Below are 115,343 nucleotides of genomic sequence, written 5' to 3'. Positions count from 1 at the left end.
AGTTGCCTTGCCCTGGTCGGGTGTATCTTCATAAATAAAACTGGCTTCCAGTTCGGTTTGCATATAATTATCCGGACTAAAGGCAAAACCTTCCTGGCTTTTTCGTTGTGCGTATAATTTTATTAAATCGGTAGCGATGTCTTTTACCTGCTTCTTTGTTTTGTCTTTTAATTTTACCCAAACATCGCTTCCTAATTTATTCATTTTAGGAACACTGCCTTCTTTACCACTATACTTGCCGATCTTATGCAGCGAAGAAATGTTTACATATAACAGGTCACCGTCTTTATATTGAATGCGCACAGCCTCCTGTAATCTTCCATTGGCTTCAATTTTTTGTAAGCCACTGTATACACCCACACCATGATCGATATGCGTAACATAATCTCCCGGCTGTAATTCTCTCAGCGTTTTTAAAGTAAGTGCTTTGTTTTTGCTGAAAGCCTGTTTTACTTTGTATTTATGGTAACGCTGAAAGATCTGGTGATCGGTATAACAAATACATTTGAGGTCATCATCTATAAAACCTTCATGAATAGAAGTTGGAATGGGAATAACATTGATCTCTGCCTTAAGATCGGTAAAGATCACATGCAACCTTTCGAGCTGCTTTGGATTTTCTGCAAACAAATAGATATTGTATTTCTTCGCTTCGTACTCTTTTAAATTTCTTATTAAAATTTCGAACTGGCGATTGAATGCCGGTTGTTCTTTTATAGAAAAGTGGATAGTATTTTCAGTATCAAAATAGTGCTTGCTGCCAAATTCTATGATATGCCTGGATTGAATTTGCACTTCAACTAATTTTGCAGTAACAATATCGTTGGGTGTAAAATCTTTTCTGCTTAATGCATCTTCGCTTTCATCAATTTTCGGACGATTGCCAAATTCACTGGTCCATATTTCAAAATCCTCTTCCTGCTGCTCCATTTTTCCTTTGATGAAATTCCAGTCTTCGCTCCATACCACGGCATTCTCAGGTAAAAATTCCAGGAATGAAATTTTTTCACCGGTTTCATTTTGTAAAATATCTACATTGGGAATGATGTTGACCTGCAATAATTTTCTTTCGCTCAATTGTGTTTCGGGATCAAAAATTCTGATGCTGTCCACTTCATTACCAAACAATTCTATACGGTAAGGTTTTTCATTGCCGAAAGAATAAATATCCAGGATACCCCCACGTACGGCAAATTGCCCGGGCTCGTATACAAAATCGGTTCTTTCAAAACCATAGTCAACAAACTTTCCTAAAATGCCATTCACATCCAAGGTGTCTCCCTGCTTTATCGAAATAATGTTTTCGGAAAGCGTTGCAGACAACACCACTTTTTCAAATAATGCTTCAGGGTAAGTGATGATGATATTTTTGTTGGTGCCGGCTGCCAGTCTTGTTAAAGCCTCTGTACGCAACATCACATGGCTGGGATTAAGCAGGCTGTAATTCTTTTTATTTTTAAAGGAAGAAGGGAAGTAAAACAGGTTTAAAGCGCCGGTAAGGTTTTCTAAAGTGTTATGAAAATAAGCAGCTTCTTCTGCATCCCGTAAAACGATAAGGTGGTTGAGCTGGCTTGCCGAAGGGTGGTTAAAAACAGCAGCAATTATAAATTGAGAAGCACTGCCATGCAGCCCTGACAAGTGCAGCCGCTGCGGTTTAGACAAAGTGATGCCGTCCACTATTTTAAAACAGCGGGGGTCATTAGCGTATCCTTTCAGCAACACTTCCAGGTTCATCAGGCTGCAAATATACGATAAGTAGAAAAAAAGGGCAATCAAATAAAGATTTAAGCGTTATCAAAGGCAACAAAAGCCTTACACTGACTGTATTTTACCAGTATTTGTGTATATTTTTGAGTACCAACAAGGATATCCAGACACATGAATAATTACCGATTCTTACTACAGCTATTTGTAAGCCTTTGCCTTTCAGCTTTTTCGTATGCACAAACGACTACAGTGCCCGTGCATTTTGCCAAAGGGGATTTTATTCCCGGCAATAATATCAGCAACAAAAATTTTGCACCCAACGATTTACAAAGCTCTTTATATGGCGATCGGTATTTTTCACTGATCCAGTTTTCGGCATTGCCTTCTTTAGAAACAAGGCAACAATTAAAAAATGCCGGCGTAGAATTAGGCGAATATATTCCTGGTAATGCTTACCTGGCTGCAATACCTGCAAATTTTGATTTTGCCCTGGCGGCCAATTATAAAATAGTATCCATTAATACCTTGCCGGCATTGTATAAAATTGATGCGGCGGCATTGAATATAAAAAACGGTATTGCTAAAAACGACACTAAACTTGTAGCCATAACCTGCAATGCAGCCGTAAATAATAATACTGCCGGGGAAGAAATAAAAATGACGGGTGCAGTAATTGTGCCTACAAAATTTGACCGGCCCAATATTATTTTCATCAAGCCAACATCGGCCGGTATCATCAACACTATTGCTGCACTGCCCTTTGTTACTTATATCGGTGCACAGCAAATGAATGCCACACCGGTTAATTATAATGATATTGCATTGCATGGTTTCAGCGGCGTGCAATCTTATCTTGGAAGGAACCTGAAAGGAAAAAATGTAACCATTGGTGTGGGTGATAATGCGGATATTTCTACGCATATGGATTTTACAGGCAGGTTGATCAACCGGGTGTTTAGTGTACCATCGGGCCACGGTACCCATACTTCGGGCACTGCAGCGGGGGCCGGCATTATCAACCCGGTGTACCAGGGCATGGCACCAAAGTCAACCATCATCAGCCAGTGGTTTACTGACGTGATCACGAATACGCCGGTATATGTTACCGATAATAACATGATTGCCACCAACAATTCTTACACTACTGCCGATAATGCCTGCCCCGGCGAGGGAGTGTATGATATTACCAGTAATTATATAGATGCCCAGATGAAAAGCTATGATGAAGTGTTGCATGTTTTTGCAGCAGGTAATGATGGAACTTATACCTGCAGTTCGTATCCTCCCTCTTTTGGTACCGTAAAATCGGGATGGCAATGTGCCAAAAATGTATTGACCGTAGGAAATATTGACGGCGCTGCCTATACAGTTTTTTCAACCAGTAGCCGTGGGCCGGTACAGGATGGAAGGGTGAAGCCGGAAATTGTTACCAATGGCACAAATACAATGTCAACGCAGGTGAATAACGCTTATGGTAATAGTTCTGGTACCAGTATGGCTACACCGGTAGTTACAGGTGCCAGTGCATTATTAAATGAAAGGTATCATCAATTGCATGGCAGTAATCCTAAAGCTGCATTGATAAAAGCACTGATGTGTAATACAGCAGAAGACCTTGGCAACAGCGGCCCGGATTATACCTATGGCTTTGGCTTGCTGAATGTGAGAAGAGCAGTGGAAGCAATGGAAGCTAATCAATATATTATCAGCAGCACACCTAACACTTCTTTCCCCATTACTATTCCTGCAGGGGTACGCAGGGTAAAAGTAATGTTGTATTGGGCAGATGCGCCGGCAGCGGTTGGTGCAGCATCGGCATTGGTAAATGACCTTGACCTGACAGTTACGGATAACCCGGTAACTGTTACTCATCTTCCTTTGATATTAAATGCAACGCCTGCCAATGTTAATGCTATTGCAGCAGAAGGTGCAGATCATAAAAATAATATTGAGCAGGTAGTGATCGATAATCCGGCTGCGGGCAATTACCTGATGAATGTAAGTGCTTTTGCTTTGCCACAGGGGCCGCAGGAATATATACTTACTTATCAATTTGATATGAATGGCATTACTGTGGAATATCCTTTTGGCGGAGAAACACTGGTGCCGGGGCAGGCTGAAAAAATACGCTGGTCGGCTTACGGAGATGAAAGCAATACTTTTACTGTGGAATATTCCACCAATAACGGGGCGGCATGGACCACGGTAAATAACAATGTTGCGGCAACGGCACGTTCCGTTAACTGGACGGTGCCAATTGCAGTAACCAATGATTACCTGATAAGAGTTAAACGTAACAGCAGCGCATACACTGACCAGAGCGATTATAATTTTTCGGTAATTGGCCAACCGGTTGTTACCGCTTCAGTACCCTGCGAAGGATTTGTACAACTGAACTGGGCTGCTATTACCGGTAACACGGGTTATGATGTACTGCAATTGAAAGGCGATAGTATGGAAGTGATTGCAACTACTTCAGGAACTTCCTACCTGGTGCAGGGGCTTAATGCCAATACCACCTATTGGTTTGGTGTAAGAGCAAACAATGGCGCTTTTCACGGAAGGCGTTCGGTATCTGTAAGTGCATTGCCTGCAACCGGTGTTTGTACTTTATCCAACTTTGACAATGATTTTAAAGCAGTATCCATTGATGCACCTGTAACAGGAAGACAGTTTACATCTTCGGCATTGGGTGCCGCAGAAACGATAAAGCTTACAGTAAAAAATCTTGACAATACTGCTTCATCAGGAACTTATGATTTGAGTTACCAGGTAAACGGAGGCGCAATAATTACAGAAGCCGCTTCAGTAATTGTTCCTTCTCTAGGCACCTATACGCATAGCTTTGCAACCGCCTTTGATTTTTCTGCAACCGGTACCTATAGTATTAAAGCATGGGTTAAAAGACCGTTGGATACACAGGTGCTGGATGATACAGTTATAGTAACAATAAAAAATTTAGCGAATGCACCAGTCACACTCCCTTTAACTGAGGGGTTTGAAACAACTATCAATAAAGAGTACACGAGTAGTATGATTGGCCTTGATGGTGATGACAGGCTGGATTTTAAAACCAGCAGCACGAGGGGAAGGGGCAGAACATTTGTGAACACCGGTTTTGCATTAAATGGCACAAGAGCAATTACATTAGACCAGTTTCCTAATGGCGTATTAAGTACCGACAGTTTGCTGATAACGTATAATGCAGCTGCTTATAATACCGGTAACCAGTTGCGGATAGAATTCAATTATAAAAATCACGGGCAGGATAATAACCCGGATAATAAAGTATGGATAAGGGGAAGCGATACCAGCCCATGGGTATATGCGTATAACCTTGTAAGCAACCAGGCTGCATTAGGGCAATGGAAAAATGCTATTATTAATGTGAATGATGTATTGGATACAGTATTACCTGCCCAACCCATTACTTCAGGTTTTCAAATTAAATTCGGACAGCAGGGTAATACTTCTGCCAATGTTCCCAATCCTTTGGTAGACCAGGATGATGGTTATACTTTTGATGATGTAAAATTCCTGGAGGCATTTGATGATGTGGCGGTACAGTCCGTTTTATCTCCGGTTGTAAGTGGTTGCAATGCTACAGGTGTTCAGCCGGTGACCCTCACCATTAAAAATTACAGCAATACCACTTTTAATAATGTGCCGGTTAGTTACCGTATCAATGGCGGAGCTCCTGTTGCCGATATTATTCCTGTGATAGCACCTAATACTTCAACAGCATTTACTTTTGCCGTTCCTGCAAACCTTACGGTTAATACAGATTATACTTTTGATTTTTGGGTAACAGCAGCAACAGATACTTATCGTGGCAATGATAGTATTGTTAATTATACATTTCATACCAGTGCGGTAATGGCCGTAACTGCGGCCCAGCCATATCTTGAAGGTTTTGAGATGGGTGATGGCGGATGGTACACCAAAGGCAATAATACCAGCTGGCAATGGGGTGCGCCTGTAAAAACCATTATTAATAAAGCACCCAACGGAACCAAAGCATGGGTTACCAATTTAACGGGTAATTATAATGATAACGAATTCTCTTACCTGTATTCACCTTGTTTCGATCTGAGTGCACTGACACATCCTGTGTTATCATTCAGCCATATTTTTAATGTAGAAACCGATTATGATTTTACCTGGGTGGAATATTCAGCTGATGGTGGCGTAACGTGGAATAAACTCGGTGCTTCAGGAACGGGAACAAACTGGTATGATGTAGCAGCACCACCACGCTGGCGTTTATCGCAAAATAAATGGCATGTAGCCAGTACCGATATCCCGGTAAATTCTTCTAACGTACGTTTCAGGTTTGTAATGGCCAGTGATGGCGGGCTGGATATGGAAGGCGTGGGAATTGATGATATCCATATTTTTGAAAAGGCAAACATTTATACAGGTACAAATATTACTGGAGGCATTACACAGCCTGTTTCAGGAAACAGCTGGATACATTTTGAATCAGGTGGTAAACGTATTGCATCTGTAAATCCCAACGGAAATAATCTCGGCACAACAAGTGCTTTCGTGTATTTTAACCCTGCGGTTCCTGTACGATTCAGCAGTAATAAGCAGTATTATTTAGACAGGAATATTGTACTTAAGGTTTCTAATCAACCCGGTGGCCCCGATGTAGGGATACGTTTTTATTTTACTGATGCAGAAGCCAAAGCACTGATGAATGCAACGGGCTGCGCCTTGTGTACCACCATCAGTGACCCGTATGTAGCTGGTGTTACGCAATACAGCGAAACAGGTAATACCAATGAAGACGGCGACCTGGCCAATGATGTAAACGGGTTCTTCCAGTTTAAACTACCAGCCAATGTGGATGTTATACCTTATGATACCGGTTACTATGCAGAGTTTTATGTGAACAGCTTCAGTGAATTCTGGATCAATAACGGTGGGCTGGGGGCTAACCAGCCTTTGCCGGTAAGCCTGCTTTCTTTTGAAGCCAGCAAGCAGAACAGCAGTGTATACCTGCAATGGATAACCGAAAATGAAGTGAACCTTTCTTCTTTTGTAGTTGAACGAAGCAATAATGGCAGTACCTTTTCAGCAATCGGAACAGTGGTGGCAAATAACTCAAACGGAATAAGCCGGTATAATTTCACTGATGCCCATCCGTTGAAAGGCAATAATTATTATCGTTTAAAAATGCTGGACAGAAATACTGCTTTTAGCTATTCTCTTATAAGAAAAGTGAATTTTAAAATTGACGGAAATGATATTGTTATCTATCCTAATCCTGTAACCAATTCAACCCTTACAATAACATCTTTAGTTAATTGTAATGCAGCACAATTGTTTGACGCTGCAGGAAAGCTTGTACGGGGATTTGTATTGAATGGACGAAACAATGTTTTAAGTTTAACCGGGGTTGCCAAAGGAATGTACCAATTAAAAATTGTTACAGAAAAAACTGTATACACCCATAAGATAATTGTACAGTAGCCCGGTAATGGCTTCTTCTTACTGTAAAACCGCACTTGAATTATTGAGTTTATTTGTATCTTCCAAAAAAATTAACTCATGGCACTTGAACCGTGGCGTATTGCCAAAGTAATAAAAATTGAAAATGAAACATTCAATACCAGGCGGTATTGGATGCAGGTACCCGAACTGGATAAAGTAGATTTTAAGCCGGGCCAGTTTGTTACATTGGATTTACCTATACATGAAAAGAAAAATAAACGCTGGCGCAGTTATTCCATTGCCAGCTGGCCCGATGGCACCAATGTATTTGAACTGGTGATTGTATTGCTGGAAGATGGCGCAGGCACTTCTTATTTGTTTAATGAAGTTAAAGTAGGGGATGAAATTTCTTTCCGTGGGCCGGTGGGTGTTTTTACTTTGCCCGATGTGCTGGATACGGATTACTATTTGATTTGCACAGGAACCGGAATTGCCCCGTTCAGAAGTATGTTGCATAGTATTGTCCTTAATAATACACCACACAAGAATGTGTATTTAATTTTCGGTACCCGTAAAAAAGAAAATTTATTGTATTACGAAGAATTAAAAAATCTTGCTGCTGCCCATCCGGGTATTCATTATATACCGGTTTTGTCGAGGGAAGAATGGGATGGCGCAACAGGTTATGTGCACCAGGTATATAAAGACCTGGTATTGTCAAAAAAACAAGGGGAAGAATTACCACCGGCACATTTTTATTTATGCGGATGGAAAAATATGATTGATGAGGCCAAAAAAACCATTACTGAATTGGGCTATGACCGGAAAATGATTCACCAGGAATTGTACGGGTAAATTTAAAATATAAATTTTATGGAGGTTAAAAACTTATTTGATACCGTCGTTAAAGAGGATATCATCAACCGGATAAATAAATTAACGCCGCAAAGCCATGCCCAATGGGGTAAAATGAATGTTGCCCAAATGCTGGCGCATTGCCAGATGCCACTGGGTGTGGCCACAGGGAAACATACCTTAAAAAGAAATTTTTTTCTTAGCTTAATTGGCCCTTTGTTTAAAAAGCAATTGTTTAATGAACAGCCGTTCAAACGTAACCTGCCTACAGATAAATCTTTCATTATTGCTGATCCGCAAACATTTGAAAAGGAAAAACAAAACCTTATTGATATGGTGAATAGTTTTTCGGCAACTTCTATGTCTGGCGAACCACACCCTTTTTTTGGTAAACTCACTAAAGAAGAATGGAGCAAGGGTACCTGGAAACATTTAGACCATCACCTGCAACAGTTTGGTGTATAATTCCGTCTTTTATACAATTAATTAATTTGTACAATGAAAATCAAACTCCTTTTAGTATTACTTGTGTTAATTGCACCGTTTGCATCGCAGGCCCAGGATTTTCCTGACTTTGGAAATGTAAGTGCCGAAGAATTGCAATTAAAAGAATGTGCGTTTGACAAAGATGCCAATGCAGTGGTGTTACTGGATGAGGCCATTTCTGATCATGATGACGAACGTCACCTGCTTACCTATCACCATGTGCGGATAAAAATTTTAAAAGAAAAAGGTTTTGATGAAGCCAATGTATCACTGCATTTTTACAGGAAAGATGATTTTGAATTTATTGACAGGCTGGAAGCAGTGGTAATTAATGGAAACGATCCTGCAAGTCTTACTACCCAAAAATTATCAAAAAAAGATTTTTATACCCGTGATTTCAACGACCGTTTGGGTGTGGTAACATTTACTTTTCCCAATATAAAAGTGGGCAGTATTATTGAATACAAGTACCGGAGTTTTATGAAGCATTACGGAGGCTTGCAGGATTGGTATTTTCAACAGGAATTGCCCACGGTAAAAAGCAAATACACACTTACAGTGCTGCCCAACCTGGAGTTTAGTTATCGCATTAGTAAAAGGGAAGACCTGGCTGTAACTGCAAAGTCAGATAAAGAAAGTGGTAAAGTGTATTTTGAGATGAATAATATCCCGGGGCTTACCGATGAACCTTATATGGACGCCAGGAAGGATTATATTCAAAAGGTAGATTTTCAATTGAGTGGTTATAATACCGGTTTTGGTAAAACCAATTACATGACTTCCTGGGATGAAGTGATCAGGGAGTTACTTTCGGCTAAGGAATTCGGAGTTCAATTAGGAAAAAATATTCCCGGCACGGGATCGTTTACCGATGAAGTAAAAAAACTTACAGCAGAAGAAGATAAGATGAAGGCGGTTTACAAATATGTTCGAAGCAATATGAGCTGGAATAATATGCATAGCAGGAATGCTTATGACGGGGTGAAAGATCCCTGGGAGAAAAAGAAAGGGACCAGCGGAGAAATAAACCTGATACTGGTAAACCTTTTAAAAGATGCAGGCCTGGAAGCCTACCCGGCTTTGGTAAGCGAAAGGTCGTATGGCAAAGTAAATGTACAGGTGCCTTTTGTTGATCAGTTCAATTCAACTGTTGCCTGTGTGGTAATTAAAGGAAAGAAATATTACCTGGATGCCACAGCTACTTACACACCGGCGCATATAACTCCTAATGGAATTCTTAATACCACAGCGCTGATTGTAAATAAAAAAAGCGGAGGTTTAGTTAATATTACCAACGACTCTTTGCAGTATAGTGATTATATAAGTGCACAAATGCAACTTGATACCAGTGGTGTTCTTTCAGGTGAGGTGTATATAAAAAGTGAAGGGTATTCCCGTATAAGAAGGTTGAGTGCACTCAAAGAAGAGGGACAGGAAAAATATGTAAACTTTTTTTACCAGAAGAATGGCATTACGGTAAAGGATTTTGAATTTTTAAACCAGGACAATGATTCGTTGCCGGCGGAACAGAATTTTAAATTCAGTACCAACCTTGCAGGCGGAGACCAATATTTGTACCTGCCGGTAAACATGTTTTCGGGGTTTGAAAACAATCCTTTTACCAGGGCCAGTCGTTTCAGCAATATAAATTTTGGGTATAAAAGAACCATCAGCACTTTTGCTACCGTTACTTTACCTGCTAACTACACAATAGATGCATTGCCGAAAAATGTGAGGATGACCACGCCTGATAAAGATATTGTGTTTAATAAATCAGTAACTTATGATAAAGAAAATAATTCGGTGACCTGTATGCTAATGTTTGATTTTAAAAAGAGTTTATATACCGTAGACGAGTACCCTGTTTTAATGGAAGTATATAAAAAGATGTTTGACTATTTGAAGGAGCCGGTGGTGCTGAAGAAAAAATAAATTCTTTTACGTTATTCCACATACAGTTTCTGGTAGATATCCGATACTATAGTACTGGGTTCATTAATATTCTGCAGTGTAAGCTGTAACCTGTTGATATAATCCACGCAGCTTTTCCTGGAGAAAAACCCTTTTACGGCAGAAGGATGCTGGTAAGCATCAAAAGTGTTTTTGGCATCCCATTCTATAGCCTTTTTAGCCAATGCCTTATCACCTGCCTGTGCAGCCAGGAAGGAGAGCACCTTGCAGGCTAATGGCTGATTAACAGAAAGGTCATTGAACTTACCTGCCATCAGTTGAACCCATTTTTTAGCGGTGGAGGTATCTTTCTTTGATAAATAATACTGGATAATAGCCAGGTGCGTACTCACCACAGTATTATCCCCATCAAAAGAAACAAAGCTTTGGCTCTCTTTATAATTGCTGGTAACAACCATGTGCTTTTCGGCAATAAATTTTTCCAGGGCTTTTATTTCTTTGGTGTCGGGATCGGCACCGGGTTTTCGGGAAAAATTTATTTTGTACACAATACCCGTTGGTGAAAGATAATTGCTCAAATAATCATCAGCAGCATTGGTAGTATAAATGGGTCGTTTTAAAAAATTATTATCAACGATATCCAGGATCAAAAAATCGTTGATGAACAAATAGTTCCTGAGTTCAATGGTTGCCGGCTTAGCAGTTGCAATAGCCGGGGGGATGATAATTTGCTTTGAGGAATAAGCAGCTGCGGCACCGTTTTCCTGAAGGGCCGAAAGCAATTGATTTTTTGAATAAATGAATTTGATAAACTCATGCAATGATAATGGCTTAACCTGTTTAGTCTTGCCTTTTGGTTCTTCAAAATAAGCTATATCCGATGCAACATCTTCTAAATACGATTCCGGTGTTGAAAAACTGACAAGTCCTTTTTTTCTTAATAATAACGGGTAAACCGGCAAGCCCAGTAAACTGTTGTTGATAACGATGATATCTTTTCTGTAATTTAATTTTTCCTGCACATACCATAATTGATAGGTATCATTATCGCCGTATGTAAACAGGATGGCATTTTTGTCGCAGGAATTTAAATAGTTTTTTGCCTGTTTAATATAACGTTCATCAAGAGCAATCTTATCCAGGTATTTTCTTGCTTCTTCATCACGGCCGCACATAAACAACTGGTTGTAATAATGCATGTACTCGTTAAATAACTTCAGGTTGCCGTTACCAATTAAAGTTTGATAGTTGGGATTTAACGCATTTAGTTTTTCAAACTGCTCAATACCATGATTGATATTTAATTTCACTTTTTCCACTCTTGCATCAGATGGGAATTGCGTTCTTTTCAAGGGCGTTTGTAATGAATCATCTGCGGTGTAAGATCCGCCCTGGCTCCACAAATAAGTATAGGCCATATTATCATAAGCCCTGCCCAGGCCATCTAACATTGTGTCAGAAAGATCAGTGGCATTTCCAAAATCGCTGATCATATCACGTTGCCAGCTCTTGTAACCGTAATAACGGATATGATCGTAGTTATACCAGCCATCCTGCAGGTAAGGTTCCAGTTTGGTTTCAAAATCAAGACTGTCGGAGGCGGTGGAATAAGTATTCGCTAAATCATGGTACATGCCATCTGTTATGCTCCAGAATATTTTTTCACTAAGGAGTGCATCCTTTTTTATTCTGTCTATCTGCTGCACATACCAGCCGTCTTTCTTTTTGGCAAAATTGGTAAAGTTGTCATTGGCCTCCTCAGTAGTATATTTTGTAAAAAACGTTTTTAAAACTTCGTAGTAAGTGGGTATTGTATGTTGCGCAAAAGCAAAAATGCTTACAAAGCTTAAAGCAATACTCAAGATAATTTTTTTCATAAAAAGGGTTTAGCTAAAAATTAAGCGCACTCTAAATTATTATTCTTTATTGGAAAAGAAGTTTGTTTTTAGAAGAACATAAAGCGATGTCAAATAAAAAGGGAGTATGCTCATACTCCCAAGTTATTCATTACATTTAAAATAATTAGTTAATTTTCTCCAGCACCAGCCTCTTCACTTCACTCAATGCAATTCTTTCCTGTACCATGGTATCCCTGTAACGAATGGTAACGGTATTGTCTTCTTTGGTCTGGTGATCGATGGTTACACAAAATGGCGTACCAATGGCATCCATGCGGCGGTAGCGTTTGCCAATTGCATCTTTCTCTTCGTAAAAACACATGAAACTGCTTTTGCAATCATTCATCAGCTCTCTTGCAATTTCGGGCAGGCCATCTTTTTTTATCAATGGAAGAATGGCCAGTTTGGTAGGTGCGATTTTTGCAGGAATACGCAATACCACACGGCTGTCTTCGGTACCATCTTCTTTCAGCCATTTTTCTTCGGCGTAAGCTAAACTCATAATGGTTAAAAACAAACGGTCCAAACCAACAGAAGTTTCTAAAACATACGGTACATAATTACCATACGCTTTGCCGGTTTCCGGGTTGATATCATTATCGAAATACTGTATTTTTTTCCTGCTGTACGTTTGATGTTGTGTAAGGTCAAAATCAGTACGGCTGTGAATACCTTCCAGCTCCTTCCAGCCAAAAGGAAATTCAAATTCTATATCCAGCGCAGCATCTGCGTAATGCGCTAATTTAACATGATCGTGAAAACGCAATTTTGCGGCGGGTATACCCAAACTCTCATGCCATGCTTTTCTTTCTTCTTTCCAGAAATTATACCATTCCATTTGAGAACCCGGACGAATGAAGAACTGCATTTCCATTTGTTCAAATTCCCTCATCCTGAAAATAAATTGCCTGGCCACAATTTCATTGCGGAAAGCTTTACCGGTTTGCGCAATACCAAAAGGTATTTTCATGCGGCCGGTTTTTTGCACATTTAAAAAGTTTACAAAAATACCCTGTGCAGTTTCCGGGCGTAAATACACTTTATTGTCGTCAGGATTATCTGAAGCTACTGCACCAAATTCTGTTGAGAACATGAGGTTAAACTGGCGCACATCTGTCCAGTTGCTGGTTTTACTAACAGCACATTTTATTTTATTGTCTTCAATTAATTTTTTTAACCCTGCATAATCATCTTTGGAAAGCAGTACATCCATAGCAGCCAGCAGTTCTTCTGCTTCTCCTTTACGGCCTGCGGCTTGCAGCTCATCTGCATATCCTTCAATCAAATGATCTACACGGTAACGTTTGTTACTGTCCTTATTATCAATCATAGGGTCGCTGAAATTATCAACGTGTCCGCTGGCCTTCCATGTGGTAGGGTGCATAAAGATGGCTGCATCAATACCTACAATATTGTCGTGCAGCTGCGTCATGCTTTTCCACCAGTAATCACGGATGTTCTTTTTTAGCTGGGCACCGTTCTGGCCATAGTCATACACTGCCGCAAGGCCATCATAAATTTCACTGCTTTGAAAAATGTAACCGTACTCTTTACAGTGTGCAATAAGTTCCTGGAAATTATTTGTTTCGTTTGCCATAAGGCTGCAAAAGTACGCCAAAACTCAAAAGTTATGAACCGAAATTTAAATAAACTGTATTTTCATACCTTTTAAAATAAACTGCTGCAATGACAGAAGAAGAGAAGGAAAAAATAAGGCAACAAATTAAAAACGGATATCCTGAGGGAGAAATAAAAAATCGGTTAGTTACTGAAGGGTTTTCTGAGGAAGAGATTCGTGAAATATTTACAGCACGCAAAGCCGATATGAGATCCTGGTACCTTATTTCGGCAACCCTGGTTTTTATTCTGGCAGTATATATTTTTTCCGGAACCGGTTTGATCAGCCTGCTTTTTTTCGGCCTTTCAGGTTTGTTATTTTATGAATATTATAAAGTGCAAACTAAAAAGAAATAACTATTTTAACGCATCTGTATCCGGTGTTTTTATCACCGCCTTCTCTTCCGGTTGCTGCTGAATGGATTTTACAGATTCTACTTCTATCTGTTGTATCCATACCGCATAGTCATTAGGATAAATTCTTGACCCCGTATGTACCGCATACACATGTGTAAATACGGCACCAAAATACAATATCATAGCAGAATAATATACCCACAACAGCATTACAATTACAGAACCAGCTGTGCCATAGGTACTCGACAATTTGCTATGCCCTAAATAATAGCCAATTAAAAATTTGCCTACCATAAAAAGTGCGCCGGTAGTAAAAGCACCTGCCCTTACATGTCTCCATCTTATTTTAGCATCAGGCAAAACTTTAAAGATCATGGCGAATAATAATGTGGTAATACCAAATGTAAGTACAAGGTTGAGGATGTACACCAGTATCACTGTTAACTGCGGAAACATTTTAGTAAGATGGTTGATCAATGCATCCATAGCACCATTGATCAACAGAGAAACGAGCAATAAAAAACCAAGGCTTACCACAATGGAAAAAGAAAGCAGCCGGTTGAATACCATCTTAATTAGTCCTTTTCCTTTTTTGGGTTTGGCTTTTAACTTCCAGATGAGATTGATGGAATCCTGTATTTCGCTGAATACACTGGTGGCACCAAATAATAAAGTAATAACACCAACAATGGTTGCAAAATTGCTGCTGTTGGATAAAGCCGCACCACGTATAGTTTGTTGAATTTGTATAGCTGCATCTGTACCCACAAAGGCAGATATCTGGTGGTATAAGGTACCTTCAATTGCAGCCCTGCCATAAAAAATATCACTCACCGAAATAATGATGATGAGCATAGCAGGCAAAGAAAATATCGTGTAAAAAGCAAGTGCCGCACTAAGTTTAAATACTTTGGTATCAATGAAATCAGCAAAGGATTGTTTTGTGATGGTCCATATATCTTTTACTGAAAATTTCATGTGGTCATTTTAATTTATCATTATTCTTATGCCTTTCCGCATCCCTTATATTTTTCTTTTCAAAATTCTTTTGCAGTGCAGTCGTTAAATCTACACCTGTTTGGTTGGCTAAACAAATCAATACCCACAAAACATCTGCCATTTCATCACTTAGTTCTTTTCCCTTATCGCTTTCTTTAAAAGATTGCTCGCCATATTGCCGCACCATTAACCGGGATAATTCACCAACTTCTTCCATTAATATGCCAAGATTGGTTAACTCACTAAAATATTTTACACCTATGGTTTTTATCCATTGGTCAACTTGTTGTTGGGCCTGCCTGATTGTAATGTCATTCATACTTACGTTGTTTAAAGGGCTTTAGCCCATCATTCTTTGTTTTTACTGTCAATAATTATCGTCACCGGCCCGTCATTCAGCAAGGCAACTTTCATATCCGCACCAAACTCACCCGTAAAGATTTTCTTTCCCAGGTCATTTTCCAGTTGTGCAATCATTTTTTCATACAGCGGTATAGCTACATCGGGCTTGCTTGCCTTTATATAAGAGGGACGATTTCCTTTTTTAGTTGCGGCATGCAACGTAAACTGGCTGACCAATAAAATATCACCATCCATATCCTTTACCGAAATGTTAGGTACTTTATTTTGGTCATCAAAAATGCGCAGGTTAACGATCTTGTTGCTTAGCCACTCAACATCTTCCAGGGTATCGGCATCTTCTATACCCACTAAAACCAGCAGGCCTTTTGCAATAGCCGATTTAATATGGGCATCAATAGTTACTGATGCATTACTTACTCTTTGAATTACAACTCTCATGAGGGCATATTTAATTCGGCATCTAAAATAATATCTTCCATTGCAGCATCCTCGCTGTTTATACTTTCCACTACGTAAGTATTTGTCATCGTATCGTGCCAGCCTCTCGGCTCCGCACCAAAAAAACTAAATGCTTCAAATGGAATTAAACGGCAGAAAGTTCTTCCTAAAATTTTTGCAAAACCCGGACGAACGCCATACTCATTTACAATGGTAGTACCCGTAGCACATTTGCCTGCCGTAGTATTAAATATTCCTTCCAAAATAATATAGTAGATGAGTAAAACAGGAATTTCAATAGCAATAAATATTTCAGTAGAAAACTCAATATGACTGCTCAATTGATTACTGAATACCTGCAGGTTAGTGAGAATAATAAAAGCCACTACTATTGCATCTACCAGCCTGTTGGTAAAGCGCAATCCTGCCGGTGCCGGCCAAAACTGCCCAGTACGTTCATTACCCTGGCCAATAAAATGCAGCTTTGCTGTTTTGTTATAAGACAACATCCTCAATCCTGTAACACTGCATACGATCAAAGACAGGTTAATTACACAACCCACATAAAAGGTCCAGTTTACATCCGGTGGCCTGTTATACGGTCCATAAGTTTGAGAAAAAAACTGCACATACCAGAATACAAGAAAAGGAAATGACATTATTTCCAGGCACATAATTATTCTTAATAAATTACTGCGTTTAAATTGCGAAGCAATAAAAATAACCACACCCGCTATACCTGCAAAAACCGGTATATACCTTATAAAAGCACCGATCTGAAAACCATAATCACCGGCTTCAATTATACTCCGGAAAAACCAGAATAAATTATAGCCATAAGTAACAGCAAAAACAACAGCGATGATGGTGTATATTTTTTTGGGATTCATCAGGTGAATTTTACCCAAAGAAATAGCTAAATATCTACACCAGAAAAAATTAAAAAAATAAATGGCTGGAATGATGGAAATACCAGATAAAGTACTTTGAAATTTTCACCCGGGAGCGAAAATGCCCTGAAACAGGGGGAGAGAAATTTTACTGAAAAAAACAAGATTTTAAACGAACATTTTTTTTAATAAAGTGGGGAAAAGTGAGCAAACGCAATACAGGATTGCGTCTTTAAAATTATCCACCAATTTTGTCCACAAGTGTTAATATTAAAAAGTTTGTTTGTTCGTCTGTAACAAATATTTTCGTTTGCTTAACAATTACTTAACCCACCATAAGCACTTATTATATGTCAACGAAAAAACCATTATCCCCCCAGGCGTTGCAATTCAGCCGCCAGTTCACTAAAGAAGGTGTTAGTCCGTACGATATGTTTGAGTATGATTATCGTACCTCTGTTATTAAAAACCCTACAGGCGAAGTAGTATTTCAAATGGATAATGTGGAAGTGCCGAAACAGTGGAGCCAGATCGCTACCGATATACTGGCACAAAAATATTTCAGAAAAGCAGGTGTGCCACAGGCTGATGGTACCACAGGAAGAGAAACAACAGTGAAACAAGTGGCCCACCGCATGGCACATTGCTGGCGTGTGTGGGGCGAAAGATATAATTATTTTGCAACCCCCAACGATGCACAAATATTTTACGATGAATTAGTATACTCCATTTTAAACCAGGCCTGCGTGCCTAACAGTCCGCAATGGTTTAACACCGGCTTACATGAAGTGTACGGTATTACCGGCAAACCACAGGGGCATTATTATGTAGATGCTATTGACGGGCAATTAAAAAAATCTGCCAATGCTTACGAACGTCCACAGCCTCATGCCTGCTTTATCTTAAGTGTAAATGACGACCTGGTGAACGAAGGTGGCATCATGGATCTTTGGGTTCGTGAAGCCAGGATTTTTAAGTATGGCAGTGGTGTTGGAACCAACTTCAGCAGCATCCGTGGTGAAGGTGAAAAATTAAGCGGCGGCGGTACATCAAGTGGTTTGATGAGCTTCTTAAAAATCGGTGACCGTGCAGCAGGTGCTATTAAAAGCGGCGGTACTACAAGAAGAGCCGCTAAAATGGTTTGCCTGGATCTGGATCATCCTGAGATTGTAGAATTTGTTACATGGAAAACCAAAGAAGAAGATAAGGTGGCTGCGTTAATTGCAGCAGGCTACTCTAACGATTATGAAGGCGAAGCCTACAGAACTGTCAGCGGGCAAAACAGCAACAATTCTGTTCGTATTCCAAACTCATTCTTTAAAGTGTTGGATGAAGATGGAGAATGGGAATTAAAAGGCAGAAGCGATGGCCGTGTGATGAGAAAAATAAAAGCCAAAGACCTTTGGGAAAAAATTAATTACGCTGCTTGGCGCTGTGCTGATCCCGGTACACAATACGATACTACAATTAACGAATGGCATACTTGCCCAGAAGGCGGGCCCATCAGGGCTTCTAACCCATGCAGCGAATACATGTTCCTGGATAACACTGCCTGTAACTTAGCGAGTGTTAACCTGCGCCAGTTTTTTGAAGAATCAACCAACACATTTGATGTAAAAGGCTTTGAACACACTTGCCGTTTATGGACAGTAGTGCTGGAGATATCTGTATTGATGGCGCAATTTCCATCTAAAGAAGTAGCACAATTAAGTTACGATTACAGAACATTAGGTTTGGGTTTTGCAAACCTGGGTAGTATGTTAATGGTAAGCGGTATTGCTTATGACAGCGAAGAAGCAAGAGGTATTGCAGGTGCCATCACCGCAATCATGACGGGTGTTGCTTATTCCACTTCAGCAGAAATGGCCGGCTTCCTGGGGGCATTTGATAAATACGAAGAAAATAAAACCCACATGTTACGTGTAATGCGTAACCACCGTGCGGCTGCATACGATGCACAGGATGCATTTGAAGGCATTGAAATTAAACCACAGGGTATACAGGCGAAATATTGCCCGGATTATTTATTAAAAGCTGCTACCAAAGCCTGGGATGATGCAGTACAATTAGGTGAAAAATATGGTTACCGTAATGCACAAACCACGGTTATTGCACCAACAGGTACCATTGGTTTGGTAATGGATTGCGATACTACCGGCGTAGAACCTGATTTTGCTTTGGTGAAATTTAAAAAATTAAGCGGTGGTGGTTATTTCAAGATCATCAACCAGAGTGTACCTGCAGCACTACGCAATTTAAAATACAGCGAAAGCGAAATTGAAGAAATTGTAAACTATGCCAAAGGCCATGCCTCATTAAATAACGCTCCTTTCATTAATGCCAAAACATTGATGGAAAAAGGATTTACCACGGAAGATATTGAAAAGGTAAATAAGGTTTTGGGAGCTGCATTTGAAATTGGCTTTGTTTTCAACGTATATACTTTAGGCGAAGATTGTTTGCAACGTTTAGGATTTAAACCTGAACAATACAACGATTTTGGCTGGAGCTTACTGGAAGCATTAGGATTTAGTGATGCAGAAATTGAAGCCGCCAATACTTATATCTGCGGTACCATGACAGTAGAAGGAGCGCCTTATTTAAAAGACGAACATCTTTCTGTATTTGATTGCGCTAATAAATGCGGACAGATCGGTCAGCGTTACATACATGCACACGGCCATATCCGCATGATGGGTGCAGCGCAACCATTCTTAAGCGGTGCCATTTCTAAAACCATTAACCTGCCTAACGAAGCTACACAGGAAGAAATTGCTGATGCTTATCGTATGAGCTGGGAATTAGGTTTAAAAGCGTGTGCGCTATACCGTGATGGTTCCAAATTATCACAGCCATTAAGCAACAAATCTGATAAAAAGAAAAAATTAGACGATCCTATCACGGAAGAAAAAGCAGCAGAACTGGCAGCAAACATTTCTACCATGGTGGATATGGGTAAACTAACCATTGAAGAGTTGCTGGATGAAATGAACAAACGTGTACAAAACAGTGCCGATACTTCTTTAAAACGCCAGCTGGCCATGATTGTTGAGCGCAGGGCTTTACCGGCAAAACGCAGGGGCTTTACGCAAAAAGCAAAGATCAACGGCCAGGCATTATTCCTACGCACCGGCGAATACAATGATGGTACATTAGGTGAAATATTTATCGACATGGCAAAAGAAGGTGCTACCATGCGTAGTATGCTTAACTGTTTTGCTATTGCAATTTCTATCGGATTGCAATATGGTGTGCCTTTAGAAGAATATGTAGAAAAATTTGTGTTCACCCGTTTTGAACCAAGTGGAATGGTAGAGCATCCGAACATCAAATCCACTACTTCCATCATCGACTTTATGTTCCGCTCATTGGCGTATGAATATTTAGGCCGTAACGACTTAGTTCATGTTTTGGATAAACAACCTGAAGTACAGAATACAGGTAACGAACCATGGGATGAAGCCACGCCCACTATCGGCGACCGCAAACCGGAGTTGAGTGAAGTAAGGGTAATGGGCAGTGCCGCACCACAGCCTGTAAAAGCAGAGCACCGCACAGCATCAGCACCAAGGGTACACAACCCGATGGATGCCGTAAATGCAGCTGCTAAAAGTATGCAGAGTGATGCACCAGCCTGTAACACCTGCGGACACATTACTGTACGCAGCGGCACCTGCTACAAATGTTTGAACTGCGGTAACAGTATGGGTTGCAGTTAATAAATCGTCAGAACACACAAGCACATAAAAAAGCCATCCCCCAACTTGTTGGAGGGGTGGTTTTTTGTTTTATACAGTAGTAGTTGCAAAACCCTGTCGGCGGCTACAAGCCCCGACAGCGGTTTGATAAAATACCATGTACAGGGTATAGATTCCTTTCACTACAACAATAGCTTTACAGGAAAAAGAATGGCCACAGAATTGATAACCGGCTGGGTGTATAAAAAGGGAGAACTTACCAGGCAAAAGATGGATAACCGGATCATTGGTATAGCAGTGATTATTTCGCTGATACTTACTTTTACGGTGGCCTGGCCGTTAACGCATACCGGCATTCCGTTTACCGGTAAAATAAATAAGTGGTTGTTGTTAATAGTGTTTTTTGGTATTGCAATATTGGCCTATTATAGTTTAAAATTCTTTTCAGGGAGTATATTTATGTTGTACAGTAAAATTGCAGGCATTAAAGAAGAAGAGATCATTTTTACCAGCCATAAAATTACCAGCACCAATAAAACATGGGTATTGAACAATGAAATAAAAAAACTGACCAAAGTAAGTTTTACTACAGCAAAAAATAACGAACTGGTTTTTAAAGGAACGGAAACAAAACCCGGAAAAACGCCGGTTAACTACACCATTACCATCCCCGTGCCGTTAGGGGAACTGCGAAATGCTGAAAAAGTATATGAATACTTTAAAGCGCAACAATCCTGATGCAACCTTTGCAGCAATGCCTTAACAAAAGCAAATAATGTATTAGTAGTACCTTTATTGTTTCTGGTGAACCATGCAAAAGATGTTTTTTACCCGGCCCTGTAAATTAATTAAAAGCCTCATGTTTTTAATTTTTATCCAGGTAGCTTGCTTTAATGGAATTGCCCAGTCTTATATTGGGTATCACTCTTCTGCTTATGCAGGCGTGTATAGCATTGTAACCAGCCCTGCAGATATTTTAAATCACCGTGTAAGGGGCGATCTTAATTTGGCCGGTATTTCAACAGGTATTGGTAACAATACCATCAAATTCAATTATAAAAAACGTAATGATGATAATGGAGGTGTTACCTTTCCCAACCCCATCACAAAAAACGGCAAAATGAATTTCAATACCGATGTATTCGGCCCGTCTGTATTGATAAGGTTATCCGATAAAAATGCCATCGCACTTACTACAAGAGCAAGATTATTTACCAATATACACGATATCAGCAGTGCTATTTTAAATTCAGAATTACCCGATACCATACGGGCACAATTTATTGGTACTACACTATTAAATACCAATATGTCGGTGAATATGCATGGCTTTAAGGAAGTGGCGCTTACCTACAGCAGGCAAATTGCCAATACAGATTTTGGTGTATGGAAAGCAGGAGTATCGGTAAAATACCTGGGAGGAATAGCCGCAGTTTCGCTCAGTACCAGTAAGTTTTCTTTTATTCATGATTCTATTGTAGATCCTGTTGATAACAAAAAAAAAGATGCTCTCATTAACGCACAGGGAAGTATCATTCTGGGTTACACTAAAAACATAGATTCACTTTCGGGTAGTGATTTTACTTCGTTTAAAAACAAAGGCCTGGGACTTGATATCGGGGTTAGTTATGAGTTCAGGGATGAAATGCAGGTATATGAAACCCGGTACAGCGACAGAACAGCTAACTACATCTGGAAAGCGGGGGCTTCTATTACCGATATCGGGTTTATCCGTTACCACAGGCAACAAACAAAAGGTATAGTTACCAATTTTAATGGCAACACATATACGATCGACCAGTTAAGCCTGCCATCAGATTCTACAGAAGCCTATCAAATAGCGAACTATTACAAAAATCTTTTTAACGCAAGAACAGAGCCGCCGGAACTTACCATGCAATTACCTACCACATTGCACTTAACTTACGATCGCAATTTTAATAAATGGCTGGGTGTGCAGGGGCAAGTGAATATACCCCTGGTGTTTTCTAAACTCAGTTACTACACCGGTAACTATAATCCTGTTGCAGTATTTGTTACGCCAAGGGCGGAAGTTCCGATGGGAGGTTTGTATTTACCGGTAAGCTATAATTCCATTTCAGGCTTCCAGGCAGGTGCAGCCTTGCGTTTAGGCCCGTTGGTAATCGGGTCATCCTCTATCATTAATTCAAGGGTTTTGGGAAAAACAAAAACAGCTGATGTATACTTTATTTTACGCCTGCCATTATTTGGTTACAGGGAATATAAAAATAAAACCTATAACCGGGAGAATCCGGGGCTTACAAAAAAGCAACGCAAAGCATTAGATTGTCCGAAATAGTTAAAACAACAATTATTTCTTTTTCACAAAATCTTTAAGATAACTACAGCTGTTAAATGCTTCTTTATAAAAAGGGGTATTGCCATATTCTTTTACCAGCTGCGGAAAATATTTGTTGTGTTTAAAATTGTCAAAAAATTTTTTTTCTGCTACTTCCATCTGGTCGTAGTTATTACTGTACTCTTCATATTGCGGCCGGTGCAATTGCTTCTGGCTGCATTTGGCCATCATGAATAAACAACGGGCTTTAAAATTTTTATCGGTACTTGCTGCCATCGCTTTTTCAAAATATTCCAGCGCTTTATAGCAACCATAATATTCTTTTTGAAAACTGGTGGCACCATCCGGTATATAATAACCATCACTGCCACTGCGGTAATATTGTACCAGTTGCCATGCATGGCCGTAGTAGGTCATATTGTAAAAACCACTGGCCATTTTATATAAATATTTTGCAGCATTTACTTTATCTGTTGCTGCTGCTTTTTGTAAACGCAACATTTCTTCTGCAAAAGCTAATTTGGTAGTAGTGAATTTTGCTTCGGCAGGCAATGCTTCTTCCTGGTCGTATAAAAGATCAATAAAAGGATTAGTAGTGAGCACACCGGTTTTTTTATCTGCAGCTTTTTTAAACCAGGTGATGGCATTGGCGTAATCGTAATCTCTTAAATAAGCAGTGCCTGCAAAATCAGTCACGTCTGCTTTCTTTACTACATTATGACTGATAAGATAGGCTTCAAATTTACCAGGCTGTTTGCTGTCTAATAAAGCGTATAATTTTTCTACATCTTTACTCGCCAGGTTATTCCTTAAAAAATCAATTGCATTACCATAGCCGTAAGAAGCGTTTGGTGACTTTATAATAAAGTCAGCTGCTCCAATAGCTAAAGTTTCTTTGTGCAGGTCGCCCTGCTGGTGATAACGTTGTGCCAGTATCTCACTCATCAGGTTACGGTAAAAATTTTTCCATGGCTCAATGCTGCTGTAGGAGATGGTTTCAGGTTTCTCTGTTTTTACTTTTTCTTCCAGCCATTTTACAGAAGGTAAGATTTGTTCTTCAAATGCAGCATCTATTTTTTCTTTTTCATTGATAGTAACAAGTATATTCGTTAATGCCCACTGGTCTTTCACTTTTGGGGTAAGATTCATTTTTTCTGCCGCAGCTAAATATTTTTTTGCAGCAGCATAATCTTTTGTCATGTAGGCAGTATAGGCTGCGCCTGTTTCAAATAAGCCTGCATTTTGTACTTTCCCTTTTACGGCAACCTCATGTAAAAAGGAAGTTAATTCTTTTGCTCTCGCAGTATTTTCATTAAAAGCACTATCGGCAACATTCTCTGCCCAGGAATAATACAAAGCTTTACCACCTTTTTCTTTTTGCAGCAACGGTGTAAAATATTTTTCTTCCAGTTTATTAATTTCTCTTATGGCTAAAACTTCCAGCACATCTGCATTGGCATCAATAGCATAAATCTGTTTCATGGTAGCCGCCTCATTATCTGCACTGCCCAGGGCAAACATAGCCAACATGGCTGCTTTCTCGCTGTTGTTTTTGCACCACTGTAAATATTCACCTCTTGGTACATCATACTTTACACTCCATTTAAAGCCTAAATAATTAGAAATTCTTTTTACCACAGAAGCACTGAAAGCTTTGCTGAATAAATAAGCCGCTTCCTTATCATTTCCTGTTCTGAACAATGCCCCGGCCTTTAACGCCAGGCACATCGGTTGTAAAATACTACTGCCGGTATTTATGCTGGCAGCATAATCATCGTACCATTTAATAACATCAGTATACCGGCCGCTGTAATGTGCCAGGCGTAAAACCTGGTAAGCATATTTTAATTTAAAAATATCTTTTTTGGCAACAGTATATAATTGCTGCCCGTTCTTTATCAGCTTAGCCATTTTTACACTATCACGTTGGGGCATATCCCAACTGGTTTCGCCTCCATACACATACGGCTCGGTAAGTTTTGCATACATGATATAACCCAGCCCTTCAAGATCTTTCTGCTGCAGAAAATAATCCGTCATGCTGTTATGCTTTACGCTATCGGGTATTTTTAAAGGCTGATTTTTTTCTATGTTGAAATAAAGATTGCTCAGGTCTTTCCAGGCAAATTTGTTTACAAATTTGCTGGCGTCAGTTTCGGTAACAGTAGTACCACAATATGCACTCCATTCCTTTGCCAGTACATCACTTGCCGTAACTGGTTCGGTTTCGTCATACAGAAAATTATAGCCCGTATAGTAAAAGGGTTTGTAACCTTTTGCATCAGACAGGTTTTGATGAAAGAACGAAGTATAATAATCATATGGGTCTGCATCGGGGCCGCAGCCAATAATATTTTGGGGAAAAGCGATAAGTGCTGCACTAACGCAGGCTATTGTAAATTGTTTCCAGTTCATGAAGGGAATATTTGCTTAAAATTACAGAATCAAGATGGTAGAGTGATACCCTTGGATGGGTATTTTTCAAACGGGTATTTATTGCTGCTGCTGCAGATAATATTTCGGAGTAATTACTCTGCTCATTTCGTAAAATATCCCCTTTTCTCAGTTCGTAACCCTGCAACAAAGTATCTTTCAATAATTCCAGCCGGTTCTCTTTTTTTGTCACAAAGTCGCTGGTAAATAGGGTATCAGGCAGCGTTTCAATCAGCCCCGTGTATACATTGTTGCGGAACAAAACTTTCCATTCAAATAATGGCAATGCTATATCCAGGGGTAATGGATAAGTATAAAGATTGCCGATGTATTTCTTTAATTCTGCAGTTTCAAGGATGGAATTTTTGGTAGCCGGGTTTTTAAGATTGCCCATATTGTAACACATCAGTAAACCTTTATCAACCGGCGGTACTCCTGTTTTAAATAAAAATTTTACCTGGTGCAAACGAATGGTGGCAGAAAGCGTTACAATACCGGCTTGTTTTTTTATAGCAGTAAGTAATGCAAAATACCGGGCTTTAGTGGAGGTAGTCCAGTCGCAATCAATTTGTATCTCAGTTATGGTTGTAAAATTGTTCGCCTTACTGATTTCATTGATCAGCGTATGAATATTATCTGCAAGAGCCTGTACTTGTAAGCTATCAATCCTTTGTATACATTCATTGGTAATAAATACAGTAGGAATGATCTGAATACCCTCTTGCAGCTGGTAGCCTGCCGCTTGCAATTTTGCTAAAGGAGCCGGCGCTTTGGCTACATCATCCCAACCCACGTCAAAAAACTTTACATACAAAATTTTTACACCTAAAGAGTCTGATCTTTGCTTTTCAAAATCACTCAGTTTTAAAACCGATTTCCAGTAATAAAATGCAGGCTCAATATTCCGGGGCGGTTTATTTTCAGTACAGGAAAAAAATACAACGGTCAGCAGCACCAACAGGCTGCCGATGATATGTTTGTACTTATATTTGTTAGTGGTTATTTTTAATGGCATCTTTCTTCTTACAATGATTCCTGATTTTTACACCCTGTAAATATAAACAACATGAAATTCCGGCTGTTTTTTCTTTTTAGTATAATCACCCTTACTGCGGCTGCACAGGATTATAAACTGGAAGGCAATGAAGTAAAAATTGAAAAACAAATTGTATTTGAAACCAATGCCGCCATACTAAAACCCGAAAGTACCGCAGCCCTGGAGATCATTAAAAAATATCTGGATGATAAATCCTACATCAGTTTATTAAGAGTTGAATGTCATACTGATAATACCGGCGGTAATGATGCCAATCAAACGCTTTCCGAAAAAAGGGCACTGGCAGTTTGTAAGGCACTGGTAAAAATGGGTGTGGATTGCAAACGTTTACTTGCAGTAGGTTTTGGCAGTACCAAACCTGTTGAAGATAATGCAACACCTGCGGGCAAAGCGGCTAACAGAAGGGTAAGTTTTGTAAATGCAGCATTGCGTAATCATCCCATTGGCGGTATGCCTGCAGATGGTGGCGGTAAAGTTGCCGGCGATTCCTGTAATTAAAAGCGTATAACAATTTTATTGCCGATCATAAATCCAAAATCCAACATCATAAATCCCTTCTTATCTTTGTAACATGACTTCACAATACTTTACCTACAACAAACCCAAAGTAATCCAGGCCTTGCGCTATCATTTTATTACACGTCGTGAAATAAAAATAATGATCATACTGGTAAATGTTTTTGCCATCTTATCTGCAGGCTTATTCTTCTTTAAACGAATTTCTCCGTTTGCTTTTTTGGTAAGCTCTGTTTTATGGTTTGTGCTGATGATCACATTTTGGTTTTTACTCCCCAATATGATCTATAAAAAAGCGCCTGCTTTTCAGGACAGGCTTAAAGCGATATTAAGCAACGATGAATTCAGGATTGAAAATGAAAGAGGGGGAAGAAGCTGGCCCTGGGCCGATTTCAGCACCTGGATGGAAAGTCCGTATTTTTTTCACCTCTACTTTACCAGCCGTTCTTTTTTTATAGTACCCAAAGATGCTTTTGCAGATGATGATGTACACGAAGCCAGGAAGATATTTAAGGAGAAGATAGCAAAAAACAGTTAGGAAAGTTACGGGTTTGGGATTATCTTATTCTTTGCGAAGAAGGCTCGTTATTAAGAGAAAAGCTATCTGTTAACCCGTAACGAAAATGACTCGTAACTGTATTCTCACAACCTTTTTTCCATCACATGATGAGGCACATTTACTTCAATAAATTCGTTGCCTTTTACTTTAAAATCAAATTTTTCGTAAAAGCCAATAGCCGTATTGCGGGCATGCATCATTAGTTTTTTATAGCCTTTATCCCGGGCCACTGTTTCGGCAAAGCTCATCATACTGGCGCCAATACCCTTACCCTGCAAATTATTTTGTACCGCCATCTGCCGTAATTTAATGGTGGCATTATCCACTTTGGTCAACAGGCAGCAAGCCAGGATCTTTTCTTCATCAAAAGCGCCAATTAAAATATCCTCTTTTTCTTTAGCCAGTTCTTCTTCGGTAAAATTAAGTCCCAGGGGTTTGCGCAAAATTTCCATCCGCAACGAAATCATTTGCTGGTATTCTTTAGAGCCGTGGTCTATTTGTTTTAAGGCCATATTCAGTATCGTTTTAGTAAAGTATAACAGCTTTGCGTTATTCACGCACTTACAATATACAATTTTTTTTATAATCTTAATATATGATTAAGCAGTACTATGTAATGGTTTTTTTGCCATTTATCATTGGTAAAGCTTATTACTGCAAATCTAAATTATAATATAGTTGCTCCCCGCATTTTAATAAACTGGTAAGGATAAAATAATGCCGTTAGAAAACAATTGGCAGACAATATAAAAACCCCCAATTTTGCCCTTATTTATATTTCTTTGTAATTATTGCAAAATGTATATTTTTGCAGCCAGACAAACTAAATTTTAAAATTATGTCAGACATTGCAACAAGGGTAAACAAAATAATTGTTGACAAGTTAGGAGTTGATGAAGCCGAAGTAACCACAGAAGCTTCTTTTACTAATGATTTAGGTGCCGATAGCTTGGACACCGTTGAACTTATTATGGAATTCGAAAAAGAATTCAACATTTCTATTCCGGATGAGCAGGCCGAAACCATCACTACTGTTGGACAGGCTGTTGCTTACTTAGAAGAGCATGCTAAGTAATTTCATTTAACTATCACAGGCAAACTATATGGCTTTTAAACGTGTTGTAGTAACCGGGTTGGGTGCCCTTACACCGTTAGGAAAAACTGTTGACGAATATTGGCAGGGTTTAGCTAACGGCGTAAGCGGGTGCGATTTTATAAAGCAATTCGATTGCAGTAAGTTCAAAACCAGGTTTGCCTGTGAGGTTAAAGATTTTGACCCCACTACTTATTTAGACCGTAAAGAGGCCCGTAAAATTGACCGGTATTGCCAGTTTGCATTGATTGCCAGCGACGAAGCGGTTAAAGATGCAGGCATTACTAAGGAAAATGCCGATGGCGACAGGGTAGGAGTAATATTTGCCAGCGGTATTGGCGGGCTCATCACTTTCCAGGAGGAAGTGATCAATTTTGCAAATGGCGATGGCACGCCCAGGTTTAACCCTTTCTTTATTCCCAAAATGATATTGGATATTGCCGCAGGGCAGATATCTATCCGACACGGTTTCCGTGGGCCCAACTTTGCCGTGGTTTCTGCCTGCGCTTCTTCTACCAATGCTATTATTGATGCTTTTGACAATATAAGATTAAATAAAGCTGATATTATAATTACAGGTGGTAGCGAAGCTGTGGTAAGTGCCGCAGGTGTAGGTGGTTTTAACGCCATGAAAGCCCTGAGCGAAAGAAATGACAGCCCTTCAACAGCAAGCCGCCCCTTTGATAAAGAGCGGGATGGTTTTGTAATGGGAGAGGGTGCCGGCGTTCTGGTTTTGGAAAGCCTTGACCATGCATTGGCCAGGGGTGCTAAAATTTATTGCGAAATTGCAGGTGGCGGCGCCACTGCCGATGCCCATCATATCACTGCCCCACATCCCGAAGGATTAGGTGCAAGAAATGTAATGAATGCCGCATTGAAAGATGCCGGCATGGTGGCCAGCGATATTGACTATATCAATGTTCATGGCACATCCACTCCGTTAGGTGATATTGCAGAAACAAAAGCCATACTCAGCGTTTTTGGCGACCATGCCTATAATTTAAATATCAGCTCTACCAAGAGTATGACCGGCCATTGCCTTGGTGCGGCGGGTGCTTTGGAAGCACTGGCCTGTATAATGGCAGTATCCCAGGATATTATTCCTCCAACCATCAACCACTTTACCGACGATCCTGAACTGGACCCCAAACTTAACTTCACCTTTAATAAAGCACAGCACCGTACAGTAAATGCGGCGCTCAGCAATACATTTGGTTTTGGCGGGCATAATGCCAGTGTGATAGTAAAAAAATATAAGCCATAACAAACAAGGCAAGGCTGCATATCTTTACCCTTTTTAAGGTTTTAATAAAGTAAAATGATTGTTTTAAATAGCAACCATTTATCTACAGTAAAAACAGTAATTTTACTATCATAATAAATAAGAGTAACTTTATCCAAATATTTTTCAAGCATTTTGCAATTCATCAAAGATTTTTTTAAAAGTCAGAATAAAACCAGGGAGTTTAAAAAGCAACTGAGTAATATACTCGGCTTTACACCAGGTGATGTTGCATTGTATAAAACTGCGCTCAGCCATCGTAGCGTACGTGAAGGTGCAGATGAAAATAATGAAAGGCTGGAGTTTTTAGGCGATGCGGTTTTAAGTTCCATCATAGCGCATTACTTATTTAGAAAATATCCCTACAAAGGCGAAGGTTTTTTAACCGAAATGCGTAGCAAAATGGTAAACCGCCAGATGCTGAACGATATTGCTTTAAAAATGGGCCTGAAGAAAATTACTTTTTACAACAAGTACGATAACTCCCTTAAAATTTCCCAGATATTTGGTAATACCCTGGAAGCATTGATTGGCGCCGTGTATTTGGATAAAGGCTATGCAGGCACGCAAAAATGGGTGGAGAAATATATCATCATGCCGCACCTGTTTATTGATGACCTGGAAATAATTGAGATCAACATTAAAAACCGCTTATACGGCTGGGCCAATAAAAATGGTAAAGCACTGGAGTTTGAAACTTTAGACGAAAAATTTGAGAATGGCCGCCGTTTATTTACCATTGGAGCTACTGTTGATGGCGAATTGATTGCAGAAGCCAAAGGCTATAATAAAAAAGATGCCAGCCAGATTGCAGCGCAGCTGGCGGTAGAAAAATTAGGACTATAAAACTGGTTCATGGCTAATAGTTCATAGCTCATGGTAAAATGCAAGCTTTTATGAACCGCCTCCCATGAACCATCAACCATGAACCATGAACTTTGGAGTTTTAGGAAGCGGCAGCTGGGGAACAGCCCTGGCAAAAATTTTAACTGATAACGGCAACAGCATTTATTGGTGGAACAGAAGTGAAGCTGCGATCAGACATATACAAACCCGCCATCACAATCCACACTATTTACCTTCGGCTCAATTTGATGTTTCAAAATTGACGTTAACTACCAATGCTGCCGAAGTAATTCAACATTCAGATTGTATCATCATTGCCGTTCCTTCTGCTTATGCAGCTGATGTTTTACAAAACCTGGATAAGAAGATACTGGAAGGCAAAAAGATCATCTCTGCTATAAAAGGAATTTTACCCGAACAAAATCTATTGCTCAACGATTACCTGGAAAATGAATTTCAGTTTGAACTGAAAAATTATTTTGCGGTATTGGGACCTTGCCACGCAGAAGAAGTAGCCGCAGAAAAATTATCCTACTTAACTTTTTCGGGTATAGACGAGGCGATGACGATAGAACTGGCGGCCTATTTTAAAACTGACTACCTTAATACCATTGACAATAATGATATTTATGGTGTACAGTATGCAGCCATTTTAAAAAATATTTATGCTGTAGGTTCGGGTATGGCACACGGACTTGATTACGGAGATAATTTTTTAAGTGTGTTAATTGCCAACAGTGCCGATGAAATGGCAAGTTTTCTTATAAAATCCGGTATTAAACATATTGAAGTAGGCCACACAGACAACAGGCCGCAGCCCAGCGATCACAGAACAGCAAACTATGCAGCCTCAGTTTATTTGGGTGATCTTTTAGTAACCTGTTACTCCCTCCATAGCCGTAACCGTAGCTTTGGTAACATGATCGGCAAAGGGTATTCTGTAAAAGCGGCACAACTGGAAATGAGTATGGTTGCCGAAGGATACAATGCCAGCAAATGCATGCACCTCATCAATCAAACTGTTAAGGCCGATATGCCCATTGCCGAAACCATCTATAAAATTCTTTGGGAAAACCTGCCTGCCGGCAAAGGCTTTAACGAAATTGAAGCCACCCTGGTGTAAAATATTTATTTGGCTGAAATTTTTTCCTGTGCAATAAATCTGTCAAAAAGATCTTTCAACGCACTTTCGTCGGGTGATGGGGCATTTTGAATTTCTAAACTATTGATATAAAAACTCTTGAACTTAGACGCAGTTTTGCTATCATCATGTTTAATAAAATATTGAACCTTCAATAATTTAGAATCATTCACTGAATCCAGGGTGTTGGAGATTGTAAACCTGATATTTCTTAATTCATTTGAATAATAAAAATACGCCGAGTCATAAAAATTAGGATTTGCAAAATAATATTTGTCTATAAATTTGTTTTCAGAAAGGTGTTCACGAACAATCGTAGTTTTGCCCAGAGCTTTTAAACTATCAGCCATATTAAAATTTCTATTGTCTCCATTAAATGCTCTTGCTGCTAAAATGGAATCACCGGCAATTTTTTTACTTAAACTATCTCTGATATCTTTTAGCAAAAAACCTTGCTTGTTATTTTCGTTACAAATGAAGTATTCATACTTTGCAGAATCATAAACTAAACGTTCATTTATGGAATACGTTTTATGATAGGGCAATTCATAAATTGTATAATTACCATTGTATGTTACAAATATTTCAGCATCAAACCAATACTCTTTGTCATCAATGATATAATCGGGGCTTTTGTAAATTACTTTTATTCTTGTGTAATTATTAGCCTGTTCCTTTGTGGTAAACAAATAAGATTGAATTATCGCAAGCGTAATGAATAATAAGTGGAGGACAGACATTTTAAGTCTTTTTAAATTTGCTATAATGTAATTTTAATTGCCTTATAACCAGGTCAGGTTGTGAGTAAAAGATGATAAATTCTTATATCTAGTTGCATGCATTTATGCCATCCTGAAACCTGACTATACAAATATTGAATAGTTTACTATTGATGGTATCAGAAAAAGATGGATCAGTAAGCCAGGATCTCGACTAAAATTGGGTGTTTGATAGAAATATCGACAGGCTTTAATGTATTATGGAAAATTCAAAGTACAGGAAAAAAGGAGACTTAAATCATTTTAATAAAATTGCAGAAATTTCAGCGTATTCCCCAAAAGATTTTACCTGGGAAAACAAAATAATTATCGGCCAATTTGTGCTAACTTTAAGGTACAAAATAAAACGATGCCTTTCTCTTTTTCAAATATCAGCAGCACAGCAGTACTTGTAATGATAGCTTGTTTATCGATAGCTGAATTTGTGAAGTATTTAAAAAAACGTTCTCATTCTTAATTCCCCTTAAGGGTCAGGGGCAAAAAACAGATCAGCTGCAATTCCATCTGCAAATAATTTTCCTTCCCTGGTTAAAATGATTTTTTCGTTTTCAATTATTAATTTACCCGTGCTTTCATACCTGCGACTTGCAACTATCACCTTGCGGCTTTCCTCTTCTCCAAACTTTGTACTGATGTACTTTGTATTGATCCCTTCCATCGTTCTTAATGCCGTCATAATATATTCATTCAACTGCTGGGTTCGGGTTAATACTTCTTCATCAAACGGAATAAGGCCTTTTTGTAAAGATTGAATGTACAATGCGTTGTTGGCAATATTCCATTTACGTTTGGGTGGGTCACCCCTTAAGGGTGGCTCACCCGGTGCTGCTGAAGATAGCTCACCCGAGGGAAAATAAGAATGCGCCGATGGGCCAAAGCCATAATACTTCTCTCCACTCCAGTAGCTGCTGTTGTGTTTACTTCGTAAACCCGGCTTTGCAAAATTGCTGATCTCGTAATGGTCGTATCCTGCGTCCTGCATCCAGTCCATCAATAACAAAAATTGTTGCGCCTGCCTTTCTGCATCAACCGGGGCTTTCTTTTTTACAGCAATCATTTTGTCCAGTGCTGTTTTGGGTTCTACCGTTAACGCATAGCAGCTGATATGCGGAATGTCTTTTTCAATAACTGTCTGTACATTTTTTTCCCAGTCGGCATCACTTAATAATGGTGAGCCATAAATAAGGTCTGCAGAAAAATTAGTAAAACCAGCGGCTTTGATTTTATCAATACAAACCAAAGATTCCGCCGCAGTGTGTGCCCGGTTCATCCATTGTAATTCCTCTTCTAAAAAACTTTGAATGCCTACACTAAACCTGTTGATGCCAAAGGCTTTCCACTCCTGCAGTTTTGCATCGGTGATATCATCGGGGTTTGCTTCCAGGGTAATTTCAATATCATTTGTAAAGGCAAAACGTTTTTGCAACGCACCAAAAATAATTTGTAATTCATCAATGCTTAAAATGCTGGGCGTACCGCCACCAAAATAAAGGGTAGAAATAATTTCTTTATTTGTCTCCGCACTGATTTCATCCGGCAGACATGGATAACTGATTTCATTGATCAGCGCTTCAATAAAATCACCCTTTAATTTCAACGAAGTGGAAAAATGAAAGTTGCAATAATTACAGGCCTGCCTGCAAAACGGAATATGTATATAAATGCCCGCCAAAGATTTTAGTTTACATCCTGATAACTATCGGGATAATATTTTAGATTTGATTATTAATGAATACATGTAAACCCAAAAGTCTTGTTTTTTTTCTGCTGGCAATTATTGTTTGCAAGGGTTTGTTTTTGCAAACAGCGTATGCTCAGCCACCAATGATAAATACTAAGCCTTCAGCCGGTAACAGTCCAAAATTCAGGCTTATCATTCAACTGGTAGACAAAGATACCACCTTTAACCTGCAGGCATTACAATTACAAACTGTTTTTGACGATGCGCTGCAATGCAGAACCTACATCAGTACACTTACAACCGTACTTAGTTCAAAAGGTTACCCCACTGCTTCTGTAGATAGTGTTTGGGAAGATAGTACTGCCTGCAGCATCCGGCTTTTTCCGGGGCAGCAATACCATTGGGTAAAACTGCAACCCGACAGCATCGAAAAAAAAGCCATTGACGAAAGCGGTTATTACGAAAAGAATTTTTCTAACAAACTGCTAAATATGCAGCAATTGCAAACAGTGCAGTTGCGTATCTTAAATTATTATGAAAAGAACGGCTACCCTTTTGCGCAGGTTTTTTTAGATAGCATCCGTTTGCAGGAAGATAAAATAAATGCTTTGCTCAAAGTGAATAAAGGCCCTTTGTATCGTATAGATAGCATAAGGGTTTTTGGCAAAGCAAAGATCTCCAAAAATTTTTTAAATCATTATTTAAGCATACCCAAAGGCAGCTTGTACAACAAAGAAAAACTGGAACAGGTAAGTAAAAAAATTTTAGAACTGCCTTACCTGCAGGAAGCACAGGCCAATGATATTACCATGCTGGGCACAGGTTCGGTGCTTAATCTGTACCTGCAACCTAAAAAAAGCAGCCAGTTCAATTTTTTGATTGGCGTATTGCCGGCAGCCAACCAGGCCAGTAAATTTCAATTGACGGCAGATGTAAACCTCAATTTAAAAAATGCGTTAAACGGCGGGGAATCTATTTTATTTAACTGGCAGCAGCTGCAAAAAAAATCGCCCCGTTTAAATTTAGGGTATCAGCAGCCGTATATTTTTAATTCAAATTTCGGTTTCGATTTTTTATTCGACCTGTTTAAAAAAGATTCCACCTTTTTACAGGTAAACGGGCAGGTAGGGTTGCAATATCTTTTATCTGCCAATCAATCGGGTAAGTTTTTTGTACAGTGGCAAAACAGTTTTTTACTGGCCAATGGTGTAGATACCAATCTTGTAAAACTAACCAAACAACTGCCCGTTAATATTGATGTAAGTGCCGCCAGTTTCGGGCTCGACTACGATTGGATTAAAACCGATTACCGGCTAAATCCCCGCAGTGGCAACGAAGTTAAAATAACTGCATCGGTGGGTATAAAAAACATCAAACGGAATAATGATATAATCAGCATCAAAGACCCGTCATTTAACTATGCCAGCCTTTACGATTCATTAAAAGAACGCTCTTACCAGTTCAGGATAAAAGCGATGATAGCACACTATTTTCCTGTAGGTAAGCAATCCACACTTAAGGCGGCACTTAATACAGCGATCTATAACAGCCAAAGCATATTCAGGAACGAATTGTTCCAGATAGGCGGGTACAGGTTGCTGCGTGGCTTTGATGAAGAAAGCATTTATGCCACACAGTATGCAGTAGCCACAGCAGAGTACCGCATAAGGGTTAGTTTAAATTCTTACTTTTTTGTTTTTACTGATGGCGGCATGGTAAAGAATAAATACCAGAACATTAACCTGAACAACACATTTATATCAACGGGGTTGGGCATGGCACTGGAAACAAAGCTGGGCTTATTGAATATCAGTTACGCTATTGGAAAAAGAGACGATATAAAATTCAATATCAGGGAAGCTTCTAAAATACACTTCGGTTATGTGAATTACTTTTGATGCCAAACGAAATTTCACGTAGGCTTTGTGTGTCAGCCTTTGGCACATACCGAACCATTGGGGCAGTAAATTGTAATGCTAAAAAAACTAAACGCATAATAAATCACCTATCGGTATAGAAATCTGCGTTACTACATTTACTTTTGCAAAAAACATCCGGGTTGCTAAACAGGTTACTTCTTCTATTTTATTTATTTGCTTGTGCACCCTTATTGGTAAGTGCACAAACGGCCGATACTACTTTGCCGGCAAAGCCTGATACCACTGTATCTCAAAAAAAAGATACTACTGTAAAGCAAAAAGATTCCCTGCAAACCGCAGTTATTGCAGCAGCGGAAGATAAATACCAGTCTGCAATAGATTCCGTTCTTGCCCGCAATATTTTTATCAACAGCAAAGGCACTCCCGTATCAATGATTATAAAAACGAGGAGTGCCAAATCATACGACTCATTGTTTTACATATTGGCCGGCCTGCTGTTTCTGATGGGCCTGATAAAATTTTATTTTGCCCGGTATTTCACTAATCTTTTCAGGGTATTCTTTAATACTTCTTTGCGACAGAGCCAGCTTGCCGATCAGTTATTACAGGCAAAATTGCCATCGCTTTTCTTTAATGCCTTTTTCATTCTCAGCGGTGGTGTGTACATCTATTTTCTGTTGCGGCAATACAAACTGGTAACCGACGAACACAAATGGATGTTACTAGCTTCCTGTATTGTTGTGTTGGGCCTTATTTACCTTGCCAAATTCAGTACACTTAAATTTACCGGCTGGGTTACCGGCTATAAAGAAGCTACCAATACTTACATCTTTATCATCTTTATGATATGCAAGATCATCGGGATAGTTTTACTGCCATTTACTGTGCTGATGGCTTTTTCTGACTACCCGGTTGCTGCCACAAGTGCCCTTGTTTCCTTATTATTCATCGGTTTTTTGCTGCTGCTGCGTTTTTTCAGATCCTACGGATTAGTTCAAAATCAATTGAAAGTCAGCAGGTTTCACTTTTTTTTATATATAGCCGGCATAGAAATTATCCCCCTTTTGTTGATTTACAAGGGCTTATTGTTTTTATTGAGTAAAAACCTGTAATTTTGCAAAACCATTTTCCCCTTACAGTATGGTTAAAAACGGTTCAACAAAGGCTGATACTTCAGTTCCTAAAGTAAAAAAGATACTTATAACCCAACCAAAGCCCGAAGGCGAAAAGTCTCCGTATTTTGATTTGGCTAAAAAGCACAGTATAACCCTTGATTTCCACCCCTTTATAGTAGTGGATGGTATCGTTGCAAAAGAATTCCGAAAGCAAAAGATCGATATCGTTAATTACTCGGCGGTAATATTTACCAGCAGGCATGCGATTGATCATTTCTTCAGGATCTGTAACGAAATGAAGGTGAGTATTTCTCAGGACACTAAATATTTCTGCATAACTGAGGCAGTGGCACTTTACCTGCAAAAATTTATTTTATACCGTAAAAGAAAGGTTTTTTATGGCGCCGATGGCAGCAATAAAAGCCTTTTTGATGTGATCAATAAACATAAGGACAACGAAAAATTCCTCTATCCCTGTTCAGAATCTTTCGATAGCGAAATTACCAATTGGCTTAAAGGCAATAACTGTGAATATGCAACACCGGTGTTGTACCGTATTGTAAGCAATGATGTAAGAGAAGTGGTGGAAAGAAACTATGATGTGATCTGTTTCTTTACTCCCGGTGGTGTTAAAAGCCTGCTGGAAAATTTCCCTAAATTTAAACAGAACGGCACCAAAATAGGCGCCTTTGGAGCCAATACACTTAAAGCTGCAGAAGAAGCCGGGTTAACCCTTGATATTAAAGCACCGCAACCCAAAGCCCCAAGTATGGTAAGTGCGTTGGAATTATATCTTTCCACCTACAAAAAGAAATAAAAGCAAAAAACATAACAAAAAAGAGGCCTCCACAGGGCCTTTTTTCTTTTTAATAATAAATAGCACGGCAAGCAGTTTGTACTGATATTTGTAAACAGGGTTCATACAATACAGCACATTAAAAATCATTCATGGCACATCAATTTACCAACAGGTTAATCAACGAAAGCAGTCCTTATCTTTTGCAGCATGCCCATAACCCGGTAGATTGGTATGCCTGGGGAGACGAAGCATTGCAAAGGGCAAAAGCAGAAGACAAGATCATACTGGTAAGTATTGGTTATGCCGCCTGCCATTGGTGCCATGTAATGGAAAAGGAGAGTTTTGAGAACGAAACAGTAGCTAAACAGATGAATGCAAATTTCATCAACATTAAAATTGACAGGGAAGAACGCCCCGACCTGGATCATGTATATATGGACGCCGTGCAGGCTATTACAGGCAGCGGGGGATGGCCTTTAAATGTTTTTTTAACTCCCGATGCCAGGCCCTTTTACGGGGGCACTTACTTCCCTCCGGTAAAAGCTTATAATCGCTCCTCCTGGCCGGAAGTATTGGCTGCCATAGCACAATCCTGGAAAGAAAGAAGAACAGAGATAGAATCGCAGGCAGATAACCTGGTAGGGCATATGCAACAGGCTAACAGTTTCGGGCAAACGCTGGCACCGGTAAATGATACTGTTTTTACAAAAGATAATTGCCGTTTAATAACCGAAAATATTTTAAAGCAGGCCGACACGGAGTGGGGCGGTTTTGGAAAAGCCCCAAAATTTCCACAAACATTTACTATTCAATACCTGCTGCAATATCACTATTATACAAAGGATACGGCAGCATTAAACCAGGCATTACTTTCCATAGATAAAATGCTGGAAGGAGGTATTTACGACCATGTTGGCGGAGGCTTTGCCAGGTACAGTACCGATAACGAATGGCTGGCACCTCATTTTGAAAAAATGCTGTACGATAATGCTTTGCTGCTGAGCATTATTTGCGACGCCTTCCAGGTTACAAAAGACAAAAAATACGAACAGGCCATCAGGAAAACAATAGGTTTTGTGCAAAGAGAATTGATGGACGAAGAAGGTGGCTTTTATGCCGCTTTAGATGCAGACAGCGAAGGCGAAGAAGGTAAATTTTATGTGTGGAGTAAAAAAGAGATCGATACCATTCTCGCCCATGATGCGCCGCTGTTTTGCGAATTTTTTGATGTAAGCAAAAAGGGCAATTGGTCCGAAGGAGTTGCCGTGGAGGATGGAAAAAATATTTTACGCACCTTAAAAAACGAGGCAGTTTTTGCTGCAGAAAAAGGGCTGGCAAAAGAAGAATTTGCCACCACAATTAATAACTGCCTTCAACAATTATTAACCGCAAGAAATGAAAGGATAAGGCCGATAACCGACGATAAAATTTTATTGGGCTGGAATGCTTTGATGGTAACTGCTCTGTGTAAATCTGCAGCCGCTTTACAGGATGAAGGATACAAAGATCTTGCAGTTAAAACAATGGATTTTTTACTCCGCAAATTCCGGAAAGACACCACTGGTTTTGAATGCCTGCATACGTATAAAAACGGCGCGGCAAAATACCCTGCTTTTCTTGATGACTATGCTTACCTGGTGCAGGCCTGCATACAGTTGCAGGAAATAACTTCCAATACAGATTATCTTGATTTTGCAAAGGAGATAACACAGCTGGTGATGGATAATTTTATGGATGCTGAAACCGGTTATTTTTTCTTTACGCACCAACACCAGGCCGACATTATTTTAAGGAAAAAAGAAGTGTATGATGGTGCCACGCCATCAGGCAACAGTGTAATGGCAGAAAATTTATTTTACCTTTCTGTGGTGTTTGATAACCAGGAATGGCGTGGAATTGCAGAAAAAATCACCACTTCTTTAGGCTCGGCAATTGTCAAATACCCAACTTCTTTTGGTATCTGGGCATCTTTATTACTTAAAAACACGTTGGGGATAAATGAGCTGGTAATTGCCGGAAAAAATTTTAACCGCTTAAGGGACGAGGTGTTACAGTTGTACCTGCCGGGCAAAATTGTGCAGGCTGCTGCAGATGAAAATAAAAGATACCCAATGTTAACAGGTAAAACTCCCGGAACTGAAACATTTTTTTACCTGTGCAGGCAATATAATTGCAAGACGCCTGTTAATACTATGGAAGCACTGATGAAACAGATTAAGGAAGAATAAAATTTAACAATTTGTCACAATAATTGGATTTTTTAGTCGTTTATCATTTTTGGGGATCATATTTTTCAAAAAATTTAATCCGGTAAAAATTCACAAAATGACGTTAAATCAAAATAATCGTTACATTTGCTTATCACCCTCAAAGTTAAAAACAATGAAGAACAAGTTGTTCTACATGGTAGCAGTTGTCGCTATCGCATCTACTTCTACAAGCTGTAAAATGCTTGGCGGAAAGAACAAATCCGGCGGGTCGCTTCCCAACGATGGACAGTTACACGGTGTTGCTCCGGCAGCAAGGTGGAGTTTGCCAAAACCTCCCGGAATGGTTTACATTAATCCAGGTACCTTTCATATGGGCCCAAGTGACGAGGATGTGAGCTATGCTTACACAGCCCGTAACAAACAGGTTTCTATCAGTGGCTTCTGGATGGATGCAACCGAAATCACCAATAACGAATACCGCCAGTTTACCAACTGGGTACGTGATTCTATAGCTGGTCATTTAATGGGATTTGAAAAACAGGCTTCAGATGGTAATACCTACCTGGACTGGAAAAGGATCAAAACCATCAAATGGGGCGACAAGTCAACTTTGGAAAAAATTGATGCCATGATCGTTACTCCTGATAACCGCATCTTTGGCAAAAAAGAAATTGACGCCACTAAAATTTTATACGAATCTGAAACTTTCGACTATAAAGCTGCAGCTCAAAACAGGGATGCAACTGTTCCAAGGTCTAAGTTCATGATGAAAAAACCAGTAAGTATCTATCCTGATACACTTTGCTGGATCAGAGACTTCTCTTACTCTTACAACGAGCCAATGGCTAAACAATATTACAGCCACCCTGCTTTTGGAAACTATCCTGTAGTAGGTGTAAACTGGAAACAGGCTACAGCGTTCTGCGAATGGAGAACTCATTACCTGAATGCTTTCCTGGAAGGAAAGAAAAGAAATGCAGAATCAGATTTCCGTTTACCAACAGAAGCACAATGGGAATATGCAGCACGTGGCGGCAGAAGCCAGGCAGCTTATCCATGGGGCGGATACTATCTTAGAAATAAAAAAGGATGTTTGTTAGCTAACTTTAAACCAGGCCGTGGTAATTATCCTGAAGATGGCGGACTATATACGGTTAGGGCTGATGCTTACTGGCCAAATGATTTTGGTTTGTATAACATGGCTGGTAATGTTGCAGAATGGACCTCTTCTTTATATTACGAAGGTGCTTATAACTTCCAACACGATTTAAACCCGGATATCAGGTACAACGCAAAAGATACAGACAAACCTCGTGACAAACGTAAAGTATTACGTGGTGGCAGCTGGAAAGATGTTGGTGCATTATTAAGGTGCGGTACCCGTAGCTACGAATACCAGGATACAGCTAAATCCTACATTGGATTCCGTTGTGTGATTGACTTGCCGCCTGCACCTAAGAAAGGCAAAAAATAAAGCATTTCCAAAACTAAAAAATTATTGAGACTGCCCGTGATACAAAATATTGCGGGCATATCATAAACTTTTGTATAATTCAAACTAAAAAATAACCCCCAGTTAAAACTTTTAAAATTTAAAACGCCATGGCTAAGTACAAAAAAAGGACCTTCTTAACAGTGATTGATGTATTGGTGAGTGCGGGTGCCGCAGTAATCATTTTTGCTGCATGGGCAAAATTAACCCACAAATCTTATGCTGATGTAATGCTTACAACAGGTATGTGGACAGAAACAGCTATCTTCTTAATTTATGCCGCTATTGAATGGATAAAACCTAAACATCACGAAGAAGACGACGACATTCCGGAAGTTGCGGTTGCCGGCAGCAATCCACTGTTATCTATGGATAAAATGTTACAGGATGCAGATATCAATCCTGCCAACATGAAAAAATTAGGCGAAAGCTTTAATAAGTTACATGGTACTGTTGCTAACATCGCTGATGTAAGTGATGTAGTTAAAAATACAAGCGACTTTGGTGCTAAAACCAAAGAAGCTACTGTTGCTATCGGAAGTATGAGTGCTGCATTTACTGCAAGTGCTAATTCTATGGCTTCATTCAATAATGCATCTGAATCTGCAAAAGGTTTCCACGAGCAGGTACAAGGCCTTACTAAAAACTTAAGCTCTTTAAATACCATTTACGAATTAGAATTGAAAGAGGCTAATAACCACTTGAAATCTCTGAACAACTTCTATGGTAAACTGAACGAAGCCAGTGCAACTATGATGTCGAGTGTTGAAGATGCTACTAAAGCAAAAGAACAAATTGGTGCTTTGGCTACCAACCTTGGTAAATTGAACTCAGTATACGGTGGTATGCTTAGCGCAATGCAGGGCAGATAATAACGTTTACGGTTTGTAGTTTTTAGTTTTGCAGTATGGAAGTTACTAAACTTCTAAACTCCTGAACTTCTGAACTCCCAACCCCCAATAAAAGGAAACAAATATTAAATTAAACAACCCGTAAATTTATAATATTATGGCTTTACCTAAAGAGCCCCGGCAAAAGATGATCAATATCATGTACCTGGTATTGACAGCTATCCTGGCACTGAATGTGTCTGCCGAAGTTATTAATGCGTTTAGAACTGTGGATCACAGTTTGACGACTTCGAATGAAAATATCACAAAAGCGAATGCAACGATATACACTTCATTATCAGAAAAATTAAACGACCCTCAATCTGCTGAAAAGGCGAAAAAATGGGCGCCGTTAGCAGATCAGGCACACAAAGCATCAGATGAGTTAATTACTTATATTGATGCACTGAAAAAAGAGCTGAAAGAAGGTTCTGGTTTAAGAATGGTGGAAAAAGACGGCAAAATGGAAGAAGATTACAAACTGGATGGTTTAGATGCTTCAACCCGTATTTTTGAAACCAATGGAAAAGGTAAAGAATTTGAAGCCAAATTAGTAGCCTATAAAGCTGCCATACTTGGCCTTGACCCGGATATCAAAAAAGCATTTGAAACAACATTGCCAATAGATGTTACCCCTCCTCCAAGCCAGGAAGGTCATGCAAAGGATTTTACAGCTTCTTATTTTCACATGACACCGACAATTGCTGCATTAACAATGCTGAGCAAATTTCAGAATAATGTGAAGAATGCAGAAAATCAGGTAGTAACCTATTGCCACAACCAGATTGGTGCGGTAAAGCTTATCTTTAATAAGTTTGAGCCAATTGCTGCGTCAAGTTCAACTTATTTAATGCCGGGCCAGGAAATGACAGTTACAGCTGGCGTTGGTGCATTTAATGATGCTGCTAAACCCGTTATCACTATAGGAGGTACACCAACTGCATTAAATGATAAAGGTGTTGCCGAAAAGAAATTTAATGTTTCAGGAACAGGAAATCAGAAGGTACATGTTTCTATTGCATACACTAAACCCGATGGAACAACAGATCATTTAGAAAAAGACATCGAATATACAGTAGGTGTACCAGGAGGGGCTGCAGTTATGCTTGACAAAATGAATGTATTTTATATAGGTGTTGATAACCCAGTAACAATTTCATCCGGATCTGGTTGGGATAAAACTACGGTTACGCCTTCAGGCTGTACTATTTCCGGTAGTGGTTCAAATAGAACAGTAAAAGTTTCTGCTGTGGGAATGGCGAGTATTACAGTTTCTGCGGACGGCAAAACAAGTAAATTTGATTTCCGTTGTAAAAGGATTCCTGACCCTATTTTTAAAGTAGGTTCTGGTAAAGTAAGGATGCCTTCTGTTGAATTTAAAACACAATCTTATTGCAGAGCAGAACTTGAGAATTTTGATTTTGAAGCTAAGTACAGTATTACAGGTGCAACAGTATATTTTTCCGGAGCTAATTTCCCAAGCCCTGTTGGACCACTTGCATTAACCAGTAATAGTATTGAAGGGTTACGCCAGTACATTACCCGTTGTGGTCCAGGTTCTGTGGTTACTTTTGAAAATATTAAAGTTGTTGGTCCAGATGGTTCAAGGGTAATTGAAGGAAAGTCTATTGCTCTATATTAATAGTATTTTAATTTTAATGATTATGAAAAAATATCTTGTTAAATACCTTTTACTGGTAATCTGTTTCGGATTATTCGTTAGTATTGCTGATGCTCAAAAGAAAACGACGAAGCCAAGAAATAGCACGAAGCGTCAATCTACTAACAAAACTGCAAAGGGTAAAACTAAAGCAAAAATAAAGCCCACTGCTCCGGTAACTGATACTGTAGCAAAGGCGGCAGTTGTTGCAGCACCGATAGTAGTAAACGACAGTTTACCTATTAAAAAGGTATTGCCTTCATTACGTCCGGATGAAGCTGTGGAAACTTCTAACTTGCGTGACAGGACTCCATTGCCTTATGAGAATTTACGTGCTGACGATGCCTTATTCAGACATAAAATCTGGAGAGAAATTGATACAAGGGAAAAATTAAACCTTCCATTCCGTTACTCTGCTGATGAAAATAACGGTAACCAACGGTTTATTTCAATTTTGCTGCAAGCAATTCAAGATAGTGCCGTAACAGTTTTTAGTAATATTGACGACAGGTTTACAACACCAATGACTAAAGCGGAAGTAGCTAAATCAGTGGGAGGCGAACCAATTGTTGTTGATGTGAGAGATTCGAATGGTGTTGTTATTGGACAAAAGACAATGAATCCTGAAGTAAACCTTGATTCGTTCTATAAGTTCAGAATTAAGGAAGAAGTAATATTTGATAAGGAAAGTTCAAGATTATTTTGGAGGATTCTGGGTATTGCCCCTGTAAAAAATGTGATTACGGCTGCAGGTATAAATCTTGGGGAGTCTGAAATGTTTTGGGTTTACTACCCTGATATGAGGCCAGTATTTGCTAAATACGAAGTATATAATGGCAAAAACTTTGGGGCCCGAATGAGTTGGGAGGAATTATTTGAAAGCAGGATGTTTTATGGACGTATTGTGAAAAGTACAATTGATAATCCCTATGACAGGTTTATTAAATATTATCCCGGCTTAACAGATCAACCTATACTGCAGTTGCTGGAAGGTGAAAACATCAAAGAAAAAATATTTAATTACGAACAGGATCTCTGGAGTTATTAATATTTTATAAAATATATTTTTAAACCCCCGTATTTACGGGGGTTTTTGTTTTATAATACAATTTGCCTGCTGCTAAATGAAAACCACCTTTTAAAAAATACCACTTAAAGGGTATTTTTTGTAATTCAAACGGTCTGTATATTTGTATCGGTTTTTCATAGGATATTGGATTTTAAAACGGGGCAGGATTTCTATCCAGCCCCTTGTTTTTTTAATCCTCTCCCGATATAGCTAAGATTGCTTAAAATAATCAGTAAGTATTTTTGTTTTTGCTTTTCCTATAATCTTTTCAAGCTCGTCTACGGTTGCCAGTTTTATATTTTTTACAGAGCGGAATTCTTTTAAAAGCAGGTCCACTGTAGCATCGCCGATGCCTTTTACCTGCTCCAGTTCATTTTTAAAAGTGCCCTTGCTCCTCAGGTTGCGGTGAAAAGTAATTCCATGGTTATGTACTTCATCCCTGATGCGCCTTATTAATTTAAGGCTTTCGCTATCCCAGGGGAGTTTTATTGATTGTGTGTCTCCCGGAAAAAATATCTCCTCTTCATTTTTTGCAAGGCCAACTACCGTGGTAGAGGCTGGCAGGCCAAGTTCCTGCACGCTTTGCATTGCAGCACTTAACTGGCCTTTACCGCCGTCAATAATAACAAGCTGAGGCAGCGATCTACCTTCATCTAAAAGTCGTTTATAGCGCCTGTAAACCACTTCTTTCATGGAGGCGAAATCATTGATGCCGGTTACTGTTTTTACTTTATACCTTCTGTATTCAGCTTTTGCCGGCTGCCCGTTTAAAAAGCATACCATTGCCGAAACAGGATAACTGCCCTGGAAATTGGAGTTATCAAAACATTCAATATGAATGGGTATATTTTTTAATTGAAGATCTTTTTGTAACTGGTGCAATACTTCCAGTTTCTCATCAGCTGTTTTTTCTTCCAGGTTCAGCATTTTCTTTTTCCGCAGGTCTTCCTTAAAATAATTTACATTCTTCTCCGAAAGTTCCAACAACTTTTTCTTGTCGCCGGCTTTAGGAACGGTGATGATTATGTCTGTTTCGGGATAATCAATTTCAAAAGGAACAATGAGTTCTGTTGCATCGCTGCCAAACGTAGAGCGTAATTGAGCAATGCCAAAAGCCAGCACTTCTGCTGCGGTTTCTTCCAGCTTTTTTTCCAGGATGATCGTTTTTGTTTGCACAATAGCGCCATTGCTTACCGCCAGGTAATTAATGTAGGCAATATTGCCATCTTCAAGAATAGAGAAAGCGTCTACCTTACCAATAGAAGTATTAACTACTGTTGATTTGGATTGATAACTCAGCAGGTGTTCTATTTTTTTCTGGTAGATCTGAGCTTTTTCAAACTCCATCTTTTCAGCATGGTCTTTCATCTCTTTTTTAAAATGCTGTACAACCGAAGAAAGATTACCTTTTAAAAGATTGGCCAGTTGATTCAGTTCTTCATTATAATCCTCTTCGGTTTGCAAGCCTTCGCAAGGCCCTTTGCAATTGCCGAGATGGTACTCCAGGCACACTTTAAATTTCCCTTTTTTAATATTATTGTCAGTTAAATTTAATTTACAGGTGCGGAGTAATATATTTTGTTTTATAAAATCCAACAGCTCTTTTACCTTAACAACAGAAGTATAAGGGCCAAAGTATTTAGACCCGTCATTGATCCTTCTTCTGGTAAAAAATACTCTGGGAAAGGGTTCTTTTTTTATAACAATAAACGGATAACTTTTATCGTCTTTAAGGTTAATATTAAATTTAGGCTGAAACTCTTTGATGAGTGTATTCTCTAATAAAAAAGCGTCCTGTTCACTGTTTACAATAGTAAATTCAATATGGTGGATGCGCTGTACCAGCTCGTGTGTTTTATAACTGGTAAAAGTTTTAGAAAAATAAGAGCTTACTCTTTTGCGCAGGTGCTTGGCTTTGCCAACATATAATAATTCATTTGCCGCATCGTAATATTTGTATATGCCGGGCTGCGTTGGTATTGTAGAAGCTATTTCAGCAAATTCTTGTTGTGTCATGATTAATAATCCCAGGAAATTTTTTCTTCTTTTTCTACTGCAGATGATCCGTCGGGCTTATGGATAAGGGTAACTATTTTACACCATTGATTGCTTTGCCAGGTTAACTGCAGGGTTTTAGCACTGCCATATTCCTTTATCATATACACCCTTTTTACTTCACTGGTTTTGGGGTCAATATATACATCCCAGTGTTTAAGATGGATGGAGTCCGGCAATTTAGCTTTAGGGTCGTAGGTAAAAGTAAATGCGTCAATTGTCTGGTCAAGAAATTTTGTTTCTGTAAAAAACGGCACCATATTTAAAGAATCAATTTCCGGATGCAAAAACTCCGTCATCAATGAATCTAACTGCTCCAGTTTTACAAATACAGAATCTGTAGTATTATTTACAGTAGTGTACTTTAATGGTGCTAAACCCTTTTGGTTAATATTATACATCTGCCCTTTTAAAAAGGAAGTGACAGGAAAAAAGTCTGGCTTTTCAGCAGTACTGTCTACGGCACTGCCAGGTGGTTTTGTTTCAGGCGCCGGATGGTTATTACAGGCATTTAAAAATATAATTACTGCAGCAAATAGATAAAGTCTCATGTTTCAAAATTAAACGTAATCTGTGGTAAAACAAAGTATGGCTGTTCTAAAAGTATTGCTAAGATTGAAAGGTTTTAAAATAAAAAAGCAACAACGCCGGTTGTTGCTTTTTTATAGAACCATACTATTTTAAAAATTCTTTATAATGCCGATTTTAAGGCCTACGTTATACAGATTTTCTTTAACGGTGTATTTGTTATAATAAGTAGATAATAACTGGTAGCGGAATTGAGGGCCGGCCTGAAATGTAAAGCCATCCAGTTTATAATTGATGTAGGTTTCAATACCGGAGTTTAAATTCCATTTGCGGATCAGTGAAGGATCAGCTACATAATTCTTCCTGTCTGCAGAAATTAAATAGGCTTTACCACCAATAACAAATGATGGCTGTATAGTAGCGCCGGCATACCATTCCAGTTTGCTGTTGCCGGCAAGTTTTAAAGCAAAGCCAATTGGAATAGAAACCTGGTAGGTTTGATTATGAACTTTTGTATGCTGTGCTCCCGGAAGGTTGGATAATGTGCTTGCTGCAGGATGCATATATGGATATCCGGAATTAGGGTCCAGTAACAGTAATGTGGTAAGAACCGGGTGATTGGTTTCATTTGCATTGATACCATAGCTGGTATAATTAGCTTGTAAACCAGCTTTAACGCGTAAATTTTTAGCTAAAGAATAATTGATACTCAACCCTGCCTCAAAACCTGCTCCCGGATTTTGATTTACTGAAGTGCTGGCATCAGCAACAGTTGAAGATGCAAAAGACGGTGAAGCTGCAGGGATATTATATTTAGGATCATTACTTAAACTACGGTAAACAACGCCTGGAGTAAAATAAAATTCAAGTGTAGTGCGGTCCTGCCATTTTTTGCGCCTTGATTTATTGTGAAATGCGTAATCTTCCATCCAGGCTTTATCCTCAGTGGTGGTAGTTTTTTTAGCCAGATCAGGTTTTGATTTTGCTGTATTGTCTTCTTTACTTTCCTTTTTATCTGTGCTATTTTTTTCGTTGCTGTTATTTTCGTTTGCAGCAATAATAGTTTTGCCCGGGTTATTATCAATAATGTTATTTACGGTGTTTACAGGCTCGTCATTACTTTCGGTGTAGTTACTTTTTTCAGCAGCCTGCAAAGGATCGGCAAAAGAAGTAACGTCTGTTGCAGCTGTTTTTGTGTTGCTAAATGAAGCGCTTACTGCTGCTTTGGTGTCGGTTTGCTGTAACGATGCAATACCAGCTTTTGAATTTGTATTTGCTGTAACATCAGCAGCATTCAATTGTTGATTGTTATTACCTGCAGTAATATCAGCTGCTGCTATTTGAACTTTGATGGTATTGCCTGCTTTTTCACCAGCACCAGCTTTTGCCTGTAACGCAACATCATCATTGTAAGTAGTGGCAGATGTGCCGGGATTATTGCTGTGTACTTTAAGCTGGCTGTTAGCAGCGCCACCTTGTTTAGTAGTTATGCTGTTTTTTGTAGCAAGGTTGGTATTCGGATTGAAAGTGCCTGCATTTTTATAGTCTGCAATACTTTCTACAACAGTATTATTTGCAGGCTTGCCATCAGTACTTACAATAGTATTTAATTGCGAAATGGTATTGTTTGCAGTTGTATTAGTGGGGTTATTACCAGTAAAAGCTATTGCATTATTTTTTGAAGAAGCAGTTGAAGCAAGCGTTTTTGAAGCGGAATTATTATTCCAGTAACCGGTCAGGAGCAAAGCAATAATTAAAACCATACTTACAGCCACAGAAGGCCATTTTCGACCCGGGTGCAAATCGTTGTAAATGCTGTGCCAAACCCGTTTAGAAGGATACATCCTGAATTCGTCTGACTTCTCCTTTAACAGTTGCTCAAAATTGTCCGTGTAAAATTTTCTTTCCATCTTTCACAAAAAGCTATTAGTTATTGGTAACTCACAAAATAATTTTTCAAATTGTAATTTACCCTTGTCCCCCAGCTACAAAAAGCCTGGTTCTTTCTTTTGGTTTTTGAATAATCTTTTTCTTTATTAATATTTCTTCAAGCATAGCTTTTGCCCTGGTGTACTGACTACGGCTTGTACTTTCTTCAATATCCAGCATGCCTGCAATTTCTTTATGCGGAAATCCTTCAATAGCATAAAGGTTAAGCACAGTGCGGTATCCCAAAGGCAACATTCTGATACATTCCACCACCTGCTTTGCCTGCATAATAGAAGGTATCATTTCTTCATTAATGTGCACGCTGTGTGCATGTATGATATCTAAACTGTCAGAGAACTTTTTATTCTTTTTTAAGTTGTTGATACAGGTATGAACAATGATCCTTCTGATCCATCCTTCCAAAGCGCCTTCATTCCTGTATTGGTGCATCTGGGTAAATACTTTTATAAACCCTTCCTGGAGCATATCCTCAGCATCTTCCCGGTTTTTGGCAAAACGGTAGCACACACCAAGCATACGTGGGCTAAAACGATTATACAATGCCTCCTGTGCTGAGGCATTATTTTTAAGACATCCGGCTAGCATTAGCTCTTCCGTCATATTTGTTTGTGCTTTGGTTTACCCTATAAATTTAAGACAATTTATTGTAAACTATTGCTGCTTTTATTATTAAAACAATTAAACTTTAACAGGCATAACTTTTGGGTGTAAGTATGGGATTTGCAGCAGCATGCCCCTGCGGCGGAGGGTTAAGCAATAATCAAGAGAGGCAAAAGAATGGTATTAGTGCCATGGTTATCAGGTATAAATAACTAAGGGTGTGTTAGTTACGGGGTTTTCTATTATTGTGGTGTTTACCCCGAATACTACTTTTATAAGTGCCTGGTTTAAGATCTCCCTGGGCCTGCCATGGGCAATTAATTTGCCTTGCTTTAAAAAAAAGAGGTTGTCGCCATATTGGGTAGCCAGGTTAATATCATGCATAACTGCCACCAGTACGGTATCTTTTCGGGCAAACTCCCGGGCTATTTGCAAAAACTCCTGCTGGTAATTGATATCCAGGCTGGCAAGGGGCTCGTCCAAAAAAAGGTAACGGATGACTTCCTGTGGTGGCTCCCATATTTGTGCCAATACACGTGCAAATTGTACTCTTTGCTTTTCACCTCCACTCAGTGTTAAATAATTTCTTTCTTTAAAAGAAGATAAATTCATCCGTTCTATCACTTCGTCGCAGATGGCAAAGTCTTTTTTATTGGGAGAAAAATTAAAGTGCGGATAACGGCCCATCATCACAACCTCATCTACCATTAAAGGAAAATTAAGCTCGGGTTGCTGGCTCATTACTGCCCTGTATGTTGCAAGGCTTTCTTTTTTTTGAGTAGTGATATTTTTATTGTTGTAAGATACCGAGCCTTTATAACCATTGATCTCGCCACTGAATATTTTTAAAAAAGTAGATTTACCGGAGCCGTTTGGCCCCAGTATCATATTAAATTCGCCGGGATGAAATTCGGCAGAAATATCATTCAGAATTGATTTTTCACCAATGCTGTAGTATATGTTTTTTGCTTTAAGCATTGTACCCTCCTTTCTGCTGTAAATTAAATTTCTTTAGTAGTAAGATAAAAACAGGAGCGCCCACTAATGAAGTGATGATGCCGATGGGAACTTCGGCTGGCGCTAAAATCAATCTTCCGAACATATCCGCCAACGTTAGTAGTATGGCACCCAGCAACATCGAGGCAGGGAGCAATCTTTTATTATCGCTGCCAATAAGCAAACGTAATACATGTGGTACAATCAATCCCATAAAAGTGATGATACCAACAAAGGCTGTTGCCACGGCTACCATGGCAGTATTCAGCAGCATGATCCTTCTTTTCAGTTTGTCGGGTTCAACTCCCAGGTACATTGCTTCTTCTTCTCCCAATAGCAAAGTGTTCAATTGTTTGGAATAACGTAGCGATACGATAAAAATAATGGCGGCTACAGTACCCACTATCAATACCTGTTGCCAGGTAGCGCCGGAAAAATTTCCCAGGTTCCAGAAAGTGATACTTCTTGCCTGTGCATCTCTTGCGATATAACTCATAAAACCCATACCGCTTAAACAAACAGCATTGATAGCAATACCAACGAGCAATAGAGACATAACAGATACACGTTTTGCATTCTTTGCAAGTGAATACACTGTGTAAGTGGCAAGCAGGGCACCCAAAAAAGCCACTACCGGCATTAACAAAGGCCCTGCCAGTGATTTTATTGCCGGGCTGAATTGTGGTGCCATTACAAATACAATGGATGCGCCCAAAGCAGCGCCGGAACTGGTGCCTACCAATCCGGGTTCAACGATGGGGTTGCGGAATAAACCTTGCATCAATACACCACTAACGGATAATATAGCACCGGTAATGGCGCATAATAAAACCCTGGGTAAACGCAATTGTAAAAAAACACCTTCATAAATATTGGCCGGGCCCTTGCCCCGGAAAAAATGCTGCAGTGCTGAAAACATATCGGAAGGCAATATTGCCACTGCGCCAAATGCGATGGCGCAAAGCAATATTGTAACCAGTAAAACAATCAAAAAAGGGAAGAAATATTTATTTTGTCGGAACACTGGCAGTGGTATGTAGTAAGCTGATCAATTTAATAACGTTATCGCCTGTACGAGGGCCAAAATAAATCAGGTCATGTTCTTCAAAACGAACAATGCGTTTATTTTTTCCAGCATTGGTCAGGGCAACTCCTGGCACAGTGGTAATAAATTTATCCATGCTGCCCATTCTGTCGTAACCAAAATCGGTGGCAACAATAATATCCGGGTTAGCCAAAGCAACTGCTTCGGGGCTCATTTCTCTTGCACCTTTACCATTATAAGTAGCAGGGGTACAGCCGGCCAGGCGTAACATTTTATCTCCCACACCATTTCTCCCGCTCATTACAAAATAGTTATTGTTACGCAAACCAAAATGAATGATCATTACTTTTAAAGAATCTTTAATGCCCAAAGCTTTTAAGGTATCAGCGGCTTTAGCAACGCCTGCATCAAGTACTTTAACCAATGAATCTGCTTTTGTTTCCACGCCGAAAAACTTACCCAATTCTTTCAACAATAATTTTGCACTATCAATGGTATTGGCGCCCCCGAAAGCTTTAATGTTTAACCCGGCCCTGGTTATTTGTGGCAATACATTTTCGGGGCCTATATCATTGCTGTGCATTACAAGATCGGGATTCATAGCAATAATAGGTTCGGGTGCTAATGCCCTGTGGTAGCCAACCGTCTTCAATAATTTGGCACTATCAGGGTAAGTACTGCTTAAATCAACGGCAACAATATTATGGCCTTTGCCTAATGCAAAAACATACTCCGTTAATTGTTTGGATAAACAAACAATACGCTGGTCTTTTTTACCATCAATTTCTTTATTACCAAACCTGCCACAGGAAAATAGGGTAATGGAAAAAATAAGAAAGGGAATAATTTTTTTCATACTATAAGTGTTATAAAGAAGGGCAGTTTTACAAAACTGCCCCTGGTAACTATTTTAGAAATTGTATTTTAAATTAACACCACCGTAAAAATTAGCAGTATCAGGAGCCGGGATATAGGCATCCGGTATCTGGTTTACAAACACCATTAAATAATATTTGGTGTTGGTAAGATTAGCTGCACCAACATAAAAATCTGCTTTGAAATGTTTGCCCAGATTATGCTGAATACCAATTTTTGCGTTTAATAAATTATAACTGGTAGCATAAAGGTCATTCAAAGACGTGATTGGCATTCTGTCTTTGTAATTGTAATTAACGTTGGCATATAAACCATAGTTCATTAAAACATCCACGCCGATATTGGCTACAATTTTAGCTACGCCTGCAACTTCTTTATTGCTGTAATCTTCAAGGCCGGAAGCCAGTACTGTTTTTTGTATAGTAAAGTTGTTGCCATATTTAAAATCAGAATACGTAAGGTTTGCAAACGGACGTATACTGTTGAAGAAACCTTTCTCAGATTTGTAAACAGTATATTTTACCAATGCTTCCACACCATTATGTTTTTGTTTGCCACCATTTACAACATAAGAATATAAAGTTGTAGTTGGAGATGCTGGTGATACCACAGAAACAGCTGTCATTTTATTAGAGAAAACAGCGTTAAAATAAGCTATTTCATAAGTTAGTTTATCACCTAATAGCTGGCCTTTGGTACCCACTTCAAACTGGTTGCCGATTTCTGGTTTTAATACTTCATTTACCCTGCCTGTTGCAGGAGTTGCAGGTGTTGTAACTGCAGGGGTTGTAATGTAGAAATAAGAACTAACAGGCGCTTTATAGGCTTTACTATAAGAAGCATAAACAGAAAACACTTTATTAAAAACTTTATTGATAGCGAAGTGCGGAGAAACCATGCCGGTATAATTTTTTTCAAAAGTAGCAGGCCTTGTAGTTAGCGCAGGGTTAAAGCGGTCATTTAAGATGATTTTCATATTGCTTGAACCAACACCTGCAGTAATTGAGATATCACGTTGTAATGCTAATGTCCATTCGGTAAATAAAGAAGTTGTTTTACTTACGGAGGCTAAATTAGAAGTACCTGCATTGATGACCCAATAAGGGCTGGTGCCATAAGTATAAACTGTTGGTGTTGGATCGTTGGGGTCTGCTTTCATGCTGTAACCCATTACCTGTGCATCTTGTCTTTGTGTTTCCACACCGGTGATGCCACTTAACTTAACACCGTCAGCCAGGTCAAATTTTGTATCAAAACTGCTGCGTACACCATAGTTGATAGTGTTCTTATCCGTCCAGCCACCGGCACTGCTTGCATTGCTGGTAAAGCCTGTTCCAAATACCGTAGTGGTGTTAGCAAGATGCTTATTAAAATTATAAGTATGCCCTACGCCTGCACGAAAAGTAATTACATTACTGTGGCCATTTCTTTTGATGTATTCAGGATTGCCGGAATAATCGTTGGCATCATATTGTGCAATGGTTAATTCGCCGAGCCTTTCATCGTAACTGTTACTATAACCTGCGTAGGTGGTAATGTTCTGTTTTTCATTCGGCGTAAAATCACCTGCAAAATTTACAAAATCTTTTTTTGATTCATTGTGTATAGAAAAGCCGTCAGATTTTTGATGACCATAGTTTATCAAAATCGATGAACGATCGGCACCCATTTGAAAAGTAGTGGTATAACGTTGCAAACCATAATTGCCTAATAATACCTGTTGGCCGATTGAAGTAGTGCCTTTTTCGGGCCTTACTGTTTTAAGATTTACGGCACCTGCAATAGCTAAACCGTATAATGCACCCGCAGGGCCTTTGGTAACTTCTACATTACCAATTGAACCAAAGTCAATATCATCTAAAGTGGTAATACCTTCCGCATCAGTTACGGGAATGCCATTTAAATATACTTTATAGCCTTGCCCATCAAAATTACTGCTCACACCTCTTGCACCTCTTGAACCATTGCCATAACCCCGTATGTTTAATTGCTGACCACCAGATACAGATCTTCTGTTCATTGTAACACCTGGTACATTGGTTTGTAAAGCATCATCTAAAAATAAACCTGTACCACGGTTTAATTCCACCGAAGTAAGTTTAGTAATGGCTGCCGGTTGATATAATAATGATTTGTTTTGATTAGATGTAGCAGTCACTTCTACTTCGCCTAATGTACTTGCGCCAGGCATAAGGCTTATCGTTAGGTTATCATCGCAATTAACAATAACTACTTTCCTGGATTCAAAACCCACATGTGATACCACAATGGCAGACGCTTTGCTGCAATCGATGGCAAAACTCCCTTCTTTATCAGAGGTAGCAATGGCCTTGCCGGCATAAGTTATAGTGGCGCCGGAAAGTGTATTGCCTGTAGCGGCCTCAATCACTTTGCCTTTTAATGTTTTTTGTGCAAAAGAAGTAATGGAAAAAATGGTAAGTAATAATATAGATAGAAATATACGTTTCATAATGAAATTTAGTCTGGTAAATAATATATATAAATGCACAACTGAATTGAATTATTCAATTGCGGCAAAAGCCAATTCTGGCAGTATAGAAGATGCTATGCGTATTTAGGAGGCTGTACAATAACAGCAAGGTGAAGGTCTGGTATGTTTTCTTTGTAGTAAGGGAAAAAAATACGGTCAACATGCTGCCAGCTATTATGGCAAACTAAGCCTGCAGGATTATTATATAATGGAGGGAAAAGAAACCTGACTGCAATGGAATTAAGCGGTGATGAAGCACCGTTTTTCTGCTGCATAAAATTTTTCAGCTGCTCATGTAAATGATCTTCATCTTTATCGTATAATCCCGTTAGTGTTATTGTATTGCCGTTGGTGGTAAAAGACCTTACATCAAATAATCTGCCTTCAATAACGGCTTCTTTATTTTTCTTCAACCATTGCAGCTCATTAATTTTAATAGTGACTGTTTGAAGTGAAGCAGTTTCCAGCCTTTCTTCCATTTCATGTTCAATCAGTTTTTGTTTAATACAGAAGCCGGCAAAAAACAATAGCGGTGCTGTTACTGCAAGCAGCATTACAAAAGCCGGTATCTTTTTTTTGCTAAACATTTTTTGCCAAACTAATCAACTATTTTGTTGGAGGCTGTTGCGGCCTTTGTGGTCTTTTTAAACTGTCTTCGGGGTAATGTGCTTTAATGCTATCTCTTATACCAGTTACCCAATTGGCTATACTCAATTTTTGTTGTTCATTTAAGACGGCATCTTTATGTATGATTGTGTAAGAACCCAACGGCATTTCCCCTTCCTTAATTTCACCATTAATTTTTTCCAGTTTATTATACTGCTTTCCTATCCGGTAAGATGCAAATTCCGAAAAATTTAATTCTTTCTTGCCTTCATTTACATGATTGGCAAGCCACCAGGCTACGGGTTGTATATTATTATACCATGGGTACCTTGTATTATTGCTATGACAATCGTAACAAGCGGCTTTTAGTGATGCCTGCACATCTGCTGGTATGGCATATTTAGTTGTAATATCATTGGCGCTAATACCAGCTGCTATATTTTTTGCCGGCCTGAAAAACTGGATCACTATAAATACCAGCAGCAGCAGTACCAATAATCTTTTAAAAAACTTTTTCATGATCGGTATTATTAAAGGTTAAAGCATGCTTTGTGATTCAGCTCAATACATTACCACTCATTTCTTTCGGTATAGGTAAGCCCATCATGGTTAAAATGGTTGGTGCAATATCTCCCAATTTACCATTTTTTACATTGCCTTTCCATTTGTTATCAACAATAAAAAACGGCACCAGGTTTAATGTATGTGCGGTATTGGGGGTGCCATCTTCGTTGATCTCATAATCAGCATTGCCATGATCGGCTAAAATGAAAACTGCATAATCCTGTTTTAATGCAGCTGTCACTACTTTTTCCACGCAGGTATCCACTGTTTCCACTGCTTTTATTACTGCTTCCCAAACGCCTGTATGGCCTACCATATCTGCATTGGCAAAGTTTAAACAAATAAAATCGGTTGGGTTGGTTTCAATTTCTTTTACAATAGCATCGGTTACAGCAAAGGCACTCATCTCGGGTTGCAAATCGTAGGTGGCAACCTTTGGCGATTGTATCATGATACGTTTTTCTCCCACAAATTCTTTTTCTCTGCCACCACTAAAAAAGAAACTTACGTGAGGATATTTTTCTGTTTCGGCAATGCGTATCTGCGTTTTATTATTTTGTTCTAAAATTTCTCCTAAAGTATTTTTAAGATCATCATTTTCAAAAACAACGTGTACATTTTTATAAGTATGGTCGTACTGCGTCATAGTAGTATAATGCAGGTCGAGTTTTTTCATGCCAAAATCAGGAAAATCTGTTTGTGTAAGTACCTGTGTAATTTCCCGGCAACGATCGGTACGGAAGTTAAAGCATATCACCGCATCGCCATTTTGAATTTGCGTTTGCGGTATGGAGGAATTGATAACAGGTTTTATAAATTCATCGGTAATATTTTCGTCGTAAGATTTTTTTACAGCAGCTAAAACATCACCTGTTTTTTCGCCAACGGCATTTACTAATGCGTCATAGGCCAGCTTTACTCTTTCCCAGCGTTTATCCCTGTCCATTGCGTAATACCTTCCGGTAATAGTAGCAATATGGCCGGTTGATTTATCTAAATGACTTTGCAGGTCGGTTAAAAAGCCAAGTCCGCTTTTAGGATCAGTGTCACGGCCGTCGGTAAATGCATGGATCAATACATTCTGCAAACCTTTTTCGGCACAAAGTGAGGTTAAGGCTTTTAAATGGTTGGTATGAGAATGCACACCACCATCACTTACCAGGCCCATTAAATGCAATGGCTTATTGTTTTGTTTAGCATAGTCAATAGCTGCCAAAAGAGTGGGATTGGCTGCAAATTCGCCGGTCTTTATGGCTACATTAATACGCTGTAGTTCCTGGTATACTATACGGCCGGCACCCAGGTTAAGGTGGCCTACTTCGCTGTTACCCATCTGGCCTTCGGGCAGGCCCACATCTTCTCCGCAGGTAACTAAGGTGGAATTAGGGTATTTTGAATAGAGTGAACTTACAAACGGGGTTTTAGCATGCTGGATGGCATCGCTGCTTTTTACCTTACCAAGGCCCCATCCATCCATGATAATCAGTATAACTTTCTTATTTTCCATACGTAAAACTAAAATATTTGCAGCTAATTACTCGTTATTTGTAGTAATTAAGCATAAATTTTACGCCCACAATTGTGATTTTAACACAGGTTGGCATACTTTTAGCAAAAATGATGGTATCTAAATAACCTGAAATGAAACGATTTTTTACGCTGTTTGCAACTACAATCCTGCTTTCGTCTTTTACGCTGTTTTTAAGTATTGATGAAGTGGTAAATGCTTTAAAGGCAGGTGATTCGGCCCAAATAGCCAAGTACTTTGATAATACCGTTGAAATAACAATGCCTGATAAAAGTAATAACTACAGTAAAAACCAGGCAGAAACTGTTTTAAGAGACTTTTTCAGCAATAATGGCGTAAAGGGTTTCGAAATTATTCATAAAGGCGAAAACTCCGGTTCGCAGTATTGTATAGGAACTTTAGTTACCAAGAACGGCTCCTTTAGAACCACCGTATTTATGAAGCAGAAAAATGACAAACAATTGTTACAGGAAATACGATTTGAACTCAAGTAATGTCTGACACCAACAATACAGAAGCCCCGGATATTTCCGGGGCTTTCTTTTTTTTATAGTACCTGGCCAATATGAAATTGATGCAGGCATTAGTACAGGGTACTTTGGTAAATACCGGCAGCGCTCCATTAAAAGTGCTGCCGGTATTTCTTAGCTTTGTGCTTATGGAGTACAACGAACAATTAAACCTGCTGATAAAAAATGCATTACAGGAAGATATAGGCGATGGGGATCATTCCACATTAGCTTCGATTGATGCAGCTGCAAAAGGAAAAGCAGTATTGAAAATTAAACAGGATGGGATTTTAGCAGGTGTAGCGGTGGCAGAAAAAATATTCCGCTACATGCAACCCGATATTGTTTTTACGGCTTACAAAAAAGACGGAGATGCCATGACGTTTGGCGAAACCGCCTTTGACGTAGAAGCAAAAGTGCATACCATTTTACAATGCGAAAGATTGGTGCTGAATAGCATGCAGCGCATGAGCGGTATTGCTACTTTAACAAGAGCGTATGCTGATAAATTAAAGGGGTATAAAACAAAATTGTTGGATACCCGTAAAACCACGCCTAACTTTCGTTTATTGGAAAAAGAAGCCGTAAAGATCGGCGGCGGCGTAAACCATCGCTTTGGCTTATACGATATGATAATGCTGAAGGATAATCATATTGATTATTGCGGGGGGATTGAAAAAGCAATTAATAAAGCATTCGATTATGTGCAGGCAAAAAAGCCGGGCCTAAAAATAGAGGTGGAAACAAGAAGTATTGAAGACGTAAGAAAAGTGATGGCTACCGGAAAAGTAAACCGCATAATGCTGGATAATTTTACACCGCAATTAATTACCGAAGCATTAAAAATCATTGATGGTAAATATGAAACCGAAGCCAGCGGCGGTATTCATTTAGAAAATATTGAAAGCTATGCAGCTACAGGTGTAGATTATATCAGCAGCGGCGCTGTTATTCACCAGGCAAAAAGTGTAGACCTTAGCCTGAAAGCAAAAATTATTTAAGTTTTTTATTGACAATTATATGAGTAAAAAGAAAAGCAGTTTAAATTCCTTTGGCGGGTTGGTGTACTCAACTGATCCGGGTTTTAAATTGGAAGAAACAGAAAGTAATGACCAGGAAACTTTAGCTCCTGCCAAACAAAAATTAAGGATACTGTTAGATAAAAAACAAAGGGCCGGCAAGATGGTTACTTTAATTGATGGTTTTATTGGATCACAAACAGATATGGAAGAGCTGGGGAAAAAACTAAAAACATTTTGCGGCACCGGCGGATCAGTGAAAGATGGTGAAATATTAGTGCAGGGCGATAACAGGGATAAAGTGCTGCAATGGCTACAAAAGAACGGTTATGCTGCTGCAAGAAAAATATAGCCACTACTTTGTAGTTTTTTAGCGACTAATAACACGGATTTACACGAATAATAAAATGCCATTAGTGAAAATTGGTGTCATTAACGGCAGTTACTAAAGTTTGCAAGGCCAAAAGCAATTCATTATTTTAACAACAAAACCCCGGTTTTATTGCTATTTTTACAGTAAACACAATACATGGTTTCTCAAATATCTGAGGGTATCAACATAAGTGTGGAAACATACTACCAGCCGGATTACAGCAACCCGGTGAATAATGAATTTATGTTTGCCTATAAGATCACCATTGAAAATAACAATACATTTCCGGTAAAATTATTAAGCCGTCACTGGTATATTTACGACAGTAACGGCAGCCTCAGGGAGGTTGAAGGAGAAGGGGTTGTTGGTGTGCAACCACAAATCAATCCCGGTCAGTTATACCAGTATATCAGCGGGTGTAACCTGCGTACAGAGATAGGCAAAATGCACGGCACTTATCTTATGGAGAATATCACTAATAAAAAAACCTTTACAGTATCTATTCCTTCTTTTCAAATGAGCACGCCTTTTAAGTTAAACTAAAGCTTATTTATATCAATTTTAAGTGTATCTTCAGCCGTCTCATTTTGACAACATCAATACCTAATAAAATTTATCAACAATCTTTTTAAAAAACCGGTAAGGAAAACCTTTCACTTCAATAGTTTGCTATGGCAAAAATTACTTTTTCAAATCGCAACAACGAATTCTATCAAAGCCTTAAAACAGCAGTAGATGAATATTTTGAAAAAAATAATTTCAAAAAAACCGGCGACTGGAGGTTGTATAGTAAAAGTATTATTTTAATCGGGGCAGCTGTTACCGGATATTGTTTTCTGATGTTACCCGGTTTGCATTTAACGGCATTACCGGCATTATTAATTTGTGCTGCACTGGGATATATTTTTGCCTGCATTGGTTTTAGTGTGATGCATGATGCCAACCATGGCAGTTATTCTACCAGGCCATGGCTGAATGATATGATGGGCCTTAGTGCCAATGCATTAGGTGCCAGTTCTTTTTTCTGGAAACAAAAACATAATATTGTTCATCATACATATACCAATGTAGATGGCATTGATGATGATATTGCCAAGAGCCCGATCATCCGCCAATGCGAAACTCAAAAGTGGGTACCGGCGCATAAAATTCAGCATTTGTATCTATTGCCTATCTACGCTTTGTCTTCTATCTTCTGGATATTTTTTATGGATTTTACTAAATATTTTACAGGTAAAATTTATACCACCGAAGCATGGAAAATGTCGGCAAAAAACAAAACTATTTTCTGGTTAACCAAAGCAGGATATTTAACTTTTTATATTGCGCTGCCCATTATTAAATGGGGCTTTCTACCATGGTTGGGAGGTTTTTTATTGTTGCATGCTGTTATGGGTTTAACGTTGTCTGTTGTTTTTCAATTAGCACATGTAGTGGAAAATACAGAATTTGAGCATGTAGGTTTAGAGGAGACCAAACATGTGGAATCTGCATGGGCAGTACATGAATTAAGAACCACTTCTAATTTTGCAATGGGTAGCAAAACAATTTCCTGGTTTGTGGGCGGATTGAATTTTCAGATCGAACATCATCTTTTTCCTAAGGTAAGCCATGTACACTATCCGGCTATCAGTAAAATAGTACAACAAAAATGTGCCGAATACAACCTCCCATATAACCAGTACCGCACCATGCTTGAAGCGGTAGCTTCTCATTTCAGGGTAATGAAACATTTGGGTAAAAGGCCTGCAGAAATGCAACAGCAGATTGCAGCGTAGCTTCGCCTGATCCGTAAAAGAGAACTTGTGTTGCTACATAATCAGTAAGTAGGTGAGTAGAAAACTTTGAACTATAACATAGTAATCTTAGTATACATAAACGCCGGTTACAAATTTTGTAACCGGCGTTTATTTTTTATTTGTTTAGCAATTGCTAAGGCTTGTATTTCGCTTCCTGGAAAATGGTATCGTCATCAGTAGCCATTAATTTTTGCAGGCTTGTTTCCGGATATTTTTTCATGTATTTTTTTACGATCTGCCATCCGGCAAAAGAACCGATATTACCGGGTGAAGCATCTCCCAGCTCCTGTGTTTTAGGCGATTCTCCGATGTAGTTTTTAATTACATTATCGTCGATGGTTTGCAGTAAATTATTCTGTACAAATAAGTCCCAGATATTTTCTTCGTGCTGGTAACAATCTTTTAATTGCACAGCTGTATAACCAATCAGTTTATCTTCTTCTTTATAAGGAAGTAGTTTACTCAGCACATATAAGCGCTTTCCTTTTTCCACCATTTGTTGTACTAAAGACCTGTCTTCCGGTTTCTCGGGATACATATCCTGTATAATCTTCTTCATCACGTTCACTACAATGTACGGCGCTTCAAAATTATTGCTGATGTATTGCGGATAGGTATCCTGTACCAATGAAGTTTTATACAAGGAATAATTTTTTCCTAAATAATGTTGCAAGCCAACAACGATAGCTTCGTCTGAAGTACCGGTGCCGGTACCATCTAATGGCCCTATATAAGTAATTATTTTTTGTGGAAATTTGTAAGCAGGGAAATAGTATTTACAAAATTGCAAAGCATTTTTTATTTCTTTTTCAAAAGGCGTAAAATCTTTAAAAAGCAACTGGCTGCTGTCGTAAACACTGTTGTATAAAGTGTCATGGGCAAATTGACGAACATAATTTGCTATGGTATCATTGGGCCATTTTGGATCAGCACGTAAAATATCGAAAATAAAGGTGTTGGTAAAGCTGGGATACTTTGCCTGTATTTTATCTATCAGCGGGGCAAAATTGGTTGAGTCCAGCGCAAACAGGTCCTGCTCAAAACGCTGGGTATTCAGCTCTATTTTGATATTGGAAACATCGGGTATTTTTTCGCCGCTGTTGCAGGAAAAGACTACACTGCCTATAATAAGTAAACCAAATAATAACCGCATTGTTGAATAATTTAACTTTACAAAGAAAAAGATTAATTTTTAAACATAAAGATAAATAGGAGGAATCGGCGTTATGAAGATTTTTTTAGCACAGCAAAACTATCATATTGGCAATTTTGAAAGCAATACACAAAAAATTATTTGTGCTATTGAAGAAGCCAAAAAGCAGGGCGGCGACCTGATATTATTCAGCGAACTGAGTGTGTGTGGCTATGCGCCCAAAGATTTTTTAGAGTTTGATGATTTTATCGGTAAATGTTATGCCGCTATTGATGAGATAAAACAGCATGCAGATACTATTGCAGTATTGTTGGGTGCACCGGACAGAAACCCCGTGAGAGAAGGAAAGGACTTGTTTAACGCAGCTTACTTCCTGTATGAAAAAGAAGTAAAAGGCATAGCCCATAAAACCTGTTTACCTAATTATGATGTGTTTGATGAGTACCGTTATTTTGAACCCGCCTACGATTGGAAAGTGATGGAGTTTAAAGGAAAGAAATTAGCAATAACGATTTGTGAAGATATATGGAACCTGGGTGATAACCCGATGTACCGCATTTGCCCGATGGATGAACTGATGAAACAACAACCGGATGTGATGCTGAATTTATCGGCATCGCCATTTGATTATACACATGATGAAGACAGAAAAGCCACTATAAAAGCCAACGTTACAAAATACAAGTTGCCTTTGTTTTATTGCAATGCGGTGGGCAGCCAGACAGAAGTGGTATTTGACGGCACATCCTATGTATTTGATAAGGATGCTAATTTGTGTGGCAAGTTACCTTCGTTTCAATCATCGTTACAATCTTTTATTTTAAACGATGACGGAACAATAGATGCTCCCATTATTGAACCTGCCAGCCGTGTACCAGATAAAGAATTAAACCCTGTGGCGTTAGAAGAAAATTTAAATATAGAACAGGTACATGATGCTATTGTAATGGGCATAAGAGATTATTTTACCAAGATGGGTTTTACAAAAGCGATATTAGGCAGCAGCGGTGGTATAGACAGTGCAGTTACATTAGCGCTGGCATGCGAAGCATTGGGCGCTGATAATGTAAGGGCTGTTTTAATGCCATCTGAATACTCTACAGGGCATAGTGTAAGTGATGCCGAAGCTTTGAGCAAAAATTTAAATAACCCTTACGATATTGTGCCGATAAAAAATATCTACGATAGTTTTTTACAGGAGCTGAAACCCATTTTTAAAGACCTGCCCTTCAGCATTGCAGAAGAAAATATACAAAGCCGCAGCAGGGGCAATTTATTAATGGCCATTGCCAATAAGTTTGGTTACATTTTATTGAATACATCTAACAAAAGTGAACTGGCAACAGGCTATGGTACATTATATGGCGATATGGCCGGCGGACTGGGTGTATTGGGAGATTGTTACAAAATGCAGGTGTATGCGTTGGCAAAATATATCAACCGTAATAGAGAAGTGATCCCGGAAAATATTATTACCAAAGCACCCAGTGCAGAGTTGAGGCCCGGGCAAAAAGACTCCGACTCCTTACCCGATTACGGTATTCTTGATAAATTATTATTTCAGTATATTGAAAGAAGGCAGGGGCCAAAGGAAATAAAAGCGCAGGGGTTTGATGCCGCTTTGGTAGACAGGGTGTTAAAAATGGTAAACATCAACGAATATAAACGCAACCAGTTTTGTCCTATAATACGTATTTCGCCAAAAGCGTTTGGGGTGGGCAGGCGGGTGCCGATTGTGGGGAAGTATCTGAGTTAACAGCATCAGATTTTTCGAACATGATGGTGTAAGGCAACCTTTTAAATTCTTTAAAAAGTATTCCTTCGTAACGTGCAGGCTTCCATTTTGTAAGACAAAGAATTCTAATGATTTCCTTATCGCAATCATGACCTGCGGAATCTATTATTGCAAACTGTGTAGCATTGCCACTGGTATCAATTACAAATTGTACTATTCCTTTTATAAAAAATGTGCTGTCTGGCACAGCATCAGGCTGAATGAATTGTTCGGCAATAAATCTATGCAAAGAATTAATTCCTCCCTCAAATGTTGCAGGCTCAGGGAAGATGCATTTGAAAATTATGTTGTCCCCTTCCTGTTGGTGTTTTTGTCTTTTTTTCTGCGATTGGCCTGACAGGGACATCAAAACAGCGATTATTATTGCAAAATATCTCATACATCAAAGAGATGCTTGCAAAAAATATTTCCATACCCGATTATATTTTTTCCACCACCACAGCCGTACCATAGGCCAGCACTTCAGTAACCCCATTCATTACTTCATTGGCATCATAGCGCATATTGATGATGGCATTGGCACCACGTTCTGCAGCATGTTGCAACATCAGTTGAAAAGCCTCTTCCCTTGTTTTTTCGCACAATTCAACATAGATGGAGATCTTGCCGCCAAATAAAGTTTGAAAGCCGCCGGCAATATTGCCCAAAAGGCTGCGACTGCGTACGGTAATGCCACGTACAATGCCTAAATGTTTTGTAACACGGTATCCTTCCAGCTGGTTGGATGCGGTGATTAATTGTTGATCTACCATAAAAATGATTTTTTTAAAGATAAACTCATTTTAACAGATTTTTGCCCCACTCATCAAGATGGCAAAATTTTTGTTAAGGGACAGTACGTAAATTGCAGCTTATGCCTGATACAGAGGAGTTTCTTTTAAAACGAGTAAATTTACCTGCAGGATAAGATATCAGGTATGATAGTTGCAAAGCTCTGGTGACAAAGGTGATTTTATATAACACAATTAAGGCTGAATAAAGAAATATTGTACAAGAGTGCGACGCCAATGAAGATGAATAAAGAAATATGGCTAGGCTCCAAAAAAAGAACATATGTTACAAACCGCAGAAGACATCCGTTTGCTGAATGAAAAAATTAATCATGCAGCAGGATTTGTTACCAGGATCAATGATGAATTGAGTAAAGTGATTGTGGGCCAGCATGGCATGATAGAACGCCTGCTGATTGGCCTGTTAAGCAATGGGCACGTATTGCTGGAAGGTGTGCCAGGCCTTGCCAAAACACTGGCCATTAAATCGCTTGCAGAAACGGTGCAGGCTAATTTCAGTCGTATACAGTTTACGCCCGACCTGTTGCCGGCGGATGTTGTGGGAACAATGATCTATAACCAGGCCAAGAATGAATTTATGGTGCGTAAGGGGCCTATCTTTTCTAATTTTATTTTAGCAGATGAAATTAACAGGGCACCGGCAAAAGTGCAGAGCGCCTTACTGGAAGCCATGCAGGAAAGACAGGTAACTATTGGAGATACTACATATAAATTGCCCGAACCATTTTTAGTATTGGCCACACAAAACCCTATTGAGCAGGAAGGTACTTATCCATTACCTGAAGCACAGGTTGACAGGTTTATGCTGAAAGTAATTATTGATTATCCTACAAAAGCAGAGGAGCAATTAATTATTCGCCAGAATACATTGGGTTTGAGTTTTCAGACTATTAATGCGGTAGCATCAACCAGCGAAATTTTAACTGCAAAGGAATTGGTGCGCCAGGTTTATTTAGATGAAAAAGTAGAGAATTATATCCTGGATATTGTTTTTGCCACACGCTATCCTGAAAAATATAACCTGCCTAAACTAAAACCATTGATTGGTTTTGGCGGAAGCCCCAGGGCAAGTATTAACCTGGCATTGGCTGCAAAGGCCTATGCATTTTTAAATAAACGTGGTTATGTTATTCCTGAAGATGTGAGAAGTATTTGTAAAGATGTGTTGCGCCACAGAATAGGGTTGACCTATGAAGCAGAAGCAGAGAATGTAAATGTTGAACAGATCATAACAGAAATTTTAAGGGTTGTAAACGTGCCATAAGATGCAGGTTGACAGGTATGAGATGACAGATGATAGAAGGTGAGCCGCAGGATTATTTGTATTGGTAATTTAAAATTAATGGGATATGACTGGGTATAAAAAAGTAGAAGCCTGGAAAAAATCAATGCAATTGGTTAAAGAAATTTACTTGTTAACCAAGACTTTTCCTAAAGAAGAATTGTATGCTTTAACATCGCAAACAAAACGAGCAGCTGTTTCGGTACCGTTTAACATTGCTGAGGGGAGTGGCAGGAATTATAAGAAAGATACCATACAGTTTTTACATATTTCGAGAGGCGCTTTGTATGAATTAGAAACATTGTTAAACATTGCTGTAATGATGGAAATTATTAACGAAGAGAAATTTACACCATTGTCGCTCTTGATTGAAGAGTGCCTTAAAGTCTTAAATGGACTAATCGGCTATTACGAAAAGAGTAACTTAAAATAAGGACTGTCATCTAAAATCTAACCACTATCATCTTGTTAACAACAGAAGAGATACAACGCAAAGTAAGGGAGCTTGAAATCAAGAGCAAAAAGATCACCACGCATTTATTTACGGGGGAGTATCATTCTGCTTTTAAGGGAAAGGGCATGAGCTTTAGAGAAGTGAGGGAATATTATGCAGGGGATGATGTTCGGTTTATTGATTGGAATGTAAGTGCAAGGTTCAGTCATCCTTTTACCAAAGTGTTTGAAGAAGAAAGAGAACTAACGGTGATGTTGCTGATTGATACCAGTGCCAGCAATTTATTTGGTACCATTGCCAGGCAAAAAAAAGACCTGATCGTGGAAATGGCTGCTGTACTTACTTTTAGTGCGGTAAGTAATAATGACAAAGTAGGCGTGATTTTCTTCAGCGATAAAATTGAAAAATATATTGCGCCCAAAAAAGGGCGCCAGCATGCTTTATATATTGTAAGGGAATTGCTGACCGTGGAAGCTACCAAAAAGGGAACCGACCTGGATGCGGCAATAAAATATTTTACCACTTCTGTCAAGCAAAAAAGTATTGCATTTTTACTAAGTGATTTTTTAGTGACCGGTTATGATAACGATCTTAAAGTAATTGGCAATAAACATGACGTAATTGGAATAAGGGTGTATGATAAAATGGATATGCAGTTACCTGATGCAGGATTGATACAGGTACAGGATGCAGAAACAGAAAAAAGTAAATGGATCGACAGCAGCAATGCATTGGTACGCTACAATTACCAGCAGCATTTTATGCAACAAAGTGAATTATGTAAGACCTATTTTAGAAAAGCAGGTGCAGAGTTGCTGCATGTGCGTACGGATGATGATTATGTAAAAATATTACAGCAGTTTTTTATAAAACGAAATTAAAAACCAATGCAAAATTGGTGAATGTATAATTGATGATAGGTAAGAGAAATATAAATCGGTTTGTAAAAGTTGCAATTGCAGTAACCTGTTTTTCTTTTTGTACGCCAGGTGTTTTTGCACAATCCCCTTCAGTAAAAGCAGTTGTTGATAAGAGTGATATACTTATTGGCGAACCGATACAATATAAAGTAACGTCAATATTCCCCACAGGTGTTTACAAAGTAAGTGGCATTATACTGCCCGATTCTGTAGCACATTTTGATATAGTTGATAAAGGCAAAATAGATACCAGCATACAGGATAATACTACAACGTTTCAGCAAACCATCACAATCACCAGCTTTGATTCAGGAAGATGGAATATCCCTGCTTTTAAAGTGAATTTTGATCCGGTAAAAGATGACACCACGATATTCCTGTCAACAGATTCTATCGCGGTTAATGTGGGCTATGCGCCGCCAGACAGTACCAATCAGCTTCGGGATATTAAACCCATCATGGAAGTGGAGATCAAAAGTTATTTGTGGTATTATATCGGCGGCGGAATTATATTATTACTGATCATAGGTTTTCTGATCTGGAAATATGTGATCAAAAAAGCCAAAAGTGACACTACAGATTTTACTGCAAAGCTTTCTCCCTATGATGAAGCGATACAAAATCTGGACAAACTGAAACAACTGAACCTGCAAAATCCGGAAGATATCAAACTGTATCATGCAAAACTTTCATCCATTTTTAAATGGTATATCAGCCGCAGGCAAAAGTTAAGCATCATGAATAAGACCACCGGTGATGTGCTGGTGCACTTAACAGAAGCTAATCTGCCAAAGGATACTATTACCAATGCAGCCACAGCACTGCGTTGCGGCGATGCAGTAAAGTTTGCAAAATATTTACCCGTAGCTTCAGAAAGCGAAGCATGCTTTAATAAAATAAAAGACAGCATAAATTTTATACAAACCAGTAAACCAATTCACCAGTAAACCAATTCACCATTTTGCTTTTCGATTATTTCAACGATATTACTTTTGGCCAACCCTGGTTTTTTGTATTGTTTGCATTGCTGCCGATACTGATGGTTTGGTATGCCCTAAAAAATAATACACAACAGGGCGCTATCATTATTTCTGATGCCAGTGCTAAAGGTTTATCCTCCTGGAAAAACAGTTTGCGTCACTTACCTTTTATATTAAGATTGCTGGCGCTGAGTTGTATAATAGTAGCATTGGCAAAACCACAAACAAGATACGAATTGCAACAGGCAGAAGGAGAGGGTGTGGATATTGTATTGTGTATCGATGTAAGCGGTAGTATGACAGCGCAGGATTTTCAGCCCAACAGGCTGGAGGCCGCTAAGGCAGTAGCAGCCGATTTTGTAAATAAAAGAAGTACGGACAGGATTGGTGTGGTGATCTTTGCAGGCGAGAGTTTTACGCAATGCCCGATAACAACGGACCACAATGTTTTACTCGCTGCCATAGAAAATATCCATAACGGCTTACTGGAAGATGGTACCGCAATTGGCAGCGGACTGGGCACCAGTGTAGACAGGTTGCGTACCAGTAAATCAAAAAGTAAAGTGATTATTTTATTAACGGATGGAGAAAATAACGGCGGATTGATAGACCCTAAAACGGCCAAAGAAATAGCCAAAACATTCGGTATTAAAGTATACACTATTGGTGTAGGTACCGAGGGCTATGCGCCGCAACCGGTGAATACGCCATTGGGAGTACAGATGCAAAATACCAAAGTTACTATCGATGAAAAATTGCTGAACGAAATTGCGAGTGAAACGGGCGGTAAATATTTCAGGGCAAAAGATAATGAAAGCCTCAGCAAAATTTACGATGATATCAACGGCCTCGAAAAATCAAAAGTAGAGATCTCCACCTTAACCAGGTATACCGATAAATTCTTTCCCTTTGTGATGGCTGCATTGGCGCTGCTTTTATTAGAAGTGTTATTCCGGTTCACTATATTTAAAAAATTCCCGTAGCATTTGTATGTGGTCAGACCAGGGCGTCAGACCATATGCAGGTACATGATCAGGCGAGGGCGCCGGATCAGGTATCTGCACTTAATTCTTCTATTTCATTTTAATTCATGAAATTTGCACCCAAATGAAAGCAACCGTTTATAAATCTACCGGCAGTTGGTACGTGGTAAAGGTGTCAGAAGGCTTAGAGCCGTCGGGACAGCTGAAAACATTTAATGCCCGTATGTTAGGCAAATTTAAAATTGATGGACTTACCAGTACCAATCCGATTGCAGTGGGTGATATTGTAGAAATTGAAATGGAAAATGAATTGGAAGCCGGCGTAACCATTACTAAAATTTACGATCGTAAAAATTATATCACCCGTACTTCTCCGGCCAATAAGCACCAGCATCATATCATTGCTTCAAACTTAGATCAGTCATTGCTGTTTGCAACTATAAAAGATCCCAAAACATCACAAGGGTTTATCGATCGTTTTTTAATTTCTTCCGAATCATTTCATATTCCTACGATAATTGTTTTTAATAAAGCCGACCTGTATAAAAAGAAAGAGGAAGAAAAATTTGAAATGGTGAGATCAATTTACGAAGCCATCGGGTACACCGTTAAAAAAATAAGTGTGGAAACTGGCGAAGGTGTAGAAGAAGTAAAAAATTTGTTGAAAGATAAAGTGACCTTATTAAGTGGCCATAGTGGTGTGGGTAAATCTTCTTTCCTGAATAAAATTTTTCCGGAGATGAATTTAAAAACCCTGGCTGTAAGCGATTGGAGCGGAAAGGGCATGCACACTACAACATTTGCCGAAATGTTTGACCTGCCTGCCGGACAGGCAGGTGTGTCCTTTGGCGGAAAAATTATTGACACACCGGGAATAAGGGAATTGGGCCTGGTGGATATTCCAAAGCAGGAACTGTCGCACTATTTTCCGGAAATGAAAGCATTGATCAATGATTGCCAGTTCAACAACTGCATGCATACCAACGAACCTAACTGTGCTGTTAAAAAAGAAGTAGAAAATAATACTATTTCAATGGACCGGTATATCAGTTATTGCAATATCCTCGAAAGCATTGAGAAGAAATTTTAGATTTACGATGGGTGACTTTTAATTTCTGTAATTGTAATGGTCTGCTACTTTATCATATCTTCTTAAATAATCGTAGATCAAAAATCCTGCATCAAAAATCAATAAGCCATTCGTTGCAGATAATTTGCCAGTTCCATAACGGCTGTACTGTCTTTCTTTTTATTTTCCAGATGCTGAGGCAGGATACTAACGCCATTAAAAATGCTGTAATGCAGCGTTAAAAAATTGTCTTTGTACTGAAAATCCCAGTCTAAGGATTCAGCATCATCCACCTGGTTTAAAAATTTTACCTGTAGATCATCTGCAAGTGTGGTGGCAATAGCATAAAATTTTGAAATGCCACAGTTATCGTCAATAACTGCTTCGGTAGCGCCATTCGGGGTTTTCAATTGGTAGCACATAAATATTCGGATTTAGGTTTTTATTTTTAGCGTCAGGCAGCCAGCTTCAAGTAACCAGCTTCAAGGGATAAACATTAAGTTTGTAGCAGCTGGCTTCCTCCTTGCAGCTTTTATTCTCCCACTGCTTTCTTGCCCCCCTTGTACTTTGCCTTCTTCACTTTTTCTCCGGCCAGTATTTTTTCGGCACCTACATTTCTGCCATTACTCGGGCAGCCATACTTTTCTTTTTTACGAAACAGGTTGGTTACAAAGCATCCGCTTAATAAAAATGATACGCAAAATATGGCTACTATAATTTTTTTCATGTCTTAAAGATATATTTTTCTCCGCTTCCGTAAAAGCCCGGTTGGGAAAAGCTTCAGGTAACCAGCTTCAAGGGATCAATATTAAACTTGCAGCAGCTTACCCTTCCTTGCGGCTATTCCCCTTGCGGCTCTTTAAACCACCCGCTGTACATTAAATAGTTATTCGCTATCCTGTCAATTTCCCCGCTGATCTTTTCCTGGCTGATTTCTTTTACTTTTTTTGCAGGAACGCCTGCATAAATGGTGCCCGGTTCCACAATCGTATTTTCGAGTACTACTGCACCGGCTGCAATAATACTGTTGCTTCCAATATGGGCATTATCCATCACAATGGCGCCCATACCCACCAGCACATTATCATCTATAACGCATCCATGTACAATTGCATTGTGTCCGATGCTAACATTATTTCCGATGGTAGTGCCCGTTTTAAGGTAAGTACAGTGAATTACAGCGCCGTCCTGCACGTTCACTTTATTACCCATACGTATAAAATTCACGTCGCCACGCAGCACGGCATTAAACCAGATACTGCAATCATCACCCATTACCACATCGCCAACAATAGTTGCATTAGGGGCTATAAAACAATCATTACCCATTACTGGGAATACTCCTTTTACCGGAAGAATTACTGGCATATTGTAAGTTTTAATTCTGCCTTTGGCAGTGTTATCATATTTATTTAAAACGAGCTGTTGAATTTCTGCCGGGCTGCATTAATATTCAAATGAATTCCCGTAACCGTACTCTTCAGCAATATATTTTTATTGCGCAGATTAAATGCAGCAAATACTTTTACCTGTTGCAATTTAACCAAACATTTATAATTCAATTAATCTTTACGAACTTTGAATAATATGAGTAACAGGAATTTGTTTTTGCAGCACGTGGGCCAAACCTCCGAAGCGCCTTTAGCATTAGAAATAATAAAAGCCGAAGGCAGTAAATTATTTGATGTAAACGGCAAGGAATATATTGATCTCATTGGAGGTATCAGTGTTTGTAATGTAGGTCATCGTCATCCCCGGGTTATTGAAGCAATAAAAAAACAACTGGACGATTACCTGCATATTATGGTGTATGGAGAGCTGGTGCAAAGTCCGCAGGTACAATATGCCACCATGCTTACAGCATATTTGCCTGCTTCACTAAACTCTGTTTTTTTTACAGCCAGCGGCAGTGAAGCAACAGAAGGCGCTATGAAATTAGCCAAACGATTCAGTGGCAGAACACAGATCATCTCTTTTAAAAACAGTTACCATGGTAGTACACAGGGAGCGTTGAGTATAATGGGAGATGAGTATTGGCGCAATGCCTTTCGTCCGCTATTGCCGGATACGATGCAACTCCATTACAATTCTTTTGAAGATTTAGAAAATATCACCGAACGCACTGCCTGTGTAATTGCCGAAACAGTGCAGGCCGAAGCAGGTGTTTTAGTACCGCAAAATAATTGGTTACAGGCACTGCGGAAAAAATGTACCGAAACAGGAACCCTCCTGGTTTTAGACGAAATACAATGCGGCTTTGGGCGTAACGGCTCTTTATGGGCATTTGAACAATTTAATGTGGTACCGGATATTTTATTATTGGGTAAAGCATTAGGCGGCGGCATGCCGTTAGGTGCTTTTATTGCTGATAAAAAAATTATGGATGCGCTGTCGCATGATCCTGTACTTGGCCATATCAATACTTTTGGCGGCCACCCCGTTTGTTGTGCAGCAGGTTTAGCAGCTTTTAAAGTATTGCTGCAAGAAAAATTAATTGATGGGGTGAAAGAAAAAGAAGCGTTGTTTGTAGCATTGCTTGAGGGGGCAGATGCTTCTAAACCGTCAAGGCACTTTAAGGTTCGTAGTTGCGGATTAATGCTGGCAATTGAGTTTGAGAGTTTTGAAGTAAATAAAAAAATAATTGATGCATTAATTACCGAAGGTATTTTTACCGATTGGTTTTTGTTTGCCAGCAATTGTTTAAGGATTGTGCCACCGCTTGTTATTAATAAAGAAGAAATTACAACTGCCTGTAAAAAAATTATGCAGGTACTGGAAAATAACTGAAGACTGATCCTTTATGAAAAAAGTTAAAACACTACTACTGCGAACTCTGCTTGCCTTACCAGTACTCTATTCTGTTTTATTAATACCGGATGCTAAAAATAATGCTGTAATTACTACAGGGGGCAAAAAACCTTTTTTCTGGAACAGGGATAATGTGTGGCAATTAATGGAGCAACGGTTTAAAAATGCTAAAACATTACTGCCCGTAAAATTAGATTCAATAATAGCAGCTGAAAAAAATAATGCAGAGAATAAATTTTCTATTTATCAAAATGGCACCTATACTGCAACTGATACCATCCTTACCACAATAGAAAATAATTTTTTTAACCTTGCTGCTTTAATTGCAGCAAAACCAGGCGAGGTGCAATGGTTTACCGGTTATTATAATCGCTTACGCAGTTATATAAAATTGCAGTCGCAGCAATGGAATATGAACGATATGGCTGTAAAAAACTCTATGTATGCTTTGCTTTATGGTATGCGTGCAGCTGTGGAAGAAGTTTTATTACAAACTGATGTTAAACAAATTTCTCCTGCTATGTTAGTGCAACAGGAGACTACTGCCACACTTTACACAAATATTTTAGGTATTGAGGTACATAGCGGAGATTTATTGGTATCACGTGGTGGCGCCGAAGTATCTGCGTTAATATCCAGGGGAAATGATTATCCCGGAAATTTTTCTCATGTAGCGCTGATCTATATTGATACCAAATCAAATATTCCGTATTTGATAGAAGCACATATTGAAAAAGGAGTAGCCGTTTCCACCGTAGCGCAATATGTAAAAGATAAAAAACTGCGCTTTATGGTACTAAGGTTACGCCACGATTTGCCTGCAATGCAACAGGATATGTTGTTACCACAAAAAGCTGCACAATTAATGTATGATGAAGCCTTAGGCAGGCATATTCCCTATGACTTTAAAATGAATTTCTATGATTCTACTGAAATGTTTTGCTCTGAAGTAGGCTCTTATGCCTATCGCAAAAACGGTGTACAGCTATGGAAAAATATTTCTACTATTTCATCACCAGGTGTAATGAAATGGTTGCAGGATTTTGGGGTGGAAAATTTTGTAACTCAAATGCCATCCGACCTGGAGTATGATCCGCAATTGGCCATTGTTGCCGAATGGCGTGACCCTGAAACCTTGTATAAAGATCATATTGACAATGCCGCAATGGATGCTTTACTGGAAAAAGCCAACAACGGAAAAACGATCGGCTACAATTTATGGATGCTGCCCGTTGCAAGAACGCTGAAAGCTTATTGCTGGCTTTTAAACAGGTTTGGAAGATACGGTGTTATACCCGAAGGTATGAGTGCTACCCGTGCCCTAAAGAACGAAACTTTTGTAGCCATGCATAAAGCAGTAAAAATTAAAACAGAAGTATTGGCTGCAGATTTTGTAAAACAAAACGGTTATCGCCCTCCTTACTGGCAATTAATAAAATTTGCAACGGCAGCAGCAAATGAATAAGGTAAAAAACAGGTAATAACCAAAAGTTGGTCAGTAACTATTTCTTCTCTGTTATTTCATAACTCTCAACCTGGTTAAGGCTGCCAATTATTGTAGTACGGCTATAATAGATACGGCTAAGCCAGCCGCTGGAAATAGCATAAGTAAATTGATTGACATCGCTCATCTCCATATCCCTGATCTGTTTGTCAATTTCAGCTTCGTCCTTAATAGGTGTGCTGGATAATTTTTTAAGCATAGCCGACATGATAGGGCCTGCTTTCCCTTTATCAATCACCTGGTTCAGGCTTATTTTACAGTAATCCTGTTTTTTATTCAGCTCATTAAGTATGAGCGATACAGTTGCAGGAAATGGCGCACCTCCGGTAACATTAGGTAGTTCAGTAGCAACAGTGGTACCGCCGGTGTTGTATTCTATACCATAGGGAGAATGGAAAAGCTGCACTTCTTTTATCAGCACGGTTTGTATATTTTCTTTAGATTGAAAAATTGATTTTACCTGGTTTAAGCCGGCTACAAATTCTTTAGTCTGCGGCTTACCTGCAAGTGCTTTTTCGTAACTACCGATGGCAAAATCCCTTACTTCCTGCCAGTTAACCAATTCAGAAAAGCTGCCTACATCATCTGTTTTATATACTATTTTCAAACCCTCCATAATAGAATGCAGGCTGTTCAATGTTTGTTCTGAAACACCCGAAGTGGCAAAGTTTTTATACACCCATTCAATAGTAAAACCGGCAGCAGTAGAGTCAATCACTTTTAAGTGAGCTTCATAAGTTGCGGCAGATACAGATTTGCCTTTTACCAGGTCAGTTTTTTCTTTGGTGTGTTTAATCTGGTAAACCCTGGTGTCTTTATTTTTCCAGAAAGAAATACAAGTGGCACTGGTATCTGTAGTGCGGTTTTGGGCAATAGCAATACAGCCGGTACCTGATAGCAATACAATAAACAAAAATTGAAGAGTGGTTTTCATGCAGCAGATGATTATTTTAAGACGAAAGATAAATAAAAACCCATTAATCAATTATAATTCCTATTCCGGATGATATATGCGCTCTGCATTTGTATACACCGTTGCTTTATCTAAGGTCATGGTTTTGGTTTGTTGTTTTAAATACATTTCCACCTGGTCGTTAAAATGTTTGTTGCCGGGTCTTGCACTGGCACCATACATATTAACGGTTTCAATTTTTGGCAAGCCTTCTTTTGCAAATCGAACAAACATGATCAGTCCGTCACCACCAATAGATTTTAGGGTGCCATTTTTATATGGCGCAGTCCATTGTGGTGATAACTGGTCGGGCAAACCACCTAAGGGCCAGTCTTTATCACCACGAACTAATTTTTGCAGATCGCCTAATACAATATCTGTTCTGCCAAAATTCGTTTGCATATACTCCTGCACATACTTAAAAGTTGCTACTGCTTCTGCAGTTGTAACAGGTCTTGCATCCTGGCCCTGTAATAACTTTTTAATGTGCTCATAGGTCAATAAAAATATGGCAGCACCTTTACTATTGGCATCGCCACGCTTATCCCAGTTTTTAAAAGTAGCAATCAATGATGCGTATTCCGGGTATGCTGTTTCGCTTAATAAAAACATGCTGTCAATCTTATATTGAAATTGTAAAACGGAAGGATATTGCTGATCAAACTTTATCTGTTTAAATTTTTCATAACTCAGCTTATCATTTTGCGGAAACAATTCTAAAAAACGCACACTGCGGTTTAAATGATATTGTTCCCAGCCATCCTGTTTGGCAAAAGCAACTGGTTTTAAATTATCACCGGTGCCGGTTGCTAAAAAAGAAGAATGATTGGTGTTAAATAAAAAGCCGCTTGATGGATTTATATATTGCGGCAATTCTTTAATGCCCCTGAAATTTGTCCATAAAGTTTTTGAGGTATTGCCGGGCAAAGTTCTTTTCCAGTTATAACCGGCTTCTCTTATTGGCATTAAGGCATTATTGATATAAAAAATGGTGTCATGTTTATCGGCATACATGATGTTGAACATACTCAATTCCTGCTTACTTAATGCCGCATAAAACTCGGTAAAGTTTTTTGCTTTGTCCATATGGTACCATTGGTCCAGTTCTCCGATACGCATATTGGCACCAAGGCGTATGGAAAAGAAACCTTGTTTATTTTTCATGGTAGCGCCATACTTACTCCAGTATATTTTTCTTTTTATGGTAACGGGCACCCCTTTAATTTTTAACCGTACGGTTTTTACTTCCAGGTTTATCCATTCACCATCAAATTTGTATTGCAATGGATTTTCCGGATTCATTTCTAACTGGTATTCATCCATCCTGTCGCAAAAATTTACCGTATGTGCCCAGCCTAAATTTTCATTTACGCCATGTAGTATGCACGGGCCACCTGCCAATAAACCTCCCAAAGCATTCAACCCTTCTTCGCTGCATAAATGGGCCTCGTAAAAAGCCTGCGGGCCTGTATTTGGCTGATGGGCATTAATTAAAAGAAAGGCTTCGCCGGTTGTGGTTTTTGCAGCACTGATGGCGGAAGAGTTGCTGCCTTTTTTGTTCAACTCAGGTGCCTGCCATTCGGCATTATTGAAAATTCTTTGCAGGGCACCATCCGCACCATTAAAAACAGTAAGTGCAAAAACTGATGAGGCAACATAATCTGTAACGGTAATGGGAAATAATTTTTTATGCAACACTTCTCCGGGATGCGTAGCAGCATAATGATTCAATGCCTGTACATAACCATCTATCAATTGTAAAAATTCCGGTGAAAGTGTATTCCATTTTTCTTCGGTGATTTCCCTGCAACGGAATAATGCAAATGCATAATCACCGGCGGCTCCTGGCTTACCCAATACTTTACCCATCAAACCTTTGGTAGGCAATACCACTTGTTGCATGCTTTCAAAATCATCCTCTGCCTCTGCCCAGGCAAGGCCATAAGCTACTTCGGCATCAGTTTTGGCAAAAATGTGCGGCACACCAAAAGAATCCCTTACAATATCAATGGCAGCGGGATTGATTTTTAATTGTGCAGAAAGGTACGGATTGGTACAGGCAATGGCCACGAGAATGGCTACAACATGTTTTCTCATTGTATATATGGCAGTATTTGGTAACTACAGCTGATGCTGCTGTTGTAAGATAAGACGAAAAACGATTTGTAATAACAACTACAGCTAAAAATACGCCGGCCGGCAGTAAAATTAATTTGCAAAAATCAAAACCAATGATTTACTTTGTATTTCAAAGTGCTTTTTTATGAATGAGCAACAACAATCTCTCCAGGACCTTCAGCAAATAAAACAGATGATGGAACGCAGCAGCCGTTTTATCAGCCTCAGTGGTTTAAGTGGTGTTGCTGCCGGTTTATGTGCGTTGGCAGGCGCCTGGTTTGCTAATGACGTTATACTTGCAAGTGGCGGGCCATCAGGCGCAAGGGCTATTATTAACAAAACCCTTGAAACAGAAACCATCCAGGATTTTATGGGGCATCGCTTGTTCAAAATAGCCCTGATCACTTTTTTTGCTGCACTTTTATCTTCTTTTTTATTTACTTACCTGAGGAGCAAGAAAAATAATATTCCCATGTGGGGCTATTCTTCCAAAAGGCTTTTAATAAATGTGGCTGTACCTATGATTGCAGGAGGTATTTATTTATTCAGGCAAATGCAGTTCGGAAATTACGGATTGATTGCGCCGGGCTGTTTGATCTTTTATGGACTTGCATTAGTGAATGCCAGTAAATATACGTTGAGCGAAATAAGGTACCTGGGATACTGCCAGGTTTTACTGGGTATAATTAATTGCTGGTTTGTTGGCTATGGTGTATATTTTTGGGCCGCAGGATTTGGCTTGCTGCATATTATTTACGGTATAGTAATGTGGTACAGGTACGAGAGAGCAGGAGAAAAAAATTAATATTGTATAAGTGAAAAGCTTTTTAACCATTCAGCGAATAAAAGGCCCTTCGGGGGTTGGGGTATGAACTTAATTGAAAACTTAAATAAAATTTTTGACAGCCGTATCCGCCTGGGCATAATGAGTGCGCTGATGGTAAATGAACAATTAAACTTTAATGAATTGAAAGAGCTTTTAAGTATTACGGATGGTAACCTGGCCAGTCATTTAAAAACACTGGAAGAAAGCAGTTTTGTAAAAGTACAAAAAGGCTTTATCGGCAGAAAGACCAACACTACATACTCCATTACCAAAGCCGGGGAAAAAGCATTTAAGACACATTTAACAGCATTGGAAAAAATGATCGGCTCTATGAAATAAATTTTTTTATACTTTTACTTTGAAATACAAAGTACTTTTAAAAACAAAAAAAAATGGAAACAGAACCCGCCCTTAGCTTTTGGCAAAAAAACAGACTGGTACTTAAATCTTTTTTTATTGCCTTTTTAATCCTTGCGCTGCTTATTCCCACTTTCATCATCATGTCACTGGTTACAGACCGAAAAGACAGGAAACAGGAAGTAACCAGGGAGATCAGCAATAAATGGTCTGCAGCGCAAACCATTACCGGCCCGTTTTTAATTATACCCTACACCGAAAACGAGATCAACAACGGCAATGCAGTAACAGTGAGAAAAAATTTATTCCTGATGCCTGAACAATTGAACATCTCCGGTACCATCGAGCCGGAGATAAGATACAGGAGTATTTACAAAGTACCGGTGTTTACTGCAAAGCCGCTGTTATTAAACGGAAAGTTTGCCAAACATAGTTTTACTGCTGTTGGTATAAACCCGGCTGCATTAAAATGGAGTGAAGCAAAACTCTGTATCGGCATATCCGATCTTAAAGGAGTAAAACAACAAAGTATTAAATGGAACGGGCAACTACAGAATATGGAAGCTGGTGTACCCGATAACAATATTGTTTCGCAAGGCATCTCTGTGCCGATGCCGCTTGATACTTCTTTTATTGATAGTGAAAATAATTTTTCTGTACAACTTACTTTACAGGGATCAGAAAAAATATACTGTACACCGTTAGGTAGCAGTACTACAGTTCATTTTTCTTCCGCATGGAGCAATCCTGCTTTTGATGGAAAATATTTGCCCGATACAGAACGTGTTTCTGAAAAAGGTTTTGAAGCAGATTGGAATATCTCACAATTTAATCGTGACTTCCCTAAAATATTTAATGGTGCCGGTAATGCAGCCCAGTCGGTTAAGGAAAGTGCATTTGGTGTAATTCTGTTATCACCGTTTGATGCATATGCACAAACCATGCGTTCAGTTAAATATGCTATCCTCATCATTGCACTTACTTTTTTTACTTTATTTTTTACAGAGATATTTCAACGCAAACCCGTGCATCCTTTGCAATACATTCTTATTGGTATGGCATTGGTAATATTTTATATCCTGTTGCTTTCTGTTTCAGAATATATACAGTTTCCATACGCTTATCTTATTGCATCTGCAGCAACAGTATCATTACTAAGCTGGTATACTAAAAGCATTTTTAAGAAATGGAATGTGGTGTTAATTTTTGCTGCATTGCTTTCTGCATTGTACTTGTTTATTTATGTATTGATCCAGATGCAGGATAATGCACTGTTATTTGGCAGCGTAGGCCTCTTTGTATTACTGGCTGCAGCAATGTACCTGAGCAGAAAGATTGATTGGTTTGGTTTTGATAAGAAAGCAATAACCGCATAAAACTGAAATACAGGCGCTGTCAAATTATGAGAAAATCAATAAAAACGTTTTTAACTTTTATTGGGGTATGGTTTATTGCCTCGCTTTTAAACGGGTTATTAAGCGGTATTTGTATTTCCGTAATTGACCAGGGTACTTTTTTTCAAGCTCCCGGTATTATGATTTTGTCCTGTGTAATGTCTTTTTTATTTAGTGTTCCATTGGTAGGCCTGGTTTGGATAGTTACAGTAATTGCCCAGGCTACCGGTAAAAGTGGTCATTCGCTTTTTCAGGTTGTTTTGGCGGCTGCTTTTATCTGCGGAATGATCGGGGCATTGTTTTTTATTAATTCATTGGGTAACGAATTTAAGACGGCCAGGTTTGTTGCAGCATTTTGCATTATTGTTTCGGCAATGTGTGGTGTATTGGTTTTCAGAAATCAACTTAAAACTGAAGAATAGATTTATTAATAAAACAAGGAGATGAAAATAATTAGTAAACGGGTTCAGGCTTACTGGTACTGCATAGAATTAATACTTATTCAACTGATAAAAAAATAAAAATATGAAAGTGGCTACTCTTAAAATTATTTTAATAACTGCGGGAGCAGTATTATTCAACATTATTTTCTGGAAAGAAAAAATTGCTTTGAATGCCATCTTGTTTGATGCTTTTGTTTTATGGTCCGTTTTCTATTTGTACCCTGCAGCATTTACCAAACCTGCTATGAAGTGGTTGCTGCTTGCTCACGCTGTAGCATTAATTACTGTTGTTGTACACAACACGGTACTTAGCAAACTGGCCTTTAGTGTCACGTTGTTATTAGTGGCGGTTTTTACGCAATACCTTCATCGTTCGGTTTGGTATGCAGCAGCATCTGCAGCGGGTAATTACCTGTTGTTTATATTTTCGTTTTTTGAAAATATAAAACTTATACAACTAAAGGGAGTAAGTTCTGCAGGTACCAGAAAAGTGCTCCGGTTTTTAATTATCCCTTTTTTAATTGCCGGCGTATTCTTTTTATTGTATTCTTTTTCCAATGCTGTTTTCCAGGACGTGGCAAATGATATCGGAACTGCTGTGGTGAAATTTTTCAGCAGCTTGTTTACCTGGTTCAGCTGGGATCGGTTCGGATTTTTATTATTGGGCTTGTTTATTACCGGCGGCCTCTTACTCAAAATGCACAGTAACTATTTTTCAGAAAAAGATTTTTCTCAGCATAACGATTTATGGCGGAAAAAGAATGACCTGCTTAAACACAGGAAAAGTGTTGCATTTGATGTGTTGTCGCTTTTTATGGGCCGCTTTGCCAATGGTATTTTGGCTTTACGTAACGAAAATATTGTGGGTATTATAAGCCTTGTGATGTTAAACCTGCTGGTATTATTTATCAATATCATCGATATCAAATATGTTTGGTTTGGCTTTACTTACAGCCCGGGCCTCGATCTTAAATCTTATGTACATGATGGTACCGGTATGCTCATCTTTTCGATAGTATTGGCCATGGCGGTGTTATTATTTTTCTTCAGGGGAAACTTAAATTTTTATAAAAGAAATAAATGGTTGCGCTTCGGTGCTTATGGCTGGATATTTCAAAATTCAATATTGGTGATCTCTGTGTTGCTGAGAGATTTTTATTATATCCAATACATGGGCCTTGCTTATAAACGCATTGGTGTGCTGGTATTTTTAATCATGGTGCTGGTGGGCCTGATTACCGTTTTTATAAAAATACACCAGCGTAAAACAAGTTATTACCTGCTGAGGGTAAATGGATGGTTTGCTGTTGTATTGCTGGTAGTATCTTCTTGTATTAACTGGGATGAGTTGATGGCAAACTATAATATTGCCCACAGGAATACTGTGCCGCTTGATGTAAAATTTCTGCTGACACTTTCTGATAAAACATTGCCGTTAATAGAACAAAATAAAGAAGTGCTTGATAATAATACAGCAATTGTAACGGGAGAAGGAGATTATTTGTACCGCTCGGCACTTACGCCAAGGCAGGTATTTGAAAAACGGAAAAAAGATTTTTTAGAAGAACAGCAAAAATACTCCTGGCTATCCTGGAATAATACAGATGCTTATGTCAGGCGTCATTTATCTCCCGTTGTAGTTACTTCTTCTTTAAATAAATAAACTGCTTTTTAAATTGGAATATTTGACCTTGAAAAATAATGACTCGTTTTTATTCCCTACCAATTAACAAATGACAACATGAAAATTCTGATCATCAATCCGCCGCATTTATCCATCGGAAGCAGGATGCCAGGGGAACACCTGCCACCATTAGGATTGTTAGCTGTAGGCGGGCCGTTGATTGATGCAGGTTATGAAGTGCAGTTGCTGGATGCCGAATTTGGCCCTTTAAAATTCTCCACTATTGTTGAAGAGGTAATGCACTACGATCCTGGTATTGTAATGCTGGGCCATTCAGGTTCTACATCTGCACAGCCGATAATAAATGATATTACAAAACTGATAAAAGAAAAATTACCTTCAGTCATAACTATCATCGGTGGCGTATTTCCCACATATCACTGGAATGAGATACTGGAAAAAAATCCGCAGATAGACTATATCGTTTGTGGTGAAGGAGAGGAGATCACATTAAACCTGGTGAATGCAATTGTCAATCAACATTCACTGGAAACAATAAAGGGTTTGGCATTACGGGTAAATGGCGTGCCATTAAAAACTGCAGCCGCAGAAAATATTAGTAATCTTGACCAGTTTCGTATTGGCTGGGAGTTGATGGATAAATATCATTACACCTACTGGGGAAAACGCAAAGCAGTGGTGATACAGTTTTCACGTGGCTGCCCTTATCCCTGCACGTATTGCGGGCAAAGTTTATTCTGGAAAAAATGGCGGCACCGTGATCCTCAATTATTAGCAGACGAAATTGAAATGCTGCATTATAAATATGGTATTGAAGTGATCAATTTTGCAGATGAAAATCCATCTTCCAATCCTAAAGCATGGCGTGAATTTTTAGAAGCACTGGTGGCAAAAAATCTGAAACTTATTTTAGTCGGCTCTATTCGTGCAGACAATATTGTACGGGATGCTGATTTTTTGCACCTGTATAAAAAAGCCGGTTTCGAAAGATTTTTATTGGGCATTGAAAATTATGATGAAGTAGTACTGGAGAAAATAAAAAAAGCCGGCACCATTTCAAAAGATAAAGAAGCGATACAACTGTTAAGAAAACATGGCATTCTATCGATGGCTACTTATGTGGTAGGTTTTGGCGAAGAGAAAACAAGGGATTTTTATAACAGCTTAAAACAGTTGCTGGCGTATGATCCTGACCAGGTGCAATTGCTTTATGTAACACCTCATAAATGGACACCCTATTTTGAAGATGTAAAAGACAAGGAAATTATTTTAACCGATCAGCGTAAATGGGATTATAAACACCAGGTGATTTCTACACGGTATTTAAAACCATCCACAGTCATCATCTACGTAAAGCTGATAGAAATTATTATGCAAACCAGGCCCAGTGCTGTTATACGTTTGTTGTTTCATAAAGAAGCAAGATTGCGTAGCGCTATGCGTTGGTATACGAGGATCGGCCGCAGGGTTTGGTTTTACGAATTGTACCAGTTCTTCTTTGTTACCAAACTGGCAACAAATAAAATGAAAATGCATGAATTCTGGACGTAAAATAATCAGGTCATTTGGCTTTGCATGTAACGGTTTGAAAACTTGTTTTATCTCCGAGATCAATTTTAAGATCCACCTGCTGTTAACCGTAATTGCCGTATCATTTGGTATTGGATTGTCTATATCCGGTACCGAATGGTCGGCATTGATCTTTTGTATTGCTTTTGTTACGGCTATGGAAATGATAAATACAGCCATTGAAAAATTATGTGATGTGGTGCACAAAGATTTCCATCCCGTTATAAAAAAAGTAAAGGACATAGCAGCAGGTGCTGTATTGCTGGCTGCAACAGGTGCAGTGATTACCGGGCTTTTAATTTTTCTCCCTAAAATAATTATGTACATCAAATCATTTTAAAATGAAAACAGGTATTTCTTTCTCCAAAGTACTGCTGGCTTTTTTTGTATTTATCGGTTTGATGATAGCAGTACGTTTTATGTATTCCGGCGGCCATGGTTTTGTTTTTTTAATCTGGAATTTATTTCTAGCATGGATACCCTTTGCAATAAGTGTTGTATTTAAAAAAATAAGGTCGGCCGGTAAATGGAAACAGGTATTAATATTTGCGGTATGGCTTATCTTCTTTCCCAATGCTCTGTACATTGTTACCGACCTGTTGCATATCGACATGGAAACTACTATTCCGAAATGGTATGATGTGGTATTATTATTTACCTCGTCGATAACCGGTTTGATAATGGCATTTGTTTCCCTGTTGAGAGTAGAGAAATACCTGAGTTACAAATTCAGCAATAACAAAGTACATGTAATGATGATTGCCATTTTATTTATCAGTTCATTTGGTGTTTACCTCGGCAGGTTTTTACGCTGGAACAGTTGGGATATCATCAGTAACCCGGTAAATTTATTGTACAGCATTGCACAGCGTTTTATTTCCCCTTTTCATTATTTGCAAACCTGGGGTATTACTTTAATGTTTACGATTCTATTTTACCTGCTTTATTTAGCTATAAAAAAATTGCCCGGTTATTTAAACCAGGCAATACAATAATTAATATCTGAAAATTTAAAAATCTAACCCCATCGCAAAATACATTATTGGTTTGCCTTTAAAGAAGCCACTCATGGGCCAGCCGGCATCAAACTTTAAAAAATAACCCAGCAATGTACTTCTTGCACCAAAGCCGTAACCACCGGCAAAAGGACCTACACCACCGGCTTTCACTATCACCGTTACATTATTATCCAGGTTGGTGAAATAAGTACTTGGTCTTTTAATGGAGTTATAGCCACCGTTCCAGGCAGTACCAAAATCTGTAAATTGTATCAATTGAAAATTACGCAAAAATGCATTGTTGATAGGGCGCTTTAATAATGTGCTGAATACCGGTAACCTGAATTCGCTATTGATCACCACTGCATTATTACCATTGGCTACGTTTTGTATGTAACCCCTCATGTTTACGGCAAGGCTTTGAAAAGCATAATCCTGGTCGTTAGCAACCGGTGTGCTGCTGTTATAATACCTTTCTTTGATCAATGCCCCCGTATTGTTATCAATTTTTTGATTTTGTCCAAACATCAGCCAGCCATCAACACCACCTAAATAATAGATCATCTTTTGATTGCCCCAGCTAAAATCACCGGCTGCCCTGCCTGCCCAGATAAAATTCTGGAAAATGGGATAGTAGTAACGGGCATCAAAACCTAAATTAAAGGTTTGCGGCCCATCGGAACTCACCAGTTTATTTACCTGGTAATTCCAGTCGAAATAAGCTTTGTAGCGTAAGCCATTCCAGATGTTCATCGTAGGGTTAAGGGTGTTATCATACACATACTCAAGATGCGAAACAGAATACAGTTTCTTGTTATTGGGGTAAGTCAATGAAAAAGGGTCTACACCACTGATCACATCTTTATCCGACCTGATACCTGAGCTGAAACGAATGCTTTTATGAATATCAAAAGGATAAGCAACATTAGCCTGGTATAAATTTGTAAATGACCTGCCCGGGTAACCAACGGTACCGCTGGTATCCGTAAACGTTACAGTTTCCACGTTGCGGTAATAAGAAACGCCCCAGTCAATTCTTCTTTTTAAATTCTGGTAATTTGCAAACCACTCATTGTCTTTTAAATTAGTGGAAATTTTATAGGCACCGGTTATCTTCACATCTTCCATCAATTCGGACGTACCAATTCTTGTAAGTCCGTTGAGGGGTGTGGAAGAACTCAACCTGATAGGGCCTGATTGTTTAGCACCACCAAAAGCCTGGTAACGGTTTACCAATACAGAATTATTAAAACCGGCAGAACCACTTTCAACATAAAATTTTGGCGGCTTATAGGGATATAATTTTATTGCTTTTAAAATGGCTGCATTTTCTGATTCCAGCGTTGCATCAGCTGCCTTGGCAGCAAGCGCAGCACTATCAGGCTTTTCTTTTGCAAATTCACTTTGAAAAAAGTCATCCTGTTTTTTTGCAGTATCCGCAGGAGGTGTATCTGTGGTTCTCAAACCTTTTTCTGCATTGGCAATTTTATATTCTGCCATTTTCTTCTTCATGTATTCTGTTGGCGGCACGGTAATATTGCGGCGGCGCAATGCATCTTCATTTATTTTTAATTTGTACAATACTTTTTCATCACTTTGCCTGGTTACTTCACTTACCTGGTTATTATCGCCGGCAATTCTTGTTTCGTACAATTTACTTTCGTAATTACTTATTGGGAAAGTATAGGCAGAATCTGCCGACACTGCCACCACTGCCACAGAATCCACATCTGTTTTCTTATATAGTTTTAAAGTGCTGTCTACCTGTTTGGGCGATGGGTTGCGTAAAATTTCGCCGGAGATCAGAACAAGTGTATCCAGCCCTTCAGCTTTGGTTGTAAAAAAACCTGCATAGCGGTTGCCTACACCATTCTCATCACTTACAAACGTAAAGTGATTTTGATTGTATTGCATCGGCGAACGGGCATCGCCATATTTTAAATGCGATAACTGTGTGATCTGGTTCAGCTCGGGCTTATCGCCAAAATTGGTGATCAAAAATACATTGTAATGATTATCGCTGGGCAAAGAAGTATCGCCACCTTTTGCTGTTGCAGTGGGCCTGTTACTGGCAAAGAGAATACCTGTTTTATTTGGAAACGCTACAAATGAAGCATCCCGATCGTCGTACACATCGTTGGTAATCTGTTTTACTTTTTCTTTTTGCAGGTCTAAGGTAAAAATGTCGGTATGGCCATCTTTAACAGCAGTTAGCAATAAGGTATTGCTGTTATTGATATAGCTGATATCCTGTACCAGGTCAAACTCTTTGGTAAGGTCTAATTTGTATTGTTTTATTTTGGTCACAATATCATACACAAACATATTGATCTTTCCTTCGGCGGTGTACAATACGGTTATCCTGGTGCCTTTGGGGTCCCATGCCATTAAAGGATAATTAGGATTGATCTCATTTTTATAACTGCGAACACCATACTTTAATAAAGTTTTGTTTACGTCTTCGTCATTATAAATAACCCTTACAATACCTTTTTTGTATTGCATAACCACGTATGAGTTGTTGCGTTTATTGGGGTTTACATTAAAGCGGAAATAATCCAGGCGTTTATTCACATCAAAACCTTCTACATAACTTCCTTTCGGATAAGCTTTTCTCCTGGCAATATCATTGTAATACTTATCGTTTTCATATTCCATAAAATCAGCCAGCACGTCTTTAAATTTCTTTTTACAAACCTGCATGCAGGCTTTGTTTAAATTTTTGTAGATACGTGCCAGGTATAATAAATAGGTAACATTTTCTTTTTTATACTTTTCTTCAATATAATACCAAAAGCCATGGCCGGCAATTTCGGGCCTTGCAAAAACAAAACGATTAAAGTTTTTATAATCGCCGCTTAATATTTCACTTTTTAAATCATCATCAAGGTCGGTGCTCCAGTTTTCGGCCAGGTATGCTACATAGCCATCGGTAAGCCATTTAGGCAGGTCCAGTAACGCCTGGTTGCCGGCCACTTCACCAAGGTCTTCACCAAACAAAACATTATCGGTTAATACCTGGGCAATGCCGGTTCTTACCTGGTGGCGTAATTTGTAATGGTCAGCATCAAAATAAACTACCATTTTATTATTCACCAGTTTGGTGGTGCCGGTGGTGTTCTGCCAGTCGGTACCCAGCCCGATATTACTTTGTACCATATCGGCATAACTGTTATACAATACAATATTGGCACGGCGTTGTAAACTGTATTCTGCTGCTGTTTCTATCTGAGGCAATTCTTTTTCGGCACTTTGTGCCACAAATTTTGCCAGCTCCTGTCCGCCCTGGTTATAATAAACATTAAAATTTTTGGTTTGATAGTATTGCCATTTGAATTTTTTAAACTGCACCCTGTTTTTGCCAAATTCCACTGCATTTACCTGTGCTTTTAAAGCCGCAGGCAAAATGCAGGCACCGATCAGCAACAGGCAGCAAACAATAACAAGATTTCTTTTATAACCAGCCATTAAAATCTGGTGGCGTGTTGCAGAGGTAACGTAAGTACTTATTTCTGCTGTTGTATAACTCTCCTGAACTTTTATTGAAGCGCTGTTGGCCATAGCATTCGTCGGTATTTTCATATCATCTTTATTGAACTGTATCAGTAATTATTTTTCTAAATTTTCTTTTTAACCGGTTCCTGTTATTTCAGGTGGTTTGGGTAAAGTGGTCTTACTTTGTGTAAAGTATGATTTATACCTTAAAATTAGTTGTTTTGTAATAAATTATGCCAATCAAAATTATACCTGAATGTTAAAAATAGCTTCCTTTGTTTTCAGCCCCATACAGGAAAATACGTATTTATTGTATGATGAGTTTAATAATTGTGTGATTATTGACCCCGGTTGTTACTTTGATGAGGAAAAAGACCAATTGGTGGGGTTTATAACAAAGAACCTTTTACAGCCCAAAATGCTGCTCAATACACATTGCCATTTAGACCACGTTTTTGGTAATAAATATATCGCTGAAACCTACGGTTTAGTTGCTCAGATCCACGAAAAAGAAAAACCGGTACTGGAATTTGCCCCCACCAGCGGCCTTATGTACAACCTGCCTTTTGATAACTATACAGGCCCGTTTATTTATTTAAAAGAAGGAGATACCATAACAATTGGCCAGGACGAGCTGAAGGTAATTGAAGCACCCGGCCACTCGCCGGGGCATATTTGTTTTTATTGCGCTGAACAAAACTTCCTGGTAGGCGGAGATGTACTGTTTAATCATAGTGTAGGCCGTACCGACCTGCCGGGCGGTAATCATGAACAGCTGATCAGGAGTATTAAAGAAAAACTATTTGTACTGCCTGATGATACCGTGGTGCTCAGCGGGCATGGCCCATCCACTACTATCGGGGAGGAAAAACAGTTTAATCCTTACGTGAAATAAGTTTAAAACAATTTTACTTCTGGTCTTTGTTTAGAAGCAGGGGCTCATTTTTTTTCCATACACAATTCCACCAGCACACCGTTGGTGCCTTTGGGGTGAAGAAAACAAACCATTTTATTATCTGCCCCTTCTTTGGGGCTGTCATGCAACAACACAAAGCCTTCTTTTTTAAGGCGTTCCATTTCTGCCTCAATATCAACTACGTTAAAGGCAATATGGTGCATGCCCTCGCCCTTTTTTTCTATAAATTTTGCAATTACACCGTTGGGGTCGGTGCTTTCCAGCAATTCTATCTTGGTGTCTCCGGCCTTAAAAAAGGCGGTATTCACCTTTTCGGTAGCTACCTCTTCTGTCTTATAACACTGACTATTCAGCAGTTTTTCAAACAGCGGAATAGAAATTGCAAGGTCTTTTACGGCAATGCCAATATGTTCTGGTTGAAGCATAATTATTCCGGTTTATCAATACCTGTTTACGAAATCGGTAAATTGAGCGCCTGCAGGTGATTGGAATAGCTAAAATAGAACCTTTTGCAGTAAATTTGCGTTATTAAGACAGAAACTAAACAGATAGATTTTATGTTGAAATTACCTATATACCTCGACAATAATGCTACCACTCCCATGGACCCGAGAGTACTGGAAGCAATGACACCTTACTTTTTGCAGCATTTTGGTAATGCAGCAAGCCGTAACCATCCTTTTGGCTGGGAGGCAGAAGAAGCGGTGGATTATGCTCGTGAGCAGGTAGCTAAATTAATTGGCGCCGATCCTAAAGAGATCATTTTTACCAGCGGCGCCACCGAAGGCGATAACCTGGGTATTAAAGGCGTGTATGAAATGTATGCCAGCAAAGGCAATCATATCATTACTGCAACAACAGAACATAAAGCGGTTTTAGATACCTGTAAGCATATTGAAAAATTGGGTGGCGAAGTAACTTATTTACAGGTAAAATCTGATGGATTAATTGACCTGAAAGAGTTGGAAGCAGCAATAAGGCCCACTACTATTTTAATCGCCATCATGTATGCCAATAATGAAATAGGAACGGTGATGCCGATAAAGGAGATCAGCGCTATTGCACGTAAACATGGTGTATTGGTATTTACCGATGGTACACAGGCAGTAGGTAAAATTCCGGTGGATGTAAATAAAGACGGTATCGACCTGATGGCATTTACTGCACATAAAATGTACGGACCAAAAGGTGTTGGTGCATTGTATGTACGCCGTAAAAACCCAAGGGTAAAAGTTACTGCACAGATGGATGGCGGTGGCCACGAAAGAGGTATGAGAAGCGGTACTTTAAATGTACCCGGCATAGTTGGTTTTGGTAAAGCCTGCGAATTGTGTATGCTGCATATGGAAGAAGACAGCAAGCGCATCATCAAAATGAGGGATCATTTAGAAACCGAATTAATGAAACTGGAAGAAGCTTATGTAAATGGCAGCAGGGAACATCGCTTACCACATGTAACCAATATTTCTTTTAAACATGTGGAAGGAGAAGGATTACTGATGGGCTTTAATAAAAACATTGCATTGAGCAGCGGAAGCGCCTGTACCTCCGCATCACTTGAACCAAGCTATGTATTAAAAGCATTGGGTTTGGGTGATGACCTGGCACATAGTTCCCTTAGGTTTGGCTTAAGCCGTTTTACCACTGATGAAGAAATTGAATACACCATCAAAGCGATCAGCGAAACGGTATTGAAATTAAGAGATATGAGCCCGCTTTGGGAAATGTATAAAGAAGGTATTGATTTAAGTACCATCGAGTGGGCAGCACATTAATATTCCAGGTTGTGGATTTGCGATAGCAGATTTACAATCCGGTTACAAAAATTAAAAATCTACAATCAAAAATTTAAAATTATTATCATGGCATACTCAGAAAAAGTTATCGATCACTACCAGAATCCTAAAAATGTTGGTACGCTGGATAAATCAAGCAAGAGTGTTGGCACCGGCCTGGTGGGAGCGCCTGAATGTGGCGACGTAATGCGTTTGCAGATTGAAGTTGATAATGCTACCGGTATGATCACGGATGCAAAATTTAAAACCTTCGGCTGCGGCAGCGCTATCGCATCATCTTCATTGGCTACCGAATGGCTGAAAGGTAAAAGCATTGATGAAGCACTTACAGTAGACAATATGGATTTTGTAGAAGAATTAAATCTTCCTCCTGTAAAAATTCACTGTTCGGTGTTGGCAGAAGATGCTATTAAAGCAGCCATCAACGATTACCGTGTAAAAAATGGCATGGAAGCTATTAAGTTTGAAGAAAGTGTAATTCACTAAAATTGTAAAAGAATGAGTGCTGTAGCAACAGAAAATTCCATTTTTATAAGTGATAAGGCAAAAGCTAAAGTGATCAGCCTGATGACTGACGCCGGAGTTATAGACGATCCCTCTTATTTTTTAAGAGTGGGCGTGGTAGGCGGCGGTTGCAGCGGGCTGAGTTATAAAATGGATTTTGATAACGAAGTAAAACCAATGGACCAGGTGTTTGAAGATAAGGGCATCAAATTAGTGTGCGACCTGAAAAGTTTTTTGTACCTGGTAAATACCGAACTTGAATTCAGTGATGGATTGAACGGCAAGGGTTTCTTTTTTAATAACCCCAATGCCAGCCGCAGTTGCGGTTGCGGAGAAAGTTTTGCGGTATAGTTTAGTATGGTGAAATGCCATTTCGCCTCATAAAAATATACACCGAGACTTCAGTTTCAGTATACATAATTAAGCCCCCGGTATTTCGGGGGCTTTTGCTTTCATAATGGTAATAGGTTATTGCTTTGGCGGCCTTGGCGGCGGCGGTGCATCTTTCACTATTTTAGGCGGCGCAAATTTTACCTGGCCAGGCGCCATTGGCGGCGGTGGCGGCGGTAGTTTGCCATATTTATTTTCAAAATATTCGGGCTTGGCATTCCACACACTCATGCGTATTTTTTGCGTTACTCCTTTTTTGGTCAATAATATTACAGGTTCATCTTTTGCCGGTTGCACTAAAATGGCATAGCCTTTTTCATTTATCCTTACCGGGGGTTTGGATGGTCTTGGTGGTGGCGGCGCATCTTTTACAATTTCAGGCGGCGTAAATTTTACATCTCCGGGCGGCATAGGAGGTGGCGGGGGTGGCTTATGCCTGTCTTTAGACTGTGGCGGCGGCGGTGGAATTGCTTTTTGGCCGGTTTGTGCCATACTATCCGAAGCAATTATACCAACTGCCAGTACAATGATCAGTTTTTTCATATAAGTTTTTTTGTTAGATGCCTTTCGCCGCATAATCCATAAAAAAAGCCCCCCGGGTTGCGGGGGACTTTTCAGCAGTTGGTTTTGGGTAAACAACTATTTTGGTGAAACGAGTCTTAAAGCGATTGTTTGCAGGTAATAAAACTTAAAAAACTTAACCCCCTGAAAGTGCTTTAAGATCTGGAATTTTAAAAACTGTCAGTTGTTTAACAGCATATCCGGGAAATATGACAATGGCTTTACAAAAAGCGCTGCTTAAAAAGTTAAAATTTATTTTTTAACTGGTTATTTTGAAGGGTAAAAGGTATAGCTGGCATTCATGTAAAATTTAATATGGTGTATTTTATCGCTGTAAATTAACTGGTTAAGTAGTAAATTGCAGCAATTTTAAAACCGCATGTGGAGTATTTGTAAAAAAGAACTGCAACAATTTTTTAGTAACCTTACCGGCTATATTGCCATTATTTTGTTTTTGGTAGTTAACGGGGTATTCCTGTTTGTATTAAAAGACAGCAATATTTTCGACTTTGGTTACGCCACTTTAGATAAGTTTTTTGAGCTGGCGCCCTGGATATTACTTTTCCTGGTACCCGCCATTACCATGCGTACGCTTTCAGATGAATTTAAAGGCGGCACTTTTGAAATTCTGCAAACCAAACCACTCACCAGGTGGCAGATTGTGCTGGGTAAATACTTTGCCATTGTAATTGTATTGCTGTTTGTAATTCTGCCCACTTTTATTTATGTATTTACAATAAAAAAATTAAGTGTACTGGGTGGCATAGATGGCGGTGGTATAACGGGCAGCTATATTGGCTTATTTTTTTTAGCTGCAGTTTTTGCAGCCATCAGTTTATGTTGCAGTGGCCTTACCGGTAATGCGGTGGTAGCTTTTTTAATAAGTGTATTCGGGTGCCTCATTTTATTTTTTGGATTCAGCGCTTTGAGTAAATTATCTTTTTTTGAAAACGGCCTGGATTATTATGTTGAAATGCTGGGTATCGATTTTCATTACCGCAGCATCAGCCGTGGTGTACTCGATAGCAGGGATGTAATTTATTTCCTGAGCATTATCTTTTTATTTCTTTTAGTAACCGTTAAAAATCTCCATAAAAAATAAATGGGCCTGCTTAAAAAAATATGGAACAGTAAACTTTGGCTGCCAATCACATTGATATTGCTGGTGCTTATCAACTGGCTGGCATCGTCATATCATACCAGGATAGATTTTACTGATGAAAAAAGATTTACTTTATCTAAGCCCACCAAAAAAATATTAAAAAGCCTGGATGATGTAGTGCAGGTAAATGTTTTTTTAAAAGGAGATTTCCCCAGCGGCTTTAAAAAATTAGCCAACAGTGCCAATGAAATATTAAATGAGTTTAAAGAAGTAGCGGGCAACAATATACAATACAATTTTATCAGCCCCGACGAAGATATGGAAGGCACCACCGTGAAATGGGGTGATACATTATCTGCATTAGGCTTGTATCCTTACAATTTAAAATCGCAGTTAAAAGAAGGCGAAAAACAACAACTGGTTTACCCTGTTGCATTAATGCGGTATAAAGAAAAGGTATTACCGGTTAAATTATACAATGGCATACCCAATATTGGCCGGCAGGAAATAAACAGTGCAGAGGCTTTAATGGAATTTGAATTAGCGAATACCATTTATAAGTTAACACATGATGATAAACCCATGGTGGCGTATTCTATTGGCAATGGCGAACCACCTGTGGGCAGTTACATCACTTACGATCTGGTGGAAAGTGTATTGCGGCCAAATTATAAATTATTTACGTTTAACTTAAATACACAGCCCGAAATTCCGGATACTTTTAAACTACTGATTGTTGTAAAACCAACCCAGCCTTTTAGTGATATTGAAAAATTAAGGATCGACCAGTTTTTAATGCGGGGCGGTAAACTATTGTTTTTTGTAGATAAGCTGAATGCAGAAATGGACAGCCTGCGTATAAAAAACGAGGTGATAGCTTACGACAGGGGATTAGAATTAAATGACCTGTTGTTTAAATATGGTGCAAGAATTAACAGCGACCTGGTGATGGATCTGCAAAGCGATAAACTACCTTTTGATGTAAATGGTAACGGGCAATTTGAATTTCTTACCTGGAATTATTTCCCGGTATTTGCATCAAAGTCGGATAATATCATTAATAAAAACCTGGGTTTTGTATCAGGTAAATTTGTAAATTCCATTGATACGATAGAAGCGGAAGGAATTAAGAAAACTATTTTATTAAGTTCGTCTCCCAATTCCCGTACCATTGCAACACCGGCTCTTATCAGTGGAAAAGAAAATGTAAATGCACCGGAAGATGATAAATTTAAAAAAGCCAATATTCCGGTTGCGGTTCTGTTGGAAGGGAAATTTCAATCGTTATACACCAACAGATTGTCGCAGGCATTAAATGATTCACTGCAAAAGTATGATGCAACTTTTCAACAGCAATGTTTAAAGGATAATAAAATTATCATTGCAGCAGATGGCGATATGGTTTTGAATAGTGTTCAAAAAAACGAACCATTGCCAATGGGAATGAACCCTTATACTTATGGAACGCAACAACAGTTTCAATTTGCCAATAAAGATTTTTTACAAAACTGTTTAGATTATCTTATCGATCAATCGGGCCTTTCAGAAGCCAAATCAAAAGATTACACCCTGCGGTTACTGGATTCAAAAAAAGTAACTGCAGAAAAAATCAGCTGGCAGCTGATCAATATTGCACTGCCGGTTTTACTGGTATTTTTATTCGCTGTTATTTACCAATGGTGGCGTAAAAGAAAATACACCAAAAAATAAAAATGGACAAGAACCAATTGATATACGTCGTTTTCAGTGCTGTTATAATTATTGCATTAGTTTTAGACCTGGGTTTACTGAGTAAAAAAAACAAGAGCATCAGTTTAAAAACTGCATTTATACAAACCATTTTCTGGGTATTGCTGTCTGTTGCGTTTTGTGGTTTTATCTGGTTCGAAAACGAAGGCGGCAATGGCAAAGCAGATGCCATATCCTATATCTCTGCTTATTTACTGGAATGGTCCTTGTCTATCGATAATATTTTTGTGTTCATTATTATCTTTTCTTTTTTTAAGGTAAAGGAAAATAATTATTCAAGAGTATTGTTGCTTGGTATTTTAATGGCTATTATTTTTAGAATTTTATTTATTGCTGTAGGCAGTGCGGCAGTAGCCAAATATGAATGGATCATGTATATCTTTGGCGTGTTCCTGGTATACACCGGTATAAAAATGTTTGCCAGCAGCGAAGAAGCAGAATTTAATCCGCAGGAAAACTGGGCCTTTCGTTTTATGAAAAAATTCATGCGTACTACTGATGAAGAGCCGCATGGCCGTTTCATCATCACCAGGAATAATAAAGCCTACTTCACCAAATTATCCATGGTAGTAATAATGCTGGGCCTGATTGATATTGTATTTGCAGTAGATTCCATTCCTGCTGTATTTTCTATCATTCCCGACCCCAGTAAAAAATTACTCATTTACTCTTCCAATATTTTTGCGGTATTAGGCTTACGCAGCCTGTTTTTTTTACTGCGTGGTGCTGCCAGTAAATTCGATTATTTACAACAGGGTATTGCCATTGTATTATTATTCATTGGCGTAAAAATGCTGATCGCAAACTGGGTGCATATGCCGGTTTGGATATCGCTGCTGGTGATTGTGGTTTGCATCACAGGCTCTATTTTATATTCTATATATCATAAACGTAAAGGTATTTCGTTAGAAGAAGGGGATTAAACAGTTACGCCGCAACTTTTAGATGTACACGATTACAGCAATAGAAAAAATAATTAATGGCCGTTTTTTGGTAAACAAAAATCCGGATGCAGCTATTGAACATTTACTGATCGATAGCAGGAAATTATTATTTCCCTCCTCTACCATATTTTTCACCATCCCGGGGCCACGCCGGCAAGGCAATGCATTTGTAAAAGACCTGTACCAAAAAGGGGTACGGCATTTTATAGTTGATAAATCTTTTGTTTTTTTACCGGAAGAATATGATGGTGCTAATATCATTCTGGTAGAAAATGTGCTGACGGCTTTACAACAATTAGCCGCATATCATCGAAGCCGGTTTAATTATCCCGTAATAGGTATTACCGGCAGCAATGGAAAAACCATTGTAAAAGAATGGCTGCACCAGTTACTGCAGGCAGATTATACAATTGTACGCAGCCCTAAAAGTTACAACTCACAAATTGGCGTGCCGCTGAGTGTGTGGCAAATGAATGCCACCTATACGCTGGGTATTTTTGAAGCCGGCATTTCCCTGCCTGGTGAAATGGAACAACTGGAAAAAATAATTCAGCCCACCATTGGCATTTTTACCAATATCGGCGAAGCACATAGCGAAGGTTTTGAAAATATTGCAGCCAAGATTGATGAAAAAATAAAACTTTTTACAAATACAGAAACAGTTATTTATTGTAAAGATGAAACTTTAATTGACGAAGCTTTATCAGCACTGCAACAAAAAAATAATAATACACTATTCAGTTGGGGGCAAAAGGAAGATGCCACACTTTGTATCAATACCATACAGGTGCAGCCATTTAATACCGTCATTAAAGCCGTATTTAAAGAAAGAAAAATAAGCATTTCTATACCGTTCAACAATGATGCGGCTATAAAAAATGCTATTACCTGCTGGAGCGTATTGCTGCATTTACAGGTAAATGATGAAGTGATACAGGAACGCATGCTGCAATTGAAGCCAGTTGAAATGCGGCTGGAATTAAAAGAAGGTATCAACAATTGTTCTGTAATTAATGACAGCTATAGTGCAGATATTACTTCACTTTCCATTGCGCTTGATTTTTTGCAACAACAACAGCAACATCCCAAACGTACCGTTATCATCAGTGATATTTTACAAAGTGGTAAAACCAATGCTGCATTGTATGAAGAAGTGGCGGATATACTGCAACAAAAAAATATCAACCGCCTTATTGGTATAGGAACAGAAATTTCAAAATACAGTAGTTGTTTTGAAAAGATAAAGGAAACTGCTTTCTTTACTTCCACCAATGAATTTAAGCAACAGTTTCCTTCATTGCATTTTTATAATGAAACCATTTTATTAAAGGGTGCCAGGATATTTGAATTTGAACAGATCAGTCATTTGCTGGAACAAAAAAGCCATCAGACTGTACTGGAAATAAATTTAAGCGCACTGATACATAATTTAAAAACCTACCAGCAACAATTAAAGCCCGGCGTAAAACTAATGGCCATGGTAAAAGCATTCAGCTATGGCAGTGGCAGTTTTGAGATTGCGAATCTCTTGCAATTTCAAAAAGTGGATTACCTGGCGGTTGCTTATGCAGATGAAGGTGTGGAACTAAGAAGAGCAGGTATTACTTTACCAATTATGGTGATGAATGCCGAAGAAAGTACATTTGATATGATGGTACAATTTAACCTGGAACCGGAATTGTATTCCTTTGGAATTTTAACCGCTTTTGAAAATTATTTACTGCAATCGGGTATCAGCAATTACCCGGTGCATATAAAATTAGATACCGGTATGCACCGCCTGGGTTTTGAAGCTGGTGAAATAAAAGCATTGAGTAAAAAATTAAATGCTTCCCCGCAATTTAAAATTCAATCGGTATTCTCTCATCTTGCTGCAAGTGATAACAAGGTACACGATGATTTTACAAAATACCAGTCGGACCTGTTTTTGAAAGGCTGTAAAGAAATTGAAAAAAATATCAGCTATCCCTTCATCAAACATATTGCTAACACTTCTGCCATTCACCGGCATAAGGAGCTGCAACTGGATATGGTGCGTTTAGGCATTGGCTTATATGGCGTGGATAGTAACCTGGGTATGCAGCAGCAGCTGAAAAATGTAAGCACATTAAAAACCACTATTTCACAGATAAAAAAAGTAAAGGCCGGAGAAAGTATTGGCTACAGCCGTAATGGTATTGCCGAACACGATTCGGTAATTGCCACGGTACGCATTGGTTATGCCGACGGTTACCCGAGAAGCCTGGGTAATGGCATTGGTAAAATGAACGTAAATGGCATACTGGCCCCGGTAATTGGCAATGTATGTATGGATATGACGATGCTGGACATTACAGGCATTGCTGCCAAAGAAGGTGATGATGTAATGGTATTTGGAGAAAAGCTTGCAGTAACAGAAGTAGCTCATTGGGCAAACACTATAGCTTACGAAATATTAACCGGTATATCCCAGAGGGTAAAGAGGGTGTATTATGAAGAATAAGGAGTTACGGGTTAATTTTGTTTTTTTATTTGTATTATTAATAAAAGCCCCGACCTCTTCGCAAACAATCAATTTACCCGTAACCCGTAACATTGTTTCTAAACTCCTACACCCTAAACGTCAAACCCCCAAACTGTCTTATATTTGCCCCCTATTATGAAAGGAAAACACATTGCATTTATCATTGCGTTGGTGGTACTGGCAGACCAGGCACTGAAATTGTACATTAAAACAAATTACCAGTTGAATGACAGCCATAAAGTATTGGGCAATTGGTTTCAGCTTTATTTTGTAGAAAATCCCGGTATGGCCTACGGCTGGAAGTTTGGCGGTAATTGGGGTAAGCTGGCTCTTACCGTGTTCAGGCTGGTAGCGGTGGTTTTTGGAACCTGGTACCTGGGCAGCATCATCAAACAGAAATACCACAAAGGTTTTATTGTTTGTGCAGCATTAATTTATGCCGGCGCATTGGGTAATTTAATTGATTCCGCATTTTATGGATTAATTTTTGATAAGGGAATGGTGGCAGACCCTGCCACAGGAGAATATGCAGGTTACAGTGGTTTGGCCGTAATGGCAAAACATGGTTACGCTTCTTTTTTACATGGCAATGTGGTGGATATGCTTTATTTCCCGGTTATTCATGGTACTTTTCCAAAATGGTTGCCATTTTGGGGAGGACAGGAGTTTGAATTTTTCAGGCCGATATTTAACCTGGCCGATGCGGCAATATCAACAGGTGTGATCACAATTTTAGTTTTCCAGAAACGGTTTTTCAGGCAGCGTAAAAGCGATGAAACCAATCATACAGTGGAAACCAAAGCCATAGTTAATGACGAATCGCAGGTTTCATAAAAAACTTATCTTTATAAAATATTAAATTTAATACCGGGGTATGAAAATTTTTAAGTCGGTTATCCTTGTTCTGGCAACAGCCATAACTTTTTTTTCCTGTCAGAAAGAATTGATTTTTGAAAATACCGGGGTATCAGTGGGTACCTTTAAAAAAGATGCCGGTGGTAATTGCCTTCCGGTTACCGTAACCGGTGTTTTTAAAGTTGATAGTGCTATAACCAATGCTCTTTTTGTAGATGTTCAGATCAACGTAACTACTCCCGGCACTTTCGAAATTAAATCAGATACCATTAACGGGTTTTCTTTCAGCAGAACAGGATCGGTTGTTTTTGGTAACAACACCATCAGGTTGTATGGCAGCGGTAAACCGATTGCTGCAGGCCTTAATATGTTTACGGTAAAATATGGTACCAGTACCTGTTCATTTAATATAACTGTAATTAATTCGGGTACTTCAAATGCGGTGTTTACATTAGATGGGGCACCAGGTATTTGTGCCAGTGCATCTGCTGCCGGTACTTATACTGTTGGGGTGGCATTAACTCCTGCGAATACACTTACTATACAGGTAAATGTAACTACTACCGGTACGTATGCTATTGGCGCTGCCACTACCAGTGGTTTTCTTTTTACGGGGTCTGGTGTTTTTAATATCACCGGTGTGCAGAATGTAACTTTAACCGGTTCGGGCACTCCTGTAATTGCAGGAACAGCATCAGTATCGGTATTGAATCTCGGGGGCACTAATTCCTGCACTTACGATATTCCGGTGCTTGCAGGTACCGGCGGTGGTGGAGGTGGTGGCGGTACCGGGGGAGCATCAAGGTATTATTTTCAATTTAATGATGGTACTAAACTGATTGCTGCAGATACATCATCAGTAATTGCCATGTCTTTATCGTTGGGAGGATTAACACAATTAAGTGTGCAGGCATTTTCTGTTACAGGGGATAGTGCCTTACAGTTAGGCGTTGCAGCAACAGGAAGTCCGGTAATTGGAGTTACTTATAAAACATCAAATATCGGGGTGCCAATTGCTTTGTTTAATGTACTGTCTACAATTAATGGCCAGGTGTACCAGGCTGATGTTAGTACAATAGGTAAAAACATAGATATTAAGTTTGATGTTATTGATGTGGTGAATAAAATTGTCAGTGGTACTTTTAGCGGCACTGCTAATGGAATAAGCACAGGGGCAACAATCACAAATGGAAAATTCAGGGCCGAGTTGCAATAAACTAAACATTGAAATTTTTGAAGAACAAAATGCTTGCTCATTCAAAATTTTAAAAGACTAAAAAGATAATGATGAGAAAATTCCTTCTTCTTTGTTTAATTACGGGTGTAATAGCTTTGGCATCCTGCCAGAAAGAATACAGTACCGAAAATGGCGGTGGTGATGGGGCAGGGGTTTTGATAGGTGCCGATTGCCGCATCAGCAAGATAGCCTACAGTGACAGTGCAACGGGCAGCAGCATTGGTACTATCGGCGCTACTATCGACGGCTCGGATGTGGTAACTGATATTACTAAATTTGACAGCGTTACCTTAACCATTGATTTTAATTCGGTACCCCAATATTTCAGCGATACTGTTTATGTAGATCCTGATCAGTATTATGTTTTTGATGCTGCTACCAAACGCATCAAATCATTGCACGGACTTATTGACCCCACTTTGCCCGGCTCACCCGAATTTGATGTGGCTTATAATTATGATGCGGCAGGATTCCTGATCACCAAATCATACACATATTCTGCGTTACCCACTATTCCGTATCAAACTGTTACGTATACCTACACCGGTGGTAACCTTACACACATGACCACTGTAGATGAGTTTACTACCGACATTATCAAAGATGCGGACCTTACTTATTACACCAATATTTCTCCTAAAAATTACCTGTATCTTTTCCCTGATGAAGATACTTATGCTCCCTACAATCAATTTTTTAATTTCGGCAGAAAATCAACCAACGCTGTTAAAAACCTGAAAGTACGTTTTTACGATCCGGGTAATGTAGTGGTGGATTCTGCAGTATCTGCATTCAGTTCTTATGTGATGAGCCGTGATAATTATGTGGTGAGTGCATATATGCTGGGCAATGATCAGTCAAGCATTCCGGCAGCAAAAGGCAAATTGAATTTTTCTTACAAATGTAAATAAAGCGTGGGTGGTGAGTCGTGAATCGTCAGCAGTTTAAAGGACAGCTGATTCACTACTCACCACTCACGAAAAAAGCCCTTCCGTAGAAACGGAGGGCTTTTCTTTTGTATTTCAAACTTCACGGCGAAGTATCTTTATTTCAGTTTGATTATTCTTTTATTGATCACCTGGTTATTGCTGGCAACCGAAAGCATATACATTCCCCGGGGCAGGTCTTTAACCCTATCCAGTCTTACTTTATTCCACCCTTTTTTGCCATCCACCTGTTGCTGAAATACCACATGGCCAAACATATCTGATAACTGAATGTGTATTTTATTTTGCCTCGGTACTGTGATATCCAGGAGTATATAATCTGTAACGGGGTTGGTAACTCCTTTAATGGCAAAATCAATTGCCTTATTATTGAGTACGATAATGGGGCTGTAACTATACAATCCTTCACGGTCATTTAATTTTAAGCGGTAATAAGTAAGGCCTGCTAATTTATCAGGATCGTTAAAGCTGTAATTGCTGGTAACAGCTGTGTTGCCCGCTTTAACAGTGCCGGCTATACTAAAATTAATGCCGTCGATGCTTTTTTCAATGTCAAAATTAGTGACATTGCTGCCCGGTGTTAAAGACCAGTTTAAATCTGCATTGGATTGCAGTTCCTGCCCGGTAAACGATTTTAAATTTACATTGAGAATTACGCCGCAGTTAATGATGTTTAACATGGTGCTGGCATTGTTACTGTATGCACAGTTTACATTGGTTAAGTTAGCAGGCGTGGTGGCTACTACTGCCCTGTAGCGGTGACCGCTATCGGCCATAGTAGCTACAAACAATGGATAGCTGGCAGTGTATTCCCATTGACCGCTTATTAATGCCGGTGCGCCAACACCGCTTATGCCTGTATCAAACCAGGTGCTGCCGCCATTGGTACTTTTCTGCCATTTGTAATACACATAGTTAGGAAAGTAACAGCGGATAGTTGCAGAAAGATCTATCTGTGCGTCTTTACAAACTTTTATTTCGGGATTGTATTTTAAGATCAGGTCAGGAACGCAGGTAGATAAATTGACATCATCCACTGCCCAGTCGTTACCACCACCACCGGGAGAGTTATTGCGGATAGATAGCGTAAAAGATGTTTGTGCTGCACCGGTTAAATATGTAAATCCTTTTTTTACCCATTGTGCATTATAAGGAATATCTCCCGTGGTATAATAATCAATACCATTTAATTGAAAAGTAAGATTGGGTTTTACGCCGGGAGGGTATGGCCCGTTGAATAAAGCATTTAAAGCACCACGCCCATTACTATCGCAGGAGCATTTAGAACAGATATTCCTGAACCATGCACTAAAGTCGTAGTAAGTGGAGGGGCATAAATTAGCGATGGTTTGTTGTATGGCCGGATTGGTGGCATAACTGGCATTAACAATAGCCATATAACCACCGGTGCTGCCAACAGTTGTAGCAGGGTTACCGGCTGTGGCACTTACGGCGCCCGTGTGATCGCCAATAATATCCCATACCGTAAATACCCTTGAATTATCAGGGTATGGCACACCGTTATTAGTGGCCCCGGCAGCGCTGGTGTTGTTGGCAATACCATAGCTGCCATCGTTGGGTTGATTGGCCGAAAAGTTGACAAAAGAATAGCCCGGTACAATTGCAGATGCACTCCTGTTACGGGTATTGCCGCTGCCAAAAGTTCCGTTGTTTTCAATCACTGCATTGCCGCCAACATAATTGGGACAAACACCGATATTCTGAAACACCATGATATTGTTGGCAACAAAACCTGCGGTTACAGCAGTTGTGCCTTGTGTGTAGCGGAAGGCGCCACCGGGCATGGTGATCAAACTATTATATGCAACTGCATTTTTTATTTTTACCCTGAAGGAAGCCACCATAATGCAGACACCACCATAAAAAGAAGGCTTATCGTTATAGGCAATAGTTCCGCCGCCTGTGGTAGTGTTGCCTGTATTGGCAGCAACTCCGGCTGTTTTGCCCATATTGATCCGCAGGGTTTGGTTCACACCATTAAACATAGCCGCATCATCACTTGCCGCATCTGTATAGGCACGAAAGGTAAGCCCTTCATTGGTAATGATCTTAAGTGTACCGGGCAGGTAGGTAAAGTTGGCATTGATGGTATCGTTATACCTTACCTGTGTAATGGAAAATGCGGCAAAATTACCCACAGCAATGGCTGCTCTTATTTCAAGTGTATCGCCGGGTTCAAAAGTGCCGCCGGTAACATTCTTTGAAACATTGATATAACTTTTTCCTGTTTGTACCTGTGCATACAACTGCTGGTTACTGATCAGGCTCAGCAATAAAAATGTACCGGTAAATAAAAATTGAGGTAAATGTATTTTCATAGTGTTTCAGTTTTGGTGCTGAAATATGGATTCGGATATTTGTGTTGTTCATACTATATTTCTGTTTACATCATCCCGTTAAGGGAATAATATCATTTAAAAGGAGGGAGTACCAGGGTAGCATCAGGCCGGGTATTTTACCGTTGTGATAAAACACATGAGGGCGCAGTAAGGTTTTGATCTTGGTGTATTAACCTGACAACGTAAATGGCATATTGTTATTTTGTAAATGGATGCCTATTTTTCAAAATTGTTTGTAAATGCCTAATAACCAGTTTTTTTACGAAAACTGCAACTGGATACTACGGCTTTTTTTATTCAGTAATAGTAAAAAACTGTACAGACAGGTAGTGTTTTTACCGGTAAATTTTACAGTGCTGTTACTCTGAAAACTGTTTCAGGGATAAAAACTTATCTTTATAGGAGTACTTATTGCTGATATGAAATTTTTTAAAACGATCCTGCTTTTAATAACCGGGGCACTGTTTTTTCAGTGTTGCCAGCGGGAATTATTCTTCGATGGGATCTCTGCGGGGAAATTAAAAAAAGATGCAACCGGTAATTGCCTGCCTGTTAAAGTGAGTGGTGTTTATAATATCGATTCTGCATTCTCCGATAAAAATTTTATTGAAGCAGAAGTGGAGGTTTCTTTTGCGGGCACCTATGAAATTACATCCGATACAATAAATGGTTTTTATTTTCATCAAACGGGAAAGGTTGACAAAGGTACTAGTACCATTCATTTAATGGCAAGTGGTAAACCCATTGCACAGGGAAATAATTGTTTTACTATCAGGTATGGATCAAGTACCTGCAACGTTTGTGTAAAAACTTTCGGGCCGCAGCCTGCACAATATACTTTAGCCGGGGCGCCTGGTATTTGTACGGGCATATTTGCAGATGGCAGTTATGTTATTGGTAAGCCGCTTTCGCCTTCTAATATTTTAAAAGTGCAAGCTGTGGTTAACGTACCGGGCAATTATACCATAACCGCAACAACAACCAACGGCTTTTCATTTTCGGGCTCGGGTGTGTTTACCACAACGGGGTTACAGGATGTTTATTTAAAAGGAACAGGTACGCCGGTAAAAGCAGAGGTTTCAATAGTAGAGGTAAATGGAGTTGCCAGCAAATGCAATACAGGTATTACAGTGCTTTCGGATACTGCCGGTAAAGCCGTATTTAGTTTTGAAGGGGCGCCTAATGATTGTATCAACTTTACCATTGATGGTAATTATTATGTTGGTATTGCAACAACAACAGCTAATACGGTTACCATGCACGTAAATGTAAGTAAGCCGGGTTCGTATGCTATCAATACCAATACAGCAAATGGAATTACTTTCAGTGATGCCGGATCGTTTACTACAACAGGTCAGCATACTGTGGTGTTACTGGCAAAGGGAACACCCGTACGTGCAGAGTCAACCGCTTTTGTACCTAATACGGGAACGGTTACCTGTAATTTTTATTTAACTGTGGCACCATTGCCGCCACCGGCAGCGTTTACTTTAAGCGGAGCACCTGGTGCCTGTGCACCGGTTACAGTTAATGGATTTTATATTCTTTCCAAACCCCTGGACGGTGCCAATACAGTAGTGATACAGGCAGATGTGGGCAGCACCGGTTCTTACACCATTGCTACCAATACGGTAAATGGAATGAGCTTTACAGCGTCGGGAGTGTTTTCTTCCACAGGTTTGCAGAATGTGCTGTTACGTGGCAGCGGGGTACCCGGTTCAACGGGTACGTATACACTAACACCACGGGTTGGAACTTCAGCCTGTAACTTTAGTATTTTGGTTATACAATAAAGCTACAGGCCGGAGCACTTCCAATTATTTATATTTTTCCCACCATATTTGCAGGTACTACCCATTCATCAAATTCCTTAGGTGTTACATAGCCCAGTTTAACCGCCATTTCTTTTAATGTGGTTCCTTCCTTATGTGCTTTCTGTGCAATTTCTGCAGCTTTGTAATAACCGATCTTTGTATTGAGTGCAGTAACCAGCATTAAACTATTGTCAACATGTTTTTTAATATTGGCGCTCAAAGGTTCAATACCCACGGCACATTTATCATTAAAGCTTACACAACCATCACCGATCAGTCTTGCGCTGTGTAAAAAATTATAGATCATCACCGGTTTAAAAACATTTAATTCAAAATGGCCATTACTGCCACCAATACCAATAGTTACATCATTGCCCATTACCTGTGCGGCAATCATGGTCAATGCTTCACACTGTGTAGGATTTACCTTGCCCGGCATAATAGATGAACCCGGTTCGTTATCGGGAATATGAATTTCACCAATACCACTTCTTGGCCCGCTTGATAACATGCGTACGTCATTGGCAATTTTCATCAAACTAACAGCAACAGTTTTTAATGCACCGTGTGCTTCTACTATGGCATCATGAGCTGCCAGGGCTTCAAATTTATTATCAGCAGTTCTGAATGGCAGCTTCGTTAATTTTGCAATATGCCTGGCCACGTTAACATCATATTTTGGTGGTGTGTTAATACCGGTACCAACAGCCGTACCGCCCAAAGCCAGTTCACTCAAATGGGCTAATGTGTTTTTTATTGCTTTTAAACCATGGTCTAACTGTGATACATAGCCGCTGAACTCCTGCCCTAATGTAAGTGGAGTTGCGTCCATAAAATGCGTACGGCCTATCTTCACTACTTTTTTAAAAGCCTTTGCCTTTTTATCCAGGGTATTTCTTAGTTTGGTAATACCGGGAATAGTGGTTTCCACTAAAATTTTATAGGCTGCAATATGCATGGCAGTGGGAAATGTATCGTTACTGCTCTGGCTTTTATTTACATCATCATTGGGATGCAGGTATTTTTCTTTATCAGATAATTTACCACCATTTAATACATGACCACGGTAAGCCACTACTTCATTTACATTCATATTGCTTTGGGTACCGCTGCCGGTTTGCCAAACCACTAAAGGAAAATAATCATTCAGTTTTCCTTCTAAAATTTCTTTACAAACCTTACCGATAAGATCGGCTTTCTTTTTGGTTAAAACGCCTGCATCGTAATTGGTTAATGCGGCGGCATGCTTTAAATAAGCAAAAGCGGCAATAATTTCCTTAGGCATTTTGTTAATGTCCTGTGCAATTTTAAAATTGTCGATGCTGCGCTGGGTTTGTGCGCCATAATACGCATTTACGGGTACCTGCACTTCACCCATGGTATCTTTTTCTATTCTGTATTCCATAAAATGATTTTATTTTAACTAGTGGTTGCAAAATTAACACAAAAGCACTATCAATTATAATGTAGTTTTAGGCGAACAAAACTATTTTATGAGGCTTGCAGTAACCTGTTTTTTTATTGTAGTAACGGGTTGTGCAGGCAACTCTCCAAACAACAGCTTTACAAACCTGGCTGATACCGGTAAACCTGTAAATACAGATACACTACCGGTAATAAATGCAGATAGTATCAAACCGGTTGCACCTGTTATAAAAGCCGGCAATGATACCATCGTTGTAAATGAAAATACCCTGCAGGAGCATTTGCTTGCGTATGCCGTATCGCTTATTGGCACGCCCTACAAGTATGCTTCCACCAGCCCCGAAGAAGGTTTTGATTGCTCCGGGTTTATTACACATGTGTTTAACCATTTCAGCATAACAGTGCCCAGGTCGTCGGTTGATTTTACCCATTACGGCAATGCGGTTACCAGTATGGATGCAAAGCCGGCCGATCTGATTTTATTTACAGGTACAGACAGCAGCCGGGTGGTGGGCCACATGGGGATTATCATAAGTAACAACAGGGAAGAAATTAAGTTTATTCATTCTACATCGGGTAAAGCCAACGGTGTAACCATTACTGTACTGAACGATTATTACAAACACCGTTTTGTAAAAGTGATCAGGGTGTTTAATTAAAGTTGATAAAAATTCAGTTAATTTTAAAAGCATAACTAAAGTATATTTAAATTCACTTCCTAAAATCGCATTAATGAAGCTTATAACTATTATCCTGTTGGTATTGATATTCCCTTTTTATTCCTATACACAAACACCAGTACGAGAAAAAATTTCCATGGATAAGAACTGGAAATTTCATTTCGGGGATGCTGCGGATACTAAAAATGATTTTAATTACAACATCAATTATAATCTGGCCAAAGCGGGCTCGGGCCAGGGTTGCATTGCACCCGGCTTTAATGATTCTGCCTGGCGTACTCTGGATGTGCCACACGACTGGGCGGTAGAACAGGATTTTGTAAACATTAAAGATGAGGGCTTACAGGACCATGGCTTTAAAGCTGTTGGCGGCCTGTTTCCCAAAACAAGTATTGGCTGGTACCGTAAAACATTTAGTGTACCTCCGGCAGATTCCGGCAATAAATTCAATATTCATTTTGATGGCGTATTCCGCAATTGCAAAGTTTTTTTAAACGGGCATTACCTGGGAAATAACGAAAGCGGGTACAGCGAATTTTTATTGGATGTATCAGACTATATCAATTTCCGAAAGAAAAATGTGCTGGTGGTAAGGGTAGATGCTTCGCAATACGAAGGCTGGTTTTACGAAGGCGCAGGTATTTACAGGCATGTGTGGTTAGAAAAATTTAACCCCTTTCATATTGCACAATACGGCACTTTTGTAAGCAGTACGGTTAAAGACAGTGTTGCCACTGTTGCAGTAGAAACTACCGTGGCCAATAATACTTTTGGCAGGGCATCGGGTAGCTTACAATATTACATTTATGATAAAAACAATAAAAAAATTACCGGCACTGTTGTAGAAGGGGTTTCTGTTACTAACGGCGAAACTAAAAAAATACAATACCAGTTTAAGATCACCAATCCTATGCTGTGGGATTTGGAGAATCCCAATCGTTATACGTTAATCACACTCATCAGGCAGAATGATAAAGTTACTGATAGCACCAGCACCACGTTTGGTATAAGAACCATTACTGTGGATGCCACAAAAGGCCTGAGCCTGAATGGAAAGCCGATAAAAATTTACGGCGTCTGTTGCCACCAGGATCATGCCGGTGTGGGAAGTGCATTGCCGGATGCCTTGCAATACTACCGCATTAAGTTATTAAAGGAAATGGGTGTAAATGCTTACCGCACATCTCACAATCCGCCAACACCGGAATTATTACAGGCATGCGATGAATTAGGTATGCTGGTACTGGATGAAAACCGTTTGATAGGAACCTCTGCCGAATACATGAGTCAGTTTGAGAGGTTATTGTTAAGAGACCGAAATCACCCCAGCGTTTTTATGTGGAGCATTGGTAATGAAGAAAGCGGCATACATGGCACTGATGTTGGAAGAAGGCTTGCACAAACTTTAATACAAAGACAGAAGGAACTTGATCCCTCCAGGGTTTGTACTTATGCAGCTAATAATGGGGGCAATCGTACAGGCATAAACGAAGTTATACCGGTAAGAGGGTTTAATTATTTTGTACAAAAAAGCGACCAGTACCATGCGTCTTATCCCAATCAACCGGTGCTTGGCTCCGAAACGGGAAGTACGGTTACCACAAGAGGTATTTATGCAACGGATACTGTTAAAGGTTATGTTGTTGACAGGGATTCCACACATCCTTCATGGGCCACTACTGCCGAGGAATGGTGGAAGCCCAATGCTCATAAAGATTGGTTTATGGGAGGTTTTGTATGGACGGGTTTTGATTACCGCGGCGAACCCACACCTTATGGATGGCCCTGCATCAACAGTCATTTTGGTATTATGGATATGTGCGGTTTTCCTAAAAATATTTATTACTATTATCAAAGCTGGTGGAGCAATAAAGATGTATTGCAATTGAGTCCGCACTGGAACTGGACCACAGGTGATAGCATTAAAGTATGGGTAAACAGTAATGCCGAAGAAGTAGAATTAAAACTCAATGGGAAAAGTTTAGGAAAGAAAATGATGGCAAGAGAAGGTCACCTGGAATGGAAAGTAAAATACGCCCCCGGAAAATTAGAGGCCTTTGGCAAAAGAAACGGCAAAAAATTATATGCTAAAGTAGAAACGACTACTGCAGCTTACCAGATTGTTTTATCTCCCGACAGAACGATCATTAATGCTGATGGCGCAGACGTTTGTGTAATGAATGTAACTGTTACTGATAACAAAGGAAGAGAAGTGGCAACTGCAATGAACAATATTAATTTTACCGCCAGCGGCAATATAAAAATTATTGGTGTGGGTAATGGCGATCCCAGCAGTCATGAGCCGGATAAATTTTTTGATAATAACTGGCAGCGCACATTATTTAATGGTAAATGCCAGGTGATTTTACAGTCAACAGGAATAGCAGGTAACAGTACATTTACGGCAACTGCATCGGGGTTGCAGCCTGCAACGGTAGCTATAAAAACAGGTAACTGATTTTAAAACAACAGGATAGAAAATAACTGCTTGTTTTTAGAAAGTGTAGTAATATTAAGATGGATGATTGTAAATCATTGCAGTAAATAAGCAAAATCATTAATTGCAGGCTTTTGTAGTTTAAAAGAAAGCCGGTATTGTGGCATTTAATTTTCCACAATGCTGGCTTTTTTTAATTTATAAGGTTATATTTAATTATTACTAAACACTTCAATTGCTAAAAACATGAAAAAATTTTTCCTTACCACAGCTACGTTAGTAATGTTTTCCATTGCAGGTTTTTCACAGGCCGATAAATTCTGGTCTGCAAATAACGAAAGCCTTGCAAACATTATTACTGATAAAGCAGCATCGAGACTGTCTTATCCAAAAGCATTTAAATTATTCAACCTGAACTTTGAGTCCCTGAGACAGGAATTATTTTCTGTTGTAGATGGTAAATCAGCAAAGCATGCAACAGTAATATCCCTGCCGGCGGCAGACGGTAATATTGAGCAGTACGAAGTATATGAGGCATCTAATTTTGAGCCGGATCTGCAGGCACAATTTCCGGAGATAAGAGCTTATTCCGGAAGGGGAATCACTGATAAATATGCAACAGTAAAACTGAGTATTTCCCCACAGGGAATTCAAACCATGGTTTTCAGAACAGAAAAAGATAATGAATTCATGGAGCCGTATTCCCTGGATCATAAAATCTATTCTGTATACAGCTCTCATAGGGATAAAGGAAAACTTCCCTGGACATGCAGTACCGACGATAAGCAAATGGTTACTGATCTTAATAAACAGGTGTCGCAAAGCAGTGCTACCGGCAGTTCAACCGGGCAATTAAAAACCATGCGGTTGGTGCAATCCTGTAATGGCGAATATGCCAATTATTTCGGTGCCACCAGTGCTGCACAGGTTAGTTTGGTTTTAGCAGCCTTTAATGCAACGCTTACACGCTGTAACGGTGTGTACGAAAAAGACCTGGCGTTGCATCTTAATCTTATTTCAAATACAACATCGGTAATTTACTATAATCCATCAACAGATCCGTACTCCAATACGTTAAGCCAATGGAACCTGCAATTGCAGCAAACCCTTACTTCAGTTATAGGAAGTGCCAATTATGATATCGGGCACATGTTTGGAGCTTCAGGTGGCGGAGGAAATGCAGGTTGTATAGGTTGTGTATGTGTAAACCCTGCCAATAAGCGCTCCCTCGCAAAAGGTTCGGGTATTACATCTCCGGCAGATGGTATACCAATGGGAGATAATTTTGACATTGATTATGTAGTGCATGAAGTAGGGCATCAGTTGGGTGCAAATCATACATTCTCCATGTCACTGGAAGGTACAGGACAAAATAAAGAGGTTGGTTCCGGTATCACCATTATGGGGTATGCAGGTATTACCGCACAAGACGTAGCGCCACATTCTATTGATATCTATCATGAAACATCTATTGCGCAGATACAAGCCAACCTGGCCACCAAGACCTGTCCTGTAAGTGTAACCATGACGGCTAATCATGCGCCTGTTGTTGCTGCTGTAAGCAACTATACCATTCCTGTCAGTACGCCATTCGCCTTAACTGCAGCAGCCACTGATGCGGAAAATGACCCGCTGACCTACTGCTGGGAACAGAATGACAATTCCACTACATCAGGTACAAGCAGTATAGCTTCGCCTACCAAAACCACGGGACCTAACTGGTTATCGTTTTCACCAACGGTATCGGGTACCAGAACATTTCCAAGATTGTCTACCATACTTGCGGGCCTAAATGTTACACCAGTATTACCTGGTGGCGATGCCGGCACTAATATTGAAGCATTAAGCTCTGTAGCCAGAACTTTGAATTTCAGGGTAACCGTAAGAGATAATAAACCCTATTCACCCGGTGTTACTATCGGGCAAACGGCTTTTACCGATGCCGTGGTAACCGTATCAGCAGCGTCGGGGCCTTTTGCTGTTACTGCGCCTAATACAGCCGTTACCTGGACGGCTGGTTCTGCCGCAACTGTTACCTGGAGCGTAAATGGTACAACGGCAGCGCCGGTGAGCTGTGCTAATGTAAAAATTTCATTGTCTACAGATGGAGGATTAACTTTTCCAACAGTACTGGCTGCTTCTACAGCTAATGATGGAACAGAAACCATTACCGTACCGGCGGTATCGGGCAACACCTGCCGTGTGAAAGTAGAAGCTGTAGGGAATATTTTCTTTGATATATCAAATGCAAACTTTACTATTAACGCAGCACCAATAGCAGCCCCGGTAATTACAAGCAACAAGTTGAATGTTGTTCCTAACCCTGCTAGTTATAGTGCCGACCTGATCTTCAGGTCAGCCAGTAATGGCAAAGCGGTAATTACCGTTACCGATCAGATGGGTAATGTAGTTTTTAGTAAAAATATTCTGGTTAACAAAGGCCAAAATATCAATAAGCTGGATATCAGTAAACTTAATACGGGATGGTACAATGTAAAAATGCAAAATGGTGCTACTGTTGAAGTGACAAAAATTGTTGTAACTAAATAAATAGCTCATTTCATTTCTTATAGTAAAAGGCTGCAATTTTTGCAGCCTTTTATATTATCTTACAGTATGAAATTCTTAATTTTTATTATAGCCTTATCTGTTCATTGCTGCTTTGCACAAAAAACTTTACCTGCGCCTTCTCCTTCACAACTGGCCTGGCATGATATGGAGTTCTATTTGTTTGCACATTTTGGCCCCAATACATTTACCGATTTGGAATGGGGGCATGGTGATGAAAAGGAAGAAGTATTTAATCCTGCAAAACTGGATTGTAACCAATGGTGCCGTGTGGCAAAAGCAGCGGGTGCAAAAGGTATCATCATCACTGCAAAGCACCACGATGGGTTTTGTTTGTGGCCCAGCAAATTCAGTAAACACACCGTAAGAGAAAGCAAATGGAAAAATGGAAAAGGAGATGTGCTGAAGGAATTGTCTGTGGCTTGCAAAAAGTATGGTTTAAAATTCGGTGTATATATTTCTCCGTGGGATAGAAACCACCCCGACTATGGTACAGAAAAATACAATGATGTTTTTACCGGCATGATGAAAGAGTTATTTACCAGCTACGGCCCTATTACGGAACTGTGGTGGGATGGTGCCAACGGCGAAGGTCCCAAT

At 39.2% G+C, this 115,343-nt stretch carries 96 protein-coding genes (2 of these 96 only partly in view); 60 read left to right on the top strand and 36 right to left on the bottom strand.

What is annotated here, in order from left to right:
- Window positions 1–1,776, bottom strand: the 5' portion of a protein-coding gene (gene mfd / locus ACYVM0_RS22165; RefSeq protein WP_460560773.1) for a transcription-repair coupling factor. 1,653 nt of this gene lie to the left of the window's left edge; the window shows 1,776 of its 3,429 coding nt (coding positions 1–1,776); its start codon is at window positions 1,774–1,776; the stop codon falls past the left edge of the window.
- Between the two features lie 102 nt (window positions 1,777–1,878).
- On the opposite strand from mfd, the gene ACYVM0_RS22160 reads away from it, so the two are divergent.
- From ACYVM0_RS22160 to ACYVM0_RS22145, 4 genes are all read left to right on the top strand, one after another.
- Window positions 1,879–7,185, top strand: a complete 5,307-nt coding sequence (locus ACYVM0_RS22160; protein WP_460560772.1) for a S8 family serine peptidase — start codon at window positions 1,879–1,881, stop codon at window positions 7,183–7,185.
- A 78-nt stretch (window positions 7,186–7,263) separates the two neighbouring features.
- Entirely contained in the window at window positions 7,264–8,001 is a 738-nt protein-coding gene (locus ACYVM0_RS22155; RefSeq protein WP_460560770.1) for a ferredoxin--NADP reductase, read from the top strand.
- 18 nt (window positions 8,002–8,019) lie between these two features.
- Window positions 8,020–8,466 (top strand): DinB family protein, encoded by a 447-nt coding sequence (locus ACYVM0_RS22150; protein WP_460560768.1) that lies wholly within the window; start codon window positions 8,020–8,022, stop codon window positions 8,464–8,466.
- A 33-nt stretch (window positions 8,467–8,499) separates the two neighbouring features.
- Entirely contained in the window at window positions 8,500–10,419 is a 1,920-nt protein-coding gene (locus ACYVM0_RS22145; protein ID WP_460560766.1) for a DUF3857 domain-containing protein, read from the top strand.
- Between the two features lie 11 nt (window positions 10,420–10,430).
- Here the strand turns inward: ACYVM0_RS22145 and ACYVM0_RS22140 are convergent, their stop codons facing one another.
- Window positions 10,431–12,275 carry a hypothetical protein gene (locus tag ACYVM0_RS22140; RefSeq protein ID WP_460560764.1) on the bottom strand — a complete coding sequence of 615 codons (1,845 nt, stop codon included), beginning with the start codon at window positions 12,273–12,275 and terminating at the stop codon, window positions 10,431–10,433.
- A gap of 145 nt (window positions 12,276–12,420) precedes the next feature.
- On the bottom strand, window positions 12,421–13,893 hold the full coding sequence (locus ACYVM0_RS22135; protein ID WP_460560762.1) for a glycine--tRNA ligase: 1,473 nt from the start codon (window positions 13,891–13,893) through the stop codon (window positions 12,421–12,423).
- 89 nt (window positions 13,894–13,982) lie between these two features.
- Between ACYVM0_RS22135 and ACYVM0_RS22130 the strand changes: the two genes are divergently transcribed.
- Window positions 13,983–14,270 carry a hypothetical protein gene (locus ACYVM0_RS22130; RefSeq protein WP_460560760.1) on the top strand — a complete coding sequence of 96 codons (288 nt, stop codon included), beginning with the start codon at window positions 13,983–13,985 and terminating at the stop codon, window positions 14,268–14,270.
- Here ACYVM0_RS22130 and ACYVM0_RS22125 read toward each other — a convergent pair whose 3' ends face one another.
- From ACYVM0_RS22125 to ACYVM0_RS22110, 4 genes are read right to left on the bottom strand one after another with little or no spacing between them, the layout of a single operon-like run.
- Window positions 14,271–15,248: a YihY/virulence factor BrkB family protein gene (locus tag ACYVM0_RS22125; RefSeq protein ID WP_460560759.1), complete on the bottom strand. Its 978-nt coding sequence runs from the start codon at window positions 15,246–15,248 to the stop codon at window positions 14,271–14,273.
- A 4-nt stretch (window positions 15,249–15,252) separates the two neighbouring features.
- Window positions 15,253–15,588 carry a nucleotide pyrophosphohydrolase gene (locus tag ACYVM0_RS22120; protein ID WP_460560757.1) on the bottom strand — a complete coding sequence of 112 codons (336 nt, stop codon included), beginning with the start codon at window positions 15,586–15,588 and terminating at the stop codon, window positions 15,253–15,255.
- Window positions 15,589–15,617: 29 nt separating this feature from the next.
- Entirely contained in the window at window positions 15,618–16,070 is a 453-nt protein-coding gene (gene dtd / locus ACYVM0_RS22115; protein WP_460560756.1) for a D-aminoacyl-tRNA deacylase, read from the bottom strand.
- On the bottom strand, window positions 16,067–16,960 hold the full coding sequence (locus ACYVM0_RS22110) for an RDD family protein (RefSeq protein ID WP_460560754.1): 894 nt from the start codon (window positions 16,958–16,960) through the stop codon (window positions 16,067–16,069). Before ACYVM0_RS22110 ends, dtd begins: the two co-directional genes overlap by 4 nt.
- Window positions 16,961–17,310: 350 nt before the next feature.
- Between ACYVM0_RS22110 and ACYVM0_RS22105 the strand changes: the two genes are divergently transcribed.
- The 3 genes from ACYVM0_RS22105 to ACYVM0_RS22095 all read left to right on the top strand — a co-directional run bounded on the left by ACYVM0_RS22105 (window position 17,311) and on the right by ACYVM0_RS22095 (window position 22,978).
- On the top strand, window positions 17,311–20,679 hold the full coding sequence (locus ACYVM0_RS22105; RefSeq protein ID WP_460560753.1) for a vitamin B12-dependent ribonucleotide reductase: 3,369 nt from the start codon (window positions 17,311–17,313) through the stop codon (window positions 20,677–20,679).
- A 123-nt stretch (window positions 20,680–20,802) separates the two neighbouring features.
- Window positions 20,803–21,396 carry a hypothetical protein gene (locus ACYVM0_RS22100; RefSeq protein WP_460560751.1) on the top strand — a complete coding sequence of 198 codons (594 nt, stop codon included), beginning with the start codon at window positions 20,803–20,805 and terminating at the stop codon, window positions 21,394–21,396.
- 121 nt (window positions 21,397–21,517) lie between these two features.
- Window positions 21,518–22,978, top strand: a complete 1,461-nt coding sequence (locus tag ACYVM0_RS22095; protein ID WP_460560749.1) for a DUF5723 family protein — start codon at window positions 21,518–21,520, stop codon at window positions 22,976–22,978.
- A 12-nt stretch (window positions 22,979–22,990) separates the two neighbouring features.
- Here the strand turns inward: ACYVM0_RS22095 and ACYVM0_RS22090 are convergent, their stop codons facing one another.
- Entirely contained in the window at window positions 22,991–25,393 is a 2,403-nt protein-coding gene (locus ACYVM0_RS22090) for a hypothetical protein (RefSeq protein ID WP_460560747.1), read from the bottom strand.
- The gene (locus tag ACYVM0_RS22085; RefSeq protein ID WP_460560745.1) at window positions 25,359–26,426 is read right to left on the bottom strand and encodes a hypothetical protein; all 1,068 of its coding nucleotides are present in this window, start codon (window positions 26,424–26,426) and stop codon (window positions 25,359–25,361) included. Before ACYVM0_RS22085 ends, ACYVM0_RS22090 begins: the two co-directional genes overlap by 35 nt.
- Window positions 26,427–26,477: 51 nt before the next feature.
- Between ACYVM0_RS22085 and ACYVM0_RS22080 the strand changes: the two genes are divergently transcribed.
- Both ACYVM0_RS22080 and ACYVM0_RS22075 read left to right on the top strand, forming a co-directional pair.
- Window positions 26,478–26,966 (top strand): OmpA family protein, encoded by a 489-nt coding sequence (locus ACYVM0_RS22080; protein ID WP_460560744.1) that lies wholly within the window; start codon window positions 26,478–26,480, stop codon window positions 26,964–26,966.
- A gap of 73 nt (window positions 26,967–27,039) precedes the next feature.
- The gene (locus ACYVM0_RS22075; protein WP_460560742.1) at window positions 27,040–27,522 is read left to right on the top strand and encodes a YcxB family protein; all 483 of its coding nucleotides are present in this window, start codon (window positions 27,040–27,042) and stop codon (window positions 27,520–27,522) included.
- Window positions 27,523–27,626: 104 nt separating this feature from the next.
- Here ACYVM0_RS22075 and ACYVM0_RS22070 read toward each other — a convergent pair whose 3' ends face one another.
- Window positions 27,627–28,055 carry a GNAT family N-acetyltransferase gene (locus tag ACYVM0_RS22070; protein ID WP_460560741.1) on the bottom strand — a complete coding sequence of 143 codons (429 nt, stop codon included), beginning with the start codon at window positions 28,053–28,055 and terminating at the stop codon, window positions 27,627–27,629.
- A gap of 326 nt (window positions 28,056–28,381) precedes the next feature.
- Here ACYVM0_RS22070 and ACYVM0_RS22065 point away from each other — a divergent pair, with 326 nt between their 5' ends.
- The 4 genes from ACYVM0_RS22065 (at window position 28,382) to ACYVM0_RS22050 (ending at window position 31,887) form a co-directional block, all read left to right on the top strand.
- Window positions 28,382–28,618, top strand: coding sequence for an acyl carrier protein (locus tag ACYVM0_RS22065; protein ID WP_430987719.1), 237 nt, complete (start codon window positions 28,382–28,384; stop codon window positions 28,616–28,618).
- Between the two features lie 28 nt (window positions 28,619–28,646).
- Entirely contained in the window at window positions 28,647–29,900 is a 1,254-nt protein-coding gene (gene fabF / locus ACYVM0_RS22060) for a beta-ketoacyl-[acyl-carrier-protein] synthase II (RefSeq protein WP_460560739.1), read from the top strand.
- Window positions 29,901–30,053: 153 nt separating this feature from the next.
- The gene (gene rnc, locus ACYVM0_RS22055; protein ID WP_430987717.1) at window positions 30,054–30,764 is read left to right on the top strand and encodes a ribonuclease III; all 711 of its coding nucleotides are present in this window, start codon (window positions 30,054–30,056) and stop codon (window positions 30,762–30,764) included.
- 85 nt (window positions 30,765–30,849) lie between these two features.
- Entirely contained in the window at window positions 30,850–31,887 is a 1,038-nt protein-coding gene (locus ACYVM0_RS22050) for an NAD(P)H-dependent glycerol-3-phosphate dehydrogenase (RefSeq protein WP_460560738.1), read from the top strand.
- Window positions 31,888–31,892: 5 nt separating this feature from the next.
- Here the strand turns inward: ACYVM0_RS22050 and ACYVM0_RS22045 are convergent, their stop codons facing one another.
- Both ACYVM0_RS22045 and hemW read right to left on the bottom strand, forming a co-directional pair.
- On the bottom strand, window positions 31,893–32,645 hold the full coding sequence (locus ACYVM0_RS22045) for a hypothetical protein (protein ID WP_460560737.1): 753 nt from the start codon (window positions 32,643–32,645) through the stop codon (window positions 31,893–31,895).
- Window positions 32,646–33,147: 502 nt separating this feature from the next.
- Window positions 33,148–34,356 carry a radical SAM family heme chaperone HemW gene (hemW, locus tag ACYVM0_RS22040; RefSeq protein ID WP_460560736.1) on the bottom strand — a complete coding sequence of 403 codons (1,209 nt, stop codon included), beginning with the start codon at window positions 34,354–34,356 and terminating at the stop codon, window positions 33,148–33,150.
- Between the two features lie 152 nt (window positions 34,357–34,508).
- Here hemW and ACYVM0_RS22035 point away from each other — a divergent pair, with 152 nt between their 5' ends.
- The 8 genes from ACYVM0_RS22035 to porN all read left to right on the top strand — a co-directional run bounded on the left by ACYVM0_RS22035 (window position 34,509) and on the right by porN (window position 45,459).
- The gene (locus ACYVM0_RS22035) at window positions 34,509–36,263 is read left to right on the top strand and encodes a BamA/TamA family outer membrane protein (RefSeq protein ID WP_460560735.1); all 1,755 of its coding nucleotides are present in this window, start codon (window positions 34,509–34,511) and stop codon (window positions 36,261–36,263) included.
- A gap of 161 nt (window positions 36,264–36,424) precedes the next feature.
- Window positions 36,425–37,357, top strand: a complete 933-nt coding sequence (locus ACYVM0_RS22030) for a DUF4271 domain-containing protein (protein WP_460560734.1) — start codon at window positions 36,425–36,427, stop codon at window positions 37,355–37,357.
- Window positions 37,358–37,385: 28 nt separating this feature from the next.
- Entirely contained in the window at window positions 37,386–38,177 is a 792-nt protein-coding gene (locus ACYVM0_RS22025) for a uroporphyrinogen-III synthase (protein WP_460560733.1), read from the top strand.
- Between the two features lie 131 nt (window positions 38,178–38,308).
- The gene (locus tag ACYVM0_RS22020) at window positions 38,309–40,387 is read left to right on the top strand and encodes a thioredoxin domain-containing protein (RefSeq protein ID WP_460560732.1); all 2,079 of its coding nucleotides are present in this window, start codon (window positions 38,309–38,311) and stop codon (window positions 40,385–40,387) included.
- A 154-nt stretch (window positions 40,388–40,541) separates the two neighbouring features.
- Window positions 40,542–41,843 carry a T9SS ring complex lipoprotein PorK/GldK gene (gene porK / locus ACYVM0_RS22015; RefSeq protein WP_460560731.1) on the top strand — a complete coding sequence of 434 codons (1,302 nt, stop codon included), beginning with the start codon at window positions 40,542–40,544 and terminating at the stop codon, window positions 41,841–41,843.
- Window positions 41,844–41,971: 128 nt separating this feature from the next.
- Entirely contained in the window at window positions 41,972–42,733 is a 762-nt protein-coding gene (gene porL, locus ACYVM0_RS22010) for a type IX secretion system motor protein PorL/GldL (protein WP_430987707.1), read from the top strand.
- A gap of 136 nt (window positions 42,734–42,869) precedes the next feature.
- Window positions 42,870–44,393, top strand: a complete 1,524-nt coding sequence (porM, locus tag ACYVM0_RS22005) for a type IX secretion system motor protein PorM/GldM (protein WP_460560729.1) — start codon at window positions 42,870–42,872, stop codon at window positions 44,391–44,393.
- A gap of 22 nt (window positions 44,394–44,415) precedes the next feature.
- Window positions 44,416–45,459, top strand: a complete 1,044-nt coding sequence (porN, locus tag ACYVM0_RS22000; protein WP_460560728.1) for a type IX secretion system ring subunit PorN/GldN — start codon at window positions 44,416–44,418, stop codon at window positions 45,457–45,459.
- A 231-nt stretch (window positions 45,460–45,690) separates the two neighbouring features.
- On the opposite strand, the gene uvrC is transcribed toward porN, so the two are convergent.
- The 11 genes from uvrC to gpmI all read right to left on the bottom strand — a co-directional run bounded on the left by uvrC (window position 45,691) and on the right by gpmI (window position 58,698).
- A complete protein-coding gene (gene uvrC, locus ACYVM0_RS21995) occupies window positions 45,691–47,496 on the bottom strand; it encodes an excinuclease ABC subunit UvrC (RefSeq protein ID WP_460560726.1) in 1,806 nt (601 codons plus the stop codon).
- A 2-nt stretch (window positions 47,497–47,498) separates the two neighbouring features.
- Window positions 47,499–48,086: a hypothetical protein gene (locus ACYVM0_RS21990; RefSeq protein ID WP_460560724.1), complete on the bottom strand. Its 588-nt coding sequence runs from the start codon at window positions 48,084–48,086 to the stop codon at window positions 47,499–47,501.
- 129 nt (window positions 48,087–48,215) lie between these two features.
- Window positions 48,216–49,973 carry an outer membrane beta-barrel protein gene (locus tag ACYVM0_RS21985; protein ID WP_460560723.1) on the bottom strand — a complete coding sequence of 586 codons (1,758 nt, stop codon included), beginning with the start codon at window positions 49,971–49,973 and terminating at the stop codon, window positions 48,216–48,218.
- Window positions 49,974–50,031: 58 nt separating this feature from the next.
- Complete coding sequence (locus ACYVM0_RS21980; protein WP_430987701.1) at window positions 50,032–50,613, bottom strand: RNA polymerase sigma factor; 582 nt, start codon at window positions 50,611–50,613, stop codon at window positions 50,032–50,034.
- 198 nt (window positions 50,614–50,811) lie between these two features.
- Window positions 50,812–51,591 (bottom strand): heme ABC transporter ATP-binding protein, encoded by a 780-nt coding sequence (locus ACYVM0_RS21975; protein ID WP_460560721.1) that lies wholly within the window; start codon window positions 51,589–51,591, stop codon window positions 50,812–50,814.
- Window positions 51,584–52,600: a FecCD family ABC transporter permease gene (locus tag ACYVM0_RS21970; RefSeq protein ID WP_460560719.1), complete on the bottom strand. Its 1,017-nt coding sequence runs from the start codon at window positions 52,598–52,600 to the stop codon at window positions 51,584–51,586. The genes ACYVM0_RS21975 and ACYVM0_RS21970 overlap by 8 nt, the downstream gene beginning before the upstream one ends.
- 16 nt (window positions 52,601–52,616) lie before the next feature.
- Window positions 52,617–53,510, bottom strand: a complete 894-nt coding sequence (locus ACYVM0_RS21965; RefSeq protein ID WP_460560717.1) for a heme/hemin ABC transporter substrate-binding protein — start codon at window positions 53,508–53,510, stop codon at window positions 52,617–52,619.
- Window positions 53,511–53,564: 54 nt separating this feature from the next.
- Window positions 53,565–56,000: a TonB-dependent receptor gene (locus ACYVM0_RS21960; protein WP_460560715.1), complete on the bottom strand. Its 2,436-nt coding sequence runs from the start codon at window positions 55,998–56,000 to the stop codon at window positions 53,565–53,567.
- A gap of 95 nt (window positions 56,001–56,095) precedes the next feature.
- Window positions 56,096–56,608, bottom strand: coding sequence for a hypothetical protein (locus ACYVM0_RS21955; protein ID WP_460560713.1), 513 nt, complete (start codon window positions 56,606–56,608; stop codon window positions 56,096–56,098).
- 19 nt (window positions 56,609–56,627) lie between these two features.
- Window positions 56,628–57,146, bottom strand: a complete 519-nt coding sequence (locus ACYVM0_RS21950; protein WP_460560712.1) for a heme-binding domain-containing protein — start codon at window positions 57,144–57,146, stop codon at window positions 56,628–56,630.
- 37 nt (window positions 57,147–57,183) lie between these two features.
- Window positions 57,184–58,698: a 2,3-bisphosphoglycerate-independent phosphoglycerate mutase gene (gpmI, locus tag ACYVM0_RS21945; protein ID WP_460560710.1), complete on the bottom strand. Its 1,515-nt coding sequence runs from the start codon at window positions 58,696–58,698 to the stop codon at window positions 57,184–57,186.
- A 134-nt stretch (window positions 58,699–58,832) separates the two neighbouring features.
- On the opposite strand from gpmI, the gene ACYVM0_RS21940 reads away from it, so the two are divergent.
- From ACYVM0_RS21940 to ACYVM0_RS21920, 5 genes are all read left to right on the top strand, one after another.
- Entirely contained in the window at window positions 58,833–59,213 is a 381-nt protein-coding gene (locus ACYVM0_RS21940; RefSeq protein ID WP_460560709.1) for a DUF4783 domain-containing protein, read from the top strand.
- Window positions 59,214–59,293: 80 nt separating this feature from the next.
- Window positions 59,294–60,229 carry a nicotinate-nucleotide diphosphorylase gene (gene nadC, locus ACYVM0_RS21935; RefSeq protein ID WP_460560707.1) on the top strand — a complete coding sequence of 312 codons (936 nt, stop codon included), beginning with the start codon at window positions 59,294–59,296 and terminating at the stop codon, window positions 60,227–60,229.
- Window positions 60,230–60,248: 19 nt separating this feature from the next.
- Window positions 60,249–60,599: a translation initiation factor gene (locus ACYVM0_RS21930; RefSeq protein WP_460560706.1), complete on the top strand. Its 351-nt coding sequence runs from the start codon at window positions 60,249–60,251 to the stop codon at window positions 60,597–60,599.
- A gap of 177 nt (window positions 60,600–60,776) precedes the next feature.
- Complete coding sequence (apaG, locus tag ACYVM0_RS21925; RefSeq protein WP_460560704.1) at window positions 60,777–61,163, top strand: Co(2+)/Mg(2+) efflux protein ApaG; 387 nt, start codon at window positions 60,777–60,779, stop codon at window positions 61,161–61,163.
- A 128-nt stretch (window positions 61,164–61,291) separates the two neighbouring features.
- Window positions 61,292–62,398 (top strand): fatty acid desaturase family protein, encoded by a 1,107-nt coding sequence (locus ACYVM0_RS21920; RefSeq protein WP_460560702.1) that lies wholly within the window; start codon window positions 61,292–61,294, stop codon window positions 62,396–62,398.
- A 154-nt stretch (window positions 62,399–62,552) separates the two neighbouring features.
- Here the strand turns inward: ACYVM0_RS21920 and gldB are convergent, their stop codons facing one another.
- Window positions 62,553–63,572: a gliding motility lipoprotein GldB gene (gene gldB / locus ACYVM0_RS21915; RefSeq protein ID WP_460560700.1), complete on the bottom strand. Its 1,020-nt coding sequence runs from the start codon at window positions 63,570–63,572 to the stop codon at window positions 62,553–62,555.
- 73 nt (window positions 63,573–63,645) lie between these two features.
- Between gldB and ACYVM0_RS21910 the strand changes: the two genes are divergently transcribed.
- Window positions 63,646–65,328, top strand: coding sequence for an NAD(+) synthetase (locus ACYVM0_RS21910; RefSeq protein ID WP_460560699.1), 1,683 nt, complete (start codon window positions 63,646–63,648; stop codon window positions 65,326–65,328).
- Here the strand turns inward: ACYVM0_RS21910 and ACYVM0_RS21905 are convergent.
- A complete protein-coding gene (locus ACYVM0_RS21905; protein WP_460560698.1) occupies window positions 65,255–65,746 on the bottom strand; it encodes an energy transducer TonB in 492 nt (163 codons plus the stop codon). The genes ACYVM0_RS21910 and ACYVM0_RS21905 overlap by 74 nt on opposite strands.
- Window positions 65,747–65,786: 40 nt before the next feature.
- Window positions 65,787–66,119 carry a YbjQ family protein gene (locus ACYVM0_RS21900; RefSeq protein ID WP_460560697.1) on the bottom strand — a complete coding sequence of 111 codons (333 nt, stop codon included), beginning with the start codon at window positions 66,117–66,119 and terminating at the stop codon, window positions 65,787–65,789.
- A 301-nt stretch (window positions 66,120–66,420) separates the two neighbouring features.
- On the opposite strand from ACYVM0_RS21900, the gene ACYVM0_RS21895 reads away from it, so the two are divergent.
- From ACYVM0_RS21895 to rsgA, 6 genes are all read left to right on the top strand, one after another.
- Entirely contained in the window at window positions 66,421–67,422 is a 1,002-nt protein-coding gene (locus ACYVM0_RS21895) for an AAA family ATPase (RefSeq protein ID WP_460560695.1), read from the top strand.
- Window positions 67,423–67,507: 85 nt separating this feature from the next.
- Complete coding sequence (locus tag ACYVM0_RS21890; protein ID WP_460560694.1) at window positions 67,508–67,873, top strand: four helix bundle protein; 366 nt, start codon at window positions 67,508–67,510, stop codon at window positions 67,871–67,873.
- 32 nt (window positions 67,874–67,905) lie between these two features.
- The gene (locus ACYVM0_RS21885; protein ID WP_460560693.1) at window positions 67,906–68,775 is read left to right on the top strand and encodes a DUF58 domain-containing protein; all 870 of its coding nucleotides are present in this window, start codon (window positions 67,906–67,908) and stop codon (window positions 68,773–68,775) included.
- A gap of 32 nt (window positions 68,776–68,807) precedes the next feature.
- A complete protein-coding gene (locus ACYVM0_RS21880) occupies window positions 68,808–69,761 on the top strand; it encodes a hypothetical protein (RefSeq protein WP_460560692.1) in 954 nt (317 codons plus the stop codon).
- A 14-nt stretch (window positions 69,762–69,775) separates the two neighbouring features.
- Entirely contained in the window at window positions 69,776–70,777 is a 1,002-nt protein-coding gene (locus tag ACYVM0_RS21875; protein ID WP_460560691.1) for a vWA domain-containing protein, read from the top strand.
- Between the two features lie 124 nt (window positions 70,778–70,901).
- Window positions 70,902–71,867, top strand: coding sequence for a ribosome small subunit-dependent GTPase A (gene rsgA, locus ACYVM0_RS21870; protein ID WP_460560690.1), 966 nt, complete (start codon window positions 70,902–70,904; stop codon window positions 71,865–71,867).
- A gap of 98 nt (window positions 71,868–71,965) precedes the next feature.
- Here the strand turns inward: rsgA and ACYVM0_RS21865 are convergent, their stop codons facing one another.
- From ACYVM0_RS21865 to ACYVM0_RS21855, 3 genes are all read right to left on the bottom strand, one after another.
- Complete coding sequence (locus ACYVM0_RS21865; RefSeq protein WP_460560689.1) at window positions 71,966–72,268, bottom strand: hypothetical protein; 303 nt, start codon at window positions 72,266–72,268, stop codon at window positions 71,966–71,968.
- 110 nt (window positions 72,269–72,378) lie between these two features.
- On the bottom strand, window positions 72,379–72,573 hold the full coding sequence (locus tag ACYVM0_RS21860; RefSeq protein WP_460560688.1) for a hypothetical protein: 195 nt from the start codon (window positions 72,571–72,573) through the stop codon (window positions 72,379–72,381).
- 113 nt (window positions 72,574–72,686) lie between these two features.
- Window positions 72,687–73,214, bottom strand: a complete 528-nt coding sequence (locus ACYVM0_RS21855; RefSeq protein WP_460560687.1) for a gamma carbonic anhydrase family protein — start codon at window positions 73,212–73,214, stop codon at window positions 72,687–72,689.
- A 219-nt stretch (window positions 73,215–73,433) separates the two neighbouring features.
- Between ACYVM0_RS21855 and ACYVM0_RS21850 the strand changes: the two genes are divergently transcribed.
- A complete protein-coding gene (locus ACYVM0_RS21850; protein ID WP_460560686.1) occupies window positions 73,434–74,633 on the top strand; it encodes an aspartate aminotransferase family protein in 1,200 nt (399 codons plus the stop codon).
- 13 nt (window positions 74,634–74,646) lie between these two features.
- A complete protein-coding gene (locus tag ACYVM0_RS21845; protein ID WP_460560684.1) occupies window positions 74,647–76,119 on the top strand; it encodes a YiiX/YebB-like N1pC/P60 family cysteine hydrolase in 1,473 nt (490 codons plus the stop codon).
- Window positions 76,120–76,156: 37 nt separating this feature from the next.
- On the opposite strand, the gene ACYVM0_RS21840 is transcribed toward ACYVM0_RS21845, so the two are convergent.
- Both ACYVM0_RS21840 and ACYVM0_RS21835 read right to left on the bottom strand, forming a co-directional pair.
- On the bottom strand, window positions 76,157–77,092 hold the full coding sequence (locus tag ACYVM0_RS21840; protein ID WP_460560682.1) for a hypothetical protein: 936 nt from the start codon (window positions 77,090–77,092) through the stop codon (window positions 76,157–76,159).
- Window positions 77,093–77,152: 60 nt separating this feature from the next.
- A complete protein-coding gene (locus tag ACYVM0_RS21835; RefSeq protein ID WP_460560680.1) occupies window positions 77,153–79,207 on the bottom strand; it encodes an Ntn hydrolase family protein in 2,055 nt (684 codons plus the stop codon).
- Between the two features lie 166 nt (window positions 79,208–79,373).
- On the opposite strand from ACYVM0_RS21835, the gene ACYVM0_RS21830 reads away from it, so the two are divergent.
- From ACYVM0_RS21830 to ACYVM0_RS21795, 8 genes are all read left to right on the top strand, one after another.
- Window positions 79,374–80,033, top strand: a complete 660-nt coding sequence (locus ACYVM0_RS21830) for a hypothetical protein (protein WP_460560678.1) — start codon at window positions 79,374–79,376, stop codon at window positions 80,031–80,033.
- A 63-nt stretch (window positions 80,034–80,096) separates the two neighbouring features.
- Window positions 80,097–80,393, top strand: a complete 297-nt coding sequence (locus ACYVM0_RS21825; protein ID WP_460560676.1) for a winged helix-turn-helix domain-containing protein — start codon at window positions 80,097–80,099, stop codon at window positions 80,391–80,393.
- A 53-nt stretch (window positions 80,394–80,446) separates the two neighbouring features.
- Window positions 80,447–81,787, top strand: a complete 1,341-nt coding sequence (creD, locus tag ACYVM0_RS21820; protein WP_460560674.1) for a cell envelope integrity protein CreD — start codon at window positions 80,447–80,449, stop codon at window positions 81,785–81,787.
- 26 nt (window positions 81,788–81,813) lie between these two features.
- On the top strand, window positions 81,814–82,227 hold the full coding sequence (locus ACYVM0_RS21815; protein ID WP_460560672.1) for a hypothetical protein: 414 nt from the start codon (window positions 81,814–81,816) through the stop codon (window positions 82,225–82,227).
- Between the two features lie 103 nt (window positions 82,228–82,330).
- On the top strand, window positions 82,331–83,911 hold the full coding sequence (locus ACYVM0_RS21810) for a DUF4153 domain-containing protein (RefSeq protein WP_460560670.1): 1,581 nt from the start codon (window positions 82,331–82,333) through the stop codon (window positions 83,909–83,911).
- Window positions 83,912–83,989: 78 nt separating this feature from the next.
- Window positions 83,990–85,444, top strand: a complete 1,455-nt coding sequence (bchE, locus tag ACYVM0_RS21805) for a magnesium-protoporphyrin IX monomethyl ester anaerobic oxidative cyclase (RefSeq protein ID WP_460560668.1) — start codon at window positions 83,990–83,992, stop codon at window positions 85,442–85,444.
- Window positions 85,428–85,802 carry a diacylglycerol kinase family protein gene (locus ACYVM0_RS21800; RefSeq protein ID WP_460560666.1) on the top strand — a complete coding sequence of 125 codons (375 nt, stop codon included), beginning with the start codon at window positions 85,428–85,430 and terminating at the stop codon, window positions 85,800–85,802. Before bchE ends, ACYVM0_RS21800 begins: the two co-directional genes overlap by 17 nt.
- Window position 85,803: 1 nt before the next feature.
- A complete protein-coding gene (locus ACYVM0_RS21795; protein ID WP_460560664.1) occupies window positions 85,804–86,457 on the top strand; it encodes a DUF1361 domain-containing protein in 654 nt (217 codons plus the stop codon).
- A 15-nt stretch (window positions 86,458–86,472) separates the two neighbouring features.
- Here the strand turns inward: ACYVM0_RS21795 and ACYVM0_RS21790 are convergent, their stop codons facing one another.
- On the bottom strand, window positions 86,473–90,042 hold the full coding sequence (locus ACYVM0_RS21790) for a hypothetical protein (protein WP_460560662.1): 3,570 nt from the start codon (window positions 90,040–90,042) through the stop codon (window positions 86,473–86,475).
- Between the two features lie 169 nt (window positions 90,043–90,211).
- Between ACYVM0_RS21790 and ACYVM0_RS21785 the strand changes: the two genes are divergently transcribed.
- Window positions 90,212–90,850 (top strand): MBL fold metallo-hydrolase, encoded by a 639-nt coding sequence (locus tag ACYVM0_RS21785; RefSeq protein WP_460560659.1) that lies wholly within the window; start codon window positions 90,212–90,214, stop codon window positions 90,848–90,850.
- A gap of 44 nt (window positions 90,851–90,894) precedes the next feature.
- On the opposite strand, the gene mce is transcribed toward ACYVM0_RS21785, so the two are convergent.
- Entirely contained in the window at window positions 90,895–91,296 is a 402-nt protein-coding gene (mce, locus tag ACYVM0_RS21780) for a VOC family protein (RefSeq protein ID WP_460560657.1), read from the bottom strand.
- Between the two features lie 132 nt (window positions 91,297–91,428).
- Between mce and ACYVM0_RS21775 the strand changes: the two genes are divergently transcribed.
- From ACYVM0_RS21775 to ACYVM0_RS21765, 3 genes are all read left to right on the top strand, one after another.
- Complete coding sequence (locus ACYVM0_RS21775; RefSeq protein ID WP_460560655.1) at window positions 91,429–92,646, top strand: PLP-dependent aminotransferase family protein; 1,218 nt, start codon at window positions 91,429–91,431, stop codon at window positions 92,644–92,646.
- 87 nt (window positions 92,647–92,733) lie between these two features.
- Window positions 92,734–93,153 carry a Fe-S cluster assembly scaffold IscU gene (iscU, locus tag ACYVM0_RS21770; protein ID WP_430987648.1) on the top strand — a complete coding sequence of 140 codons (420 nt, stop codon included), beginning with the start codon at window positions 92,734–92,736 and terminating at the stop codon, window positions 93,151–93,153.
- 12 nt (window positions 93,154–93,165) lie between these two features.
- Window positions 93,166–93,522, top strand: a complete 357-nt coding sequence (locus ACYVM0_RS21765) for a HesB/IscA family protein (protein WP_460560653.1) — start codon at window positions 93,166–93,168, stop codon at window positions 93,520–93,522.
- A 117-nt stretch (window positions 93,523–93,639) separates the two neighbouring features.
- Here ACYVM0_RS21765 and ACYVM0_RS21760 read toward each other — a convergent pair whose 3' ends face one another.
- Window positions 93,640–94,104 carry a hypothetical protein gene (locus ACYVM0_RS21760; RefSeq protein WP_460560651.1) on the bottom strand — a complete coding sequence of 155 codons (465 nt, stop codon included), beginning with the start codon at window positions 94,102–94,104 and terminating at the stop codon, window positions 93,640–93,642.
- Window positions 94,105–94,501: 397 nt separating this feature from the next.
- On the opposite strand from ACYVM0_RS21760, the gene ACYVM0_RS21755 reads away from it, so the two are divergent.
- The 7 genes from ACYVM0_RS21755 to ACYVM0_RS21725 all read left to right on the top strand — a co-directional run bounded on the left by ACYVM0_RS21755 (window position 94,502) and on the right by ACYVM0_RS21725 (window position 103,423).
- Window positions 94,502–95,224, top strand: coding sequence for an ABC-2 transporter permease (locus ACYVM0_RS21755; protein WP_460560649.1), 723 nt, complete (start codon window positions 94,502–94,504; stop codon window positions 95,222–95,224).
- Entirely contained in the window at window positions 95,225–96,934 is a 1,710-nt protein-coding gene (gldG, locus tag ACYVM0_RS21750) for a motility-associated ABC transporter substrate-binding family protein (RefSeq protein WP_460560647.1), read from the top strand.
- 2 nt (window positions 96,935–96,936) lie between these two features.
- Window positions 96,937–97,896, top strand: coding sequence for a TerC family protein (locus tag ACYVM0_RS21745; RefSeq protein WP_460560645.1), 960 nt, complete (start codon window positions 96,937–96,939; stop codon window positions 97,894–97,896).
- A gap of 22 nt (window positions 97,897–97,918) precedes the next feature.
- Window positions 97,919–100,399: a bifunctional UDP-N-acetylmuramoyl-tripeptide:D-alanyl-D-alanine ligase/alanine racemase gene (locus ACYVM0_RS21740; RefSeq protein WP_460560643.1), complete on the top strand. Its 2,481-nt coding sequence runs from the start codon at window positions 97,919–97,921 to the stop codon at window positions 100,397–100,399.
- A 156-nt stretch (window positions 100,400–100,555) separates the two neighbouring features.
- Window positions 100,556–101,254, top strand: a complete 699-nt coding sequence (locus ACYVM0_RS21735) for a lipoprotein signal peptidase (protein ID WP_460560641.1) — start codon at window positions 100,556–100,558, stop codon at window positions 101,252–101,254.
- Between the two features lie 40 nt (window positions 101,255–101,294).
- Complete coding sequence (locus ACYVM0_RS21730) at window positions 101,295–102,491, top strand: hypothetical protein (protein WP_460560639.1); 1,197 nt, start codon at window positions 101,295–101,297, stop codon at window positions 102,489–102,491.
- Between the two features lie 68 nt (window positions 102,492–102,559).
- A complete protein-coding gene (locus ACYVM0_RS21725; protein WP_460560637.1) occupies window positions 102,560–103,423 on the top strand; it encodes a hypothetical protein in 864 nt (287 codons plus the stop codon).
- A 134-nt stretch (window positions 103,424–103,557) separates the two neighbouring features.
- On the opposite strand, the gene ACYVM0_RS21720 is transcribed toward ACYVM0_RS21725, so the two are convergent.
- Entirely contained in the window at window positions 103,558–105,798 is a 2,241-nt protein-coding gene (locus tag ACYVM0_RS21720; protein ID WP_460560635.1) for a T9SS type A sorting domain-containing protein, read from the bottom strand.
- Between the two features lie 440 nt (window positions 105,799–106,238).
- Here ACYVM0_RS21720 and ACYVM0_RS21715 point away from each other — a divergent pair, with 440 nt between their 5' ends.
- Window positions 106,239–107,612 (top strand): hypothetical protein, encoded by a 1,374-nt coding sequence (locus ACYVM0_RS21715; protein ID WP_460560633.1) that lies wholly within the window; start codon window positions 106,239–106,241, stop codon window positions 107,610–107,612.
- 28 nt (window positions 107,613–107,640) lie between these two features.
- Here the strand turns inward: ACYVM0_RS21715 and fumC are convergent, their stop codons facing one another.
- Window positions 107,641–109,038, bottom strand: coding sequence for a class II fumarate hydratase (gene fumC, locus ACYVM0_RS21710; RefSeq protein WP_460560631.1), 1,398 nt, complete (start codon window positions 109,036–109,038; stop codon window positions 107,641–107,643).
- 88 nt (window positions 109,039–109,126) lie between these two features.
- Between fumC and ACYVM0_RS21705 the strand changes: the two genes are divergently transcribed.
- The 4 genes from ACYVM0_RS21705 to ACYVM0_RS21690 all read left to right on the top strand — a co-directional run.
- A complete protein-coding gene (locus ACYVM0_RS21705) occupies window positions 109,127–109,717 on the top strand; it encodes a C40 family peptidase (protein WP_460560629.1) in 591 nt (196 codons plus the stop codon).
- A 73-nt stretch (window positions 109,718–109,790) separates the two neighbouring features.
- The gene (galA, locus tag ACYVM0_RS21700; protein ID WP_460560627.1) at window positions 109,791–112,196 is read left to right on the top strand and encodes a beta-galactosidase GalA; all 2,406 of its coding nucleotides are present in this window, start codon (window positions 109,791–109,793) and stop codon (window positions 112,194–112,196) included.
- Window positions 112,197–112,421: 225 nt separating this feature from the next.
- Entirely contained in the window at window positions 112,422–114,725 is a 2,304-nt protein-coding gene (locus ACYVM0_RS21695; protein ID WP_460560625.1) for a reprolysin-like metallopeptidase, read from the top strand.
- A gap of 66 nt (window positions 114,726–114,791) precedes the next feature.
- On the top strand, window positions 114,792–115,343 hold the 5' end (the start) of the coding sequence (locus ACYVM0_RS21690; protein WP_460560623.1) for an alpha-L-fucosidase. Its footprint extends 861 nt past the window's final position; only the first 552 of its 1,413 coding nucleotides appear in the window; it begins with the start codon at window positions 114,792–114,794; its stop codon lies beyond the right edge, outside the window.

The organism is Ferruginibacter profundus (genome assembly GCF_054783275.1).
Note: the sequence above shows the minus strand (reverse complement) of the source record. Positions and strands in the feature narration are given on the sequence as shown.

Coding starts and splice junctions, on each gene's coding strand:
- ACYVM0_RS22090 (WP_460560747.1), bottom strand. CDS start 25,393: ATGAACTGGAAACAATTTACAATAGCCTGCGTTAGTGCAGCACTTATC.
- ACYVM0_RS21895 (WP_460560695.1), top strand. CDS start 66,421: ATGTTACAAACCGCAGAAGACATCCGTTTGCTGAATGAAAAAATTAAT.
- ACYVM0_RS22155 (WP_460560770.1), top strand. CDS start 7,264: ATGGCACTTGAACCGTGGCGTATTGCCAAAGTAATAAAAATTGAAAAT.
- ACYVM0_RS21980 (WP_430987701.1), bottom strand. CDS start 50,613: ATGACGGAAGAGCTAATGCTAGCCGGATGTCTTAAAAATAATGCCTCA.
- porK (WP_460560731.1), top strand. CDS start 40,542: ATGAAGAACAAGTTGTTCTACATGGTAGCAGTTGTCGCTATCGCATCT.
- ACYVM0_RS22065 (WP_430987719.1), top strand. CDS start 28,382: ATGTCAGACATTGCAACAAGGGTAAACAAAATAATTGTTGACAAGTTA.
- gldG (WP_460560647.1), top strand. CDS start 95,225: ATGGGCCTGCTTAAAAAAATATGGAACAGTAAACTTTGGCTGCCAATC.
- ACYVM0_RS21910 (WP_460560699.1), top strand. CDS start 63,646: ATGAAGATTTTTTTAGCACAGCAAAACTATCATATTGGCAATTTTGAA.
- ACYVM0_RS21745 (WP_460560645.1), top strand. CDS start 96,937: ATGGACAAGAACCAATTGATATACGTCGTTTTCAGTGCTGTTATAATT.
- ACYVM0_RS21735 (WP_460560641.1), top strand. CDS start 100,556: ATGAAAGGAAAACACATTGCATTTATCATTGCGTTGGTGGTACTGGCA.
- ACYVM0_RS21740 (WP_460560643.1), top strand. CDS start 97,919: ATGTACACGATTACAGCAATAGAAAAAATAATTAATGGCCGTTTTTTG.
- ACYVM0_RS22025 (WP_460560733.1), top strand. CDS start 37,386: ATGGTTAAAAACGGTTCAACAAAGGCTGATACTTCAGTTCCTAAAGTA.
- iscU (WP_430987648.1), top strand. CDS start 92,734: ATGGCATACTCAGAAAAAGTTATCGATCACTACCAGAATCCTAAAAAT.
- gpmI (WP_460560710.1), bottom strand. CDS start 58,698: ATGGAAAATAAGAAAGTTATACTGATTATCATGGATGGATGGGGCCTT.
- ACYVM0_RS22020 (WP_460560732.1), top strand. CDS start 38,309: ATGGCACATCAATTTACCAACAGGTTAATCAACGAAAGCAGTCCTTAT.
- bchE (WP_460560668.1), top strand. CDS start 83,990: ATGAAAATTCTGATCATCAATCCGCCGCATTTATCCATCGGAAGCAGG.
- ACYVM0_RS21800 (WP_460560666.1), top strand. CDS start 85,428: ATGAATTCTGGACGTAAAATAATCAGGTCATTTGGCTTTGCATGTAAC.
- ACYVM0_RS21835 (WP_460560680.1), bottom strand. CDS start 79,207: ATGAGAAAACATGTTGTAGCCATTCTCGTGGCCATTGCCTGTACCAAT.
- ACYVM0_RS21920 (WP_460560702.1), top strand. CDS start 61,292: ATGGCAAAAATTACTTTTTCAAATCGCAACAACGAATTCTATCAAAGC.
- porN (WP_460560728.1), top strand. CDS start 44,416: ATGAAAAAATATCTTGTTAAATACCTTTTACTGGTAATCTGTTTCGGA.
- ACYVM0_RS21965 (WP_460560717.1), bottom strand. CDS start 53,510: ATGAAAAAAATTATTCCCTTTCTTATTTTTTCCATTACCCTATTTTCC.
- ACYVM0_RS22050 (WP_460560738.1), top strand. CDS start 30,850: ATGAACTTTGGAGTTTTAGGAAGCGGCAGCTGGGGAACAGCCCTGGCA.
- uvrC (WP_460560726.1), bottom strand. CDS start 47,496: ATGACACAACAAGAATTTGCTGAAATAGCTTCTACAATACCAACGCAG.
- ACYVM0_RS21880 (WP_460560692.1), top strand. CDS start 68,808: ATGATAGGTAAGAGAAATATAAATCGGTTTGTAAAAGTTGCAATTGCA.
- ACYVM0_RS21950 (WP_460560712.1), bottom strand. CDS start 57,146: ATGAAAAAGTTTTTTAAAAGATTATTGGTACTGCTGCTGCTGGTATTT.
- ACYVM0_RS22110 (WP_460560754.1), bottom strand. CDS start 16,960: ATGAATCCCAAAAAAATATACACCATCATCGCTGTTGTTTTTGCTGTT.
- ACYVM0_RS22075 (WP_460560742.1), top strand. CDS start 27,040: ATGACTTCACAATACTTTACCTACAACAAACCCAAAGTAATCCAGGCC.
- ACYVM0_RS21775 (WP_460560655.1), top strand. CDS start 91,429: ATGTTGAAATTACCTATATACCTCGACAATAATGCTACCACTCCCATG.
- nadC (WP_460560707.1), top strand. CDS start 59,294: ATGCAGGCATTAGTACAGGGTACTTTGGTAAATACCGGCAGCGCTCCA.
- galA (WP_460560627.1), top strand. CDS start 109,791: ATGAAGCTTATAACTATTATCCTGTTGGTATTGATATTCCCTTTTTAT.
- ACYVM0_RS21815 (WP_460560672.1), top strand. CDS start 81,814: ATGAGAAAATCAATAAAAACGTTTTTAACTTTTATTGGGGTATGGTTT.
- ACYVM0_RS21705 (WP_460560629.1), top strand. CDS start 109,127: ATGAGGCTTGCAGTAACCTGTTTTTTTATTGTAGTAACGGGTTGTGCA.
- ACYVM0_RS22070 (WP_460560741.1), bottom strand. CDS start 28,055: ATGGCCTTAAAACAAATAGACCACGGCTCTAAAGAATACCAGCAAATG.
- ACYVM0_RS21760 (WP_460560651.1), bottom strand. CDS start 94,104: ATGAAAAAACTGATCATTGTACTGGCAGTTGGTATAATTGCTTCGGAT.
- ACYVM0_RS22160 (WP_460560772.1), top strand. CDS start 1,879: ATGAATAATTACCGATTCTTACTACAGCTATTTGTAAGCCTTTGCCTT.
- ACYVM0_RS21975 (WP_460560721.1), bottom strand. CDS start 51,591: ATGCTTAAAGCAAAAAACATATACTACAGCATTGGTGAAAAATCAATT.
- ACYVM0_RS21720 (WP_460560635.1), bottom strand. CDS start 105,798: ATGAAAATACATTTACCTCAATTTTTATTTACCGGTACATTTTTATTG.
- ACYVM0_RS21790 (WP_460560662.1), bottom strand. CDS start 90,042: ATGAAAATACCGACGAATGCTATGGCCAACAGCGCTTCAATAAAAGTT.
- ACYVM0_RS21825 (WP_460560676.1), top strand. CDS start 80,097: ATGAACTTAATTGAAAACTTAAATAAAATTTTTGACAGCCGTATCCGC.
- ACYVM0_RS22045 (WP_460560737.1), bottom strand. CDS start 32,645: ATGTCTGTCCTCCACTTATTATTCATTACGCTTGCGATAATTCAATCT.
- ACYVM0_RS21940 (WP_460560709.1), top strand. CDS start 58,833: ATGAAACGATTTTTTACGCTGTTTGCAACTACAATCCTGCTTTCGTCT.
- ACYVM0_RS21860 (WP_460560688.1), bottom strand. CDS start 72,573: ATGAAAAAAATTATAGTAGCCATATTTTGCGTATCATTTTTATTAAGC.
- ACYVM0_RS21695 (WP_460560625.1), top strand. CDS start 112,422: ATGAAAAAATTTTTCCTTACCACAGCTACGTTAGTAATGTTTTCCATT.
- ACYVM0_RS21725 (WP_460560637.1), top strand. CDS start 102,560: ATGATGAGAAAATTCCTTCTTCTTTGTTTAATTACGGGTGTAATAGCT.
- ACYVM0_RS22035 (WP_460560735.1), top strand. CDS start 34,509: ATGATAAATACTAAGCCTTCAGCCGGTAACAGTCCAAAATTCAGGCTT.
- ACYVM0_RS21850 (WP_460560686.1), top strand. CDS start 73,434: ATGAGTAACAGGAATTTGTTTTTGCAGCACGTGGGCCAAACCTCCGAA.
- ACYVM0_RS21765 (WP_460560653.1), top strand. CDS start 93,166: ATGAGTGCTGTAGCAACAGAAAATTCCATTTTTATAAGTGATAAGGCA.
- ACYVM0_RS22125 (WP_460560759.1), bottom strand. CDS start 15,248: ATGAAATTTTCAGTAAAAGATATATGGACCATCACAAAACAATCCTTT.
- ACYVM0_RS21810 (WP_460560670.1), top strand. CDS start 82,331: ATGAAAGTGGCTACTCTTAAAATTATTTTAATAACTGCGGGAGCAGTA.
- ACYVM0_RS21900 (WP_460560697.1), bottom strand. CDS start 66,119: ATGGTAGATCAACAATTAATCACCGCATCCAACCAGCTGGAAGGATAC.
- ACYVM0_RS21955 (WP_460560713.1), bottom strand. CDS start 56,608: ATGTTTAGCAAAAAAAAGATACCGGCTTTTGTAATGCTGCTTGCAGTA.
- fabF (WP_460560739.1), top strand. CDS start 28,647: ATGGCTTTTAAACGTGTTGTAGTAACCGGGTTGGGTGCCCTTACACCG.
- rsgA (WP_460560690.1), top strand. CDS start 70,902: ATGAAAGCAACCGTTTATAAATCTACCGGCAGTTGGTACGTGGTAAAG.
- ACYVM0_RS21865 (WP_460560689.1), bottom strand. CDS start 72,268: ATGTGCTACCAATTGAAAACCCCGAATGGCGCTACCGAAGCAGTTATT.
- porL (WP_430987707.1), top strand. CDS start 41,972: ATGGCTAAGTACAAAAAAAGGACCTTCTTAACAGTGATTGATGTATTG.
- ACYVM0_RS22150 (WP_460560768.1), top strand. CDS start 8,020: ATGGAGGTTAAAAACTTATTTGATACCGTCGTTAAAGAGGATATCATC.
- ACYVM0_RS21795 (WP_460560664.1), top strand. CDS start 85,804: ATGAAAACAGGTATTTCTTTCTCCAAAGTACTGCTGGCTTTTTTTGTA.
- porM (WP_460560729.1), top strand. CDS start 42,870: ATGGCTTTACCTAAAGAGCCCCGGCAAAAGATGATCAATATCATGTAC.
- ACYVM0_RS22120 (WP_460560757.1), bottom strand. CDS start 15,588: ATGAATGACATTACAATCAGGCAGGCCCAACAACAAGTTGACCAATGG.
- ACYVM0_RS22105 (WP_460560753.1), top strand. CDS start 17,311: ATGTCAACGAAAAAACCATTATCCCCCCAGGCGTTGCAATTCAGCCGC.
- creD (WP_460560674.1), top strand. CDS start 80,447: ATGGAAACAGAACCCGCCCTTAGCTTTTGGCAAAAAAACAGACTGGTA.
- ACYVM0_RS21985 (WP_460560723.1), bottom strand. CDS start 49,973: ATGGAAAGAAAATTTTACACGGACAATTTTGAGCAACTGTTAAAGGAG.
- dtd (WP_460560756.1), bottom strand. CDS start 16,070: ATGAGAGTTGTAATTCAAAGAGTAAGTAATGCATCAGTAACTATTGAT.
- ACYVM0_RS22135 (WP_460560762.1), bottom strand. CDS start 13,893: ATGGCAAACGAAACAAATAATTTCCAGGAACTTATTGCACACTGTAAA.
- ACYVM0_RS22085 (WP_460560745.1), bottom strand. CDS start 26,426: ATGCCATTAAAAATAACCACTAACAAATATAAGTACAAACATATCATC.
- ACYVM0_RS21755 (WP_460560649.1), top strand. CDS start 94,502: ATGTGGAGTATTTGTAAAAAAGAACTGCAACAATTTTTTAGTAACCTT.
- ACYVM0_RS21905 (WP_460560698.1), bottom strand. CDS start 65,746: ATGAGATATTTTGCAATAATAATCGCTGTTTTGATGTCCCTGTCAGGC.
- ACYVM0_RS21845 (WP_460560684.1), top strand. CDS start 74,647: ATGAAAAAAGTTAAAACACTACTACTGCGAACTCTGCTTGCCTTACCA.
- ACYVM0_RS22080 (WP_460560744.1), top strand. CDS start 26,478: ATGAAATTCCGGCTGTTTTTTCTTTTTAGTATAATCACCCTTACTGCG.
- ACYVM0_RS22145 (WP_460560766.1), top strand. CDS start 8,500: ATGAAAATCAAACTCCTTTTAGTATTACTTGTGTTAATTGCACCGTTT.
- ACYVM0_RS21730 (WP_460560639.1), top strand. CDS start 101,295: ATGAAAATTTTTAAGTCGGTTATCCTTGTTCTGGCAACAGCCATAACT.
- ACYVM0_RS21840 (WP_460560682.1), bottom strand. CDS start 77,092: ATGAAAACCACTCTTCAATTTTTGTTTATTGTATTGCTATCAGGTACC.
- apaG (WP_460560704.1), top strand. CDS start 60,777: ATGGTTTCTCAAATATCTGAGGGTATCAACATAAGTGTGGAAACATAC.
- ACYVM0_RS21830 (WP_460560678.1), top strand. CDS start 79,374: ATGAATGAGCAACAACAATCTCTCCAGGACCTTCAGCAAATAAAACAG.
- mce (WP_460560657.1), bottom strand. CDS start 91,296: ATGCTTCAACCAGAACATATTGGCATTGCCGTAAAAGACCTTGCAATT.
- ACYVM0_RS22095 (WP_460560749.1), top strand. CDS start 21,518: ATGTTTTTAATTTTTATCCAGGTAGCTTGCTTTAATGGAATTGCCCAG.
- ACYVM0_RS21960 (WP_460560715.1), bottom strand. CDS start 56,000: ATGAAACGTATATTTCTATCTATATTATTACTTACCATTTTTTCCATT.
- ACYVM0_RS21715 (WP_460560633.1), top strand. CDS start 106,239: ATGAAATTTTTTAAAACGATCCTGCTTTTAATAACCGGGGCACTGTTT.
- fumC (WP_460560631.1), bottom strand. CDS start 109,038: ATGGAATACAGAATAGAAAAAGATACCATGGGTGAAGTGCAGGTACCC.
- ACYVM0_RS21785 (WP_460560659.1), top strand. CDS start 90,212: ATGTTAAAAATAGCTTCCTTTGTTTTCAGCCCCATACAGGAAAATACG.
- ACYVM0_RS21930 (WP_460560706.1), top strand. CDS start 60,249: ATGAGTAAAAAGAAAAGCAGTTTAAATTCCTTTGGCGGGTTGGTGTAC.
- ACYVM0_RS22130 (WP_460560760.1), top strand. CDS start 13,983: ATGACAGAAGAAGAGAAGGAAAAAATAAGGCAACAAATTAAAAACGGA.
- ACYVM0_RS21890 (WP_460560694.1), top strand. CDS start 67,508: ATGACTGGGTATAAAAAAGTAGAAGCCTGGAAAAAATCAATGCAATTG.
- gldB (WP_460560700.1), bottom strand. CDS start 63,572: ATGCGGTTATTATTTGGTTTACTTATTATAGGCAGTGTAGTCTTTTCC.
- ACYVM0_RS22140 (WP_460560764.1), bottom strand. CDS start 12,275: ATGAAAAAAATTATCTTGAGTATTGCTTTAAGCTTTGTAAGCATTTTT.
- ACYVM0_RS21990 (WP_460560724.1), bottom strand. CDS start 48,086: ATGAGACTTTATCTATTTGCTGCAGTAATTATATTTTTAAATGCCTGT.
- ACYVM0_RS21855 (WP_460560687.1), bottom strand. CDS start 73,214: ATGCCAGTAATTCTTCCGGTAAAAGGAGTATTCCCAGTAATGGGTAAT.